The organism is Streptomyces sp. NPDC040622 (assembly GCF_055593965.1).
Genome location: NZ_JBVIXD010000011.1, coordinates 120,384 through 231,269 on the forward strand (window position 1 = coordinate 120,384; position 110,886 = coordinate 231,269).

At 72.1% G+C, this 110,886-nt stretch carries 107 protein-coding genes and 1 pseudogene; 38 read left to right on the forward strand and 70 right to left on the reverse strand.

What is annotated here, in order from left to right; translation table 11 throughout:
• Positions 1-143: 143 nt before the first annotated feature.
• Positions 144-371: a CarD family transcriptional regulator gene (locus ACZ592_RS30735; RefSeq protein WP_055564387.1), complete on the reverse strand. Its 228-nt coding sequence runs from the start codon at positions 369-371 to the stop codon at positions 144-146.
• Between the two features lie 207 nt (positions 372-578).
• Positions 579-2,162: a TROVE domain-containing protein gene (locus ACZ592_RS30740; protein WP_471584941.1), complete on the reverse strand. Its 1,584-nt coding sequence runs from the start codon at positions 2,160-2,162 to the stop codon at positions 579-581.
• 661 nt (positions 2,163-2,823) lie between these two features.
• Here ACZ592_RS30740 and ACZ592_RS30745 point away from each other — a divergent pair.
• Positions 2,824-5,253, forward strand: coding sequence for a protein kinase domain-containing protein (locus ACZ592_RS30745; protein ID WP_471584942.1), 2,430 nt, complete (start codon positions 2,824-2,826; stop codon positions 5,251-5,253).
• A 97-nt stretch (positions 5,254-5,350) separates the two neighbouring features.
• Complete coding sequence (locus ACZ592_RS30750) at positions 5,351-7,855, forward strand: protein kinase domain-containing protein (protein WP_471584943.1); 2,505 nt, start codon at positions 5,351-5,353, stop codon at positions 7,853-7,855.
• A 31-nt stretch (positions 7,856-7,886) separates the two neighbouring features.
• On the opposite strand, the gene ACZ592_RS30755 is transcribed toward ACZ592_RS30750, so the two are convergent.
• A complete protein-coding gene (locus ACZ592_RS30755; protein ID WP_471584944.1) occupies positions 7,887-9,347 on the reverse strand; it encodes an alkaline phosphatase PhoX in 1,461 nt (486 codons plus the stop codon).
• Positions 9,348-9,475: 128 nt separating this feature from the next.
• Between ACZ592_RS30755 and ACZ592_RS30760 the strand changes: the two genes are divergently transcribed.
• From ACZ592_RS30760 to ACZ592_RS30775, 4 genes are all read left to right on the forward strand, one after another.
• Complete coding sequence (locus ACZ592_RS30760; protein ID WP_471585103.1) at positions 9,476-10,246, forward strand: SDR family NAD(P)-dependent oxidoreductase; 771 nt, start codon at positions 9,476-9,478, stop codon at positions 10,244-10,246.
• Positions 10,247-10,471: 225 nt separating this feature from the next.
• Positions 10,472-10,669 carry a hypothetical protein gene (locus ACZ592_RS30765; protein ID WP_471584945.1) on the forward strand — a complete coding sequence of 66 codons (198 nt, stop codon included), beginning with the start codon at positions 10,472-10,474 and terminating at the stop codon, positions 10,667-10,669.
• Between the two features lie 66 nt (positions 10,670-10,735).
• Complete coding sequence (locus ACZ592_RS30770) at positions 10,736-11,899, forward strand: chymotrypsin family serine protease (RefSeq protein ID WP_471584946.1); 1,164 nt, start codon at positions 10,736-10,738, stop codon at positions 11,897-11,899.
• Between the two features lie 26 nt (positions 11,900-11,925).
• Positions 11,926-12,381 (forward strand): hypothetical protein, encoded by a 456-nt coding sequence (locus ACZ592_RS30775; protein WP_471584947.1) that lies wholly within the window; start codon positions 11,926-11,928, stop codon positions 12,379-12,381.
• A 104-nt stretch (positions 12,382-12,485) separates the two neighbouring features.
• On the opposite strand, the gene ACZ592_RS30780 is transcribed toward ACZ592_RS30775, so the two are convergent.
• Positions 12,486-13,934, reverse strand: coding sequence for a hypothetical protein (locus ACZ592_RS30780; RefSeq protein WP_471584948.1), 1,449 nt, complete (start codon positions 13,932-13,934; stop codon positions 12,486-12,488).
• Positions 13,935-14,171: 237 nt separating this feature from the next.
• On the opposite strand from ACZ592_RS30780, the gene ACZ592_RS30785 reads away from it, so the two are divergent.
• Positions 14,172-16,031, forward strand: a complete 1,860-nt coding sequence (locus ACZ592_RS30785; protein WP_471584949.1) for an endonuclease/exonuclease/phosphatase family protein — start codon at positions 14,172-14,174, stop codon at positions 16,029-16,031.
• Positions 16,032-16,061: 30 nt separating this feature from the next.
• On the opposite strand, the gene ACZ592_RS30790 is transcribed toward ACZ592_RS30785, so the two are convergent.
• The 10 genes from ACZ592_RS30790 to ACZ592_RS30835 all read right to left on the reverse strand — a co-directional run bounded on the left by ACZ592_RS30790 (position 16,062) and on the right by ACZ592_RS30835 (position 22,285).
• A complete protein-coding gene (locus tag ACZ592_RS30790) occupies positions 16,062-16,913 on the reverse strand; it encodes an SRPBCC family protein (protein WP_471584950.1) in 852 nt (283 codons plus the stop codon).
• Positions 16,910-17,386: an ArsR family transcriptional regulator gene (locus ACZ592_RS30795; RefSeq protein WP_471584951.1), complete on the reverse strand. Its 477-nt coding sequence runs from the start codon at positions 17,384-17,386 to the stop codon at positions 16,910-16,912. The genes ACZ592_RS30790 and ACZ592_RS30795 overlap by 4 nt, the downstream gene beginning before the upstream one ends.
• A gap of 71 nt (positions 17,387-17,457) precedes the next feature.
• Positions 17,458-18,195: an antibiotic biosynthesis monooxygenase gene (locus tag ACZ592_RS30800; RefSeq protein ID WP_471584952.1), complete on the reverse strand. Its 738-nt coding sequence runs from the start codon at positions 18,193-18,195 to the stop codon at positions 17,458-17,460.
• A gap of 88 nt (positions 18,196-18,283) precedes the next feature.
• Positions 18,284-19,084, reverse strand: coding sequence for an SGNH/GDSL hydrolase family protein (locus ACZ592_RS30805; protein WP_471584953.1), 801 nt, complete (start codon positions 19,082-19,084; stop codon positions 18,284-18,286).
• A gap of 75 nt (positions 19,085-19,159) precedes the next feature.
• Entirely contained in the window at positions 19,160-19,987 is an 828-nt protein-coding gene (locus ACZ592_RS30810; protein ID WP_471584954.1) for an SDR family NAD(P)-dependent oxidoreductase, read from the reverse strand.
• Positions 19,988-20,056: 69 nt separating this feature from the next.
• Positions 20,057-20,323: a DUF4235 domain-containing protein gene (locus ACZ592_RS30815; RefSeq protein WP_471584955.1), complete on the reverse strand. Its 267-nt coding sequence runs from the start codon at positions 20,321-20,323 to the stop codon at positions 20,057-20,059.
• Positions 20,323-20,970: a DUF3618 domain-containing protein gene (locus tag ACZ592_RS30820; RefSeq protein WP_471584956.1), complete on the reverse strand. Its 648-nt coding sequence runs from the start codon at positions 20,968-20,970 to the stop codon at positions 20,323-20,325. Before ACZ592_RS30820 ends, ACZ592_RS30815 begins: the two co-directional genes overlap by 1 nt.
• The gene (locus ACZ592_RS30825; RefSeq protein WP_471584957.1) at positions 20,967-21,389 is read right to left on the reverse strand and encodes a phage holin family protein; all 423 of its coding nucleotides are present in this window, start codon (positions 21,387-21,389) and stop codon (positions 20,967-20,969) included. Before ACZ592_RS30825 ends, ACZ592_RS30820 begins: the two co-directional genes overlap by 4 nt.
• 51 nt (positions 21,390-21,440) lie before the next feature.
• Complete coding sequence (locus tag ACZ592_RS30830; RefSeq protein ID WP_471584958.1) at positions 21,441-22,106, reverse strand: hypothetical protein; 666 nt, start codon at positions 22,104-22,106, stop codon at positions 21,441-21,443.
• Entirely contained in the window at positions 22,103-22,285 is a 183-nt protein-coding gene (locus ACZ592_RS30835; RefSeq protein WP_471584959.1) for a hypothetical protein, read from the reverse strand. The genes ACZ592_RS30830 and ACZ592_RS30835 overlap by 4 nt, the downstream gene beginning before the upstream one ends.
• A 217-nt stretch (positions 22,286-22,502) precedes the next feature.
• Between ACZ592_RS30835 and dapA the strand changes: the two genes are divergently transcribed.
• Positions 22,503-23,405 (forward strand): 4-hydroxy-tetrahydrodipicolinate synthase, encoded by a 903-nt coding sequence (gene dapA / locus ACZ592_RS30840; protein WP_471584960.1) that lies wholly within the window; start codon positions 22,503-22,505, stop codon positions 23,403-23,405.
• Here dapA and ACZ592_RS30845 read toward each other — a convergent pair whose 3' ends face one another.
• The 5 genes from ACZ592_RS30845 to ACZ592_RS30865 form a co-directional block, all read right to left on the reverse strand.
• Entirely contained in the window at positions 23,406-24,638 is a 1,233-nt protein-coding gene (locus ACZ592_RS30845; RefSeq protein WP_471584961.1) for a WD40 repeat domain-containing protein, read from the reverse strand.
• The gene (locus ACZ592_RS30850) at positions 24,635-25,195 is read right to left on the reverse strand and encodes a SigE family RNA polymerase sigma factor (protein WP_471585104.1); all 561 of its coding nucleotides are present in this window, start codon (positions 25,193-25,195) and stop codon (positions 24,635-24,637) included. The genes ACZ592_RS30845 and ACZ592_RS30850 overlap by 4 nt, the downstream gene beginning before the upstream one ends.
• A gap of 210 nt (positions 25,196-25,405) precedes the next feature.
• Positions 25,406-26,047, reverse strand: coding sequence for a hypothetical protein (locus ACZ592_RS30855; protein WP_471584962.1), 642 nt, complete (start codon positions 26,045-26,047; stop codon positions 25,406-25,408).
• A gap of 200 nt (positions 26,048-26,247) precedes the next feature.
• Complete coding sequence (dapD, locus tag ACZ592_RS30860) at positions 26,248-27,237, reverse strand: 2,3,4,5-tetrahydropyridine-2,6-dicarboxylate N-succinyltransferase (protein WP_471584963.1); 990 nt, start codon at positions 27,235-27,237, stop codon at positions 26,248-26,250.
• 9 nt (positions 27,238-27,246) lie between these two features.
• The gene (locus ACZ592_RS30865; protein ID WP_471585105.1) at positions 27,247-28,569 is read right to left on the reverse strand and encodes an MFS transporter; all 1,323 of its coding nucleotides are present in this window, start codon (positions 28,567-28,569) and stop codon (positions 27,247-27,249) included.
• Between the two features lie 213 nt (positions 28,570-28,782).
• On the opposite strand from ACZ592_RS30865, the gene ACZ592_RS30870 reads away from it, so the two are divergent.
• On the forward strand, positions 28,783-29,700 hold the full coding sequence (locus tag ACZ592_RS30870; protein ID WP_471584964.1) for a winged helix-turn-helix transcriptional regulator: 918 nt from the start codon (positions 28,783-28,785) through the stop codon (positions 29,698-29,700).
• Between the two features lie 54 nt (positions 29,701-29,754).
• Here ACZ592_RS30870 and ACZ592_RS30875 read toward each other — a convergent pair whose 3' ends face one another.
• Together ACZ592_RS30875 and ACZ592_RS30880 are read right to left on the reverse strand one after the other, a co-directional pair.
• On the reverse strand, positions 29,755-30,300 hold the full coding sequence (locus ACZ592_RS30875) for a TetR/AcrR family transcriptional regulator (protein ID WP_471584965.1): 546 nt from the start codon (positions 30,298-30,300) through the stop codon (positions 29,755-29,757).
• The gene (locus tag ACZ592_RS30880) at positions 30,300-30,620 is read right to left on the reverse strand and encodes a DMT family transporter (protein ID WP_471584966.1); all 321 of its coding nucleotides are present in this window, start codon (positions 30,618-30,620) and stop codon (positions 30,300-30,302) included. The genes ACZ592_RS30875 and ACZ592_RS30880 overlap by 1 nt, the downstream gene beginning before the upstream one ends.
• A gap of 134 nt (positions 30,621-30,754) precedes the next feature.
• Between ACZ592_RS30880 and ACZ592_RS30885 the strand changes: the two genes are divergently transcribed.
• A complete protein-coding gene (locus ACZ592_RS30885; RefSeq protein WP_471584967.1) occupies positions 30,755-32,023 on the forward strand; it encodes a DUF7847 domain-containing protein in 1,269 nt (422 codons plus the stop codon).
• Between the two features lie 131 nt (positions 32,024-32,154).
• Here ACZ592_RS30885 and ACZ592_RS30890 read toward each other — a convergent pair whose 3' ends face one another.
• The 8 genes from ACZ592_RS30890 to ACZ592_RS30925 all read right to left on the reverse strand — a co-directional run bounded on the left by ACZ592_RS30890 (position 32,155) and on the right by ACZ592_RS30925 (position 38,754).
• Positions 32,155-32,493 (reverse strand): metal-sulfur cluster assembly factor, encoded by a 339-nt coding sequence (locus tag ACZ592_RS30890; RefSeq protein ID WP_471584968.1) that lies wholly within the window; start codon positions 32,491-32,493, stop codon positions 32,155-32,157.
• Positions 32,490-32,966 carry a Fe-S cluster assembly sulfur transfer protein SufU gene (gene sufU, locus ACZ592_RS30895; protein WP_471584969.1) on the reverse strand — a complete coding sequence of 159 codons (477 nt, stop codon included), beginning with the start codon at positions 32,964-32,966 and terminating at the stop codon, positions 32,490-32,492. The genes ACZ592_RS30890 and sufU overlap by 4 nt, the downstream gene beginning before the upstream one ends.
• Before the next feature lie 16 nt (positions 32,967-32,982).
• Entirely contained in the window at positions 32,983-34,251 is a 1,269-nt protein-coding gene (locus tag ACZ592_RS30900; protein WP_471584970.1) for a cysteine desulfurase, read from the reverse strand.
• On the reverse strand, positions 34,248-35,012 hold the full coding sequence (sufC, locus tag ACZ592_RS30905) for a Fe-S cluster assembly ATPase SufC (protein WP_030784213.1): 765 nt from the start codon (positions 35,010-35,012) through the stop codon (positions 34,248-34,250). The genes ACZ592_RS30900 and sufC overlap by 4 nt, the downstream gene beginning before the upstream one ends.
• A 7-nt stretch (positions 35,013-35,019) precedes the next feature.
• Positions 35,020-35,349, reverse strand: coding sequence for a bifunctional 3-phenylpropionate/cinnamic acid dioxygenase ferredoxin subunit (locus ACZ592_RS30910; RefSeq protein ID WP_471584971.1), 330 nt, complete (start codon positions 35,347-35,349; stop codon positions 35,020-35,022).
• Entirely contained in the window at positions 35,346-36,527 is a 1,182-nt protein-coding gene (gene sufD / locus ACZ592_RS30915; protein WP_471584972.1) for a Fe-S cluster assembly protein SufD, read from the reverse strand. Before sufD ends, ACZ592_RS30910 begins: the two co-directional genes overlap by 4 nt.
• Before the next feature lie 86 nt (positions 36,528-36,613).
• Positions 36,614-38,035, reverse strand: coding sequence for a Fe-S cluster assembly protein SufB (sufB, locus tag ACZ592_RS30920; protein WP_363277363.1), 1,422 nt, complete (start codon positions 38,033-38,035; stop codon positions 36,614-36,616).
• Entirely contained in the window at positions 38,032-38,754 is a 723-nt protein-coding gene (locus tag ACZ592_RS30925) for a helix-turn-helix transcriptional regulator (protein WP_471584973.1), read from the reverse strand. Before ACZ592_RS30925 ends, sufB begins: the two co-directional genes overlap by 4 nt.
• A gap of 161 nt (positions 38,755-38,915) precedes the next feature.
• Between ACZ592_RS30925 and ACZ592_RS30930 the strand changes: the two genes are divergently transcribed.
• Positions 38,916-39,731, forward strand: a complete 816-nt coding sequence (locus ACZ592_RS30930; protein ID WP_471584974.1) for an AAC(3) family N-acetyltransferase — start codon at positions 38,916-38,918, stop codon at positions 39,729-39,731.
• 29 nt (positions 39,732-39,760) lie between these two features.
• Here ACZ592_RS30930 and ACZ592_RS30935 read toward each other — a convergent pair whose 3' ends face one another.
• On the reverse strand, positions 39,761-40,540 hold the full coding sequence (locus ACZ592_RS30935; RefSeq protein ID WP_471584975.1) for a formate/nitrite transporter family protein: 780 nt from the start codon (positions 40,538-40,540) through the stop codon (positions 39,761-39,763).
• Positions 40,541-40,651: 111 nt separating this feature from the next.
• Here ACZ592_RS30935 and ACZ592_RS30940 point away from each other — a divergent pair, with 111 nt between their 5' ends.
• The 3 genes from ACZ592_RS30940 (at position 40,652) to ACZ592_RS30950 (ending at position 43,446) form a co-directional block, all read left to right on the forward strand.
• Positions 40,652-41,575 carry an ABC transporter ATP-binding protein gene (locus ACZ592_RS30940; RefSeq protein WP_471584976.1) on the forward strand — a complete coding sequence of 308 codons (924 nt, stop codon included), beginning with the start codon at positions 40,652-40,654 and terminating at the stop codon, positions 41,573-41,575.
• On the forward strand, positions 41,572-42,342 hold the full coding sequence (locus tag ACZ592_RS30945; RefSeq protein ID WP_471584977.1) for an ABC transporter permease: 771 nt from the start codon (positions 41,572-41,574) through the stop codon (positions 42,340-42,342). Before ACZ592_RS30940 ends, ACZ592_RS30945 begins: the two co-directional genes overlap by 4 nt.
• A 75-nt stretch (positions 42,343-42,417) precedes the next feature.
• Positions 42,418-43,446, forward strand: coding sequence for a COX15/CtaA family protein (locus ACZ592_RS30950; RefSeq protein WP_471584978.1), 1,029 nt, complete (start codon positions 42,418-42,420; stop codon positions 43,444-43,446).
• A 28-nt stretch (positions 43,447-43,474) separates the two neighbouring features.
• Here the strand turns inward: ACZ592_RS30950 and ACZ592_RS30955 are convergent, their stop codons facing one another.
• From ACZ592_RS30955 to ACZ592_RS30965, 3 genes are all read right to left on the reverse strand, one after another.
• Positions 43,475-44,572 carry an amidohydrolase family protein gene (locus ACZ592_RS30955; protein ID WP_471584979.1) on the reverse strand — a complete coding sequence of 366 codons (1,098 nt, stop codon included), beginning with the start codon at positions 44,570-44,572 and terminating at the stop codon, positions 43,475-43,477.
• Between the two features lie 100 nt (positions 44,573-44,672).
• Entirely contained in the window at positions 44,673-45,020 is a 348-nt protein-coding gene (locus ACZ592_RS30960) for a hypothetical protein (RefSeq protein ID WP_471584980.1), read from the reverse strand.
• 102 nt (positions 45,021-45,122) lie between these two features.
• Positions 45,123-46,076 carry a heme o synthase gene (locus ACZ592_RS30965; protein WP_471585106.1) on the reverse strand — a complete coding sequence of 318 codons (954 nt, stop codon included), beginning with the start codon at positions 46,074-46,076 and terminating at the stop codon, positions 45,123-45,125.
• 418 nt (positions 46,077-46,494) lie between these two features.
• Between ACZ592_RS30965 and tkt the strand changes: the two genes are divergently transcribed.
• From tkt to pgl, 5 genes are read left to right on the forward strand one after another with little or no spacing between them, the layout of a single operon-like run.
• Positions 46,495-48,582: a transketolase gene (gene tkt, locus ACZ592_RS30970; RefSeq protein WP_471584981.1), complete on the forward strand. Its 2,088-nt coding sequence runs from the start codon at positions 46,495-46,497 to the stop codon at positions 48,580-48,582.
• 34 nt (positions 48,583-48,616) lie between these two features.
• Positions 48,617-49,735, forward strand: coding sequence for a transaldolase (gene tal, locus ACZ592_RS30975; RefSeq protein ID WP_471584982.1), 1,119 nt, complete (start codon positions 48,617-48,619; stop codon positions 49,733-49,735).
• A gap of 5 nt (positions 49,736-49,740) precedes the next feature.
• Positions 49,741-51,264 (forward strand): glucose-6-phosphate dehydrogenase, encoded by a 1,524-nt coding sequence (gene zwf, locus ACZ592_RS30980; RefSeq protein ID WP_471584983.1) that lies wholly within the window; start codon positions 49,741-49,743, stop codon positions 51,262-51,264.
• A complete protein-coding gene (gene opcA / locus ACZ592_RS30985) occupies positions 51,261-52,286 on the forward strand; it encodes a glucose-6-phosphate dehydrogenase assembly protein OpcA (RefSeq protein ID WP_471584984.1) in 1,026 nt (341 codons plus the stop codon). The genes zwf and opcA overlap by 4 nt, the downstream gene beginning before the upstream one ends.
• Positions 52,283-53,062 (forward strand): 6-phosphogluconolactonase, encoded by a 780-nt coding sequence (pgl, locus tag ACZ592_RS30990; protein WP_471584985.1) that lies wholly within the window; start codon positions 52,283-52,285, stop codon positions 53,060-53,062. The genes opcA and pgl overlap by 4 nt, the downstream gene beginning before the upstream one ends.
• A gap of 59 nt (positions 53,063-53,121) precedes the next feature.
• On the opposite strand, the gene ACZ592_RS30995 is transcribed toward pgl, so the two are convergent.
• The 14 genes from ACZ592_RS30995 to ACZ592_RS31060 form a co-directional block, all read right to left on the reverse strand.
• Positions 53,122-53,607 (reverse strand): DUF2087 domain-containing protein, encoded by a 486-nt coding sequence (locus tag ACZ592_RS30995; RefSeq protein ID WP_471584986.1) that lies wholly within the window; start codon positions 53,605-53,607, stop codon positions 53,122-53,124.
• A gap of 100 nt (positions 53,608-53,707) precedes the next feature.
• Positions 53,708-55,360, reverse strand: a complete 1,653-nt coding sequence (pgi, locus tag ACZ592_RS31000; protein ID WP_471584987.1) for a glucose-6-phosphate isomerase — start codon at positions 55,358-55,360, stop codon at positions 53,708-53,710.
• 168 nt (positions 55,361-55,528) lie between these two features.
• Positions 55,529-55,864, reverse strand: a complete 336-nt coding sequence (locus ACZ592_RS31005) for an RNA polymerase-binding protein RbpA (RefSeq protein ID WP_003957010.1) — start codon at positions 55,862-55,864, stop codon at positions 55,529-55,531.
• A gap of 159 nt (positions 55,865-56,023) precedes the next feature.
• Complete coding sequence (gene secG, locus ACZ592_RS31010) at positions 56,024-56,254, reverse strand: preprotein translocase subunit SecG (protein ID WP_030784160.1); 231 nt, start codon at positions 56,252-56,254, stop codon at positions 56,024-56,026.
• 134 nt (positions 56,255-56,388) lie between these two features.
• On the reverse strand, positions 56,389-57,165 hold the full coding sequence (gene tpiA, locus ACZ592_RS31015; protein ID WP_471584988.1) for a triose-phosphate isomerase: 777 nt from the start codon (positions 57,163-57,165) through the stop codon (positions 56,389-56,391).
• Positions 57,166-57,171: 6 nt separating this feature from the next.
• Positions 57,172-58,383, reverse strand: coding sequence for a phosphoglycerate kinase (locus ACZ592_RS31020; protein WP_471584989.1), 1,212 nt, complete (start codon positions 58,381-58,383; stop codon positions 57,172-57,174).
• A 101-nt stretch (positions 58,384-58,484) separates the two neighbouring features.
• Positions 58,485-59,495, reverse strand: coding sequence for a type I glyceraldehyde-3-phosphate dehydrogenase (gene gap / locus ACZ592_RS31025; protein ID WP_384550680.1), 1,011 nt, complete (start codon positions 59,493-59,495; stop codon positions 58,485-58,487).
• Between the two features lie 188 nt (positions 59,496-59,683).
• A complete protein-coding gene (locus tag ACZ592_RS31030) occupies positions 59,684-62,644 on the reverse strand; it encodes a M14 family metallopeptidase (RefSeq protein ID WP_471584990.1) in 2,961 nt (986 codons plus the stop codon).
• A gap of 162 nt (positions 62,645-62,806) precedes the next feature.
• Positions 62,807-63,796: a DNA-binding protein WhiA gene (whiA, locus tag ACZ592_RS31035; RefSeq protein WP_471584991.1), complete on the reverse strand. Its 990-nt coding sequence runs from the start codon at positions 63,794-63,796 to the stop codon at positions 62,807-62,809.
• The gene (locus ACZ592_RS31040) at positions 63,787-64,809 is read right to left on the reverse strand and encodes a gluconeogenesis factor YvcK family protein (RefSeq protein WP_471584992.1); all 1,023 of its coding nucleotides are present in this window, start codon (positions 64,807-64,809) and stop codon (positions 63,787-63,789) included. The genes whiA and ACZ592_RS31040 overlap by 10 nt, the downstream gene beginning before the upstream one ends.
• Positions 64,806-65,741, reverse strand: coding sequence for an RNase adapter RapZ (rapZ, locus tag ACZ592_RS31045; protein ID WP_471584993.1), 936 nt, complete (start codon positions 65,739-65,741; stop codon positions 64,806-64,808). Before rapZ ends, ACZ592_RS31040 begins: the two co-directional genes overlap by 4 nt.
• The gene (gene uvrC / locus ACZ592_RS31050) at positions 65,738-67,789 is read right to left on the reverse strand and encodes an excinuclease ABC subunit UvrC (protein WP_471584994.1); all 2,052 of its coding nucleotides are present in this window, start codon (positions 67,787-67,789) and stop codon (positions 65,738-65,740) included. The genes rapZ and uvrC overlap by 4 nt, the downstream gene beginning before the upstream one ends.
• Before the next feature lie 36 nt (positions 67,790-67,825).
• The gene (locus tag ACZ592_RS31055; RefSeq protein WP_471584995.1) at positions 67,826-68,452 is read right to left on the reverse strand and encodes a L,D-transpeptidase; all 627 of its coding nucleotides are present in this window, start codon (positions 68,450-68,452) and stop codon (positions 67,826-67,828) included.
• Positions 68,442-68,963, reverse strand: coding sequence for a SigE family RNA polymerase sigma factor (locus ACZ592_RS31060; RefSeq protein WP_471584996.1), 522 nt, complete (start codon positions 68,961-68,963; stop codon positions 68,442-68,444). The genes ACZ592_RS31055 and ACZ592_RS31060 overlap by 11 nt, the downstream gene beginning before the upstream one ends.
• 146 nt (positions 68,964-69,109) lie before the next feature.
• Here ACZ592_RS31060 and ACZ592_RS31065 point away from each other — a divergent pair, with 146 nt between their 5' ends.
• Positions 69,110-70,060, forward strand: coding sequence for a L,D-transpeptidase (locus ACZ592_RS31065; protein WP_471584997.1), 951 nt, complete (start codon positions 69,110-69,112; stop codon positions 70,058-70,060).
• Positions 70,061-70,180: 120 nt separating this feature from the next.
• On the opposite strand, the gene ACZ592_RS31070 is transcribed toward ACZ592_RS31065, so the two are convergent.
• Entirely contained in the window at positions 70,181-71,023 is an 843-nt protein-coding gene (locus ACZ592_RS31070; protein WP_471584998.1) for a hypothetical protein, read from the reverse strand.
• Positions 71,024-71,028: 5 nt separating this feature from the next.
• A complete protein-coding gene (locus ACZ592_RS31075; protein ID WP_471584999.1) occupies positions 71,029-71,709 on the reverse strand; it encodes a papain-like cysteine protease family protein in 681 nt (226 codons plus the stop codon).
• 321 nt (positions 71,710-72,030) lie between these two features.
• Between ACZ592_RS31075 and ACZ592_RS31080 the strand changes: the two genes are divergently transcribed.
• Positions 72,031-72,936, forward strand: a complete 906-nt coding sequence (locus ACZ592_RS31080; RefSeq protein ID WP_471585107.1) for a hypothetical protein — start codon at positions 72,031-72,033, stop codon at positions 72,934-72,936.
• Positions 72,937-72,996: 60 nt separating this feature from the next.
• On the opposite strand, the gene ACZ592_RS31085 is transcribed toward ACZ592_RS31080, so the two are convergent.
• A complete protein-coding gene (locus tag ACZ592_RS31085) occupies positions 72,997-73,422 on the reverse strand; it encodes a Rieske (2Fe-2S) protein (protein ID WP_471585000.1) in 426 nt (141 codons plus the stop codon).
• Between the two features lie 200 nt (positions 73,423-73,622).
• On the opposite strand from ACZ592_RS31085, the gene ACZ592_RS31090 reads away from it, so the two are divergent.
• Complete coding sequence (locus tag ACZ592_RS31090; RefSeq protein ID WP_471585001.1) at positions 73,623-74,636, forward strand: carbohydrate kinase family protein; 1,014 nt, start codon at positions 73,623-73,625, stop codon at positions 74,634-74,636.
• A 50-nt stretch (positions 74,637-74,686) separates the two neighbouring features.
• Here ACZ592_RS31090 and ACZ592_RS31095 read toward each other — a convergent pair whose 3' ends face one another.
• A complete protein-coding gene (locus tag ACZ592_RS31095) occupies positions 74,687-75,544 on the reverse strand; it encodes a helix-turn-helix domain-containing protein (RefSeq protein WP_471585002.1) in 858 nt (285 codons plus the stop codon).
• Between the two features lie 100 nt (positions 75,545-75,644).
• Between ACZ592_RS31095 and ACZ592_RS31100 the strand changes: the two genes are divergently transcribed.
• Positions 75,645-76,241 carry a YceI family protein gene (locus tag ACZ592_RS31100; RefSeq protein ID WP_471585003.1) on the forward strand — a complete coding sequence of 199 codons (597 nt, stop codon included), beginning with the start codon at positions 75,645-75,647 and terminating at the stop codon, positions 76,239-76,241.
• Positions 76,242-76,348: 107 nt separating this feature from the next.
• Here ACZ592_RS31100 and ACZ592_RS31105 read toward each other — a convergent pair whose 3' ends face one another.
• Entirely contained in the window at positions 76,349-77,122 is a 774-nt protein-coding gene (locus ACZ592_RS31105; protein ID WP_471585004.1) for a crotonase/enoyl-CoA hydratase family protein, read from the reverse strand.
• A gap of 201 nt (positions 77,123-77,323) precedes the next feature.
• Complete coding sequence (gene uvrA, locus ACZ592_RS31110) at positions 77,324-80,446, reverse strand: excinuclease ABC subunit UvrA (protein WP_471585005.1); 3,123 nt, start codon at positions 80,444-80,446, stop codon at positions 77,324-77,326.
• A gap of 221 nt (positions 80,447-80,667) precedes the next feature.
• On the opposite strand from uvrA, the gene ACZ592_RS31115 reads away from it, so the two are divergent.
• The gene (locus tag ACZ592_RS31115; RefSeq protein ID WP_471585006.1) at positions 80,668-81,351 is read left to right on the forward strand and encodes a maleylpyruvate isomerase family mycothiol-dependent enzyme; all 684 of its coding nucleotides are present in this window, start codon (positions 80,668-80,670) and stop codon (positions 81,349-81,351) included.
• A gap of 10 nt (positions 81,352-81,361) precedes the next feature.
• Complete coding sequence (locus ACZ592_RS31120; RefSeq protein WP_471585007.1) at positions 81,362-82,018, forward strand: MBL fold metallo-hydrolase; 657 nt, start codon at positions 81,362-81,364, stop codon at positions 82,016-82,018.
• A gap of 30 nt (positions 82,019-82,048) precedes the next feature.
• On the opposite strand, the gene aroQ is transcribed toward ACZ592_RS31120, so the two are convergent.
• Positions 82,049-82,513: a type II 3-dehydroquinate dehydratase gene (gene aroQ / locus ACZ592_RS31125; RefSeq protein ID WP_471585008.1), complete on the reverse strand. Its 465-nt coding sequence runs from the start codon at positions 82,511-82,513 to the stop codon at positions 82,049-82,051.
• 107 nt (positions 82,514-82,620) lie between these two features.
• Here aroQ and ACZ592_RS31130 point away from each other — a divergent pair.
• Together ACZ592_RS31130 and ACZ592_RS31135 are read left to right on the forward strand one after the other, a co-directional pair.
• A pseudogene (locus ACZ592_RS31130) lies at positions 82,621-82,848 on the forward strand (LD-carboxypeptidase); the annotation flags it as partial.
• Positions 82,849-82,884: 36 nt separating this feature from the next.
• Entirely contained in the window at positions 82,885-84,183 is a 1,299-nt protein-coding gene (locus tag ACZ592_RS31135) for an MFS transporter (protein ID WP_471585009.1), read from the forward strand.
• On the opposite strand, the gene ACZ592_RS31140 is transcribed toward ACZ592_RS31135, so the two are convergent.
• From ACZ592_RS31140 to ACZ592_RS31165, 6 genes are all read right to left on the reverse strand, one after another.
• Positions 84,173-85,273: a calcium:cation antiporter gene (locus tag ACZ592_RS31140; protein WP_471585010.1), complete on the reverse strand. Its 1,101-nt coding sequence runs from the start codon at positions 85,271-85,273 to the stop codon at positions 84,173-84,175. The two genes, ACZ592_RS31135 and ACZ592_RS31140, sit on opposite strands and share 11 nt — an antisense overlap.
• Positions 85,274-85,351: 78 nt before the next feature.
• A complete protein-coding gene (locus ACZ592_RS31145; protein ID WP_471585011.1) occupies positions 85,352-86,347 on the reverse strand; it encodes a TerC family protein in 996 nt (331 codons plus the stop codon).
• A gap of 308 nt (positions 86,348-86,655) precedes the next feature.
• Positions 86,656-88,644, reverse strand: coding sequence for a TerD family protein (locus tag ACZ592_RS31150; protein WP_471585012.1), 1,989 nt, complete (start codon positions 88,642-88,644; stop codon positions 86,656-86,658).
• 86 nt (positions 88,645-88,730) lie between these two features.
• The gene (locus ACZ592_RS31155) at positions 88,731-89,309 is read right to left on the reverse strand and encodes a TerD family protein (protein ID WP_471585013.1); all 579 of its coding nucleotides are present in this window, start codon (positions 89,307-89,309) and stop codon (positions 88,731-88,733) included.
• Positions 89,310-89,476: 167 nt separating this feature from the next.
• Positions 89,477-91,630, reverse strand: coding sequence for an excinuclease ABC subunit UvrB (gene uvrB, locus ACZ592_RS31160; protein ID WP_471585014.1), 2,154 nt, complete (start codon positions 91,628-91,630; stop codon positions 89,477-89,479).
• An 80-nt stretch (positions 91,631-91,710) separates the two neighbouring features.
• Complete coding sequence (locus ACZ592_RS31165) at positions 91,711-92,595, reverse strand: MHYT domain-containing protein (RefSeq protein ID WP_471585015.1); 885 nt, start codon at positions 92,593-92,595, stop codon at positions 91,711-91,713.
• A 275-nt stretch (positions 92,596-92,870) separates the two neighbouring features.
• Here ACZ592_RS31165 and ACZ592_RS31170 point away from each other — a divergent pair, with 275 nt between their 5' ends.
• The 3 genes from ACZ592_RS31170 to ACZ592_RS31180 all read left to right on the forward strand — a co-directional run bounded on the left by ACZ592_RS31170 (position 92,871) and on the right by ACZ592_RS31180 (position 95,807).
• On the forward strand, positions 92,871-93,764 hold the full coding sequence (locus ACZ592_RS31170; RefSeq protein ID WP_471585016.1) for a glycerophosphodiester phosphodiesterase family protein: 894 nt from the start codon (positions 92,871-92,873) through the stop codon (positions 93,762-93,764).
• 120 nt (positions 93,765-93,884) lie between these two features.
• A complete protein-coding gene (locus tag ACZ592_RS31175) occupies positions 93,885-94,439 on the forward strand; it encodes a methylated-DNA--[protein]-cysteine S-methyltransferase (protein ID WP_471585017.1) in 555 nt (184 codons plus the stop codon).
• A 105-nt stretch (positions 94,440-94,544) separates the two neighbouring features.
• Positions 94,545-95,807, forward strand: coding sequence for an MFS transporter (locus tag ACZ592_RS31180; protein ID WP_471585018.1), 1,263 nt, complete (start codon positions 94,545-94,547; stop codon positions 95,805-95,807).
• Positions 95,808-95,835: 28 nt separating this feature from the next.
• On the opposite strand, the gene ACZ592_RS31185 is transcribed toward ACZ592_RS31180, so the two are convergent.
• Positions 95,836-96,201, reverse strand: a complete 366-nt coding sequence (locus ACZ592_RS31185; protein ID WP_471585019.1) for a cupin domain-containing protein — start codon at positions 96,199-96,201, stop codon at positions 95,836-95,838.
• 157 nt (positions 96,202-96,358) lie between these two features.
• Here ACZ592_RS31185 and ACZ592_RS31190 point away from each other — a divergent pair, with 157 nt between their 5' ends.
• Together ACZ592_RS31190 and ACZ592_RS31195 are read left to right on the forward strand one after the other, a co-directional pair.
• Complete coding sequence (locus tag ACZ592_RS31190; RefSeq protein WP_471585020.1) at positions 96,359-97,264, forward strand: pseudouridine-5'-phosphate glycosidase; 906 nt, start codon at positions 96,359-96,361, stop codon at positions 97,262-97,264.
• Positions 97,261-98,181 (forward strand): carbohydrate kinase family protein, encoded by a 921-nt coding sequence (locus ACZ592_RS31195; RefSeq protein ID WP_471585021.1) that lies wholly within the window; start codon positions 97,261-97,263, stop codon positions 98,179-98,181. Before ACZ592_RS31190 ends, ACZ592_RS31195 begins: the two co-directional genes overlap by 4 nt.
• Positions 98,182-98,375: 194 nt before the next feature.
• Here the strand turns inward: ACZ592_RS31195 and ACZ592_RS31200 are convergent, their stop codons facing one another.
• On the reverse strand, positions 98,376-99,224 hold the full coding sequence (locus tag ACZ592_RS31200; protein WP_471585022.1) for a methyltransferase domain-containing protein: 849 nt from the start codon (positions 99,222-99,224) through the stop codon (positions 98,376-98,378).
• Between the two features lie 164 nt (positions 99,225-99,388).
• Here ACZ592_RS31200 and ACZ592_RS31205 point away from each other — a divergent pair, with 164 nt between their 5' ends.
• A complete protein-coding gene (locus ACZ592_RS31205) occupies positions 99,389-100,516 on the forward strand; it encodes a magnesium and cobalt transport protein CorA (RefSeq protein ID WP_471585108.1) in 1,128 nt (375 codons plus the stop codon).
• 45 nt (positions 100,517-100,561) lie between these two features.
• On the opposite strand, the gene ACZ592_RS31210 is transcribed toward ACZ592_RS31205, so the two are convergent.
• Entirely contained in the window at positions 100,562-100,981 is a 420-nt protein-coding gene (locus ACZ592_RS31210; protein ID WP_471585023.1) for a CBS domain-containing protein, read from the reverse strand.
• Positions 100,982-101,217: 236 nt separating this feature from the next.
• Positions 101,218-101,859 carry a nucleoside/nucleotide kinase family protein gene (locus ACZ592_RS31215; RefSeq protein WP_471585024.1) on the reverse strand — a complete coding sequence of 214 codons (642 nt, stop codon included), beginning with the start codon at positions 101,857-101,859 and terminating at the stop codon, positions 101,218-101,220.
• 48 nt (positions 101,860-101,907) lie between these two features.
• On the opposite strand from ACZ592_RS31215, the gene ACZ592_RS31220 reads away from it, so the two are divergent.
• The 3 genes from ACZ592_RS31220 to ACZ592_RS31230 all read left to right on the forward strand — a co-directional run bounded on the left by ACZ592_RS31220 (position 101,908) and on the right by ACZ592_RS31230 (position 104,948).
• On the forward strand, positions 101,908-102,642 hold the full coding sequence (locus ACZ592_RS31220; protein ID WP_471585025.1) for a DUF2293 domain-containing protein: 735 nt from the start codon (positions 101,908-101,910) through the stop codon (positions 102,640-102,642).
• A gap of 213 nt (positions 102,643-102,855) precedes the next feature.
• Positions 102,856-103,335, forward strand: a complete 480-nt coding sequence (locus ACZ592_RS31225) for an anthrone oxygenase family protein (protein ID WP_471585026.1) — start codon at positions 102,856-102,858, stop codon at positions 103,333-103,335.
• Between the two features lie 122 nt (positions 103,336-103,457).
• Positions 103,458-104,948 carry a glutamate synthase subunit beta gene (locus ACZ592_RS31230; RefSeq protein WP_471585027.1) on the forward strand — a complete coding sequence of 497 codons (1,491 nt, stop codon included), beginning with the start codon at positions 103,458-103,460 and terminating at the stop codon, positions 104,946-104,948.
• A gap of 17 nt (positions 104,949-104,965) precedes the next feature.
• Here the strand turns inward: ACZ592_RS31230 and ACZ592_RS31235 are convergent, their stop codons facing one another.
• From ACZ592_RS31235 to ACZ592_RS31245, 3 genes are all read right to left on the reverse strand, one after another.
• A complete protein-coding gene (locus tag ACZ592_RS31235; RefSeq protein WP_471585028.1) occupies positions 104,966-105,763 on the reverse strand; it encodes an SAM-dependent methyltransferase in 798 nt (265 codons plus the stop codon).
• A 40-nt stretch (positions 105,764-105,803) separates the two neighbouring features.
• The gene (locus tag ACZ592_RS31240) at positions 105,804-106,019 is read right to left on the reverse strand and encodes a DUF397 domain-containing protein (RefSeq protein WP_471585109.1); all 216 of its coding nucleotides are present in this window, start codon (positions 106,017-106,019) and stop codon (positions 105,804-105,806) included.
• Positions 106,020-106,113: 94 nt separating this feature from the next.
• On the reverse strand, positions 106,114-106,974 hold the full coding sequence (locus tag ACZ592_RS31245) for a helix-turn-helix domain-containing protein (RefSeq protein WP_471585029.1): 861 nt from the start codon (positions 106,972-106,974) through the stop codon (positions 106,114-106,116).
• A gap of 158 nt (positions 106,975-107,132) precedes the next feature.
• On the opposite strand from ACZ592_RS31245, the gene ACZ592_RS31250 reads away from it, so the two are divergent.
• On the forward strand, positions 107,133-107,642 hold the full coding sequence (locus tag ACZ592_RS31250; RefSeq protein WP_471585030.1) for an ATP-binding protein: 510 nt from the start codon (positions 107,133-107,135) through the stop codon (positions 107,640-107,642).
• A gap of 42 nt (positions 107,643-107,684) precedes the next feature.
• Positions 107,685-108,128, forward strand: a complete 444-nt coding sequence (locus tag ACZ592_RS31255) for a hypothetical protein (RefSeq protein ID WP_471585031.1) — start codon at positions 107,685-107,687, stop codon at positions 108,126-108,128.
• Between the two features lie 111 nt (positions 108,129-108,239).
• On the opposite strand, the gene ACZ592_RS31260 is transcribed toward ACZ592_RS31255, so the two are convergent.
• The 3 genes from ACZ592_RS31260 to ACZ592_RS31270 form a co-directional block, all read right to left on the reverse strand.
• Positions 108,240-108,431, reverse strand: coding sequence for a hypothetical protein (locus ACZ592_RS31260; RefSeq protein WP_471585032.1), 192 nt, complete (start codon positions 108,429-108,431; stop codon positions 108,240-108,242).
• A 191-nt stretch (positions 108,432-108,622) separates the two neighbouring features.
• A complete protein-coding gene (locus tag ACZ592_RS31265) occupies positions 108,623-109,306 on the reverse strand; it encodes a DUF899 domain-containing protein (protein ID WP_471585033.1) in 684 nt (227 codons plus the stop codon).
• A gap of 129 nt (positions 109,307-109,435) precedes the next feature.
• On the reverse strand, positions 109,436-110,848 hold the full coding sequence (locus ACZ592_RS31270) for an amidohydrolase (RefSeq protein WP_471585034.1): 1,413 nt from the start codon (positions 110,846-110,848) through the stop codon (positions 109,436-109,438).
• Positions 110,849-110,886: the final 38 nt, after the last annotated feature.

Consider the following 110,886-nt stretch of genomic DNA (forward strand, 5'->3'; position numbering starts at 1 on the left):
GGGGGAAGGTGGGGAAAGCCTGCGAGGTTCAGGGGGGGGTAAAACTTCTGGGGCGAGGCCCCGGGAGACTGGGGAAACAGGGCGGAGACCGCCCCCCCCCCCCCCCCCCCCCCCCCCCCCTCAGCCGTGCCGGATGGTGGGGATCAGAGCTTGGCCAGCTTCGGGTAAGGGCTCAAGAACCGTCCCTGGCGGCCCGCGAAGTCGATGACCACAGCGTCCTCTCCCTCGACGCCCACGATCCTCCCGAGGCCGTACTGGTCATGGGAGACCCGGTCACCGACCTCGAAGTGCTCCACGGGTGGGGCGGGCGGTGCGGGCACGTTGAAGGGACTGTTCGGCAGGTGGCGGCGCGAGCCGGGGGGCCTCGTCATGCTCCCAAGTATGGGGCTTCGAGCGGCCGGGGCACCATGCTCCGTACTCACACTGCCCTCACATCGGTATGGAACAGACACACAAGCCACGGTGTTCGGGTACGCATCCGCGGCCGGGAAGCGACCCGAACGGGGGACGACGGTGACGCCCCGCATCCCCTCGGACACGCACTGCGGTCGAGGGGATGCGGGGTGCGCGCCGCGGGCTCAGGCCGCGGCCCACGGCCAGTCGGCGTTCCGCCCCCGCTCCAGGAGGTCCACCATGCGGAACGCCGCGTCCGAGAGGCCGCCGAAGACGTGCCGGTTGCCCTGGCCGGAGGCGCCGTGGCCCGCGCGGTACCCCGCCAGGTTCCAGGTGTAGACGGGCACGTCCGCCGGGACCTGCCCGGTCGGGTCGCCGTGGTAGTCGTACGCCGCCTGCTCGTCGGTGACGATCAGCACCCGGTCGTGCTTCTTGTAGAAGCGGCGCACCGCCTCGGTGGTGTTGGTGCCGCCGAGGTCGCCGAAGCGCTCGAGGACCTTCAGGACGGACTCCCCGGCGCGGTACTTCACCCGGGCGCTGCTGGAGCCGAACTGGACCAGGTCCGCGTCGGCGGCCCGCAGCGCGAGCGCCGTGCCGAAGATCGCGGCCGCATCGGCCCGGTTGAGCTGCGAGCGGTCCGAGAGCGGCGACCACATCGAACCGGAGCGGTCCACCAGGATCAGCGTCCGGCCCGGCAGCGACGGCACGTTCGCGAGCGAGTGGCCGAGCGCCTGCTCCAGCGGGTACGACCAGCGCAGCGACGGCGCGTGCTGGTACGCGGCGAGGTAGCGGAAGGGGAACTGCCGCGACGCCGCGACGACTTGCGGGTCGGCGAGCCTGGCCGCGACACCCGCCGCGACCTCGTCGCCCACGCCCGCCTCGTCGAAGTTCCGCAGGTTGCGGACCAGCGCCATGGCACCCATCGACGGGATCACGGCCTCCCAGGCCGCCCTGTCCATGGGCCCCTGCAGCCAGCCGGCGAGCGCCTCCCAGGTGAGGCCCGCGGCGGCGAGCCGCTCGGCGCCGCCCTCGCCGGTGACCACCGCGCGCCGCTCGGCGACGGGCAGCGCCATCAGCTCGCGGTGCGCGGTGAGCACGCGCGCGCCCTCGGGCGGCACGGCGGTCTCCGGGTGGTGGCGCCGGTCCAGCGCGTACTGGAAGAGGCCGCCCTGCCACGGCTTGTCCGGGTCGGGCGCCGCGTGCACGAGGTTGAGGATGTCGCCGAAGCGGTAGCCCTTGGCCGCCGTGTCGTACTTGAGCAGGGACTTCTCGCTGTAGAGGCGGCGCACCGCGTCCGCGATGCCGCGCTTGACGGGCTTGGGGATCGCCCGGCCGTACGTCGCCGTCCAGTAGGCCAGGAGCTCGCCGGGCTCGTCGGGACGGCACAGCACGGAGGCGACGACCCGGCGGCCCGTGGGGCCTTCGGTGGCGCGCGCGTCCAGGCGTGCCCTGACGTACTCGGCGGCGCCGACGATCGAGGCCGTGCGCAGGTTGCCGTCACCGCGCAGCCAGCCGAGCAGGCCGGCGGTCCACTCCGGGTCCTCGACGGCGAGGCGGCGCACGAGGCCCGCGAAGCGGTCGTCGCGGGCCTCGCCCGTCTCGTAGAAGGTCTGCTGGGAGACGAAGTTCGCGACCGCGAGCAGAAAGAGTTCGGAGCGGGCGTCGCGCAGGTGTCCGCGGCCGCCCTCGTACGTGTGGGTGGTGCGGCCGGTCGACTTCACCGGAGACGTGACGAATGCCTTGGCGGACTTGGTGTTGAAACGCGCCATGAGAATTCCCCCGAATTCATGTCGTGCGTGGCTGTATGTCATTTCGGGGGAGGCGGTCGGCTGGAGTGTGCCCGAGTTCATGAACGGCGACGGACTTGTGTCGGATGCTCTACCCATTGAGCTACACCGACCCGAAGTCGATGACGGGACTCGAACCCGCAACCCTCTGATCCAATGAAGTAACCGTTGCCTGCGCACCGGGCACACACCAGCTGCCGCCTCCCGAGATCAAGGGGGCCGCGGCGTGATTTCTCGAAAGGAAGTAGCCGCTGCCGGCGCACCGGGAGGTGCACGAAAACGCATGAAGTTGTGGTGTCCGGAGTTCCCTTCGGCGGAACCGACGGTGGTGCTCTGCCACTGAGCTGCACCGGCTTGTCGGTATCGGAGGCGGGAATCGAACCCGCGACCTCCCCATGAAGAGTGGAAGCAGGTCCTGCCTTCGCACCCGGACATGCATCACTTTAGGAGAGCGAACTGGCGGGACGCCAAAGGTTTTTACGCGCCCCGATCTCCCCGGGGGCTTCGTGGCCTTCCCGAGACGGTGATTCCCCGGCGGCCGCAACCGTACGATGCCTCAGAGGCGTCGCACAGACCGTCAGGTCGTCCTGCTCGTCCTGTCGTCGTCCCGAGGGCCCTTCGCGGGCCGCTGGAAGGAGCATCCGTGGAGGTCGGCGGGTACCGGATCGTCTCGCTGCTGGGCGAGGGCGGCATGGGCCGTGTCCACCTGGCGCGGTCCGCGTCCGGGCGGCCGGTCGCCGTCAAGACGGTCCACGGGCATCTCGCCGCCGACCCGGAGTTCCGTGAGCGCTTCCGCCGCGAGACGGCCGCCGTGCGGGCCGTCACCGGTCCGTACACCGCCGCCGTGCTCGACGCCGACCCGGACGCCGAACAGCCCTGGCTCGCCATCGAGTTCTGCGCGGGACCCGGTCTGCCGAAGGCGGTGGCCGCGCACGGCCCGCTCGGGCCCGCCGAGCTCGCCTCGCTGGGCGCCGCGCTCGCCGAGGCCCTGGCGGCGGTGCACGCGGCGGGGCTCGTACACCGCGACGTGAAGCCGTCCAACGTCGTCATCACCCGCGACGGGCCCAAGGTCATCGACTTCGGCATCGCCAAGAGCGCGGCCGACGAGAGCCTCACCGCCACCGGCGAGGCCATCGGCTCGCCCGGCTTCATCGCCCCCGAGCAACTGGCCGTGGACGGCCGTCCCGAGCCCGCGTCCGACGTGTTCGCGCTCGGCGCGGTGCTCGCGGTGGCGGCGACCGGGCGCGGCCCCTTCGGGTCGGGCGGCGCTCCCGAGGTCCTCTACCGCACGCTGCACGACGAACCGGACCTGCTGGGCGTGCCGGGCCCCGACTGGGAGGGCTTCCTCGGCCGCTGCCTGGCCCGCGACCCCGCCGAGCGGCCCACGGTCGCCGACGTGCTCGCCTGGTGCGCCGAGCGGGCCTCGGACGAGCCCTGGTGGGAGCAGGAGCCGGTCGCCGGGCAGATCCGCCGCCAGGAGGACGGCATCGCGAAGCAACTGGCGGAAGCGGCCCGGGATGCGGGGCCGGACTCCGAGGGCGGCGGCGAGGATCCGTCCGACGGCGAAGAACCGGACGCGGCCGCCCCCGGCGACGAGTGGCCTCCGGCAGCCTTCCGCCACACCCGCACCGCCACTCCGCCGGACGATGCCCCCACCGCCCCGCAGAACGACACCGGCCCCGCCACGGTGGCCGGTCCCCCCGCGCCCTCCGACGCCCGCCCGGACACGCCCGCGGACCCGCACGACACCCCGCCGCCCCCGGCCCCCGCCCCTCGGACCTCCCGGCGCCGCCTCCTCGCCTGGGGCGGGGCGGCGCTCGCGGCCGTGGGGACCACGACGGCGGCCGTCCTCCTCGGCGACGGGGACGGCGGCGAGAGCGGCGGCACGCCAGGGGCCAAGGGCCGCAAGGAGTCGCGCCCGCCGCTCGGCGAGGTGGTCTGGAGCCGCGACATCGGCGAAGTCGAGTACGGCGGCGCCCTGCTGCGCAGCGGCAAGGACCTCTACGTCGTCGACGACAAGGGCCTCACCCGGCTCGACGCGGAGACCAACACGGTCCGCTGGACCTACCCGGAGGAGGACCTGCGGGGCGTCGAGGCCCGCGGCGACCTGGTCTACGTGCTCCGGGACAGCCTCTTCGAGCCCGAGCTGATCGCCCTGCGCGTCGCCGGTGGCCGCGAGGCGTGGAACTCGGGCGTCCTGATGCGCAACAAGCACCGGCCGCCCCGCCCCATGGACGCAGGGACACCCGAACTGGAGGGGAACCAAGGCCTGTTCACCGTCTCGGACGACGTGACCTGCCTGTTCACCTACACCCCGTACGGCACACAGCAGGAGCGGCGCACCAACGGCGGCCGACCGTGGCGTGCGTACGGCTTCGACTCCCGTACGGGGGACGAGCTCTGGTTCCACGAGGGGCGCGCGGCGGGGGTGACCGGCGTGGACGACGCGGGCGGCCGGATAGCCGTGGCCACCGCGTCCGGCGCCGGGTCCGTCGGCCCGGACGGCTCCTCGGACACCGCGCGGGACGAACCGCTGGTCGTCCTCAAGGCGTCCGACGGCACCGTGGAGCGGGAGATCGAGGACGGTGCCCGGCGCGCCCGGGCCCACCCCGGTGCCGAGGGCGTCGGGTACTTCGCGTCGGACGACCGGATCGAGGCGGTCGACCTGGCGACGGGCCGCGCCGTCTGGGACCGGGCCTCGGCGGCGACCACCGCCGTCACACCGCGGGCCACGGACGGCCTGGTGCTCGCCGGCACGTCCGACGGCATCGAGGCACTGGACGCCCGGACGGGCAAGAAGCGCTGGTCGCGGCCGGGGTTCCGGAACATCGGGGAGGGCGAGCCGCTCGTCTCGGACGGCCTGGTCCTGGTCTCCGGCCCGGAGACGGGCGGCTCGGGCCAGGGGATGTGGGGCGTGTACGCACTGGACGTACGGACGGGCGACGCGGTCTGGGCGGTACCGGTCGACCCCGCGTCCGACCTGAGCCTGGTGGCCGCGCACGACGGCCTGGTCCACATCTGCGCGGGCCGCACGCTGCACACGGTGCGGGGTCCCGAGGGCTCCCGGACATGACGGAGCGGTCGCGGACGGCGTGCGCGTTCCGGGGTGCCGTGGCCGACGGCATCCGCCGCGGGCCGGACCTCACCGCCGCCCCTCGGGGCACCGCCGCATGACCGGAACGCCTCTCCTGCCGGGCGTCCCGCTCCTGGCCGGTGATCCCCGGCGCCTGGGCGGTCACCGCATCCTGCGGCGGCTCGGGGCCGGTGGCATGGGACAGGTCTATCTGGGGCGCAGCCCCGGCGGGCGGCTCGTGGCCGTCAAGACCGTGCACGCGCACCTCGCCGCCGACCCGCACTACCGGGAGCGCTTCCGGCGCGAGGCCACCGCGGCGCGCGCCGTCACGGGGGCGCACACCGCCGCCGTCCTCGACGCGGACCCCGACTCCCCGGTGCCCTGGCTCGCCACGGCGTTCCTGCCGGGCGTCACCCTGCGCCACGCGGTCGCCGCGGGCGAGCCGCTGGGCGCCGCGGCCGTGCGCTCGCTCGGCGCGTGTCTCGCCGAGGCCCTGGCCGGCATCCACGCGGCGGACATCGTGCACCGCGACCTCAAGCCGTCCAACGTGCTGCTGACCGGCGAAGGGCCCCGGGTCATCGACTTCGGCATCGCCCGTGCCGCAGGCGAGCTCGGTCTCACCGAGGCCGGATCGATGCTCGGCACGCCCGGGTTCATGGCCCCCGAGCAGGTCACGGGGGAGGAGGTCGGGCCCGCCGCCGACGTGTTCGCGCTGGGCGCGGTCCTCGCCTTCGCCGCGACGGGCGAGCAGCCCTTCGGCTCGGGCCCCGTCGCCGTACTGCTCTACCGCGCCACGCACGAGGAGCCGCACCTGGCCCGGGTGCCGGAGACGGCGGGCCTGCGCGCGCTGGTCGCCGACTGCCTGCACAAGGAGCCCGGGCGGCGGCCCTCCGTGGCGCGGGTCCTGGCCCTGACCTCGGCGCCGGGCGCGCCCCTGTGGTGGCGCGAGGAACCCCTGCGGTCGCTGATCGCGGGCGAGGAGCGGACCGGCGCCGCAGCCGCGGCGTCAGCCGGTGGCGACCACGACGACGGCGGGCCGCAGCCGCTCCGGCAGCCGGCTCCCCCGTCCGCCCCCACCGTCCCGGAACCGAGACCGGCGCCAGCACCAGCACCAGCACCAGCACCAGCACCAGCACCGGATCGGAGGCCCGCCCCGAAGCCCGCCCCTGCCTCCTCCCCCGGCCCCGAACTCCCCCGCACCGAACACCTTCGCCCCGGCCTCCCGCGTCCCGGCCGCCGCCGCACCCTCCCCCGCCGCACCCTCCTCACCACCGGCGGCGCCGGTCTGGCGGGCCTCGCCGTCTGGGCCGTCGCCCGGACCCCGAAGGCGCCGGACGGGGACCCGGACACGAGCGGGCCCGTCCTGAGGAAGGGATCCGGGCGGCCCGGCCGGCAGCGCTGGGAGCTGACCGGGCGGGCCGAGGATGGCTCGGGGGGCGTCGAGTCCGCGCTGCTCGCCGGAAACACCGTGCTGGTGCACGGGCCGAGGCCGGGACTCGGCACCACGGAGGGCATGGTGCGCGCCGTCGACGCCGGCGACGGAACGCGCCGCTGGCAGTACGACAAGGCGCCCGCGAGCGCCGCCCGCGAACAGCTCTGGGGCGTGGCGAGCGGCCTGCTCATCGCCCCCGGCCTGATGGACAGGGTCTACGCCCTGCGGACCGGCGACCCGTGGCGGGTGCAGGGGCCGTGGCGCGGGAGCGTGAAGTGGTTCGCGGTGGCGGGCGGGCGGCTCGTCACGCTGGACGACGGGGGCGGTTCCGCGGACGACCGGGTACTGCACTCGCGCGCGCTGCCCTCCGGCGGCTCGCCCCGCACGCGCGCGAAGGACGAGACGCGCGACTGGCGGGCTCCCGCGGTCTCGGGCGGCCGGCTGCTCCTCGTGCCGGACACCGGGGCGCTCGACCCGGCCGTGCGCTGCCTGGACGCGGTCACGGGCCGGATGCCGTGGACCTACACCGGTCTCGGCGAGGACGAGCAGGCGCAGACCTCGCCGGTGACGCTGCCCGCGCCGGGCGGCCGGGGCGGCGACCGCTTCGCCCTGCTGAGCGACGCCGACGAGCTGCACCTCATCGACGTACGCACCGGTGAACGGCTGCGCAAGGAGCCCTTGAAGCTGACCGCGGGGAGCGGCGCCACGGCCCTCGGGCACGCCGCGGGGGTCGGCCTGCTGCTCGCCGCCGGTGAGGACCTGATCGGCTTCAGCCCCGAGACCGGCAAGCGGCTGTGGAGCCACCCCACCGCGGGGCTCGACACCGGCTGGCCGACGCTGCCGGGCGGCGGCAGGCGCGGGCCCGTCGCCGCGGACGGCGTCCTGTTGAACTGGCTGGACGCGAAGACCTTGCAGGCCCTCGATCTGGCCGACGGCGGCAAGCAGCTGTGGCGGACGTCGTTCGACGCCGTCGCGGGCTGCCCGCCCGCCGTCGGGGGCGGCACGGCGTACGTCACGGCGGGGCGGGTGTGCCGGGCGCTCGGTCTGCGGACGGGCCGGACGCTGCAGGAGTGGCCGGTGGACGAGGCCGTCACGTGGCTCGCCGCGGACGGCGACGGCTGGTACGCGCGGATCGGCACGTCGTCCCTGCGGGCGGTCAACGCTCCCTGACGCCCGGGGCCCGCGGCCCGGGGCCGGCCGGTCAGCGCTGCCGCTGCCGCTTCCAGGGGCCGGTGATGGCGAGCATGATGCCGGGCGTCTGGATGTTGGCGTAGAGCGTCCTGCCGTCGGGCGAGAAGGTGACGCCCGTGAACTCGCTGTACTCGGGCTTCTCTTCGGTGCCCGCGTTGAGTTCGTTGCGCGCGATCGGGTACGTGCGGCCGCTGTCCGTCGCGCCGAACAGGTGCTGGACGCCCTCCCCGTCCTCCGCGACGACCAGGCCGCCGTACGGCGAGACGGTGATGTTGTCGGGGCCGTCGAAGGCACCGTCCCTGCCGGGGTCGGGGTTCACGCCGAGGAGCACCTTCAGGGTGAGGGTGCGGCGGCCCGGGTGGTAGAACCACACCTGTCCGTCGTGCCGGACGGGGCTCTCGGCGCGGGCGAACGAGGAGACGATGTAGACGCCGCCGTCACCCCACCACATGCCTTCGAGCTTGCGGGCACGGGTGATGTCGCCGTCGTCGAACTGCTCGCGCACGGGCACGGTCCGCGCGTCGCGGTCGGGGACCTCGGCCCAGTCCACGCCGTAGACCGTGCCGATCCGGGTGGCGCGGGAGAGGTCGTCGACGAAGCGGCCGCCGGAGTCGTAGCACTTGGGGGCCTTCAGGACGCCCGCGTCGTCGGCGAGGGTCCGCAGCCTGCCTCGGCCGTGCTCGAAGCCGTGCGGCGGGGTCCAGCGGTAGAGGAGGCCGTTGGGGCCCGAGGCGTCCTCGGTGAGGTAGAGGTGGCCGCGCCGGGGGTCGACGACGACGGCCTCGTGGGCGTAACGGCCCAGCGCCTTGACGGGCTTGGGGGCGCGGTTGGCTCGCCGGTCGAGGGGGTCGACCTCGAAGACGTAGCCGTGGTCCTTGGTCATCCCGTTCTGGCCGGCCCGGTCCTCGGTCTCCTCGCAGGTGAGCCAGGTGCCCCACGGGGTGGAGCCGCCCGCGCAGTTGGTGGCGGTGCCCGCGATGCCGACCCATTCGGCGACCCGTCCGTCGGGGCGGACCTCGACGACGGTGCAGCCCCCGGCCGCGGCGGGGTCGTAGACGAGGCCCTCGGTGAGCGGCACGGGGTGCGGCCACTTGGCGCGGGGGCCGCCCAGCTCGTGGTTGTTGACGAGGAGCGTGGTGCCGCGCGGGCCTCGGAAGGCGGCGGTGCCGTCATGGTTCGACGGCGTGTACTCGCCGCTCTCCAGGCGGGTCTTCCCGCTGTGGGTCAGGACGCGGTAGGAGAATCCCGCGGGCAGCGCGAGCAGGCCCTTCGGGTCGGGGACCAGGGGGCCGTAGCCGGGGGCGTGGCCATGACCGTGGCCCGGGGCGTCCGCCGTCTCCGGATCGTCCTGGAGGTCCGTCGCGGCCAGGGCGCCGGGCGCGGTGGCGAGCGCGCCGACGCTGCCGGCCAGGGCGACCCCGGCACCGGAGAGCGCGGAGCGTCTGGCGAAATCCCTGCGGGTGAGCGACATGGTGTCTCCTGAGGGCGCGAAGGCGGGTACGTACGACCGGGCTGCTTCCGGCGCCACCGTCCCGCTCGCGTATAAACGGCGGTTGAACACCGTTCGACGTCGAGGGGCCACCTTCCATGAACCTGCCCATGAACCTTTCGGGATCCGGCCGCCGGGTCCTGATCAGCGGAGCCTCGCGAGGGCTCGGCCGCGCGCTCGCCCGCGCCTTCGCCGACAACGGCGACCGGGTCGCGGTGCACTACGGCTCGCGCGAGGACGACGCGCGGGCGACGCTCGCCTCGCTGGCGGGCGACGGGCACGTCCTGGTGGGCGGCGACCTGTCGGACCCGGCGGGCGCCGCGGACGTCGCGGGGCGGGCCGCCGACGGGCTCGGCGGCGGCCTCGACGTCCTGGTGAACAACGCCGCCGTGAACCTTCCGCACCCCCTCGCCGACACGTCGTACGAGGAGTGGGCGGAGCTGTGGCAGCGGCACGTCTCCGTGAACCTCCTCGCCACCGCGAACCTCAGCCACCTCGCGGCCCGCCGCATGATCGACCAGGGCACGGGCGGCCGGATCGTGAACATCGGCTCGCGCGGCGCCTTCCGCGGCGAGCCCGACCACCCGGCCTACGGCGCGACGAAGGCGGCCGTCCACGCGCTCGGCCAGTCGCTCGCCGTCTCCCTCGCGCCCCACGGGATCGCCGTGGCGTCGGTGGCGCCCGGGTTCTTCGAGACGGAGCGGGTCGCGCACCGGCTCGCCGGGGCGCAGGGCGAGGCGATCCGCGCGCAGAGCCCGTTCGGGCGGGCCGGGACGGCGCAGGAGATCGCGGCGGCGGTGCTGTGGCTCGCGTCGCCGGTGGCCGAATGGGCATCGGGCACGGTGCTCGACCTCAACGGGGCTTCACATCTGCGCACCTGAGACCCGGCCGCGGGACGGCGGGCAGGACAGGGAACAGGGCGGACGAGACTTGGTACACAAGGTCAACAGGAGCAGATCACCCGTAAAGGCAAGAATCACCGCAGAACACCTTGACCCGCGCTGCCCACGGCAATAGACAGCACCTACGTGCACACGCACCATCCGCGCGGGGAGGCGGGCCGAGTGGACGCACAGCAGGCACGCAGCCTCCATGAGGGCCGGCTGATGAGGCTGGCCAATGTCACCGGAGTCGGCACCGGCAGGGACGAGCTCTCGGGTCAGGACGTGATCGTCGTCTTTGTCACCCACCGAGTGCCCCGTGACCGCCTCCGCGACGACGACGTGGTTCCGGACGTGCTCGACGGCGTCCCCGTACGCGTGCTCGCCATCGGCGAGACCGACGCGCAGGACGGCGGTACGTAGCGGGCGCGACGCCCCGGCACGGCCCGGAGCCCCCACCCTTCACAGGGGAAGAGGTGGTCTGGCGTGGTGAGCCAGCCCGAACTGATGCGAGGACCCACCGGCGGTCAGCTGAGCGACAGCTCCCGCCAGCAGGCCATGGCCGACTTCCTGCGGCCCCAGCAGCCGCTGGCCAACGTCGTCGGCTTCGGCCACGGCGTGAAGTGGAGCGACGGGGAGCCCACCGGCGAACCCGCCGTCATCGTGTTCGTCACCCAGAAGGTCCCGGAGTCGATGCTCCCGGAGCGGGACGTCGTCCCGCGCCAGATGGACGACGGCACCCCGACCGACATCGTCGCGGTGGGCCACATCGCGGCACAGCGCCAGCAGAGCAGGCCCGGCGGCCGCCGCGCCGAGGACCGCTCGTCGGTGGCGTACGGCCCGGACGGCAGCGTCGGCGAACAGCTCGCGGGCCTCGGACAGCCGCAGCTCGAAGAGCTGGCGGGGCGCGGCGCGTTCGAGCCGCAGCTCCTCAAGCGCCGGATGCGCCCGTGCCCCTCCGGCTTCTCGGTCGGCAACGTCCGGGTGACCGCGGGCACGCTCGGCAGCGTGGTCTACGACTTCCTGCCCGGCGCCTCCGTCGACCCGCCGGGCTCCGGCCTCGGCGTACCGGCGAAGTTCTCCATCCTCTCCAACAACCACGTGCTGGCCGACTCCAACCGGGCGCAGCTGGGCAGCGCGATCGTGCAGCCCGGCGTCTTCGACGGCGGTCAGGACCCGGCGGACCGCATCGCGACGCTGGAGCGGTTCATCACCATCCAGTTCGCCCCGCAGATCCCGCTGGAGCGGCACAACAACGTCGTGGACGCGGCGCTCGGCGCGGTCGACTTCCAGGACGCGACGCGCGAGCAGTACTTCAGCGGCGCCCCGCGGGCCTGGCGGCGCAAGGCCAACGTGGCCGTCGGCGACCTGGTGAAGAAGTCCGGCCGCACGACGAACATCAGCTTCGGCCGGATCATCGCGGTCGACGCGACCGTCGACGTGAACTACGGCACGGCGGGCACGGCCCGGTTCAAGGACCAGATCGTCACGACGAACATCTCGGCGGGCGGCGACTCCGGTTCACTGGTCACCTCGCAGGACGACGTCGCGGTGGGGCTGCTCTTCGCCGGTTCCTCGGTCGCCACCATCGTCAACCACATCGAGAACGTCCGCGCGCTGCTGCGCGTGGAGATCGCCGAGCTGCTGGCCTGACGGTCAGGACGGAAGGAGGGTTTCCCATGACCACTCAGGCACGCAAGCAGAAGGGCCGGACGCGGGCGGAGCACCGCTTCCACAATCCGCAGGGCGCCGAGGTCAAGACCCGCGACGAGGCGTTCGCCGCGCCGGCCGCCGACGTGTCGGCCGAGGCCGTGTCGACGGAGTGCAAGCTGACGCTGCACAGCGGCCCCGTCACGTTCGCCATCGAGGTGAAGTACAACCCCAACACCTATCCGCACGTGGTGACCGGCGGGCAGATCACGTCCGGCATCTGCGGGGCGCCGTGGGACATCACGGGCGGCACGCTCGGCGACACGATGCGGCTCGACGCGAAGCGCTCGGGGCAGGGTTCGTGCGCGACCACGATCACGATCGTGGGCGAGTACCAGAACCCTCCGGCGTACCGGGGCACGTACGGCTTCGACGGGGCGTCGTCCTCGTTCAAGCACACGACGCGGTATGCCGTCGACGGGTGAGCGGATTCCCGGGTGGGCCGTGCCGCTGGGCCCACCCGGGGTGCCGTCCGTCGCCCTTCGGGCTCGTCCTCGATCGCCGGACGGGCCAAAAGGTGCCGGACGGCTTAGATGTTCCTCGCCTTGAAGGCCGCCTTGCGGGCCTCCTTCGCCACCTTCTTGTCGGGGTGCAGGCGGCCCATCGCCTCCAGGACGTCCGCGGTGGCGGGGTGCTCGACGCGCCACGCGGTGGAGAAGAAGCCGCTGTGCTGCTGTGCGAGGCCCTCGACCAGGCCCTGCAGCTCCTCCGAGTTGCCCTCGGCGGCCAGCTGCGCGGCGAGGGTGTCGATGGTCAGCCAGAAGATCAGCGCCTCCGACGGCGCGGGCACGTCCGCGGCGCCGTGCTCGGCGAGCCAGACCCGGGCGAGACCGCCGAGCTCGGGGTCGTCCAGGACGTCCCGCAGCGCGGGCTCCGCCTCGTCGCCCACCAGGGAGAGCGCCTGCTGGCAGCGGAGCCTGCGCAGCGGCGCGCCCTCGTCGCCGCCGCGTGCGGCGGACAGCAACTCCCGTGCGGCCGCCAGCGGTTCGTGCCGGGTCAGCCACTGCTCGATCTCCGCCTGCGCGGCGGCCTGCGGGAAGCCGGAGGTGCCTTCGAGGAGCGCGTCGGCGCCCTTGTCCGCGAGGTCGCCGACGGCGGGCGCGTCGACGCCGGCCTCCAGCATGCGGGCGCGGATGCCGTACAGGCCGAGCGGGGTGAGGCGGACCATGCCGTAGCGGCTGACGTCCTCGTCGTCGACCTGCGGGGGCTGCTCGGCGCTCTCGTCGTCGATGTCGGCCATGAGGGCCTCGTCGACCGGCTGGTACTCGACCAGGCCGAGCGGCTCGAAGAGCCGGAACTGGTCGTCGAGCTTCATCATCGCGTCCGACACCTGCTCCAGGACGTCGTCCGTGGGCTCGCCCATGTCGTCGGGGACGATCATCGAGGCGGCGAGCGCGGGCAGCGGCACCGGGCCCTCGCCGGCCGCGGCGTCGCCCACGGTGAGCAGGTAGAGGTTGCCGAGGACGCCGTCCAGGAAGTCGGCCTCGGCCTGCGGGTCCCAGCCGAGCTCGTCGAAGTTGACCTCGCCGTTCTCCTCCAGGACGTCCAGGAGGTCCTCCATGTCGGGCACGGTGGCGTCCGCGTACACGGTGTCGAGGGCGCCGAGCCAGATGCCGAGGATGTCCTGCGGGCCGCCCTCGGTGAGCGCCGCGAGGTCCTCGCCCTGGGTGACGGTGCCTTCGGCGCCCTCCTCCTCGGCGTCCGTGACCTCGACGAGGCCGGTGTCCACCGCCACGCGCCAGGCCTCACTGGCGTACGCGGGCGAGTCCGGGTCGTCGGCGGGCAGGCCCAGCTCGGCGGCGGCCGCGGGGAGCTGGGCCTCGACGAGCTCGCCGCCCGCCCCGACCCGGGTCTCGGGACCGGCCCAGCGGGCGAGCCGCACGGCGCGGGACAGCAGCGGTGAGGCGAGCGCGGCCCGCGCGAGCTCCGCTTCGGAGTGCAGCAGCACCGGCGGCAGGGTGGCGGGACTTACGGACATCGGCTGCTTCTCCTCCGAAGGTGCGGGACGCCGAACGGTCGGATCGGCAAGGCGCAAGCCTAGACGGATATGGCACCATGCCGCCCGGTTCATGTCCCTGTCAGGAAACGTACCGCTCGGGAACACCCGGGGAACCTTGACAACTCCCCTGCTCAGGCAAGAGATTGACGCGCGTAGAGCGCCTGTCCGGGCCTGCGCCGCCGCTTCGACCTCCCACCCTCATCCGGAGATACCTCGATGCCTCAGATACCGACGCCCCGCGTACCGCGATCCGCCGCCGTCAGCACCCTCGTCGCCACCGCCCTCGCGGCGGGCCTGCTCGTGGCCTCGTCCTCGGCCGCCTCGGCCGACGCGGTCGCCATCCACGACGTCCAGGGCACCACGCGCGTCTCCCCACTGGCGGGACAGCAGGTCACGGACGTCGCCGGGATCGTGACGGGGGTGCGCGGGTACGGCTCCAAGGGCTTCTGGATCCAGTCGGCCGCCGGTGCCGCCGACAAGGATCCGGCCACCAGCGAGGCGGTCTTCGTCTTCACGGGCTCGGCGGCCCTCACGGTGAAGGCGGGCGACGCGGTCCGGGTCTCCGGGACGGTCGGGGAGTACGTTCCCGGGGGCGCCGCTTCCGGGAACCAGTCCCTCACCCAGATCACCAAGCCGACGGTGACCGTGGAGTCGTCCGGCAACGCGCTGCCCGCCCCCGTCACGCTCGACACGAAGTCCGTGCCCGCCGCGTACGCGCCCAAGGGTGAAGCCGCGCACGGCGGCAGCATCGACGCGCTGCCGCTGAGGCCCCGCTCCTACGCCCTCGACCTGTACGAGTCCCTGGAGGGCATGAACGTGCGGGTCGCCAGCTCGCGCGTGGTCGGCGCGACCGACGCGTACAACGAGCTGTGGGTGACGGTGAAGAAGCACGAGAACCCGAACCGGCGCGGCGGCACCGTCTACGGCTCCTACGACGCGCAGAACGGCGGACGGCTGCAGATCCAGCAGCTCGCCCCGGTCTCCGAGCACCCCTTCCCCAAGGCGAACGTCGGGGACGTGCTGCGCGGCGGCGCCGAAGGCCCCCTGGACTTCAACCAGTTCGGCGGCTACACCCTGGTGGCCCGCGACCTCGGCGCCGTCTCCGACAAGGGCCTCACCCGCGAGAAGACCCGGCGCCAGGCCAAGGGCGAGCTCGCCGTGGCCACGTACAACGTCGAGAACCTCGACCCGGGCGACCCGCAGGAGAAGTTCGACGCGCTCGCCGGCGCCGTCGTCACGAACCTCGCCTCGCCCGACATCGTCACCCTGGAGGAGATCCAGGACGACAACGGCGCGAAGAACGACGGCACGGTCTCCGCGGCGGCGACCCTGAAGAAGTTCACGGACGCGATCGCCGCCGCGGGCGGGCCGCGCTACTCCTGGCGCTCCGTCGACCCCGAGAACAACAAGGACGGCGGGGAGCCCGGCGGCAACATCCGGCAGGCCTTCCTCTTCAACCCCGAGCGGGTCTCCTTCACCGAGCGCGCGCCCGGCGACGCGACGACGCCCACCGAGGTCCTGCGGCACGGCAAGCGGGCCGCGCTGAGCCACTCCCCGGGGCGCGTGGACCCGGGGAACGCGGCGTGGACGGACAGCCGCAAGCCGCTGGCCGGCGAGTTCGTCTTCCGGGGCCGCACGGTCTTCGTGATCGCCAACCACTTCGGGTCCAAGGGCGGCGACGAGGGGCTGACCTCGCACCACCAGCCGCCGGCGCGCTCCTCCGAGGCCAAGCGGCTGCTGCAGGCTCAGGCGGTGAACGGCTTCGTGAAGGACCTCCGCAAGGTCCAGCGCGATGCCGACGTCGTGGTGCTCGGCGACATCAACGACTTCGAGTTCTCGGCGGCCACCAAGGCCCTGGAGGACGGCGGCGCGCTGCGCTCGGCCGTCCGTTCGCTGCCCAGGAGCGAGCGCTACTCGTACGTCTACCAGGGCAACTCGCAGGTACTCGACCAGATCCTGACCAGTCCGGGCGTCGGCGACGCGGACGACTTCAGTTACGACAGCGTGCACATCAACGCGGAGTTCGCGGAGCAGAACAGCGACCACGACCCGCAGGTGCTGCGCTTCCGCCCGTGAGGCCCACGAAGCCGTGAGACGGCCGCCGGGTCATCCGTAGAGGTGGTCCAGCCAGTCCTGCCAGGCCAGTTCGGTGCCCTTGGCGTCCGCGTGCGCGCCGAAGTCGTGGATGCTGAGGGCGATCGGGGCACCGAAGTGGTTGCGGCCGTAGAAGCGGTGCAGCGTCTGGTCCGCGCGCAGGCCGATGAAGTACCGGCTGCGGAAGTCGATGACCGCGTCCAGTTCCCCGCCGGGGGCCTGGACGCGGACCCGGGCGCCGTCCGAGGCGTCGTCGGGCAGGCCGAGCGCGCGGGCCAGGCGCGCGAAGGCGTCCGGGGCGGCGGAGGCGGGCGGGCCGTGCAGGCTGGAGAAGGCGACGGGACGGCCCTCGAAGTACGCCATGTACTGGCCCAGGGTGTGCAGGTGGAAGTCGGCGTGCTTGGCGACGACGTCGTACCGCGCGTCCGGGTCGCCCGTGAAGATGCCGCTGTGCGCGTAGCGCAGCCAGGAGCGGCGGCCGCCGTCGCGGGGCTCGATGGTGTGGTCGAGCTGGTTGAGGGTCTGGCCCGGCACGCCGTCCGGGTCCTCGACCCGGGCCGTCAGGCGGCGGGGCGGGTCCCAGCGGGTGACGGTGCCGCCGGAGGGGGCGGCACCGCCCTCGCGGGGCTCGTACTCCATGGGCCACAGCCAGCCCCCGGTACCGGTGGTCAGGGCCGCCCAGAGCTGGGCGGGCGATCCCTCGACCTCCAGCTCCCTGACGATCTCGAACGCCTTGCCGGCGCCCTCGGCGTCCTCCGCGGGAGCGGCCCCGGACCTGTCGGCGTCGGCCTTCGCCCTGCCGGTCCTGCCCCTGCCGGGCCTGCCCCTGCCCTGCCCCCCGCCGCCGGTCCTTTCGCCACTCATGCCGGCCTCCCGGGAGGGGTGAGGGCCGGGTGGACGGTCACCACCGGGCGGTGGCCGCGGCCGTTCGCGCCCGCGGCGGCCCCGTACTCCCGGACCAGGGCCGCCACCGCGGCGGCCGGTTCCTCGGCGAACGCGGCCCGGCCGGCGGTGGACGTGCACCGCGCCCCGCCGTCCGGCGCGAACGCCACGAGCCGCCGCCGTGCCCGCGCCGCCCCGGCGAGCAGCGCGCCCACATCCCGCACCGGGCGCGCGGTCGCCTTGTCCCTGCGCCGCGCCCCGGACCGCTCGACCGGGCCGTGCCGCTCCAGCGCCCTGAGGTGGTGGTTCACCTTCTGCCGGGGCAGCCCCACCCGTCCTGCCGGCATCGCCGCGGACGCGGGGCCCGCCGCGAGATCGGCGAGCAGCCGGGCCCCGGTGGGGTCGAGCGAGACCGCGGCGGCGGCCGGGCCCTCGATCACGGTGACGTCGAGCATCCTCTTACCGTCCCGCCGACAACTATTGCTGTCCAGGCGCGGGGAACGGACGGCGGGACGGCGCCGGAAAACTACGCCTTGCTCGGTACGAAGCCGTACGCGAACCGGTACCGGGCGACCGCGTCGTCGCGCACGACGCCGGGGAACTCGTGGACCCGCCGCCACTGGGGTGTGGGCGAGCCGACCCCGGTGCCCGCCGAGGCGAGCGCGTCGGCGTGGGCCTGTTCGCTCGTCCACTCCGCGTAGTTGACGACCCGCGTGCCGTCGGTGCTGACGTGGAAGTGCGCGGCGAGCAGCCCGCGGTCCCCGGCCGGGGCGCCGTCGAGCGCCTCGATCACCCCGTCCGCCCACGCGCGCTGCCGCTGCGGGTCGGGTCCTTCGAAGTCGACCTGCACGATCACGATCGCGCCGGGTTCGCGCCCCTCGCGCCCGCGCCCGTCGGTCCAACTGCGGTACAGGCGCGTCTTGTTCAGGCCGAGCCGTTCGATGCCGGGGACGGCCGCGTCGATGTCGGTGTTCCTGGCGTCCCTGCCGTTCCCCGCGCTCGCGAAGAAGTCCTGGTAGGCGTCCTCGTCCCGCCAGTGCGAGTGGTGCAGGACCGTCGATCCGTCGGAGCCCGCGTACACGGTGTACGAGAGCAGTCCCTCGTGGGGCCAGGGCCGGGTCTCCCAGGCCCCGGCGATGGCCTTCAGGGTGGCGCGCTGCCGCTCGGGCGAGCCGGTGCGCCAGGTGCTGATGAAGGTGAGGCCGCCGTCGGCGCGGGCCGGGTCGGGCAGGGTGCCGGTGCTGAGGGTGGTGGTCGCGGGCATGGCGGGTCCGTCCGTCTCGGTCGAGGTCGGGTGCGGGAGCGGCGCGCTCCCCGTACGCACCACGCTCCGACCTCAACCGAGGTTGACGTCAAGCGCGTCCGGAATCCGGTGCCGTCACCGCCGTGAGCACGGGCCGCTTCGCCTCGCGTCCGTCGCCCGACGAGCGCCCCCGCACCCGCCGCCACAGCCAGGGCCCGAGGAACCCCGCGAGCCAGCGCGCCTCCGCCAGCGCGGCGCCCGGCACGGACACCGGGGCCAGGGGCGGCAGCGGGCTCATCCAGCGCGCGTGACCTTCCAGACCCAGCGCGTCCGCCACGCCCGCCGCGATCCGGGCGTGCCCCAGCGGGCTCGCGTGCAGGCGGTCCCCGCTCCAGAGCCGCGGATCGGTGGTGACGCGGTGCGGGAACGTGTCGAGGACGAGCACGCCGTGGCGGTCGGCTGCCGCGCGGATCCGGGCGTTCAGGTCCAGGACGCGGGGCAGTGCGCGCCGCGCGAGCGGGGAGATCCGCCCGATGTCGGGAAAGGTCACGGTGGCCACCCGCGCGCCGGCCGCGGTGAGTTCGGTGAACATCTCCTCCACGTCGGCGGCGACGCGCGCGGCGTCGAAGCCCGGCCGGACCAGGTCGTTCATGCCCGCCATGACGGTCACGAGGTCCGGCTTCAGCGCGAGGGCGGGGCCCAGCTGCTCGGCCTTGATCCGTGCCGTCACCCGGCCGCGCACGGCGAGGTTGGCGTACAGGAGGTCCGGATGGTGGGCGGCGAGGTGCTCGGCGAGCCGGTCGGCCCAGCCGCGGTAGCCGTGCTCCTCGTCGCCGTCCCCCATCCCTTCCGTCTGGCTGTCGCCGATCGCGACGTAACGGGTGTACGGAGGGTGCTGCGTGGCGGCCATGCCCAGAGCTTCCCCCGGGCATCGGCCCTCGTCAACGGGTGTCCCCGGCGGCCGGGATGCGCCCGCCGGCGCGGGTCACAGCAGGTGACCGCCGCCGTCGACGAGCAGCACCTCTCCCGTGATGTACGAGGCCTCGGTCAGGTCGACGACGGCCTCCGCGATGTCCTCGGGCCGGCCGACACGGCCGAGCGGAAGGCGTCCCGCGACCTCCTCCATGGCGGCCCCGATGCCCTCGACCCCTTCGAACCAGGGAGTGTCGATCATGCCGGGCGCGACGGCGTTGACCCGCACGTCCGGGCCGAGCGCCTTGGCGAGCAGCTTGGTCATGTGGTTCACGGCGGCCTTGCTGACCGCGTACGGGATGGAGCTGCCGTTCGGCCGCACGCCCGCCTGCGAGGAGATGTTGACGATGCTGCCCGCGCCGCTCGCGCGCAGGTGCGGGACGGCCGCGGTGATGGTCTGCCAGACGCCGATGACGTTGACGTCGTACAGCTCCCGCCACACCCCGGGGGTCGCCGCCGCCAGGTCGTCGTGGTCGATGAACCGGGTAGTGCCCGCGCAGTTGACCAGGATGTCCAGGCGGCCGTACGTGTCGACGGCCGTCCGCACGAGCCGGGCGGCGTCGGCCTCGTCGGCGACGCTCCCCCGCACGTAGACGGCGTCGGGGAGTTCGGCCGCCAGCTGCTCGCCCGCGTCCACGGAGCGGGCGGAGTTGACGACCACGCGGACGCCGCGGGCGGCGAGGCGGCGGGCGACGGCGGCGCCGATGCCGGACGACGAGCCCGTCACCAGGGCGACGCGCCGCTCGTCGGGCGCCGCCCCGCCACTGCCGTCGGGGTGCGCCGTGTCCGTCCTGCCGCTGCCGCTGTTGTCAGTGTGAGCATTGCTGTTGCTGTTGTTCATGTGCCGTGAGCCTCTGTGTCCGTCCGGCCTGTCGGCGCCCGCGCCGATCATGCCAGACGGCCGCGGGGATCAGCCCGGCCAGCGGCCCGTCAGGCGCCGCACGCCGACCGCGCCGCCGCGGTCCACCGCGGCCCTGACCACGGCGAAGATCGCGCCCTGCAGCGCGGCGGCGGCGAGGATCTCGCCCCAGGCGCGGTCCTCGTCGTGCGCGTCCGGCGCGTCGTCCTCGCCCGCCACCGCCTTCCAGGTGCGGTTGAACAACGCACCCGCGGCCATGCCGCCCAGCATGCCGAAGGCCATGCCGAGCGGCTTGTACAGCAGCTTGACCCCGCTCATCAGCGCTTGCCCCGCTTCCGGCGGCGCAGCACCGCGACGGCGAGCACGACGCCCGCGCCGGCCGCGAGGAACGTCCTCGGGTGGCGCCCGCCGGTCCGTACGACACCGCTCGCGGCGGCCCGTACCGGCTCGGGCGTGCCTTCCTGCACGCGGCGCGCGGCCTCGGCCACCTTCGCCTCGGCCTGGACCACGGCCTGGTGCTCCTCGGCCCGCGCCTTGCCGCTGAGCACGGCGCCCTTGGCGCGCCCGGCACCCTCGGCCGCCATGCCCTTCGCCTTGGCCGCGCCCTCGATCGCCGCGCCCTTGGCACGGCCCGCGCTCTCGGCGGCCTTGCCCCTGGCGCGTACGGCGCCGTCGGCCGTCGCGGTCTTCGCGTGGCCCGCCTCGTCGGCCGCCTTGACCTTCGCGCGTGCCGCCTGTTCCGTCACCTTGTCCTTCACCTGTGCCGCCGTTCCTCGTACCTGGCCCTTGACCACTTCCGCCCGGTGCTTGGCGCGGGACTTCACGTCCGCCTTCGCCGCCAGTTCCTCGACGGTCTCGCCCAGTCGGCCCCGGGTCTCCTCGATCTGCCGGCGCAGTTCGTCCGGCTCCTTCACGCCCTGGTTCTCCTGGCTCTGCTTCTGCTGCTTCTTGGGGGTGTCCGTCATCGGTGCGCCCTTCCCTTGATCTCCTCGACATCCGCCTTGACGCTGTCCATCGCCTCCTGCGGCACGGGCGGTACCGCGCGGGCCAGCTGCCCTCGCCCCAACGCGGCGAGCACGCCCGCCACGACGAAGAGCACGCCGGTGACGATGAGGGCGGCCGCCCATACGGGCATCGCCAGCGAGAGCGCCGCGGCCGCCGTGGCGGCCAGTGCCATGAGTCCGACGTAGGAGATCGCGCCGGCCGCTCCGATGAGCCCGCCGCCGCGGCCCGCGCGTTTGCTCTTCGCGGCCATCTCCCGGGCCGCGAGCCGCATTTCCTGGCGTACGAGATCGGAAAGCTGTGCGGTGGCCCGTTCGACGAGCTCGCCCACCGAGTGCTGTGCGTGCTCGCGCGTCGGCTGCTCGCCCAAGGTCCCGGTCACGGTGTCGCCTCCCTTCTGGCTGGGAGGTCCGAGTACCCGCAGTGGCCCGTGCTATCCCCGCTGATCGCCGGTGAAGCGCGCCAGCTCCGTCTGGAACCAGTCAAGGCGGGCCTGGAGGAGCGCCGCCTCGGCCATCAGTTCGGGCATGCCGAGTCCCGGCAGACCGCTGCCGGAGGCGGGCGGGGCGGCCGCGACGACCCGCAGCCCCTCCCCCGCGAGCCGTGCGAACTCCGCGAAGGACACGGCCTGCCGCCCGCCCAGACACCGCCCGCACGCCGGCTCGACCACCCGCCACCCCGGCCTGCCCCAGCCCGCGTCGGCGAGCAGCGGGGCCGCGGTGCCGCACGGGCACGGCGGCACCGTCGCGGCCCGCACCCGCTGCCTGGCATAGCGGAAGCCGCGCTCGAAGCGGATGTAGGCACCGAGCACCGTCACTTCGAGCAGCGCGGCCCTGCGGTGCTCGGCGGTGCACAGCAGCGCCTCGGCCGTGGCGCGCTCGTGCACGCAGTGGAAGCCGCAGTCGCAGCGGCGGTGCGGGGCGCGGTGCCTCCTGCCGTAGACGCAGCTCGCCTGGTCGAGCACCCCGTAGGGCAGTCCCGCGCCGAGCGAGACGCCGGTGAAGCCGGCCCGGGTGCCGTCGTGGGACAGCACCGGGCGGGCGATCTTGTATCCGGTGGGCGGCTCCGTCGGGCGTTCCTCGGGGAGCCGCAGCCTCATCGGGCGGCGGCCTCGACGGGCCGCTCCCGCACCACCGGCTCGCGCTGCTCCGTATCGGGTCCGGGCACGGAGGTCCCGTGCCTCGCGGACCGCTCCTCGGGCCGCTCCTGCGACCCCTCCTCGGACAGCGGGGGCCGCTCTTCGGCGATTCCGGTGGAGAGTGCCTTGCCGAGCCTCATGACGCCTCCTGGGGACCGACTGCTGGGGACCGACTCTCCCGCCATAGTGGCCCACACAGGGGTGAGTTGGCACCAGTGCCTGCCGCACCTCACGGCGCCTCCCGCAGCGCTCGCCCCGGCACTTCTCGTAGCGTTCGTGTCCATTGCCTCGTAGAAGAATTAAGTGGAGCTACAGCGCTCGCGTACCGAGACTGCCGACATGACCTCGACTGCCGACATGACTTCCCGGACCCCCGCGCCCTTCGGCCGTGCCCTCTGCGCCATGATCACGCCCTTCACGGCCGCGGGCACCCTCGACCTCGACGGCGCGCAGCGCCTGGCCGACCACCTCGTCTCCGCGGGCTGCGACGGACTCGTCCTGTCCGGAACCACCGGTGAGTCCCCGACCACCTCCGACGACGAGAAGGCGGCGCTGGTGCGGGCCGTGGCGGAGGCGGTCGCCGGCCGTGCGTCCGTCGTCGCGGGCGTCGGCAGCAACGACACGCGGCACACGGCCGAGCTGGCGCTGCAGGCCGAAAAGGCGGGCGCGGACGGCCTGTTGGTCGTCACGCCCTACTACAGCCTGCCGCCGCGCGAGGCCGTCGAGGCGCACTTCAGGACGGTCGCCGACGCCTGCGGGCTGCCCGCCCTGCTCTACGACATCCCCGGCCGCACCGGCACCCGGATCGGGACACAGACGCTCCTGCGCCTGGCCGGCCATCCGCGGATCGTCGGCGTGAAGGACTGCGCCTACGACCTCCTCGGCAGCCAACGGGTCATCTCCGCGACGGAGTTGGCGTACTACGCGGGCTGCGACGAGTTCAATCTGGCGCTGTACGCGGTGGGCGGCGCCGGGTGCGTCAGCACGGTGGCCAACGCGCTGCCGGGACAGGCTCGCGAGGTCTTCGAGGCGTTCGACGCGGGCGACACGCAGGGCGCGCGCCGGCGCCACCTGGCCGCCACCTCACTGATCGAGGCGATGATGGCGTCGGGCCAGCCCGGCACGGTCACGGCGAAGGCACTGCTCGGCGCGCTCGGCCTGCCCGCGGGACCGGTGCGGGCACCGCTGCTGCCCGCCGGCCGCGAGGTGACCGACGGGCTGCTCGCCGCGTACGAAGCGGCGCGGGCGGCGGTGGGGTGATCAGCGCCGGGCGAAAACCGGCGTCCAGCGCTCGCCGGACTTCTCCTTGTCCGAGCGGAAGCCGCTGAGCGGGACGGTCTTCTTGCTCCCGATGGTGACGAGGACGAGCCGCTGCCGGTACTCGCTGGTGCCGGGCTCGATGTCCCAGGCGATGAGCCGTTTGTCGTCGGCCCAGGCGAGCAGCTGCTGTCCGGGGACCGTGGCGACGCGCTTGCCGGTGCGGGAATCGAGGACCGCGGAGGTGGTGGGGGTGGTCCTGCCGCCGCCCGCGAAGCCGCCCGCGGCGAGGTCGCCGCCCGGGGAGAGCCCGCCCTCGTCGAACCAGCGCAGATGCCTCTCCTTCGCGGGAGTGCTCCGCTCGTGGCCCGCGAAGTCGTAGTACTGCTGGTGCGGGGCGCGGGTGAGGCCCGAGTGGACCAGCGAGCCGTCGACGCTGAAGTCGAAGTCCTGGCGGGTGTTGATGTCCGCGATGCCGAACCCGTCGGACTTGGTCTTCACCGCCGTCCAGTCGCCGTGGCCCGAGGCCGCGTCCAGGACGTAGAAGCCGGTCCTGCTCGGATCGGCGGGGCCGGGCCGCTCGTGCTGGCCGTCGCTGACCGGCCTGTCCTTGTCCAGCCGGTCCGGGTCCTTCCCGTACGTCGTCGCGACGAGCTTCCCGCCGTCGGGCGAGAAGGCGACGCCCGCGACCGCGTGGTCCACCGGGATCCAGCGCTCGACCTTGCCGGTGAGCAGGTTCAGCAGGCCGATCCGGCGGGCGGGGAGACCGCGCTCAAGGACGGCGGCGGTCCGCATGCCGGGCGCGACGTCGAGCCACGACCAGCGGGGGGCCTCGCGGTAGGTGCCGGTCTTCTGGTCGAGCAGCCGGTAGGTGCGGGTGACGACCTCGTCGCCGTCGGGCTGCTTGACGCGCTCGCTCGTGCTGAAGGCGGCGAGCGCCGTGCCGCCCGCGGCGATCAGTTCCCTCGGCGGCGTCTGGCCGGGGTGCGCGACGACGTCACCGCTCCTCAGCTCGCTCGCCGGGCGGGTGTCCCGGTCCTCGGATGCGGCGCCGAGGACCGGCACCGCCACCGCGACCACGGCGGCCGTCGTCACGGCGAGCGCGGCACCCCCGATCGCCCGCTTCCTGCGGCGCCGGCGCGCGGCCAGCACGCGGTCGGCGAAGTCGCCCGGCACCGGCGCCCCTTGGCCGGCCTGCTCCCGCAGCGTCTCGCGCACCAGATCTGCCACGTTCACGGTCCTACCTCCATGGGCGAGAAGTCGGCGAGGACGGGGCGGTCGCCCGCGCCGGTCCGCTCGAGCTGCGCCAGTTCGGGCGCCAGGGCCCGCAGCCGGGCCAGGGAGCGGTGCGTCGTGCTGCGGACGGTGCCCACCGAGCAGCCGAGGACGGCGGCCACCTCCGCTTCGGGCAGGTCCTCGAAGTAGCGCAGTACGAGAACGGTCCGCTGGCGCGCGGTGAGTCTGGCGAGCGCCCCGCGCATCACGATCCGCAGCTCCGCCGCGGACGTGCCGTCCCCCGTGGCGGCACGCTCCGGCGGCTCGGCGACGGCCAGTTCGCGCCGGGGCCACTTCAGCCGCCACCGGCCGACCTGCTGGCGGTACAGGATCCGCCGGACGTACGGCTCCGGGTCGTCGATCCGCTGCCAGCGCCCCGCCGCCTTGACGAGCGCGGTCTGCAGCAGATCCTCCGCCGCGTGCCGGTCACCCCCGCTGAGCAGCACGGCCGTCTTCAACAGCGCCGACGATCTCGTCTCCACGAACTCACGGAAACTGTCCTGCTCCTGCGCATCCATCGTCACCTTCGCTCCCTGGTGGGCCTGTTGCCCTCCCCCATGGATGAGGACGGGTCCGGGAGCCCGCTGCTATGCCGGTGTCCGAAAGAAATATGTGGGCCCGCACGGCACCGCGCACGGCGCTCCGCACCGCACCGCGCACGGCGAAGGAGCGGCCGCCCCGAAGGGCGACCGCTCCTTGACGAGGGCGGCGGTGTGCGACCGGCCGGCTCAGCCGGTGGCGGAGTGCCGCGCGGCCGGGAAGCCCGACCCCTTCGTCCAGCGCAGCGTGTCGCTGCCCCTGCTGAAGGTGACCTTCTTGCCGCCGGGCGCGACGACGATCTTCTCCCAGCCGTCGAAGTTCTTCGTGAGGTGCTTGTCCCACTTCGTCAGCGGCCCCACGGCCACCGCGGCGACCGACTCGGTCGGCGGCTCGCCGTCCGCGCAGTACAGGCCGAAGTCGCCGAAGGCCGCGACGGTGCCGTCCTTGGCCTTGAGCGTGATCCCCTGGCAGGCCTCGGTCTTGGTCTTGTACACCACGGCCGACTTGGACCAGCCCTTGGCCCGGGGGCTGTAGTCCTGCACGAACAGCCCCTTGCCCTTCATGTAGTGCATGGCCACGCGGCGCCCGTCGGCGAGCTTGACCTGCGCGTTGAAGGGGCTCGGGCTGCCGGTCCAGGGGATGTCGCTCTTGCGCAGCGGATAGCTGTGGTCACCGGTCGCGGCGCGGCTCACCTGCTGCGCGACCGCCGGGGCGTCGCCCCGGGCGGGCGACTGCCCCTGGGGCTGCCCCACGCTCTGCCCGCACCCGGCCACCATGCCGAACACCGCCACCGCGCCCAGGGCCAGAGCCCGCGCACCCGTTCTGTTCATGTCGTTCCCCCTGTAGAGACCCGTGACAGCGACGCGCTGCGGCAGCGGCTTCGACAGCCACCTGTGGCAGCTCCTGTGACACGGGAGGCCTGCGGTACGGAGTGACCGTACCGCTTGTCGCGTCCCGGGCGGAGCATGCCGTGCTCAGGTGTGGCGGACCGGTGATGGCCGGTCAGCCGCGGCCGGTCGGCCGGGGCTGCTCAGTTGTGGCTGTGCAGGACCTCGTTCAGGCCGCCCCACACCGCGTTGTTCGGGCGGGCCTCGACGGCGCCGGAGACCGAGTTGCGGCGGAAGAGGATGTTCGAGGCGCCGGAGAGCTCGCGGGCCTTGACGATCTGCCCGTCGGGCATGGTCACGCGCGTGCCCGCGGTGACGTACAGACCGGCCTCGACCACGCACTCGTCGCCCAGCGCGATGCCGACGCCCGCCTCGGCGCCGATCAGGCAGCGCTCGCCGATGACGATGCGGACGTTGCCGCCGCCGGACAGCGTGCCCATCGTGGAGGCGCCGCCGCCGATGTCCGAGCCGTCGCCGACGACGACACCGGCGGAGATGCGGCCCTCGACCATGGAGGTGCCGAGCGTGCCCGCGTTGAAGTTCACGAAGCCCTCGTGCATGACTGTGGTGCCCTCGGCCAGGTGCGCGCCGAGGCGGACGCGGTCGGCGTCAGCGATGCGGACGCCCTTCGGCGCGACGTAGTCGGTCATGCGCGGGAACTTGTCCACGGACGTCACGGCGAGGTGCAGGCCCTCGGCGCGGGCGTTGAGCCGCACCTTCTCGACGTCGTCGACGGCGACCGGGCCGAGCGAGGTCCAGGCGACGTTGGCGAGGAAGGCGAACTGGCCGTCGAGGTTCACGCCGTGCGGCTTGACCAGGCGGTGGCTGAGCAGGTGCAGGCGCAGGTAGACGTCGTGGGCGTCCAGCGGCTTGTCGTCCAGGGACCCGATGACCGTACGGACCGCGATGGTCTCCACGCCGCGGCGGGCGTCCGGGCCGATGGCCTTGGCGGCGCCCGCACCGAGCAGTTCCACGGCGCGTTCGGCACTCAGCCGCTCGCTGCCGGCGGGGCCGGGCTCGGCGACGAGCTCGGGGGCGGGGAACCAGGTGTCGAGAACGGTGCCGTCGGCGGTGACGGTGGCGAGGCCTGCGGCGACGGCGCCGGTGGTGCGGGAAGCATTCGTGTCGGTCATGGGTGAAACCTAACCGGAGGTGCGGCGCGCGGGCGAACCGGTCTCAGGGTCCGGGCCACCCGCCTCGACAGGCCCCGGACCGCCCGCACCCACCGGGTCCGGACCGCCCCCGGCAACCGGGTCCGCACCACCCGCGCCCACCGGATCCCGGCCTCCCTCGCCCGCCGGGTCCGCGCCACCCCCGCCGACCGCGTCGGGAGCGCCCTCGGCGACCCGCCCCGCCCGCACCCGGCGCCGCCCCCGCCCCGCCGCGAACACCGCGCACCCCGCCGCCCCCGCGAGCACCGCGCAGACCGGCCACAGCACCCCGGGCGCCGCGGTGTACAGCGCCCCGCCGAGCGGCGCCGACAGCACGACGCCGCTGACCGAGACCCCCGAGTACAGGCTCTGGAACCGCCCCTGCAGCCCCGCGGGCGCGTGGTCGGCGACGTACGCGGTGGCCGGTGTCTTGTAGAGGATCTCGCCTGCGGTGAGCAGCAGCATCATGGCCACGGCGGTGGCGAGCCCGGTACCGACGGCGAGGACGGCGTAGCCCGCGCCGACCAGCAGCAGCCCGGCCCCGATGATCCGCAGCGGCGCGCGGCCGCGCAGGGCGAGGGTGGCGGGGAGTTCGAGGAGCAGGATGACGCCGCCGTTGATCGCGAGGAGGCAGCCGTAGACGCCGGTGCCCAGGCCGTGTTGGCCGAGGTCGACGGGGAGCGTCGAGTACTGCTGGCGGTAGACGAGGTCGGCGACGAGGATCGCGCCGAGGAGGACGAGGACGGTGGGACGCTCGCGCAGCGCGGCGAGGACCCCCGGCCCCGGACCGGCGGCCCCCGCTCCCGTGCGCCCCGCGCCGCGCGCGGGCAGCACCCGCCAGGCGTACGCGGCGAAGGCGAGCGTGCCGAGCCCGTCGACGACGAAGAGCAGGCCGTAGGAGACCTGGGCGATGAGCAGCGCGCCCAGCGGGGGCCCGACGGTGAAGCCCGCGTTCGCCGCGAACCGCGTCACGGCGAAGGCCTGGCGGCGCCCGCCCGCGGGCACGGAGACGGCGACGAGGGCGCCGTTGGCGGCGCGCGTGCAGCCCCCGGCGTACTGTCCGACGGCCGGCAGCACGTAGAGCAGCGCGGCCGGCAGGACGGGCAGCATGAGCACGCTCGCACCGCTGATCAGCGATCCGGCGAGCAGAACGCGCCGGTGGCCGTACTTGTCCCCGAACCAGCCGCCGGTGAAGTTGCCCGCGACCATCCCGGCGCCGCCGATGCCACTGATGAGGCCGGCCTGGGCGACGGAGAGGCCGCGCTCGTCCGTCAGATAGACGAAGAAGTAGACGAAGGTGAAGGAGACGACCATGTGGAAGAACTGGCCGGTGGCGAGCAGCCACACGATCCGCGGTACGTCCCGCAGACGCTGCCCCTGCCGCCCTCCCTGCCCCGGCGTGCCCGCCCCCGCCGACACCTGCTTCCGCCACTGACCCCGGTCCTGCCCCTGCCTCTCGCGCTTCCCGCGCCGCATGCCGCCCCCAGTGAGTTCCTTTCGGGAACGGACTATGTCAGCATGGGGCCCATGCCGCAACGGACCCGCCTGGACGACGACCACTGCGCCATCGCGCAGGCCCTGGACGTCGTCGGCGACTGGTGGACCCTGCTCATCGTGCGCGACACGGCGCGCGGAGTGCACCGCTTCGACGCACTGCAGGCCGAACTGGGCCTGTCCCGCAAGGTGTTGGCCGAGCGGCTGCGTCTCCTGGTGGCCGCCGACGTACTGGCCCGCGTCCCCTACCAGGACCGGCCGGTGCGCCACGAGTACCGCCTGACGCCGCGCGGCCGCGCACTGCTGCCCGTCCTGGTCGCCCTCCAGGACTGGGGCGACACCTGGGTGATGGGAGAGGGAGCGACGATGGCGACCACTGCGGAGACGTCCCTGGAGGCCCAGCGGGTCCACGAGTTGCTCGGCACGCGCGTGCCGGACCTGCGGCTCGTCGGCCACGACGGGGAGAGCCGCGACCCGGTGGCCGAGGGCACGCCGTTCACGGTCCTGTACTGCTTCCCCGGCGCGTTCGCCCGCAAGGACTCCTACCCGCCCGGCTGGGCGGGGATCCCCGGCGCGCGCGGCTGCACCCTGGAGTCCTGCTCCTACCGCGACCAGCTCGCGGAGTTCACCGAGGCGGGCGCGACGGTGCACGGAGTCTCCTCCCAGCGCCCCGACGAACAGCGGGCGTTCGCGGAGAAGGAGCACCTGCGCTTCCCGCTGCTCTCGGACGCCGACCTGGCCCTGACGGCGGCCCTGCGCCTGCCGACGTTCCGCGCGGCGGGCGTGAGCCGGATGAAGCGGCTGACGCTGGTGGTGGACCGCGACCGGGTGGTGCGGGACGTGCAGTACCCGATCACCGACGTCGCGGCGAGCGTGACGGCCGCACTGGGGACGGTACGACGGCTGGCGTCGACCCCCGCGCCCGCGCACGGGGCACCGCAGTCGAGGTGAGCGCCCCGGGCGCCCCCGGCCGCCCGACGGCTCCGGCCGGCCACCCGCACCCCCTCAACCCCCCTCCCCCACCAGCCGGTTGATCACCTCCCGCGCGTACCGCGCGTCGTAGTCGCCGCCCGTGAGCAACACCTGCAGGGAGATTCCGTCCATCAGGGCGACGAGCGCCCGCGCGGTGACCGGATCCGTGCGTCGCTCAAGCACCTCGGCGAGCCCCTCGCACCATTCGGCCGCCACGGGCCGCAGCGCGGGCCTGCGCAGGGCGGCGAGATACAGCTCGTACTCCAGCTCGACCCCCGCCCGCTCCCCGGCGAACCACTCGCCGAGGAGCCGGGCGAGCTCGTCGGCGAGGTCCGCGGCCGGGTCCTCGAACGCACGGCTGGTGGCCATCACCTTCGCGAAGCCCTCGTTGCTCTGCCGCAGCGCGGCGACCATCAGCTCGTCGAGCGTCTTGAAGTGGTACGTCGTGGAGCCGAGCGGCACGTCGGCCTCCGCGGCGACCGAGCGGTGGCTGAGCCCGCCGATGCCCTTCTTCCCGACCACGCGGATCGCGGCGTCGATGATCCGCTGGCGGCGCTCGGGGTCGTAGCGGCGGGGCATCAGTGCGCGCCGCCGAGATTCAGCACGACGACGCCCGCGATCACGAGCGCGATCCCCGCCACCTTGACGAGGTTGGTCGACTCTCCCAGGAACAGCATCCCGATCACGGCGACGGCGGCGGTGCCGACGCCGGCCCAGATGGCATAGGCGGTGCCCACGGAGAGGGTCTTGAGCGTCTGCGCGAGCAGCGTGAAGGCGAGCAGGTAGCCCGCGACGGTGATCAGCGAGGGCCACAGCCTGCTGAACCCCTCGCTGTACTTCATGGCGGTGGTCCCGGCCACCTCCGCCGCGATGGCCGCGGCCAGCAGTGCGTATCCCATGCGTACGAGTGTACATATCCATATGTACGGGCGTACGCAAACACGCGATTCCGTGCGGGGCGGACCGGTTAAGGTGACGCGATCGCTGTGGGGGGCCACAGGACGCACGACGCACACCATGGAGCGCAAGAACAATGTCGGACACATCGGGGTGGAGACCTCCTGGGCCGCAGGGAGCGCAGGGGCCCGAGGGAACGCAGGGGCCCGAGGGAACGCAGAGGTCCGAGGGAGCGCAGTCGGAGCCGCCACCGTGGCCGGGACCCCCCTGGCAGGGACCGCCGCCGTGGCAGACGGCACCGGGATGGCAGGCGACGGGACCGCACCCGTACGACTGGCGGCACCACCCCTGGGGCCCGCCGCCCCCGCCCCCGCCGAAGCCGGGCGTCATCCCCCTGGCACCGCTCGGCGTCGACCGGATACTCGGCGGCGCCTTCGCCACGATGCGGCGCTACGCCAAGCCGCTCTTCGGCACCGCGCTCGCCGCGTACGCCCTGTACGCCGCCCTGCTCGTGGCCGCGATCGGGGTCGCCTACGCCGTCAGCCTGGACCACCTGCACGCCCTGAACGAGCCGGGGGCGGACTTCTCCTGGGCGCACGGCAGGCCGCTCCTGATCGCCTTCGGCGCCGTCTGGGCGACGGCCGCGCTCGGCGCGCTCGCGGTCAACTCGTTCGTGCAGGCCTCGTGCGCGGCGACGCTGCACGAGGCGGTGCTCGGCCGCCCCGCCACCTTCCGCACCGTGGGCCGCAGGGCCTGGTCCCGCACTCCGGCGGTGACGGGCGTGACACTGCTCCTCGCGCTCATCCTCTGCCTGCCGCTCGGCGTGTTCGGCCTGCTCTTCGTCTCCCTGTTCCTGATGATCCTGACGCAGTGGGTGATCCCGTTCGGCCTGGTCTTCCTGGCGCTGTTCCTGGTGACCCCGCTGGCCGCCTGGCTCTACGTCCTCTTCTCCTTCGCCCCCGCGGCCGCCGTCCTGGAGTCGGCGGGCCCGCTCACCGCGCTGCGCCGTTCCGCGCGCCTGGTGCGGGGCGCCTGGTGGCGCACGTTCGGCATCTCCCTGCTCGCCGGCGCGATCGTGATGGTCGTGTACCTCGCCTACCAACTGCCCATGCAGTTCGCCGCGCCGGAACCCCCCGCGGTCACCCCCGACACCCCGGCCTCCGAGGTCTGGCGGGACCAACTGCGCTCCCCCTCCGGCCTGTACGCGGTGACCGCCCTGCTCGGCACGCTCCTCACCCAACTGGCGGCCGCGGTCTTCCTGCCCCTGGTGACGGCGTTCCTCTACATCGACCGCCGCATCCGCACGGAGGGCCTGGCCCACACCCTGACTCAGGCCGCCGCGGCGGACGCGGCCGAGACGGACCGCCGCGACGGACCCGGCGCGTCGGTGACCACCCGGCCTTGACCACGGACGCGCCGCGTCCGCCGTGGCCCGCCCCCGCATGCGAAAGGCCCCCCGCACCATCGGTGCGGGGGGCCTTCCCCTGGCTCGCGCCTCGGATACCGGGCTCGCGCCTCAGCTACCCGACGGGTGCCTCAGACGTTGAACCCCAGCGCACGAAGCTGCTCGCGCCCATCGTCCGTGATCTTGTCCGGGCCCCACGGGGGCATCCAGACCCAGTTGATCCGCAGCTCGTTGACGATGCCGTCCGTCGCGGACTTCGCCTGGTCCTCGATGACGTCGGTCAGCGGGCAGGCCGCGGACGTCAGCGTCATGTCGATCGTGGCGATGTTGGCGTCGTCGACGTGGATGCCGTAGATCAGGCCGAGGTTGACGACGTCGATGCCCAGCTCGGGGTCGACGACGTCGTACAGCGCCTCGCGCACCTCTTCCTCGGAAGCCGGCTTCGTGGTCAGGGTCTCGTTGTCGCTCATGCGGTCTTCCTCTCAGCGACGTCGGCGGCATCGGTGCCGAGCGCCTGGGCCGTCGCGTCCTTCCACGCCATCCAGCTCAGCAGAGCACACTTCACCCGCGCCGGGTACTTGGAGACACCGGCGAACGCGACCGCGTCCTCCAGGACCTCCTCCATCGCGTCGTCCGGCTCCAGCTTGCCCTTGGACTGCATCAGTTCCAGGAACACTTCCTGGATCTTCTGCGCCTCGGCGAGCTCCTTGCCGACCAGCAGGTCGTTCAGGACGGACGCGCTGGCCTGGCTGATGGAGCAGCCCTGGCCCTCGTACGACACGTCGGCGATCGTCGACCCGTCGTACTTGACGCGCAGCGTGATCTCGTCGCCGCACGTCGGGTTGACGTGGTGCACCTCGGCGTCGCCATCGCGCAGACCACGCCCGTGCGGGTGCTTGTAGTGGTCCAGGATGACTTCCTGGTACATCGAATCCAGCTTCACGTTCCCAGCCAGCCCCTCAGCCGAAGAAGTTCCGTACGTGCTCCAGGCCGTCGACGAGGGCGTCGATCTCGCCGGGCGTGGAGTACAGATAGAACGACGCTCGCGTGGTCGCAGGAATTCCGTAGCGCAGGCAGACGGGTCGCGCGCAGTGGTGGCCGACCCGGACCGCGATGCCCTGCTCGTCGAGGACCTGGCCCACGTCGTGCGGGTGGATGTCGCCGAGCGTGAAGGAGATCGCGGCGCCGCGGTCCTCCGCCGTCGACGGACCGATGATCTTCAGGTCCGGGACCTCGAGGAGGCGCTTGACGGCGTACTCGGTGATCGCCCGCTCGTGCGCGGCGATCTTGTCCATGCCGATCGCCGACAGGTAGTCCACGGCCGCGCCCAGGCCCACGGCCTGGGAGACCGGGGGCGTGCCCGCCTCGAACTTGTGCGGCGCGGGAGCGTACGTCGACGAGTGCATCGACACGGTCTCGATCATCTCGCCGCCGCCGAGGAAGGGCGGCAGGTCCTCCAGGAGCTCCTGGCGGCCCCAGAGCACGCCGATGCCCGTCGGGCCGAGCATCTTGTGGCCGGTGAAGGCCACGAAGTCGGCCTGCAGCGCCTGCACGTCCAGCGGCATGTGCGGGGCGGCCTGCGAGGCGTCGATCAGGACGAGCGCGCCGACCTCCTGGGCGCGGCGGACGATCGCCTCGACCGGGTTGTGGGTGCCCAGGATGTTCGACACGAGTACGAAGGAGACGATCTTCGTCTTCTCCGTGATGACCTCGTCGATGTTCGACAGGTCCAGGCGGCCGTCGTCGGTGAGGCCGAACCACTTCAGCTTCGCGCCGGTGCGCTGCGAGAGCAGCTGCCACGGGACGATGTTGGAGTGGTGCTCCATCTCCGTGATGACGATCTCGGTCTCGTGGTCCACGCGGTAGGGCTCGTCGGCCCAGCCCAGCATGTTGGCCACGAGGTTGAGCGACTCGGAGGCGTTCTTGGTGAAGATCACCTCGTCGCGGCTCGGCGCGTTGATGAACTCCGCGACCTTGTCACGGGCGCCCTCGTACAGCGCCGTGGCCTCCTCGGCTAGGACGTGCACGCCGCGGTGAACGTTGGCGTTGTGCTGCTCGTAGTACTCGTTCAGCACGTCGAGGACCTGGCGCGGCGTCTGGGAGGTCGCCGCGTTGTCCAGGTACACGAGCTTCTTGCCGTCGTGGATCGTGCGATCCAGGATCGGGAAGTCCTTGCGGATCGCCTCGGTGTCGAGGAGGCCGGAAAGCCCCTGGTGGGCCACTGTCACGCGGATGCGCCACCCTTCGTGTAGGCCTCGTAGCCCTCGGCCTCGAGCTTGTCGGCGAGCTCGGCGCCGCCGGACTCGGCGATGCGGCCGTTCGCGAAGACGTGCACGAAGTCGGGCTTGATGTAGCGCAGGATGCGCGTGTAGTGCGTGATCAGCAGGGTGCCGACCTCGCCGGTCTCGCGGACGCGGTTGACGCCGTCCGAGACCTGGCGCAGCGCGTCGACGTCCAGGCCGGAGTCCGTCTCGTCGAGGATCGCGATCTTCGGCTTGAGGAGCTCCATCTGCAGGATCTCGTGGCGCTTCTTCTCACCGCCGGAGAAGCCCTCGTTGACGTTGCGCTCGGCGAAGGCCGGGTCCATCTGGAGCTGCTCCATCGCGGACTTGACCTCCTTCACCCAGGTGCGCAGCTTGGGGGCCTCGCCGCGGATCGCCGTCGCCGACGTGCGCAGGAAGTTGGAGACCGAGACGCCGGGAACCTCGACCGGGTACTGCATGGCGAGGAACATGCCGGCGCGGGCGCGCTCGTCGACGGACATCTCCAGGACGTCCTCGCCGTCGAGGGTGACGGTGCCCTGCGTGATCGTGTACTTGGGGTGACCCGCGATGGAGTAGGCGAGCGTCGACTTGCCGGAGCCGTTCGGGCCCATGATGGCGTGGGTCTCGCCCTGCTTCACGGTCAGGTCGACGCCCTTGAGGATCTCCTTGGTGGAGTTGTCGGCCTCGACGGTGACGTGCAGGTCCTTGATTTCAAGCGTTGCCATGGGTGCCTCAGGACTCCTGGGAAGGGGAGGCGTGTACGTCAACGAGTACATCGCCCCCTTCGATCTTTACGGGGTATACGGGGACGGGGCGCGTCGCGGGGAGGCCGGACGGCTTGCCGGTGCGCAGGTCGAAGGCGGAGCCGTGCAGCCAGCACTCGATCTGGCAGTCCTCCACCTCGCCCTCGGAGAGCGAGACATTGGCGTGCGAGCAGATGTCATTGATCGCGAACACCTCGCCCTCGGTGCTGACGACGGAGACCGGCGTGCCGTCGAGTTCCACCCGCTTGGGGGTGTCCTTCTCCAGCTCGTCCAGTCCGCAGACGCGTACGAACGTCATGCGACCGTCGCCTCCAGCTCCTCTTCGATCTTCGCGATGAGGCGCTCTTCGACGTCGGGCAGGCCGATCTGCTGGACGAGCTCGGCGAAGAAGCCGCGGACGACCAGGCGCCGGGCCTCCTCCTCGGAGATGCCGCGCGACTGCAGGTAGAAGAGCTGCTCGTCGTCGAAGCGGCCGGTCGCCGAGGCGTGGCCCGCGCCGACGATCTCGCCGGTCTCGATCTCGAGGTTGGGCACCGAGTCGACCCGGGCGCCGTCGGTCAGCACGAGGTTGCGGTTCATCTCGTACGTGTCCGTGCCCTCGGCGGCGGCCTCGATCAGGACGTCGCCGATCCACACCGCGTGGGCGTCGTCGCCCTGGAGCGCGCCCTTGTAGACGACGTTCGACTTGCAGTGCGGGGTGTTGTGGTCGACCAGGAGGCGGTGCTCCTGGTGCTGGCCCGCGTCGGTGATGTACAGGCCGAAGAGCTCGGCCTCGCCGCCGGTGCCCGCGTAGTTGACGCGCGGGTGGAGGCGGACCAGGTCGCCGCCGAAGGTGACGACCACGGACTTGAAGGAGGCGTCGCGGCCGATCAGCGCGTTGTGCTGGGCGACGTGCACCGCCTTGTCGTCCCAGTCCTGGACGGAGACGACGGTGAGCTTGGCGCCGTCGCCGACGATGAAGTCGACGTTGGCGGCGAGCACGGCGTCACCGGTGTGGTCGATGACGACCAGGGCCTCGGCGAACGCGCCCAGCTCGATGACCTGGTGCGCGAAGGCGGTGCCTCCCTCGCCGTGCACGGCGATCCGGATCGGCTCGGTGAGGACCGTCTCCTTGGGGACGGACACGACCGAGGCCTTCTCGAAGGACGAGTACGCCTGGGCGGCGATGCGGTCGACGGGCTTGCCCGCCTTTCCGATGCGCGCGTCCTCGCGGCCGACGGTCTCCTGGACGACGCCCTCGGGGGCGGTGACCTCGACACGGATGCCGTCGCCTGCCACCGCGGTGCCGTCGTGCAGCCCGCGCAGGCGCTCCAGCGGCGTGAACCGCCACTCCTCCTCGCGGCCGTGCGGCACGGGGAAGCTGTCCACGTCGTAGGACGGGGGCGCGCTCATGCGGGTGGCGACGGTGGACTCGGCGGCCACCGCGATGGATCCGGCGGTCGTCGACCCGCCCGGGATGTTCTGAGCCTCAGCCATGGCTGTCGTCGTGCTCTCTCTCTGCGTAAAAAGTCAGTAGCTGCGAGGGTGCCCGGCCGGACTCGGCCGGCCGGGACCGGCCGGTGTCAGCCGACCGAACCCTCCATCTGCAGCTCGATCAGCCGGTTCAGCTCCAGGGCGTACTCCATGGGCAGCTCCTTGGCGATCGGCTCGACGAAGCCGCGCACGATCATGGCCATGGCCTCGAACTCGGTCATGCCGCGGCTCATCAGGTAGAAGAGCTGGTCGTCGGAGACCTTGGAGACGGTGGCCTCGTGGCCCATGGAGACGTCGTCCTCGCGGACGTCGACGTAGGGGTAGGTGTCCGAGCGCGAGATCGTGTCGACGAGCAGCGCGTCGCAGAGCACGTTCGACTTCGATCCGGCGGCGCCCTCACCGATCTCGACGAGACCGCGGTACGACGTACGACCGCCGCCGCGCGCCACCGACTTGGAGACGATGTTGGAGGACGTGTTCGGCGCCATGTGGACCATCTTGGAGCCGGCGTCCTGGTGCTGGCCCTCGCCCGCGAAGGCGATGGACAGCGTCTCGCCCTTGGCGTGCTCGCCCATGAGGTAGACGGCCGGGTACTTCATGGTGACCTTGGAACCGATGTTGCCGTCGATCCACTCCATGGTCGCGCCCTCGTACGCCACGGCGCGCTTGGTGACCAGGTTGTAGACGTTGTTCGACCAGTTCTGGATCGTCGTGTAGCGGCAGCGGCCGCCCTTCTTCACGATGATCTCGACGACGGCGGAGTGCAGCGAGTCCGACTTGTAGATCGGCGCCGTGCAGCCCTCGACGTAGTGGACGTAGGCGTCCTCGTCGACGATGATCAGCGTCCGCTCGAACTGGCCCATGTTCTCCGTGTTGATGCGGAAGTAGGCCTGGAGCGGGATCTCGACATGCACGCCCTTGGGGACGTAGATGAACGAGCCGCCGGACCACACGGCGCTGTTCAGCGAGGCGAACTTGTTGTCACCGACGGGGATGACGGTCCCGAAGTACTCCTTGAAGAGCTCCGGGTGCTCCTTCAGCGCCGTGTCGGTGTCCAGGAAGATGACGCCCTGCTCCTCCAGGTCCTCGCGGATCTGGTGGTAGACGACCTCGGACTCGTACTGGGCCGCGACACCGGCGACGAGGCGCTGCTTCTCCGCCTCGGGGATGCCGAGCTTGTCGTACGTGTTCTTGATGTCCTCGGGCAGGTCCTCCCAGGACTCCGCCTGCTTCTCCGTGGAACGCACGAAGTACTTGATGTTGTCGAAGTCGATGCCGGAGAGGTCCGAGCCCCAGTTCGGCATGGGCTTCTTGTCGAAGAGGCGCAGGCCCTTGAGGCGCAGCTTGGTCATCCACTCGGGCTCGGACTTCTTGGCCGAGATGTCGCGGACGACGTCCTCGTTGATGCCGCGCTTGGCAGAGGCACCCGCCGCGTCGGAGTCGGCCCAGCCGTATTCGTACGTACCCAGACCCTCGAGTTCGGGGTGGGCAGTCTCCGTGGGGAGAGTCATGCGGGGTTCCTCCCGGCCGTGCTTGCAGATGCGTTATCGGTGGTCTGTGAGGTGTTGCTGGGGATGAAGGTCGTGCAGACGCCGTCGCCGTGGGCGATGGTGGCGAGCCGCTGGACGTGTGTTCCCAGCAGGGCGGAGAAGATCTCCGTCTCCGCCTCACAAAGTTGTGGGAACTGCTCGGCGACGTGTGCGACCGGGCAGTGGTGCTGGCACAGCTGCTCACCGACGGGGGCGCTGCGCGCCGTAGCAGCGTACCCGTCCACGGTCAACGCCTTCGCCAGAGCCTCGGTGCGCCGTTCGGGGGGCGCGGCGTCCATCGTCTTCTTGTACGTCTCGGCCTGGGCGGCGATGCGTGCCCGGGCGAACGCGACGACCGCGTCCTCGCCGTGGTGCTCGGTGATCCACCGGAGCGCGTCCGCGGCCAGCTTGTCGTAGGACTGGTCGAAGGCGTCGCGCCCGCAGTCGGTCAGGGCGAACACCTTGGCGGGGCGGCCCCGGGTCCTGGCCCCGTAGACGCGCTGTTCACGGGGTTCCACGACGTTCTCGTGGGCGAGGGCGTCGAGGTGCCTGCGGACGGCCGCCTGGGTGAGGCCGAGGCGCTTCGCGAGGTCGGCGACGGTGGAGGGGCCGTGGTCCAGGATGGACCGCGCGACCCGGTTGCGCGTTGATCGCTCCCCGGTCGCGAGTTCCTCCTGCGGAGCCTCGCCAACGTTTTTCACAACGCCATTGTTGCGTAATTCCTCTGACCCTGACAACCCGCGCAGAAATCACCCCCTGGTGCGCTGCATCACTTAGGCATACCTAAGCTGACCTGCGGAAACGATCACCGATCGATCAAATCGGTGGCGCCCGCGCGGCCCGTCCGGGAGACTCCTGAACCATGCCGACACCCCCTCCCACCGGCCCTTTGTGCACGCGCGAGTCACTCGCGTCCGAGCTTTTGAAGCTCGGGGTGCACCCCGGCGAGACCCTTCTGGTGCACTCCTCCCTCAGCGCCCTCGGCTGGGTCTGCGGCGGCCAGGTCGCCCTCGTCCAGGCGCTCCTCGACGCGCTCGGCCCGGACGGCACGCTGGTGGTCCCCGCGCACACCGGCGACAACTCCGAGCCCTCGGTGTGGCAGAACCCGCCCGTGCCGGAGAGCTGGTGGGAGCCGCTGCGCGCCTCGATCCCCGCGTACGACCCGCTGACCTCGCCCACCTTCGGCGTCGGCATCGTCCCGGAGGCGGTGCGCAGCTGGCCCGGCGCCCTGCGCAGCGCCCACCCGCAGACCTCGTTCGCCGCCGTCGGCCCCGCCGCCGCGACGATCACCGCGGGGCACGCCCGCGACTGCCGGCTCGGCGAGCGCAGCCCCCTGGCGCGTCTGGAGGAGGCGGGCGCGCGTGTCCTGCTCCTCGGCGCGGGCTACGACGCCTGCACCGCATTCCACCTGGCCGAATACCGCATCCCCGCCACCCGCGAGGTCGAGAACTCCTTCGCGGCGATGACGTCCCGGGGCCGCCGCTGGGTGACCGTGCGCGAGCCGTCGATCAGCGAGCACGACTTCGAGGAGCTGGGCGCGGCCTTCGAGCGGGACAAGGACACCGAGGTCGTACGGGGTCTCGTGGGCGCGGCCGCGTCGCGTCTCTTCTCCGTGGCGGACGCCGTCGCGTACGCCGAGGGGTGGCTGGCGGAGCACCGGCCGCGCCCCACGGCGTAGACCGGGAGCCGTCAGAACCGCGAGATCCGTCAGAGGTCTTCCTCGCGCTCCGGCCGCCCCATGAACCAGTAGGAACCGGCCACGAGCAGCCCGCCCCCGACGATGTTCCCCGGCACGGTGAACAGCAGGTTCCGGCCCAGGTCGGCGAAGCCCGCGCTGCCGTCGAGGATCGCGAGGGCGAACAGCGCCATGTTCGCCACGCAGTGCTCGAAGCCGACCGCGACGAAGACCAGGACCGGGATCCACAGCACGAAGATCTTCGCCCCGTCCCCCTTGGCCCGGTAGAACATCCAGATCGCCAGGCAGACCAGGAAGTTGCAGAGCACCCCCCGCCAGAAGAGCTGGCCGCCGGCCAGTGCCTCCTTGCCCTGCACCATGTCGGCGAGCATCGCCCGCGCGGACGGCGTCGACGTCACGCCCGAGGCGTGCACCATCGCGCCGAAGAGGAAGGCGCCGACGAGGTTCCCGGCCAGCGAGAGCCCCCAGCTGCCCAGCAGGTCCCGCGCGCCCGTCCGCCCCGTCAGCGCCCCGATCAGCATCACCATCACATTGCTGGTGAACAGCTGTGCCCCGGCGAACATCACGATGGTCAGCGCGATCGGGAAGACCGCTCCCTCCAGGAGCTTCACCGCCGGCGAGCCGGCCGCCACGAACGGCGACACCGCCACCAGGAGCAGCACCTCGCCCACCCCGATGTAGGTGCCCGCGAGCACCGCCGAGACGAAGTAGCGCGGGGTGCGCCGCAGGTCGTGCGCCTTGTGGGCCGCCTGCTCGGATGTCTCCTCGACGTTCTCCGCGATGCTGGTCACACAGCGACGCTAGGCCCCGCTTTCACCCCGTACGGCCGGAAAAGGTCCCCAGGAAGAGGACCGCCGCCCCGCCCGCCCGGGACCTCGGACCCGTCCCTAGACTGGCTCACCATGCGAAACGAGCCCGTCGTCCAGATCCAGAATCTGGTCAAGCGGTACGGAACCAAGACCGCGGTCGACGGTCTCGACCTGACGGCCGGGGCGGGCATCACCGCCGTCCTCGGCCCCAACGGCGCCGGCAAGACCACCACGATCGAGACCTGCGAGGGCTACCGGCGGCCGGACTCCGGCACCGTCCGCGTCCTCGGCCTCGACCCGGTCCGCGAGTCCGACGCGCTGCGGCCGCGCATCGGTGTGATGCTCCAGTCCGGCGGCGTCTACTCCGGCGCCCGCGCCGACGAGATGCTCCGTCACGTCGCCAAGCTGCACGCGCGCCCGCTGGACGTGAACGCCCTCATCGAGCGCCTCGGGCTCGGCAGCTGCGGCCGCACCACCTACCGGCGCCTGTCCGGCGGCCAGCAGCAGCGCCTCGCGCTCGCCATGGCCGTGGTCGGCAGGCCCGACCTCGTCTTCCTCGACGAGCCGACCGCGGGCCTGGACCCGCAGGCGCGCCGGGCCACCTGGGACCTCGTACGCGATCTGCGCCGCGACGGCGTCGGCGTCATCCTCACCACGCACCACATGGACGAGGCCGAGGAGCTCGCCGACGACGTCGCGATCATCGACGCGGGCCGGGTCATCGCCCAGGGCAGCCCCGACGCCCTGTGCCGCGGCGGCGCCGAGAACACCCTGCGCTTCACCGGCCGCCCCGGCCTCGACATCGGCTCGCTCCTCAAGGCGCTGCCGCCGGACTCGGCGGCCGCCGAACTGACCCCGGGCTCCTACCGCGTGAGCGGCACGGTCGACCCGCAGCTGCTCGCCACCGTCACGTCCTGGTGCGCCCAGCACGGGGTGATGCCGGAGAAGATCTCGGTCGAACGCCACACACTGGAAGACGTCTTCCTGGAGCTCACAGGCAAGGAGCTGCGCGGATGAGCGCCGCCGGTACGTACACGCCGGAGCCGGGCGCCGCCCCGCTCCCCCGCATGATCGCCGCGCAGGCGGCCCTCGAGACGAAGATGCTGCTGCGCAACGGCGAGCAACTGCTGCTCACCGTCATCATCCCGGCCCTGCTGCTCGTGCTGTTCAGCGCCGTCGACATCGTCGACACGGGCGAGGGCGAGGCCGTCGACTTCCTCGCGCCGGGCATCCTCGCGCTCGCCGTGCTGTCGACGGCCTTCACCGGCCAGGCCATCGCGACGGGCTTCGAGCGCCGCTACGGCGTGCTCAAACGGCTCGGCGCCTCGCCGCTGCCCCGCTGGGGCCTGATGACGGCGAAGACGCTCTCGGTCCTGGTCACCGAGGTGCTGCAGGTCGTGCTGCTCACGGCGATCGCGTTCGCCCTCGGCTGGTCGCCGCACGGCAACCCCCTCTCGGTGCTGCTGCTCCTGGTGCTCGGCACGGCGGCCTTCTCCGGGCTCGGGCTGCTGATGGCGGGCACGCTCAGGGCCGAGGCGACGCTCGCCGCGGCCAACCTGGTCTTCCTGCTGCTCCTGATGGGCGGCGGCGTGATCGTCCCCCTGGACAAGTTCCCCGACGCGGCGCAGACGGTCCTCGGCCTGCTGCCCGTCTCGGCCCTCTCGGACGGCCTGCGCGACGTCCTGCAGCACGGCGCGGGCATCCCGTGGGGCGACCTCGGGATCCTCGCGGTGTGGGCGGTGCTCGGGCTCGGCGCGGCGGCGAAGTTCTTCCGGTGGGAGTGAGCCGGACTCGCGGGAGGGAGCGGGACGACCGCTCCCACCGGCCGCTCTGGGGTAACTCGTCCCCCTCGTGAAGACATGCACAAGCGGCCCCCTACGATGGGGCGCGTGCCAAACGTGACCCGATCCGACATCGCTCAAGCCGTGCGGAACCCGCTCGCCTTCATCGCCGAGCGGTGGACCCCCACCCAGCGGACCGTCCAGCGGGCGGCCATGATCTCCCTCGTCATGACGGTCCTGATCGTGGTGACGGGCGGCGCCGTCCGCCTGACGGGGTCGGGCCTCGGCTGCCCGACCTGGCCCAAGTGCACGGACCAGTCCCTGACCGCGACCAGCGAGATGGGCGTCCACGGAGCCATCGAGTTCGGCAACCGCATGCTGGCGTACGTGCTGTCGGCGGCCGTCGGCTGGGCGATCATCGCGGCCCGCTCGCAGAAGCCGATGCGGCGCAGCCTCACCCGGCTCGGCTGGATGCAGTTCTGGCTGGTCATGGGCAATGCGGTGCTCGGCGGCATCGTCGTCCTCGTCGGCCTGAACCCGTACACGGTCGCGGCACACTTCCTGCTCTCCTCGGCCCTGATCGCGGTCGCCGTCACGATGTGGCAGCGCACCCGTGAGGGCGACGCCGAGCCGCGCCCGCTGGTCGGCAAGGCCGTGGCGCAGCTCGTGTGGGTCCTCGTCGGGGCCTCGGCGCTGCTGATCGCCGTGGGCACCGTCGTGACGGGTGCGGGACCGCACGCGGGCGACTCCAGCGACGTGCCGCGCATGGGCGTCGACTGGGAGACGGTCAGCAAGGTGCACGCGGTCCTCGCCTGGATCGTGGTCACGCTGACGTTCGCGCTGTGGTTCGTCCTCAAGGCGGTCGACGCGCCGCCCGGCCCGCTGGCCCGCACCCGCCAGCTGTTCCTGATCCTCCTCTCGCAGGGCGCGATCGGTTACGTCCAGTACTTCACGGACCTGCCGGAGCTCCTGGTCGGCCTGCACATGTTCGGCTCGTGCCTGGTGTGGATCGGTGTGATGCGGGTGCTGCTCTCGATGCGGGAGCGGCCTGCCCTGACGGCCGGCGTGCCGGCCCAGGCGGACGACTCCCGGCTCTCGGCGGTCTGACGCCCGCGGCGCCCCGCCCCCGGTCGCCTCACCGCTCCGCGCCCTCCGGCAGCCCGTAGACCCGGTGGGCGTTGCCCGCGGCGATCAGCCCGGCCACGCGCTGCGCGTCGGTGAGCGACCAGGCGCCCTCGGCGACCCAGGTGCCGAGCACCCGCCCGAGGGCCTCCCTGAACAGGTGCGCCCCGATGACGTGCAGCTCGGGCAGCCCGTGGGCACCGCTGGAGAACAGCAGCTTGCCGAAGGGCGCCAGTTCGAGGATCTCCGCGAGCACGGCCGCCGCGCGCGCCCCGGTGCTCACGAGCGCGGGCCCGAGATCGGCGTACACGTGCGGGAAGACGGCCGCCAGATGCGCGGCGCTGCGGTGGTACGGGTAGCCGTGCAGCAGCACCAGATCGGTGCCGAGCCCCGCGGTGGCCCGCGCGAAGTCCCCGAAGTACGTCTGCGGATCCCCCGCCCCCGCGTGCAGCTGCAGCGGCCTGCCGGAGGCGACCGCGATCCACAGCAGGTGCCGCAGCAGCACGGGATCGGCGAGCGCCCCGCCCACCTGCCGTCCGGCCAGCCAGCGTCCCACCGCGCCCCGCACCTCGCCGGGGCCCGGCGGCTCGGGGGCCAGCGCGGTGGGGTGCCGCACTCCCGCGACCGAGGTGAAGGCGACGGCGCCCGCGGCGGCCGCGTGCACGGACTCGGAAAGATTGGCGAGGAAGGAGTCGGCGGTGCCCGAGGTGTCCGCCACCTGTTCGGCGAGCAGTTCGAGGCGGACGATCTCGCGGGCGTGGGCGGCGCCGGTGGAGGCCATCTCGGCGGGGCCCGTCAGGTCCCCCGGCAGCCCGGTGTCGACGAGGTACGTGGTGATGCCGCTGCCCCGCAGCAGGCGCCGGCCCGAGGCCAGGACACCCAGTTCACGGCGGCGGGCCAGATAGCGGGCCGGCGGGCAGTGCGGCTCGAGACCGAGCAGTGGCGGGCACCAGCGGCGCACCGCGAAGCCGGTCTGGGTGTCGAAGAAGGTGGTGCCGGGGGCGGGCGGTCCCTCGCCCCGGCCGAGGTGGGCCTCGAACGTGCCGAGGCCCAGCTCCGTGCGGAGGACGCCATGGCAGTACTGGTCCACCAGGGACGGCGTTTCGATCATCCGGACTCCCGATGAGTGGACCGTGCTTCTACGGTCCTAACGGGTGAACGGGCGTCTGGTGTTGCTTCGGGCCGCTCTCGTTCGAACGTACGGCGGGGCGTCAGCCGTTGCCGGGGCCGCCGAGCTGGATGCCGGCCATGCGCGTCCACTCGTACGGGCCGGTCTTGACCTTGGCCGCGAAGTCCCCGTCGAAGTCCTCGTGGACGGTGATCCCGGCCTTCTCGACGGCGCTCTGCGCGATGGCGTAGGTGGGCGCCACCAGGTCGCCCCAGCCGCCGTCCTCGCCGACGAGGACGATCCGGGTGCCCTCGTGCCCGATGTACGCGATCTGCCCCTCGGCGCCGCCGTGCGCCCGCGCGAAGGCGCCGATCTCCTTGGCGAGCCTGGCCGCCCGGCGCTCGGCCTTCGCGGCCTGCTTGCTGTCGTCCACCTGCTGCGTGTCTGCCATGGGCAGGATGCTACCGACGGGTAGATCAACTGGCGACGGGCGGGGTGCGTGGCGTTGGACACCACGCACCCCGCCCGTCGGAGGATCGGAGCAAGACGGCTGCTAGCGCAGGAAGGGGTCCACCGCGACCGCCACGAAGAGCAGCGAGACGTAGGTGATCGACCAGTGGAAGAGCCGCATCTCCTTGAGCTTGCCGCCCGTGACCTCGGCCTTGGCGCGGTTCTGCAGCCCGTGGGCCTCCCACAGCCACCAGCCGCCGGTCACCAGCGCCACCACCGTGTAGAACCAGCCGGTGTAGCCGAGGGGCTGGAGCAGCAGGGAGACGGCGACCATGACCCAGCTGTAGAGCACGATCTGGCGGGCGACCACCTTGTTCGACGCGATGACCGGCAGCATCGGCACGCCCACTCGCGCGTAGTCGTCCTTGACCTTCATGGACAGCGGCCAGTAGTGCGGCGGCGTCCAGAAGAACATGACGAGGAAGAGGACGATCGGCGCCCACGACATCGAGTTGGTGACCGAGGACCAGCCGATGAGGACCGGCAGGCAGCCCGCGATGCCGCCCCAGACGATGTTCTGGGAGGTGCGGCGCTTCAGGATCATCGTGTAGACGACCACGTAGAAGAGCAGCGCGCCGAGCGAGAGCCACGCGGAGAGCCAGTTGACGGCGAGCCCGAACAGCAGCGTGGAGACCACCGCAAGAGTGATGCCGAACACAAGGCATTCACGCGGACTGACCATCCCCGTCACCAGGGGCCGCTGCGACGTGCGGTCCATGAGCGCGTCGATGTCGCGGTCGATGTACATGTTGAGCGCGTTGGCGCCCCCCGCGGAGAGGTAGCCGCCCAAGCAGGTCAGGAAGACCAGCTTCAGGTCGGGCACCCCTTGTTCGGCAAGGAACATCACCGGAACGGTGGTGATGAGCAGCAGCTCGATGATCCGCGGCTTGGTCAGCGCCACGAACGCCTTGACACGAGCCCCGAACGGCCGATGGCTCGGGCTAAGGTCCGTCCCGGAAACCCCCGCTGGACGGGATTCAACGGCCGTCACGCACACCCCTGACAGAGACATCCCAGCGGGCCGACCAGCACCTTCTGACATGAAGATCCGGTAAAGCCCGCGCGTACCACGCCACTGTAGACGTTGCCCATACCTCGCCCTTCGCGGGGGTCGGTTCGTGTTGGGCGGCCGGTCGAACGGCGTCCGTGGCGAGTTGAGCCGCCGGGTGAGCGGAGCGGGGCGTTCATTGAGCGGACATATGGGCGATACCGGTGGCCTTTTGAGCGGACATATGAGCGACCTCGTATTCACTTGCGGAATGCCCGCGCTTTCCTTTCAGGAGGCGGATCCTCGCGTGTCACTGCAGTCTGGAATGACTCGAAAAAATGAGCGTTCTAGCAGCGGTAGGCTCGACATCGGCCGGTGGGATCTACACCGCCGGCATACGACATGTGGAGAGGAGCCCTGACTCAGGGTGAGCACCAAGCCGACCACCACAGACCTCGAGTGGACCGAACTGGACCAGCGGGCCGTTGACACCGCCCGCGTCCTGGCCATGGACTCCGTACAGAAGGTCGGCAACGGCCATCCCGGTACGGCCATGAGCCTCGCGCCCGCCGCGTACACCCTCTTCCAGAAGGTGATGCGCCACGACCCGGCGGACGCCGACTGGACCGGCCGCGACCGGTTCGTCCTCTCTGCGGGCCACTCGTCCCTGACCCTCTACATCCAGCTCTACCTGGCCGGCTTCGGCCTGGAGCTGGATGACCTGAAGGCCTTCCGCACCTGGGGTTCGAAGACCCCGGGCCACCCGGAGTACGGCCACACGGTCGGCGTGGAGACGACGACGGGCCCGCTGGGCCAGGGTGTCGCCAACGCCGTGGGCATGGCGATGGCCGCCCGCTACGAGCGCGGCCTGTTCGACCCGGAGGCGGCCGACGGCGCGTCCCCGTTCGACCACTTCGTGTACGCCATCGCCGGTGACGGCTGCCTCCAGGAGGGCATCTCCGGCGAGGCCTCGTCGCTGGCCGGGCACCAGAAGCTCGGCAACCTCGTGCTGCTGTGGGACGACAACCACATCTCGATCGAGGGCGACACCGAGACCGCGGTCTCCGAGGACACCCTGAAGCGGTACGAGGCGTACGGCTGGCACGTCCAGCGCGTGGCTCCCAAGGAGGACGGCGACCTCGACCCGGCCGCCCTCTACGCCGCGATCCAGGCCGCCAAGGCCGAGACCGAGCGCCCCTCCTTCATCGCGATGCGCTCGATCATCGCCTGGCCCGCCCCCAACGCGCAGAACACCGAGGCCGCGCACGGCTCGGCGCTCGGCGACGAAGAGGTGGCCGCCACCAAGCGCGTCCTCGGCTTCGACCCGGAGCAGACCTTCGAGGTCTCCGACGAGGTCCTCGCGCACAGCCGCAAGGCGCTCGACCGCGGCCGCGAGGCCAAGGCCGAGTGGGAGAAGGGCTTCGCCGCCTGGCGCACGGCCAACTCCGCGCGCGCCGCCGAGTTCGACCGCATCGCCTCGGGCGAGCTGCCCGAGGGCTGGGAGGAGAAGCTCCCGGAGTTCGAGACCGGCAAGGGCGTCGCCACGCGTGCCGCCTCCGGCAAGGTCCTGCAGTCGCTCGGCGCGGTCATCCCCGAGCTGTGGGGCGGCTCCGCCGACCTCGCGGGCTCGAACAACACGACGATCGACAAGTCGAGCTCCTTCCTGCCGACGGGCAACCCGCTGCACGAGGCGGACCCGTACGGCCGCACGGTCCACTACGGCATCCGCGAGCACTCCATGGCCGCGGAGATGAACGGCATCGCGCTGCACGGCAACACCCGCATCTTCGGCGGCACCTTCCTGGTGTTCTCCGACTACATGCGCAACGCCGTGCGCCTCTCCGCCCTGATGCACCTCCCGGTGACGTACGTGTGGACGCACGACTCCATCGGTCTGGGCGAGGACGGCCCGACCCACCAGCCGGTCGAGCACCTGGCCTCGCTGCGCGCCATCCCGGGCCTGAACGTCGTGCGCCCGGCCGACGCGAACGAGACCGTCATCGCGTGGCGCGAGATCCTCAAGCGCTACACCAAGGAGTTCGGCAAGGGCGCCCCGCACGGCCTCGCGCTGACCCGCCAGGGCGTGCCGACGTACGAGCGCAACGAGGACGCCGCCAAGGGTGGCTACGTCCTGTTCGAGGCCGAGGGCGGCTCGCCCGAGGTCGTGCTCATCGGCACCGGCTCGGAGGTCCAGCTCGCCGTCGAGGCGCGCGAGCAGCTGCAGGCCGCGGGCGTCCCGACGCGCGTCGTCTCGATGCCGTCGGTCGAATGGTTCGAGGAGCAGGACCAGGGGTACCGCGACAGCGTCCTTCCGCCGTCCGTCAGGGCGCGGGTGGCGGTCGAGGCCGGCATCGGTCTGACCTGGCACCGCTTCGTGGGCGACGCCGGACGCATCGTCTCGCTGGAGCACTTCGGTGCTTCCGCGGACGGCAAGGTGCTCTTCCGCGAGTTCGGGTTCACCGCCGACGCGGTGGCCCAGGCGGCGCGGGAATCGATCGCCGCCGCTCAGCGCTGACGCCCGTATACGACCAAGTAGGAGATGTAATTCCATGACAGACGCACTCAAGCGCCTTTCCGAAGAAGGCGTCGCGATCTGGCTGGACGACCTGTCGCGCAAGCGGATCACGTCCGGCAACCTCGCCGAGCTGATCGACCAGCAGCACGTCGTGGGCGTCACGACCAACCCCTCGATCTTCCAGAAGGCGATCTCGTCGGGCGACGGGTACGAGCAGCAGCTCGCCGACCTCGCCGTCCGCAAGGTCACCGTCGAAGAGGCCGTCCGCATGATCACGACGGCGGACGTCCGTGACGCCGCCGACATCCTGCGCCCGGTCTTCGACGCGACGGGCGGCCAGGACGGCCGCGTGTCGATCGAGGTCGACCCGCGCCTCGCGCACAACACCGAGGCCACGGTCGCCGAGGCCAAGCAGCTCGCGTGGCTGGTGGACCGCCCGAACACGCTCATCAAGATCCCGGCGACGAAGGCGGGCCTGCCCGCGATCACCGAGGTCATCGGCCTGGGCATCAGCGTCAACGTCACGCTGATCTTCTCGCTGGAGCGCTACCGCGCGGTCATGGACGCCTTCCTCGCGGGCCTGGAGAAGGCCAAGGAGCGCGGCCTGGACCTCGCCAAGATCCACTCGGTGGCGTCCTTCTTCGTGTCCCGCGTGGACACCGAGATCGACAAGCGGCTCGACAGCATCGGCTCGGACGAGGCCAAGGCCGCCAAGGGCAAGGCCGCCCTGGCCAACGCCCGGCTCGCCTACGAGGCGTACGAGGAGGTCTTCTCCTCGGACCGCTGGGCCGCCCTGGACAAGGCGCAGGCCAACAAGCAGCGCCCGCTGTGGGCCTCGACCGGCGTGAAGGACCCGGCGTACAAGGACACCCTGTACGTCGACGACCTCGTCGCGCCGAACACAGTGAACACGATGCCGGAGGCGACCCTGGAGGCCTCGGCCGACCACGGGCAGATCACCGGCAACACCATCGCGGGCACGTACGACCAGTCGCGCGCCGAGATCGCCGCCGTGGAGAAGCTCGGCATCTCGTACGACGACGTCGTGCAGCTCCTCGAGGACGAGGGCGTCGAGAAGTTCGCGGCGTCCTGGAACGACCTGCTCAAGTCCACCGAGGCCGAGCTCGCCCGCCTCGCCCCTTCGAAGGGCTGACCACCTTGTCAAGCAGCAATCCGCTGCGTGACGCCGCAGACCGACGGCTCCCGCGTATCGCGGGGCCGTCGGGCCTGGTCATTTTTGGCGTCACGGGCGATTTGTCCCGTAAAAAGTTGATGCCTGCCGTCTACGACCTCGCCAACCGAGGCCTGTTGCCGCCGGGCTTCTCGCTCATCGGCTTCGCCCGTCGCGAGTGGCAGGACGAGGACTTCGCGCAGGAGGTGCACGACGCCGTCAAGCAGCACGCGCGCACGCCCTTCCGCGAGGAGGTCTGGCAGCAGCTCATCCAGGGCATGCGCTTCGTCCAGGGCAACTTCGACGACGACGACGCCTTCGAGCAGCTCAAGGCCACCATCCAGGACCTCGACAAGGCACAGGGCACAGGCGGGAACTTCGCCTTCTACCTCTCCGTGCCGCCGAAGTTCTTCCCGCAGGTCGTCCAACAGCTCAAGAAGCACGAGCTCGCGGACGCGCCCGAGGGTTCCTGGCGCCGCGCCGTCATCGAGAAGCCGTTCGGGCACGACCTGGCGTCCGCCCAGGACCTGAACGCGATCGTGCACGAGGTGTTCGCCCCGGACCAGGTGTTCCGGATCGACCACTACCTCGGCAAGGAGACCGTCCAGAACATCCTGGCGCTCCGCTTCGCCAACCAGATGTTCGAGCCGATCTGGAACCGGTCCTACGTCGACCACATCCAGATCACCATGGCCGAGGACATCGGCATCGGCGGCCGCGCCGGCTACTACGACGGCATCGGCGCCGCACGTGACGTCATCCAGAACCACCTGCTCCAGCTGATGGCGCTGACCGCGATGGAGGAGCCCGCCTCCTTCGACGCGGACGCGCTCGTGGCGGAGAAGGCCAAGGTCCTCGGCGCGGTGAAGCTGCCCAAGGACCTCGGCAAGGACACCGTCCGCGGCCAGTACGCGGCGGGGTGGCAGGGCGGCGAGAAGGCCGTCGGCTACCTCCAGGAAGACGGCATCGACCCCAAGTCGAAGACCGACACCTACGCGGCCATCAAGCTGCAGGTGGACAACCGCCGTTGGGCGGGCGTGCCCTTCTACCTGCGCACGGGCAAGCGGCTCGGCCGCCGGGTCACGGAGATCGCGGTGGTCTTCCAGCGCGCGCCCCACTCCCCCTTCGACCACACCGCCACCGAGGAGCTCGGGCAGAACGCGATCGTCATCCGCGTCCAGCCCGACGAGGGCATCACGGTCCGGTTCGGCTCGAAGGTGCCCGGCACCTCCATGGAGATCCGGGACGTGTCGATGGACTTCGCGTACGGCGAGTCCTTCACCGAGTCCAGCCCGGAGGCGTACGAGCGCCTGATCCTGGACGTCCTGCTCGGCGACGCCAACCTCTTCCCGCGCACGGAGGAGGTCGAGCTGTCCTGGAACATCCTCGACCCCATCGAGCAGTACTGGGACAAGCACGGCAAGCCCGCGCAGTACCCGTCCGGGACCTGGGGCCCGTCCGAGGCGGACGAAATGCTCGCACGAGACGGACGGAGCTGGCGTCGGCCATGAAGATCGACCTTACGGACACCACGTCCAGCAAGATCAACAAGGCGCTGGTGCAGGGCCGCCGCGCGATCGGCACCCCGGCCGTCGGCATGGTGCTCACCCTCGTCATCGTCACCGACGAGGAGAACGCCTACGACTCCCTGAAGGCCGCGAGCGAGGCGTCCCGCGAGCACCCCTCGCGCACCCTCGTGGTCATCAAGCGCGCCGCCCGCTCGCCGCGCGACCGCACCACCTCGCGCCTGGACGCCGAGGTCCGGGTGGGCGCCGACGCGGGCACCGGCGAGACGGTGATCCTGCGGCTGTACGGCGAGGTGCTCAACCACGCCCAGTCGGTGGTCCTGCCGCTGCTGCTGCCGGACGCCCCCGTGGTCGCCTGGTGGCCGGTGAACGCCCCGCTGGACCCCGCCAAGGACCCGCTCGGCGCCCTGGCCCAGCGCCGCGTCACGGACACGTACGCGGCCGAGCAGCCGATCCACGAGCTGACCGCGCGCTCCGAGGCCTACCACCCCGGCGACACGGACCTCTCCTGGACCCGCATCACGCCGTGGCGCTCCATGCTGGCCGCCGCGCTCGACCAGGTCACCTGCAAGGTCACCTCGGTGCAGGTGGACGGCGAGGAGTTCAACCCGAGCTGTGAGCTGCTCGCCATGTGGCTGGCGGACCGCCTGGACGTACCGGTCAAGCGCTCGCTGTCGGCGGGCCCCGGCCTGACCGGCGTGCGCATGGAGACCACCTGCGGTCCCATCGTGCTCGACCGCGCCGACGGCTCGCTCGCCACGCTCTCCATCCAGGGCCAGCCCGACCGCGCGGTGGCGCTCAAGCGCCGCGAGACGGCCGAGCTGATCGCCGAGGAGCTGCGCCGCCTGGACCCGGACGACACCTACGCGTCCGCGCTGAAGTACGGCGTGGACCGCCTGGGCGAGCCGGTGGACCAGACGACGGTGCCGGCCGAGGAGCAGGCGGCCGAGGAGCCCAAGAAGGCGCCGGCCAAGAAGGCCGCGGCGAAGAAGGCGGCCGCGAAGTGAGCGGGGCCCCGCAGCTGGTCGTGCACCGCGACAAGGAGCTGATGGCGCAGGCCGCGGCGGCCCGTCTCATCACGAAGATCGTCGACGCGCAGGCCGCCCGCGGCTCCGCGTCGGTGGTCCTCACCGGCGGCCGCAACGGCAACGGGCTGCTGGCGGCGCTGAGTTCGTCCCCCGCGAAGGACGCGATCGACTGGTCGCGTCTGGACCTGTGGTGGGGCGACGAGCGCTTCCTGCCGGACGGCGACCCCGAGCGCAACTACACGCAGGCCCGCGAGGCGCTGCTCGACTCGGTGCCGCTCAACCCGGCCCGGGTGCACCCGATGCCCGCGTCGGACGGTGCGTACGAGGTGGACGCGGCGGCGGAGATCTACGCCGCCGAGCTCACCGCGGCCGCGAGCCCGGAGGACCACGGCCCCGTGCCGGCCTTCGACGTCCTGATGCTCGGCGTCGGCCCGGACACGCACGTCGCGTCGCTCTTTCCCGAGCTGCCCGCGGTGCGCGAGACCGAGCGCACGGTGGTGGGCGTGCACGGCGCGCCGAAGCCCCCGCCGACCCGCATCACGCTCACGCTCCCGGCGATCCGGGCGGCCCGTGAGGTGTGGCTGCTCGCGGCGGGCGAGGACAAGGCGCGGGCCGCGGCCATCGCCCTGTCGGGCGCGGGCGAGGTGCAGGCCCCGGCGGCCGGTGCCCGGGGCCGCGCGCGCACGCTGTGGCTGCTGGACTCGGCGGCGGCCTCCGAGCTCCCTGCAGAGCTCTATCCGCCGGCCGTGGCCTAGGGGCCTGACCGCTCATCCCGTACACGCCTGAGGGCCCCGCACCGGACGGTGCGGGGCCCTCAGGCGTTCACGAGGACGCGCCGGTACCTGCTGCCGTCCTGCTCGCGCACCAGGAGCCCGTCGGAGACGCAGTACCGCCGCAGCGCCGCCGTGTCGTCGTGGACGGTGCGGAACGCGTCGTTGACCTCGCCCTCGCTGTAGGCGCGATCGGCGTCGAAGAGGGTGTCCGTGAGGTGGACCAGGAGTTCGTGGCGCACGACGGGGCGTACGGGAATGGCCGTGAGGCGGCCGTGCGCGAAGAAGCCGGTGAGGCGGCGCGGCACGGTGGGATGGGGCTCCGGGGCGGGCACCCTCCTGAAGACGGCGGCCTCGGCCCGCAGGGACCCGTCGGGCAGCCGCTCCACGAGCCCGGCGGCGAGCAGGCGCCCCAGGTGTTTGCGGGCGGTGGCGGAGTCGGCCTCGCGCGGCGGCAGGTCGTCGAGGACGATGCGCGCGTACAGCCTGAGTCTGTCGGGGTCCGCTAGCGCGGCGTGCAGCTGGTCCATGACGGGGTCCCTCCCGGCGGGTGACAGAGCCGAAGCAGTGTCACCCGCCGGGCGGGGCGCCCGCATCCGATTAACGTCCGCCGGGTGCGGGACCGTCGGATCAACGGCCGCGCAGGTCCCGGTACTTGGCGACCAGCGCGGTGGTCGAACCGTCCAGGTCGGGCACCTCGGCGCCGTCGGTCAGCGCGGGCTCGACGCGCTTGGCGAGGACCTTGCCGAGCTCGACGCCCCACTGGTCGAAGGAGTCGATGTTCCACACGGCGCCCTGCACGAACACCTTGTGCTCGTAGAGCGCGATGAGCTGGCCGAGGACCGAGGGGGTCAGCTCCTTGGCCAGGATCGTCGTCGTCGGGTGGTTGCCCTTGAACGTCTTGTGCGGGACGAGCTCCTCCGCCACGCCCTCCGCGCGCACCTCGTCGGGCGTCTTGCCGAACGCCAGCGCCTGGGTCTGCGCGAAGAAGTTGGCCATCAGCAGATCGTGCTGGGCGACGAGGCCGGGCAGCAGGTCGGCGACGGGCTCGGCGAAGCCGATGAAGTCGGCCGGGATCAACTTCGTGCCCTGGTGGATGAGTTGGTAGTAGGCGTGCTGGCCGTTGGTGCCCGGGGTGCCCCAGACGACCGGCCCGGTCTGCCAGGCGACCTCTTCGCCGTCGCGGTCGACGTACTTGCCGTTGGACTCCATGTCCAGCTGCTGCAGGTACGCGGTGAACTTGGAGAGGTAGTGCGAGTACGGCAGGACGGCGTGCGACTGCGCGTCGTGGAAGTTGCCGTACCAGATGCCCAACAGGCCCATCAGCAACGGCACGTTGGACTCGGGGGGCGCGGTGCGGAAGTGCTCGTCGACGAGGTGGAAGCCGTCGAGCATCTCGCGGAAGCGCTCAGGACCGACGGCGATCATCAGGGAGAGGCCGATCGCCGAGTCGAAGGAGTATCGGCCCCCCACCCAGTCCCAGAACTCGAACATGTTGTCCGTGTCGATGCCGAAGTCGGAGACCTTCTCGGCGTTCGTCGACAGGGCCACGAAGTGCTTGGCGACCGCGTCCTGAGAAGCCTTCAGCTCGGTGAGCAGCCAGTCGCGCGCGGAGGTGGCGTTCGTGATCGTCTCGATGGTGGTGAACGTCTTCGAGGCGATGATGAACAGCGTCTCGGCGGCGTCCAGGTCCCGCACGGCCTCGTGCAGGTCCGCGCCGTCCACGTTCGACACGAAACGGACCGTGAGATCGCGGTCGGTGAAGGAGCGCAGCACCTCGTACGCCATCGCGGGACCGAGGTCGGAGCCGCCGATGCCGATGTTGACGACGTTCTTGATCCGCTTGCCGGTGTGACCGGTCCACTCGCCGGAGCGCACCTTCTGGGAGAAGGCGTTCATCTTGTCGAGGACGGCGTGCACCGCCGGCACCACGTTCTCGCCGTCGACCTCCACGACGCTGCCCCGCGGGGCGCGCAGCGCGGTGTGCAGGACCGCGCGGTCCTCGGTGGTGTTGATCTTCTCGCCGCGGAACATGGCGTCCCGCAGCCCGAAGACGTCGCTCGCGACGGCCAGCTCGCGCAGCAGCGTCAGCGTCTCGGCCGTGACGAGGTGCTTGGAGTAGTCGATGTGCAGGTCACCGACCTGAAGGGTGTAAGCGGTGCCGCGCGCCGGATCCGCGGCGAACAACTCACGCAGCTGCACCTCCCCCAGCTGTTCGCGGTGTTGCGTGAGCGCCGCCCATTCGGGCGTCTGATTGAGCCTGGCGCGGCTTTCTGCGTTCATCTCGGACTTCAGCCTTCTCTCGTACCCGCGTACGTCCATTGCCCCGCTGCAGTCTCCAACCTAATCGATCAGAGAGCGGTATGAGATGTCTGAAACTGTCTGTCCGCACACGTACCGAAACAAGAAACCGGCCGGACACCTATTCGGTGCCCGGCCGGCTCTCAAGTACTAGATCTCGCCCCGCAGTTTGGCGAGCGCTTCCGCGAGGATGGCCTCGCCGTCCGCGTCGCTGCGCCGCTCTCGTACATACGCCAGGTGCGTCTTGTACGGCTCGGTGCGCGGCGGGTCCGGCGGGTTGTCCCGGTCCTGACCTGCCGGAAAGCCGCAGCGGGGACAGTCCCACGTATCGGGGACCTGCGCGTCGCTGGCGAAGCTCGGCTGCGTCTCGTGCCCGTTGGAGCACCAGAAGGAGATGCGCAGTCGCGGCGCGGACTCACCGCGCTCGGCCTCGCCCATCGGCCCCGCCCCGACCCGACTTCCACGGATCGCGTTGCCACTTGCCACGGTCGTAACTCCCTGCGTGATGGTGCTGCTGCGGGCGCCTCAGTTTACGTAAGGCCCAACGCGCGTCCAGTGTTGGGAGTTACACCCCACCCCCGGACGCAAGCCCCATGATAAGCCGCGCACGCGGGCGCGCACCGGACAAGCGACCAGTGCCTGGCGCTAGTTGTTCGCCTTCATCAGCAGACCCAGCGCGACAATGCACGCGAACCACAGCAGACCGACCACGACCGTGATGCGGTCGAGGTTGCGCTCGGCGACGGAGGAGCCACCGACGGAGGACTGCATGCCGCCACCGAACATGTCGGAGAGACCGCCGCCCTTGCCCTTGTGCATCAGCACCAGCAGCATCATCAGAGCGCTGAAGACGATGAGGGCGATCGAGAACCCCATAACCACGGCTGGACCAACTTCCTCGGAACTGAATCGACGACGGGGGCCGGGGACTTTTCACGGGCGGGCATTCCAGCCAGCCTTTCAAGCCTCCGACCCCCGCAAGGGTACGACGTATCGCCGCTACCGCATACTCACTGGTCGCTGAACCGGACGATCTTGACGAACTCGTCCGAGTCCAAAGCGGCGCCGCCCACCAGGGCGCCGTCGACGTCGGGCTGCGCCATGATCTCGGCGACGTTCTTCGCCTTGACGGAGCCGCCGTACTGGATGCGCACCTTGTCGGCGAGCTCCTGCGAGTACAGCTCGGCGAGGCGGCGGCGGATCGCGCCGCAGACCTCCTGCGCGTCCTCGGGGGTCGCGACCTCGCCGGTGCCGATCGCCCAGACCGGCTCGTAGGCGATCACGATGGTCTCGGCCTGCTCGGCCGGGATGTCCTTCAGGCCGCCGTCGACCTGGTTCAGCGTGTACTGGACCTGCTGGCCGGCCTTGCGGATGTCCAGGCCCTCGCCGACGCAGAGGATCGGGGTCAGGCCGTGCTTGTAGGCGGCCTTCACCTTGGCGTTGCAGATCTGGTCGGTCTCGTTGTGGTACTGACGGCGCTCGGAGTGGCCGACGGCCACGTAGGTGCACTTCAGCTTCGCCAGCATCGGGCCCGAGATCTCGCCGGTGTAGGCACCGGAGTCCTGCGCCGAGATGTCCTGGGCGCCGTACTTGATCTTGAGCTTGTCGCCGTCGACCAGGGTCTGCACGGAGCGCAGGTCCGTGAAGGGCGGCAGGACGGCGACCTCGCAGGCCTCGTAGTCCTTGTCGGCCAGGGCGAAGGCGAGCTTCTGGACGTGGGCGATGGCCTCGAGGTGGTTGAGGTTCATCTTCCAGTTGCCCGCCATCAGCGGGGTGCGCGTAGTCATCAGGTCTCAGTTCTCCAGTGCCGCGAGGCCGGGGAGCGTCTTGCCCTCGAGGTATTCGAGGGAGGCGCCGCCACCGGTGGAAATGTGGCCGAATGCGTTCTCGTCGAAGCCCAGCTGGCGGACGGCCGCGGCGGAGTCGCCACCGCCGACGACCGTGAAGGCCGGGGAGTCGAGGAGCGCCTGGGCGACCGCCTTGGTGCCCTCGGCGTAGTCGGGGTGCTCGAAGACGCCCATCGGCCCGTTCCAGAAGACGGTGGCCGCGTCGGCGAGCTTCGAGGCGTAGAGCTTACGGGTCTCGGGGCCGATGTCGAGACCCTCCTGGTCGGCCGGGATGGCGTCCGCGGCGACCGTGCTGGGGTTGGCCGGAGCCTTGGTCTTCAGGTCCGGGAAGTCCGTGGAGACCAGGACGTCGACGGGCAGGACGAACTCGACGCCCTTCTCCTCGGCGCGCTTGAGGTAGCCGCGCACCGCCGGGATCTGGTCCTCCTGGAGGAGGGAGATGCCGACCTCGTGGCCCTGCGCCTTGAGGAAGGTGTAGGCCATGCCGCCGCCGATGAGGATGCGGTCGGCCCGCTCCAGGAGGTGGTCGATCACGCCGAGCTTGTCCGAGACCTTGGCGCCGCCGAGGACCACGGCGTAGGGCCGCTTGACGTCGTCGGTGAGCTTCTGCAGGACGCCGACCTCGGTGGCGATGAGGTAGCCGGCGTAGTGCGGCAGGCGGGCCGGCAGGTCGAAGACCGAGGCGTGCTTGCGGTGCACGGCGCCGAAGCCGTCGCCCACGTACACGTCCGCGAGCGCCGCGAGCTGATCGGCGAACTCGCCGCGCTCGGCGTCGTCCTTGGACGTCTCGCCGGCGTTGAAGCGGAGGTTCTCGATGACGGCGACCTGGCCGGGCTGCAGGCCGTCCACGGCGTCGCGCGCGGCCGGGCCGACGGTGTCCTGCGCGAACGCGACGGGCGCGCCCAGGAGTACACCGAGCCGCTCGGCGGCGGGCAGCAGCGAGAAGGCGGGGTCCGGGGCGCCCTTGGGACGGCCCAGGTGCGAGGCCACGACCACCTTGGCACCCGCGCCGGCGAGGGCCTTGACGGTCGGCAGGACGGCGCGGATGCGGCCGTCGTCGGTGATGGCGCCCTCGGCGAGCGGCACGTTGAGGTCGGCGCGGACGAAGACCCGCTTGCCGTCGACTCCTTCGGCGAGAAGTTCGTCGATCGTCTTCATGAACTGGACTCCTTGGGTGGGCTGACGCGCAACAGGGCCCGGAGCGCGCGGCGTTGCGCGGTCCGGACCCTGTGCTCACATCTTGGTGCCTGCTCTGATGACTAGAGCTGACCGCCGACGAAGACCGTGAGGTCGACGAGACGGTTGGAGTAACCCCACTCGTTGTCGTACCAGCCGAGGATCTTCACCGTCTTGCCCTCCTGGACCATGGTCAGGGAGGAGTCGAAGGTGCAGGAGGCCGGGTCGCTGACGATGTCGGACGACACGATCGGGTCCTCGGTGTAGAAGAGGATGCCCTTGAGGGCGCCGTCGTCGGCGGCCTTCTTGAACGCGGCGTTGACCTCGTCCTTGGTGACCTCGCGCTGCAGGTCCACGACCAGGTCGGTGGCCGAGCCGGTCGGGACCGGGACGCGCATCGCGATGCCGTCGAGCTTGCCCTTGAGCTGGGGCAGGACCAGGGCGGTGGCCTTGGCGGCGCCCGTCGTGGTCGGAATGATGTTCTCGGCGGCGGCGCGGGCGCGGCGCAGGTCCGAGTGCGGGAAGTCCAGGATGCGCTGGTCGTTGGTGTACGCGTGGACCGTGGTCATCAGGCCCTTGACGATGCCGAAGTTCTCGTCGAGAACCTTCGCCATCGGCGCCACACAGTTGGTGGTGCAGGACGCGTTCGAGATGACGTGGTGGTTGGCGGCGTCGTACTTGTCCTGGTTGACGCCCATCACGATGGTGATGTCCTCGTCCTTGGCCGGAGCCGAGATGAGGACCTTCTTCGCGCCACCGGCGATGTGCTTCTCGGCGTCGGCCTTCTTGGTGAAGATGCCCGTCGACTCGATCACGATGTCGACGCCCAGCTGACCCCACGGGATGTCGGCCGGGTTGCGCTCGGAGAGCACCTTGATGGTGTGGCCGTCGACCGTGATGGTGTCCTCGGTGTGCGACACCTCGGCCTTGAGGCGGCCCAGGATGGTGTCGTACTTGAGCAGGTGCGCCGTGGTCGCGGTGTCACCCAGGTCGTTGACAGCCACGATCTCGATGTCCGCACCCTGCTCCAGCAGCGCGCGGAAGTAGTTACGACCGATGCGGCCAAAGCCGTTGATGCCTACGCGGATCGTCACGAACCGATCTCCTCGTTGGTACGCCGGTTTTAGACGCCGGCGAGTTGTATGGGATGTCCCCGACCGCCTCCGACCCTACCTCTCTGAAGCCTCTGGGGTGACATCGAGAGGGCCCGTAAGCGGCACGGTGGCCCGTACCCCCCAGTAGGAGTACGGGCCACCGGGACCTTGGTCCCGATTACGCAGTGTCAGCTGCGCAGATGTGCCAGGGAGGCGCCCATAAGAGCGGCCCTGTCGGCCTTTCCGGGGACGTGCTCGAACCCGAAGCCGAGCAGCACGCTGTCACGCGCTGTGACCGCCGCGAAGGACCGGTAGAGCTCACCCGTCCGGGCCCAGTCACCCGTGATGGAGGGGCTGCCGGCCGGGGGCGGCGCGACGCTCCAGGAACCGAGCGACGTCTCGAATCCCTCGGTCTCGGTGACGTTGCCGCCGACGACCAGCTGCGCGTTGTCGGCGAAGAGGCCGCGGCCGCCGCTGGAGGGGTCGGTGACGGCGCTGAGGGAGACCTCGACCTTCTTGCCCGCGTAGGCGCTGAGGTCGAAGGCGACGGGCTTCCAGCCGCCGGAGGAGCCGGTGAAGCTGTTCCAGGAGCCGCTGGTGCCCGAGGCCGTGCAGCCGTCCGTGCCGAGCGTCAGGTAGTGGCGCAGGAAGGGGTGGCCGTTGATGAAGAAGCCGGCCGCGCACTCGGCGGGGACGGCGGCGGACGAGTTGCCGTTCTTGTCCGGGAGCGTGGTCCAGTCGTCGGCGCCCAGGGTGTGCGCCTCCAGGAGTCCGTGGTCGTAACCGGTCTCCAGGTTCCAGTTGAGGGCGACGCGCAGCTCCGGCGCGTCGGCGGCCGGGACGCCGGTCAGGTCGATGGTGCGGGTGAGCCGCTTCCAGTCCTGGTCGGCGTGGGTGGCCGAGGCCATGCCCTGGCCCTCGAAGGGTGCGAACGGGTTGGTGAGGCCGGGGTAGGAGCCCGCCGCCGCGCTCTTGAACTGCGGGAACTCCGTGGCGGGCAGGGTCTCGGAGGTGACGGCGAACCGGCCCGCCTTGTCGAGCGGGTTGGTGTCGGCGGCGGCGAGCGGGGTGCTCGTCCCCTCCAGTGCGCCGCTCCCCTTGAAGCTGGTGACGCCCGGCGCGGACAGGCGCTGGTAGGCACCCAGGTAGTACTGCGCGAAGTCGTCGGTCAGGGCTTCGCCGAGGTCGACGTTGCCGCCGGCCCGCTCGCCGGACTCGATGAGCTTGCCGCCCTCGTTGAGGTAGTCGCGCAGGGCGAGCTGGGTGGGCGCGCCGGGGACGGGGTCGCCGGTGTAGTGGACGACCGCGGAGAAGTGCGACAGGACGCCCAGCGGGTGCGGTACGCCCTGCTTGGCGACGTCCCAGACGGCGACCGAGCGGCCGTTGGCCTTGACTGCGTCCACGTACTTCTGGGTCTGGGTGGCGCTCGCGCCCTCTTCGGCGACGACGAGGGTGCCGGCCTTGGGGCGTTCGGCGACGGTGTACGTGAAGTGCTCGCTCTGGGTGCGGCCCTTCTTCGTACGGCCGGTGAACCAGACCTCTACCTTGTCGCCCACGCGCGCGTCCTCGATCTCGGCGCGGTACTGGTCGAAGTAGAGGTTGTCCTCGCCGCCGTAGGTCTCGCCGCCCTTCCAGGCCTTGAGCTCCTCGTCGTGCGTGCGCCCGCCGTTGACGCGGTAGGCGAGCTCCTTGTCACGCACCGACTTGCGTACGGTGACGGCGACCTCCTGGTCGCCGCCGCGCGCGAAGGACGTGGCGAAGGAGTCAGGGGTGAAGTCCGGGGCGTCGATGCCGCTGACGGAGACGGGCTGGTCGGGGTGGAGGGCGGTCTCGGCGACGGCGAGCGCGAACGGCACGTTCTTCGCGAACTCCTGCTGGATCAGCTTCTCGTCGTCGGGGAAGGTGAAGATGGACGCGCAGTCCTCGGGCTTCCAGGCGTCGTCGGGGTCGACGTTCGACGCGGTCTGGCAGGTCGACATCTCCGGGGTGAACATCGACATGCCGTTGACGTTGCCCGCGTGGCCGTCGGCCTCGCCGTTGGTGGTGTAGAGCTCGGAGGAGACCTGCGGGTGGTAGCCGGGCACCGCGGGCTTCTCGGGCGTGCCGGCCAGCGCCTTGTAGAGGACGTCGTCCGGGGTCGGCGTGGCGACCTGCCAGCCCACTCCGTAGAGGATCAGTTCGGCCGCGGAGTGGTAGTTGATCCCGTACGTGAAGCCGATGCGCTTCTGGAAGCGGTCGATCGCCCTGGTCTCGGGCTCGGACATCGGGCCGGTGCCGCGGTAGGTCTCGTTCGAGGAGTCCGACGAGGAACCCTCGTTGTCGTAGCCCCACTTGTAGGCGAAGTTGCGGTTGAGGTCGACGCCGTCGCCCGGGACGATCTTGCCGTCGCCGTCGACGTCACGGAGGTTCTTGCGCCACTGGCGCTCGCCGTCGGCGGCGTGCGTGAAGTCGTAGCCGTCGGGGTTGGCGGACAGCACGAACCACAGCTCGGTGGAGTTCACGAGCTTGGTGATGCGCTGGTCCTTGCCGTAGTTGTCCAGGTAGTGGTGCATCAGGCGGCGGGTCATCTCGGGAGTGATCCACTCGCGCGCGTGCTGGTTGGACATGTAGAGCGTGGCGGGCTTGGCGCCGTCCTTGGACTTCTTGGCGCCCTTGGAGAGCTTCAGGGCGAGGATGTCCTTGCCCTGAAGGGTCTTGCCGATGGAGACGACCTTGGTGAGGCCGGGGTGGGCCTGGCCGGTCTTGACGATCTCCTCCTGGAGACCGCCCTTTCCGCTGTACGGCCGGAAGACGCCGTCCCCCGCGGCCTTGAGCCGCTTCTCGGCGGCCGCCGAGACCGTGTGCTCGCTGAGGTCGATGCCCTGGCGTTCGACCGCCTTGGCCTGACCCTCGGTCAGATACAGCTCGACGCGTCCGGTGCCGCGTTCGGGCGTCTGGCCCGCGAGCTCGTGGGCGTCCTGACCCGCCGCCACCAGGAGCGGGATCTGCTTCTTGGTGACCTGTGCCTCGTAGACCTGCACGGCCGACGGGTCGTCGGCCCGCGGCGCCTTTCCGGCTCCGCTCGCCTGGGCCTGCGGTGCGGCGGCGAGACCGCCGACGAGCAGTGCCCCGGCCGCGAGAACCGATCTCGCGCTCGCTCTTCGTCTCATGAGCCCCCCTTGCGGTTGCCCGACACGGAATGTGCGGGATGCCAGGCTCGTGACGGTGCATGATCATGTCAATACAGTGGGTGAAGGCGTGCGGGACGGGCATGCGAAAGCCGCCGGTGCCCGAGGGGACACCAGCGGCTCACGAGGCGTACGGGACCGGCGTCAGACCGCCATGTTGTCCGCGAGCTCCTCGGCCAGAGTGGACTCCGTCCCCGGAATGCCCAGGTCCTGGGCCCGCTTGTCGGCCATCGCGAGCAGCCGGCGGATCCGGCCCGCGACCGCGTCCTTGGTCAGCACCGGGTCGGCCAGCGCGCCCAGCTCCTCCAGGGAAGCCTGCTTGTGTTCCATGCGCAGGCGTCCGGCGGCCGCGAGGTGCTCGGGCACCTCCTCGCCGAGGATCTCCAGGGCGCGCTGCACACGGGCGCCCGCGGCGACGGCCGCGCGCGCCGAGCGGCGCAGGTTGGCGTCGTCGAAGTTGGCCAGGCGGTTGGCGGTGGCGCGCACCTCGCGGCGCATCCGCCGCTCCTCCCAGGCGAGCACCGACTCGTGCGCGCCCAATCGGGTGAGCAGGGCGCCGATGGCGTCCCCGTCGCGCACGACGACCCGGTCCACTCCGCGCACCTCGCGCGCCTTGCCCGCGATCTGCAGCCGGCGTGCCGCGCCGACCAGCGCGAGCGCGGCCTCCGGGCCCGGGCAGGTCACCTCGAGGGAGGAGGAGCGGCCCGGCTCGGTGAGCGAGCCGTGCGCGAGGAAGGCCCCGCGCCAGGCCGCCTCCGCGTCGCAGGTGGCCCCCGAGACCACCTGCGGCGGCAGGCCGCGGATGGGGCGGCCCCGGCCGTCCACGAGACCCGTCTGGCGGGCCAGCTGGTCGCCGCCCGCGACCACGCGCACCACGTAGCGCGAGCCGCGCCGCAGGCCGCCGGGGGCCATCACGATCAGCTCCGAGCTGTGCCCGAAGATCTCCAGGATGTCCCGCTTCAGGCGGCGCGCCGCCATCGCGGTGTCCAGCTCCGCCTCGATCACGATGCGGCCGCTCACCAGGTGAAGGCCGCCCGCGAACCGCAGGATCGCCGAGACCTCTGCTTTTCTGCAGCAGGTCCGGGTGACGGGGAGCCGGGAGATCTCGTCCTTCACCGCTGCCGTCATCGCCATGGGCCGATCCTTCCATGCATCCGAAAAATACGGTCGTACGCGGCTGCCAGGAGCTCCGGGTCGTGCCTCGGAGTCCCGTCGGGCCGGGCCACCGGCGCCAGCTCGACCGTGGCACCGAGCCGCTTCGCGGCATCGGTCAGTGACTCACGGTCGGGCACGGCGGCCTCGTCGGCCAGCACCACGTCCAGGGCGAGTTTAGGGGCGTGTCGGGCCAAAACCTCCAAATGACGCTGCGGAGAGAAGCCATCGGTTTCTCCCGGTTGCGGAGCGAGGTTCAACGGAAGGACCTTGCGGGCCTTCGTCTCGGTGAGCGCGTCGAGCAGTTCCGGCACGAGCAGGTGCGGGATCACCGAGGAGAACCAGGAGCCGGGGCCGAGCACCACCCAGTCCGCGTCCAGGACGGCGGCGACCGCCTCGGGGACGGCCGGCGGGTCGTGCGGGACCACGTGCACGGACTGGACCTCGCCGGGGGTCAGGGCCACCGTGGCCTGCCCGCGGACGGTGTCCACGTCGTCGGGGCGCTCCGGGTCGTGCCCCCTGACCAGGGCCTGGAGCTCCAGCGGGACGGCCGACATGGGCAGCACCCGGCCCTGTGCGCCGAGCAGCCTGCCGACCAGGTCCAGGGCCTGGACGTGGTCGCCGAGCTGCTCCCACAGGGCGACGATCAGCAGATTGCCGACCGCGTGCTCGTGCAGGTCGCCCTTGGACTGGAAGCGGTGCTGGATGACGCGGGACCAGGTCTGGCCCCAGTCGTCGTCGCCGCACAGCGCGGCGAGGGCCTTGCGCAGGTCGCCGGGCGGCAGCACGCCCAGCTCGTCGCGCAGGCGGCCGCTGGAGCCGCCGTCGTCGGCGACCGTGACGACGGCGGTGAGGTCTCCGGCTCCGGTGATGCGGCGCAGCGCGGCGAGCGAGGCGGACAGGCCCATGCCCCCGCCGAGCGCGACCACCTTCGGCTGGGCGCCCCGCTTGCGGCCCAGTCGGCTCAGGCGGACGGTCCGGCGGTTGGGGGTCACTCGCGCCCCATGTCCCGGTGGACGATGACGGTCTCGACGCCCTCGGCCGCCAGGCGCGCCGCGAGCTTCTCCGACATGGCCACGGAGCGGTGCTTGCCGCCCGTGCAGCCGACGGCGATCGTCACGTACCGCTTGCCCTCGCGGCGGTAGCCCGCGGCGATGAGCTGGAGCAGTTCGGTGTAGCGGTCGAGGAACTCCTTGGCGCCGGGCTGGCCGAAGACGTACGCCGCGACCTCCTCGTTCTGGCCGGTGTACTGGCGCAGCTCGGGGACCCAGTGGGGGTTCGGCAGGAAGCGCATGTCCACGACCAGGTCGGCGTCGACCGGCAGGCCGTACTTGAAGCCGAAGGACATGACGGTGGCCCGCAGCTCGGGCTCCTCCTCGCCCGCGAAGGAGGCGTCCATCTTGGCGCGCAGCTCGTGCACGTTCAGGCTGGAGGTGTCGATGACCAGGTCGGCGTCGCCGCGCAGCTCGCGCAGCAGGTCGCGCTCGGCCGCGATGCCGTCGACGATGCGGCCGTCGCCCTGCAGGGGGTGCGGGCGGCGGACCGACTCGAAGCGGCGGACCAGGGCCTCGTCCGAGGACTCCAGGAAGACGATGCGCCGGGTGACGTTCTTCGACTCCAGTTCGGCGAGGGACTCGCGGAGGTTGTCGAAGAAGCGCCGTCCCCGCACGTCGACGACGACCGCGATGCGGGCGACGTTGCCCTGCGAGCGGGCGCCGAGCTCCACCATGGTGGGGATCAGCGCGGGCGGCAGGTTGTCGACGACGAACCAGCCGAGGTCTTCCAGGCACTTGGCCGCCGTACTGCGCCCGGCGCCCGACATGCCGGAGATGATCACCAGTTCGGGGATCGCGGCGTCGGGGACTCCGGGTGTCTCGATGGGCGTGCCCGCACTCACTTGCTCTCCACCTTCGTCGTGCTCGCTCATGTCTCCTGCCCCCGTCGTTCTTCCGAGGTGCCCGCGGTCACGGGTTCCTCCTCTTCCATGATCTCTCCGGTCGCCGTGTTCACGGCGGGCGCGGCGGGTTCGGCCTTGGCGAAGGCCACCGCGATGGCCTCGGCCGTCTTGCGGCCCACGCCCGGAACCTCGCAGATCTGGTCGATTGTCGCGGATCGGAGCTTCTTCACCGAACCGAAGTGCTTGATCAGCGTCTGCTTTCGCGCGTCGCCCAGGCCCGGCACGTCGTCCAGCGGGCCCGCCCGGAAGCGCTTGGCCCGCTTGGCGCGCTGGTAGGTGATGGCGAAGCGGTGGGCTTCGTCACGCACGCGCTGCAGGAGGTAGAGGCCCTCGCTGGTGCGCGGCAGGATCACCGGGTCGTCCTCGCCGGGGACCCAGACCTCCTCCAGGCGCTTGGCCAGCCCGCAGACCGCGACGTCGTCGATGCCGAGCTCGTCCAGGGCCCGCTTGGCGGCCGCGACCTGCGGCTGGCCGCCGTCGACCACGACGAGCTGCGGCGGGTACGCGAAGCGCTTGGGCCGGCCGTCCTCCTCGGTGGGGCCGTTGTCCGCCACCTCACCCGTCTCTTCGTCGACCCACTCCCCGGTCTTCTCCTTTTCGGCGAGGTAGCGCTTGAAGCGGCGCGCGATCACCTCGTGCATGGAGCGGACGTCGTCCTGCCCCTGGCCGTGCCAGATTTGCGTGTCTCCGACACGACCCTTGATCTGGAAGCGGCGGTACTCGCTCTTCCTGGCGAGGCCGTCCTCGAAGACCACCATCGACGCCACGACGTCGTCGCCCTGCAGGTGCGAGATGTCGTAGCACTCGATGCGCAGCGGGGCGCTGTCCAGCTCCAGGGCGGCGGCGATCTCCTCCAGGGCGCGGGAGCGCGTGGTGAGGTCGGAGGCGCGCCTGGTCTTGTGCAGGACCAGGGACTGCTGCGCGTTGCGCGCGACGGTCTCCATGAGGGCCTTCTTGTCGCCGCGCTGCGGGATGCGCAGCGAGACGTTGGCGCCGCGGCGCTCGGTCAGCCACTCCTGGACCGGCTCTATCGGATCCGGCAGGGCGGGGACCAGTACTTCCTTGGGAACGGCGTCCCCGCTCTCCTCCCCGTACAGCTGCTGGAGGGCGTGCTCGACGAGGCCGCCGCTGGTGACCGCCTCGACCTTGTCGGTGACCCAGCCGCGCTGTCCGCGCACGCGTCCGCCGCGGACGTGGAAGATCTGCACGGCGGCCTCCAGCTCGTCCTCGGCGAGGGCGATGAGGTCCGCGTCCGTGGCGTCGGCGAGGACGACGGCGCTCTTCTCCATGGCCTTCTTGAGGGCGTCGATGTCGTCGCGCAGGCGCGCGGCCCGCTCGTACTCCATCTCCTCGGCCGCGTCCGCCATCTGTCGCTCCAGGCGGCGGATGTACGTGCCCGTGCGGCCCGCCATGAAGTCGCAGAAGTCCTCGGCGAGTTCGCGGTGGTCCTCGGGGGTGATGCGCTCCACGCAGGGCGCCGCGCACTTGCCGATGTAGCCGAGGAGGCAGGGGCGGCCGGTGCGGGTGGCGTTCTTGAACACCCCCGCGGAGCACGTGCGTACGGGGAAGGCGCGCAGGAGGAGGTCGACGGTGTCGCGGATCGCCCAGGCGTGCCCGTACGGACCGAAGTAGCGCACGCCCTTCTTCTTGGCGCCGCGCATCACCTGTACGCGCGGGAACTGTTCGTTCATCGTCACGGCGAGGTACGGATAGCTCTTGTCGTCGCGGTACTTGACGTTGAACCGGGGGTCGAACTCCTTGATCCAGGAGTACTCCAGCTGCAGCGCCTCGACCTCGGTGGTGACCACCGTCCACTCGACGGAGGCCGCCGTCGTCACCATGGAGCGGGTGCGCGGGTGGAGCCCGGCCAGGTCCTGGAAGTAGTTCGCCAGGCGCTGACGCAGGCTCTTGGCCTTCCCGACGTAGATCACCCGGCGGTGCTCGTCGCGGAATTTGTAGACCCCCGGGGCGTCGGGGATCTGTCCCGGCTTGGGGCGGTAGCTGGAAGGGTCGGCCATGTCGGACAGCCTACTGGCGGGGGCTGACAGCGCGGGTCAGCGTCCGGCTCCGCCGGTGCGGACGGTGATCACGTCCCCCGGTTCCAGCCGGTCGTGGAGCAGGCGGGCGTCGGCCGTGCGCAGGCCGATCCAGCCCCGGGTGATGTCCCTGTCGCCCGGCGCCTTCTCGTCGTACGTGATCGCGACGACGTAGTTGGTGCGGCCGTCGGGGGTGCGCAGCTCGACGACCCACGGCAGGGTCAGGTCGTACTCCCCGCCGAGGCCCAGGTCCCCGGCGGGCAGGCGCTTCTCGCGGTGCAGGGCGACGACCGTCATCCGGCCGGTCGGGGTGGGGTGTTGGGCGCTTCCCGCGGAGACGGGCAGCGTCCGGCTCCCGACGGTCATCCGGTGCCGTGCCAGGTCGACGGTGGCGGCGGGCTCGCGGGTGCCGGCGGTGGCGGCCGGCGCCGGTGTGCGGTGCGGGCGGTCGCCGGGTCCCGGGAGCAGACCCACGGTGACGGTGACGGCCACCGCCGCCGTGACGAGGGCCGCTCCCGCGGCCGCGGTACGGCGTCTGCGGCGGCGCAGGGCGGCGCGGCGGCGGATCTCGGCGCCGGGCACGGGAGGCGGCGTGCGGTGGTCGGCCGCCAGGTCCCGCAGCGCGGAGGTCAGGTCATCGGACACGGCCGTCCTCCTTCGCGCTCCGCTCGTCGTCGCCGTCCCGCTCGGCGGACAGCCGCGCGGCGAGCGCCGCCCGGCCCCGCGAGAGGCGGGCCTTGACCGTCCCGACGGGCGAGCCGGTCTCGGAGGCTACCTGCTCCACGCTCAGGTCGCACAGGTGGTGCAGGACGACGGCCGTGCGCTGCGCCTCCGGCAGGGTGCGCAGCGCCTGGACGAGGGCGGTGTGCTCGGGTCCCGGGCCGGGGACGCGGTCGGCCGGCGGGTTCCTGCGCACCAGGTCGAGCCAGCGCCTGGCCCGGCGCCAGCGGCTCACCGCGAGGCGCAGGGCGACCGTGCGGATCCAGGCCTCGGGGGCCTCGTCGGCGAGGAAACTGTCGCGGCGGTCCCAGGCGCGGACGAACGCCTCCTGGACGACGTCCTGCGCTTCGCCGTGGTCCCCGGTCAGGGCGTACAACTGACCGACCAGACGCGGAAAAGCGGTGGTGTAGAACGCGTCGAACTCGTCCTCCGTCATGCCCCCGCGCCCCTGTCAGGACCCGCCGGATCCCCCGGTCCCGGCCGGTCCGCGACCGGTCCGGAAATTCCCGCACCTCGTGTGCAACCCGCCGCCTCCCCCGTGCGTACAGGTCGCGTATATCGAAACACAGCCCAGGGGGACCGATGACCACAGGAATCACGACGGGACGCGGCACGCGCGCGTGGGGAGCGGCGGTGCTCTGCTCGCTCGTGCTCGCGGGCTGCTCCGCGCAGCACGGGGCGGGCGACGGTCGGCCCGGCGGTGAGAAGCCCGCGCCGCCGGCGGCGGACCGTGCGTCGTCCGCGCGGGAGAAGCCCGCGCGAAAGCCCGCCCCGCAGCCCGCCGCCCTGGAAGGCGTGCGGATCAATGTCTCCAACGGCCAGACCGTCGGCGTCGGCATGCCGATATCACTCACCTTCGACCGTCCGGTGCCGGTCGCGCGGAGGGCCGCGGTGGAGCGGCACCTGGACGTGCGGACGGACCCCGGGGTGACGGGGTCGTGGAGCTGGGTCGAGGACCGCGCCCTGCACGACGGGCAGCGCCTCGACTACCGGCCCCGCGAGCCGTGGAAGCCCGGCACTCAGGTGACCGTGCGGGCCGGGTCGGGGCTCACCCGGACGTTCGGCGTGGGCCGTTCGCTCGTCGCCACCGTGGACGTGCGCAGCCACACCATGACGGTGGTGAAGGACGGCAGGACGCGCCGGGTGAAGGTCACGGCGGGCGCGCCGGGCATGGACACCTGGAACGGCACGATGGTCGTCCTCGACAAGCAGTCCCGGGTCCTCATGGACTCCCGGACCGTGGGGTACGGAAAGGCGTACAAGGACTACTACAACTACGCGGTCCACCTGACGGCTTCGGGGACCTACCTGCACGAGAACCCGAACGCGAACGCCGCCGCGGGCGAGGACAACGTCACGCACGGCTGCATAGGCCTGGCCACCGACGGAACCGCCCGGCGCTTCTACGAAGACGTGATCCCCGGCGACATCGTGCGGGTCGTCGGCTCGAAGGAGACCGTGGCGGCGGGCAACGGGTACGGCGGCTGGAACGTCGGCTGGAAGCAGTGGCGGGAGGGCAGCGCCCTGCGCTGACGCGCGCGAAATACCGCACGGGAGCGGCAGCCGGCGTTCCGGCTGCCGCTCCGTGGTGCCCCTGAGTTCCCTGTGGCCTCTGTGGCCTCTGGTTTCTAGGCCCTCAGGGGCCTTGGCGGGTCAGCCCCGCCGTGCCGTGCGGCGGCGCACGAGGGCCGTCCCGGAGATGCCGAGGGCGAGCAGGGCGCCCGCGCCGGCTATCGAGGAGGCCACGGTGACCGGGCCGCGCACGCCGTCTTCCGCGGCCTGCGCGTCCTGCGCGGGCGCGGGCCGGGCGGTGTCGTAGCCGCCCGCCTTGCCCGACTTCTCGTACGCGGAACCGGGCAGCTTGTCGCCGTAGGCCTTCTGGACCCGTTTGCGGTAGGCGGCGACGGAGGCCCCGTCGGCGCCCACCGCGCGGACCGCGTCCTTGTCGAGGGGCAGCACGCGCGCGTGGTCCTCGTCCTGGACGTACCAGGCGTTGATCTGCGGCTCGTGGAAGACGGTGCCTCCGGGGAGCTTCTCGGCGCCCACGCGCGCGTAGTGGGTCTCGTCGTCGCCGGTGGCGATGTTCACGACCTGCCAGGAGTCGCCCCGCTCGACGGTCCAGAGGGAGGCCTCCTGGCCGTCCGAGGAGACCGCCTTGCTGGCGAGGAACTCCAGACGGGCGACGGGGGCGTCCTTCTTGCCTGCGACGAAGTCCGGCGACAGGTAGTAGACGGGCACGGTGCCGCCCTCGACCCGCGGGTCGGCCGCGGTCCTGCTGACCGCTCCTTCCCGCGCGAAGAAGCGGGAGAGGGTGTCGAGGGTCCGCGGCGCCCCGGCCGCCCGGTGTGCGGCGTCACGGGAGGCGGCGGACGGAGCCGGGGGCGCCGCGGGACCGGAGTCGGCGGCGGCCGCCGGGCCGGCGAGGCCGAGGAACACGGTGGCCGCCGTACCGGTGAGGGCAGCCTTGACCAGGTGGCGGGGAAGCTGACGGGTCATCGCTCTCACGCCCCGATCCGGTACAGCGAGTGGGTCCAGGAGAAGGTGTTGTTGTTGATGTACCAGTCGTGCGAGGCCCAGTTGTAGCGGTCGTTGGAGGGCCACGGGTCGCCCCAGTACACCCAGCTGCTGGCATCGTCGTAGCCGTACAGGACGTGCATGTGACCGCCGCCGTTGGACCACTGGATGCGGGTCTCGACCGGGCGGCCCGCGTCGATCTCGGCCTTCACGGTCGGATAGCGCAGCCAGCCGGTGACGTACGAGCCGGGGCTGATGCCCGCCCAGCGCAGGCCGCTCTGCACATTGCCGAGCGTGGCCTGATTGTTGGGGCACTCGGTGTTCTGGTTGCGCCCGAAGGCGGCGTTGCAGAACTGGTTCTGGCTGTAGGAGCGACCCAGGAAGGTCGCGATGGTGTTGCCTCCCGCGGCCCAGCACCAGTTGGTCTTCTGCTGGGCCTGCATGGTGATGTTCAGCCGCTTGGCGGCGAGCACCGAAGGGCCTTCGGCGGAGGTGACGCCGCTCGCCCTGGCGGCCTCGGGCGCGGCCGACGTGACGGGGGCGGGGTGGAGCGGCGCCGCCGTGGCCGAGGCCACCGGTGCGGCGAAGAGGGCGGCGGCGACGACGGCGAGTGCGGAGAGGCGTCTCCGTCTGCCGGTGCCGCTGCTGGTGGGGTGGGGTGGGCGCATCGCGGTCCTCCCGAGCGGGGTGGGGTGTGGAGGAGCGCGTCCGGACGCTGCGATTGAGCATCGAGTGTTGTCGGGTGCAGGTCAACACGCTTCAATGCGGGATTACTTGGGCCGTGAACGGCGGCGTACGGATGTGAACACGGGCCGTGCGTCCACCTGGCAGCCCGCCCTCACCGGCGCGAACGCCGGAACGAGAAGAGTGAACGTTCACAGAAGGAGTCCGCTTTGCGGCACGGCACACGACTCGCGGACGGCCAGGGCGAGCGGAGGGACCAGCGCGAACGGGACGCGGAAGCCGACGCTCCGCAGGCACCTGCGGACCTGGAGGCCGCCCTGCGCACCGGCCCGTTCCACCTCGCGCTGCGCACCGCGATCGCCGTGCGGCGCCTGCCCCTGCAACGCATACGCCATCACCTGACGCGGCACGGCGTCAACGTCGGGGTGACGAGCCTGAGTTACTGGCAGCAGGGCGCGCGCCGTCCCCAGCGCGCCGAGTCCCTGCGCGCCGTGCGCGCCCTGGAGGAGATACTCCAGCTCCCCGAGGAGTCACTGATCCGGCTGCTCGTCCGGCCGGACGAGCGCGCCGACCGGACCCGGCCCGCCGCCCGCTCGTACCGCTCCCTGGTGGAGGCCTCCGACGTGCTCCGCTCGCTCCTGGACGAGCTCGGCTCGCCGGTCGACGGCGGGCTGCACACCATCGGGCACCACGAGCGGGTGCGGATCGGCGCGCGCCGCGAGTTGCTCGGCCGCGAGTCGCAGCACGTCGTGCGCGCCCACCGGGACGGCGTGGACCGCTATCTGGCCATCTACCACGGCGACCCCGGCAGTTCCCCCGACCGCGTCCAGGTGCGTGCCCTGGAGAACTGCCGTACGGGGCGCGTGCGCTGGCACCAGCGGACGGGGGTGCTGGTCGCCGAGCTGCTCTTCGACGCGCGGCTGCGCGCGGGCGACACGCATCTCTTCGGCTACGGATTCGAGGACGGCACGGCCGGGACCGCCACCGAGTACCAGCGCGGCTTCACCTACGCGGGCGGCCAGTACGCGCTGCAGATCCGCTACGACGAAGCGGCCCTGCCCGTACGCTGCCACCGCTTCACCCAGCACTCGGCGGCGGCCCCGCGCGGCGGCCGGCAGGAACTGACGCTGAGCGGCAGCCACCGCTCGGTCCACCTGGTCGAGCCGCAGGTGCGGGCGGGGATCCTGGGGATCTCCTGGGACTGGGAGTGATGGGAGTGAGCTGCTCGGGACGGGGCGGGGCGGGGTCGCTCCGCCGGGCGGAGGCCGGGGCTAGGCCTTCTTCTCCGGACCCGCGACGATCTTGCCGTTCGCCACCTTCACCGGGAGTTCGACGAGCGGCTCGACGGCCGGTTCGTGCAGCACCTTGCCGTTGGTCGCGTCGAACTGACTGCCGTGGCACTGGCAGATCAGCTTGTGCCCCTCCAGCGTGTTGATCGGGCAGCGCGCGTGCGTGCAGATCGTGCTGTACGCCGTGTACTCCTCGTCGGAGATCCGGCTGACCACCACGTTCTGGTCCGTGTACAGCTTCGAGGCGCCGACCTCCACCGCGTCGGCCGCGCCCAGGTCCACCGGCGCGGTCGGCGCCGAACGGTTCGACCCCTCGCCGGACGAGCAGGCCGTGAGCCCGAGCCCGACGGCCGGGGCGAGAGCGGCGGCCCGCAGCACGGTGCGGCGGGCGTGGGGCGTGCCGGACATGGTGTCTCCACAGGTCAGGGGCATCGGTGACGGATCAGACCATACCGGTGCACGGCCCCGCGACCGGGTCGGGCACGAGCGCGCCCGAGTACTGCCCGCTTCCGCCCGCGGCCCCGCGCACGGCCTAGCCTGAGCGGGACGCCGCGCCCCGCGTGCCGCGGCGCCCGAGCCGAGCCGGCAGCGCCCGAGAGGATCCACCCGTGATTGTCGTCGCAGGAGAGGCCCTGATCGACCTCGTGCCGCAGGGACCACCGGGATCAGGCGGGCCAGAGGGATCAAGGGGGCCAGAGGAGTCAGGGGGGTCACGGGGGTCAGGGGGGTCGTCGACGGGTGGCGGCGATGCGGGGCTGCCCGTGCTCGCGCCCCGCCTCGGTGGCGGCCCGTACAACACCGCCGTGGCGCTCGGCAGGCTCGGCTCGCCCGTCGCCTTCTGCTCGCGCGTCTCGCGGGACGCGTTCGGCGAGGCGCTGCTGGGCGGGCTGCGGGCGGCCGGTGTCGACGTCTCGTCCGTGCAGCGCGGCCCGGAGCCGACGACGCTCGCCGTCGCCTCGATCGGCGCGGACGGCTCGGCCGGGTACTCCTTCTACGTCCAGGGCACCGCCGACCGGCTCTTCGAAGCCCCCGGCGAACTCCCCGACGGCGTACGGGCGATGTCGTTCGGCACGTGCTCGCTCGTCCTGGAGCCGGGCGCGAGCGCGTACGAGGAGCTGATGCGGCGCGCGGCAGGGCGCGGCATCTTCACGGCGCTCGACCCGAACGTGCGTGCCGGCCTGATCCCCGACGCGGACGCCTACCGCGCGCGGTTCAAGAGCTGGCTGCCGTCGGTGTCACTGCTCAAGCTGTCGCAGGAGGACGCGGCCTGGCTCGGCGGCACCCCGCACGAGTGGCTCGCGGCGGGCCCGGCGGCCGTGGTCGTCACCCGCGGCGGGGACGGCCTGTCGCTGTACACCCAAGACGGCACCGACGGCACGGAGCTTCGCGTACCCGGCGAAGCGGTCGACGTGGTGGACACGATCGGCGCGGGCGACACCGTCAACGCGGCGCTGCTGCACGGTCTCGCCGCCCGGGACGCGCTGTCGGCGCGGGGCCTGGCCGCTCTCGGCGCCGAGGGCTGGACCGACGTCCTGCGGTTCGCGGCGCGCGCGGCGGCCCTCACCTGCTCACGGGCGGGCGCGGAGCCGCCGTACGCGGCCGAACTGGCCGGGCCCGCCTGACGGAACCGGGAGTGCGTGAGCGTTCGGCGGCCGGCGAGGCGCTGGGACGGTCAGCCGTTGACGGCGTGCAGGCCGCCGGGCCTGCGGCCGTTGAGGCGGTCCAGAGCGGCCGACGTGGCGGCGTCGGCAGGGACGTAGACGATCAGTCGCTGCGGGTCCCTGTCGGGCAGCGCGAGCGTCTCGTACTCGAGGCGGAGCGCGCCCTCCTCGGGGTGGGTCAGCCGCTCAAGACCACTGCGCCGGGGCAGCACGGGCGCGCCGGACAGCCGGTCGGCGAAAGGGGCGCCCGCGTCGACCGTCAACTCGTCGGTGAAGGCACGCACATGGGGGTCGTCGAGCATCGAATCGGTCTTGAGGTGGCCGACCATGTCGTCGGCGAAGCGGTCCCACTCAGGGTAGGCGGTACGGGCCCGCGGGTCGGTGAAGACGAAGCGGGCGAGGTTGGGTCGCTCGCCGTCCAGGATGCCGAGGGGCTCCGCGATCCGCCGGTAGCCCCTCGTACAGGCGAGGACGTCGGCGAGGCGGTTGAGCAGGACGGCGGGTGCGGGCTCCAGGCTGTCCAGGATGGCCCGCACGGTGGGCCTGACGGACTCCGCGGGCGGCACGGCGGCGGGGCAGCAGGGGTCTCCCCCGGCCACCTCCTTCTCCAGTCGGCGCAGGTGCACGCGCTCCTCGACCCGCAGGCGCAGCGCGTCGGCGAGGGCGCCGAGCACCTGGGCGGAGGGGTGGCGATCCCTGCCCTGTTCGAGCCGGGTGAGGTACTCGACGCTGATCCCGGCGAGGGTCGCGACCTCTGAGCGGCGCAGTCCCGGCGTACGACGGCGGGGGCCGCTGGGCAGTCCGACCTCGGTGGGTGTCACGGCCTCCCTGCGCTGCCGCAGGAAGACTCCCAGCTCGTTCTCGCTCACCCCGTGAACGTACCAGCGGCCGCCGGGCGGATCGTGGCCCTGTCACTACCAGCATCGACCCGGCCTTCCTCGCGTCCGGACCGCGCCGCAAGGTGGTCGCATGACTCTTCGAACGACCGACACCGTGTCCCCCGCCGCCTCTTCCTCCGCCGCCCCCGCCGCCCCCGAGCTGCCGCTGACCGCCGGGACCTGGGAGATCGACCCCTTCCACTCCGCCGTCAACTTCGCCGTGCGCCACCTCGGCATCTCCAAGGTGCGCGGCCGTTTCACCGAGGTGACGGCCCAGCTGGTGGTGGGTGAGCGCGCCGAGGACTCCTCGGTGACCGCCACCATCGCGCTGGCCTCGATCGACACGGGCAACAAGGACCGGGACGCCCATGTGGTCTCGTCGGACCTGCTCGACGTCGACAAGCGCCCGGCGATGACGTTCCGCTCGACCCGGATCGAGGGCACGGGCGAGGAGTGGGTCATGGCGGGCGAGCTGACCATCGGTGAGGTCACCAGGCCGGTGACGCTGGACGTGGAGTTCGGCGGCGTCGAGGGCTTCCCCGGCCAGGGGCCGCGGCACGCGGGGTTCGAGGCGTCGGGCGAGATCCGCCGCGGCGACTTCGGGCTCGACTTCGCCCCGGGGCTGCTCGGCGAGGTCGTCAAGATCCAGCTGGACATGCAGTTCCTGGAGCCGTCCGCGGAGCAGTGAGCGGGCCGTAGAGCGGTGAGCAGAGCGCGGAGCGGTGAGCAGAGCGCGGAGCAATGAGCAAGGGCGCTGCGTGCGTCGCGCGCGGAGCCGCTCCGAGCGGCCCGGTCTCAGCGGTCCGTGAACACCCCGTGCCGTCCCGCCCCCGCGGCGAAGCGCGCGGCGCCCTCCGCCGCGTCGGCCAGGGAGCGCAGCCCGTGGCCCCACTCGACCCGCATCGCCTGCTCCTCGGGCAGACCGCCCTGTTCGAGGACGGCGAGCCGGTCGTGGCGCAGACAGGTCTGCGGGAACGCGGCGATCTCCGCGGCGAGGCGCTCGGCCGCGGCGCGCGAGGCCCCCGGCGGCACGGTCCGGTTGACCAGGCCCATGCCGAGCGCCTCCGCGGCGCCCACGGACCGGCCGGTCAGGATCAGGTCCAGCGCGCGGCCCTCGCCGATCAGGCGGGGCAGCCGCACCGTCCCGCCGTCGATGAGCGGCACGCCCCAGCGGCGGCAGAACACCCCGAGGACGGCGTCGTCCTCGGCGACGCGCAGGTCGCACCAGAGGGCGAGTTCGAGACCGCCCGCGACGGCGTGGCCGGAGATCGCCGCGATCACGGGCTTGGACAGGCGCATGCGGGTGGGGCCCATGGGGCCGTCGCCGTCGTCGGTGTCCTCGGTCACGTCGTTGCCGTCCGGGGTGCCGATGGCCTTGAGGTCGGCGCCCGCGCAGAACGTTCCGCCCTCGCCCCACAGGACGGCGACGGAGGCGTCCGGGTCGGCTTCGAAGGCACGGAAGGCGTCGGCGAGCGCGCGGGCGGTGGGTCCGTCGACGGCGTTCCGCGCGGCGGGGCGGGACAGCACGACGGTGGTGACGGGGCCTGCGCGTTCGCTGCGTACGGGCATGAGGCAAGCCGACCACGGGAACCGGGCGCCGGACAAGGGCGTGTTCGGGCCGCCGGTCCGCGCCCGCGTGACCTCCACGCAAAGCGCCCCGCCCCCGGTGCGAGGCGGGGCGGGGCGCTGCGGCCGTGCGGATGGGCCGTGCCCTTGAGTCGTACTCGTGGGTCGTACCCGTGGGTCGTACCCGTGGGTCGTACCCGTCGGTCAGGCCTTGCGGGCCCGTGCCGTCTTCTTGGCGGCGGCCTTCTTCGGAGCGGCCTTCTTGGTGGCGGCCGTCTCCTTCGTAGCCGCGGCCTTCTTGGCGGCCGTCTTCTTGGCGGCGGTACCCGCCTTAGCCGTGGCCGTCTTGGCCGTGCCCGCCTTGGCCGTGGCCGTCTTCTTCGTGGCCGTGGCGCTCGCCGCGACCGCCTTCTTGGCGGCCGACTTCCTCGCCGGGGCCTTCTTGGCCTGCGCGCGGCCCTGCGAGGGCAGTGCGTCGCTGATCCGGTCCGCCGAGATGATGTCCCGCAGGAACTTGCCGGTGTGGCTCGTCGGCACCCCCGCGACCTCCTCGGGCGTGCCCTCGGCGACGACCAGGCCGCCGCCGTTGCCCCCCTCGGGGCCCATGTCGACGACCCAGTCCGCGGTCTTGATCACGTCGAGGTTGTGCTCGATGACGATGACCGTGTTGCCCTTGTCGACCAGGCCGGACAGGACCGTGATCAGCTTGCTGATGTCCTCGAAGTGCAGACCGGTGGTCGGCTCGTCCAGGACGTACACGGTCCGGCCGGTGGACCGCTTCTGGAGCTCGGAGGCCAGCTTCACGCGCTGGGCCTCGCCGCCGGAGAGCGTGGGCGCCGACTGGCCGAGGCGCACGTACCCGAGGCCGACGTCGTTGAGCGTCTTCAGGTGACGGGCGATGCCGGGCACCGCCTCGAAGAAGGACAGCGCCTCCTCGATCGGCATGTCCAGGACCTCGGCGATGGACTTGCCCTTGTAGTGGACGTCCAGCGTCTCGCGGTTGTAGCGCGCGCCGTGGCAGACCTCGCACGGCACGTACACGTCCGGGAGGAAGTTCATCTCGATCTTGATGGTGCCGTCGCCGGAGCAGTTCTCGCAGCGGCCGCCCTTGACGTTGAAGGAGAAGCGCCCGGGGAGGTAGCCGCGGACCTTCGCCTCCATCGTCTCCGCGAAGAGCTTGCGGACGTGGTCGAAGACTCCGGTGTACGTCGCCGGGTTCGACCGCGGGGTGCGGCCGATCGGCGACTGGTCGACGTGCACGACCTTGTCGACGAGGTCGTCGCCCTCCACGCGTGTGTGGCGGCCGGGGACGGACCGGGCGCCGTTCAGCTCGCGGGCCAGGTGCGTGTACAGGATGTCGTTCACGAGCGTCGACTTGCCCGAGCCCGAGACGCCCGTGACGGCCGTGAGGACACCGAGCGGGAAGGAGACGTCGATGTCCTGGAGGTTGTTCTCCCGGGCACCGTGCACCGTCAGCTGACGGGTGGGGTCCGCGGGGCGGCGCAGGTCCGGCACCGGGATGGACTTCTTGCCCGACAGGTACTGCCCGGTGATCGACTTGTCGTTGGCGAGCAGCTCCTTCATGGAGCCGCTGTGCACGACCTTGCCGCCGTGCTCGCCCGCGCCGGGGCCGATGTCCACGACCCAGTCGGCGACCTTGATGGTGTCCTCGTCGTGCTCGACGACGATCAGGGTGTTGCCCATGTCGCGCAGGCGGACGAGGGTCTCGATCAGGCGGTGGTTGTCGCGCTGGTGGAGGCCGATGGACGGCTCGTCCAGGACGTAGAGCACGCCGACCAGGCCGGAACCGATCTGGGTGGCCAGGCGGATGCGCTGGGCCTCGCCTCCGGAGAGGGTGCCCGCGGCGCGGTTCAGCGACAGGTAGTCCAGGCCGACGTCGACCAGGAACCGCAGCCGCTCGTTGACCTCCTTGAGGACGCGCTCGGCGATCTTCTTGTCGCGGGCGCCCAGCCTCAGCTCGGCGAGGAAGTCCGCGCAGTCGCTGATGGACATCGCCGAGACCTCGGCGATGGACTTCCCCATGACCGAGACGGCCAGCACGATCGGCTTGAGGCGCGTGCCCTCACAGGTGGGGCAGGGCACCTCGCGCATGTAGCCCTCGAAGCGCTCGCGGCTCGCGTCGCTCTCGGCCTCGCTGTGGCGGCGCTTGACGAAGGGCACGGCGCCCTCGAAAGCGGTGGTGTAGACCCGCTCTCGACCGTACCGGTTGCGGTAGCGGACCTCGATCTGGGTCTTGTGGCCGTACAGGAGGGCCTTCTTGGCGCGCTGCGGCAGGCCGGCCCAGGGCATGTCGGTGGAGAAGCCGAGGGCGTCGGCGAGCGCACCGACGAGCCGTCCGAAGTAGTCCTTGGTGTGGCCGTGCGACCAGGGGTGGATGGCGCCCTCGTCGAGCGACTTGTCCTCGTCCGGGACGATCAGCTCGGGGTCGACCTCCATGCGGGTGCCGATGCCCGTGCAGTCGGGGCAGGCGCCGAAGGGCGAGTTGAAGGAGAAGGAACGGGGCTCCAGCTCCTCGAAGGACAGGTCGTCGTAGGGGCAGTAGAGGTGCTCCGAGTACATGCGCTCGCGCTCGGGGTCGTCCTCGGGGAGGTCGACGAAGTCGAGCACGACCATGCCCGCGGAGAGGCCGAGGGCGGTCTCCACGGAGTCGGTCAGGCGGCGCTTGGCGGAGTCCTTCACCGTGAGGCGGTCGATGACCACCTCGATGGTGTGCTTCTCCTGCTTCTTGAGCGTGGGCGGCTCGGAGAGCTGGATCGTCTCGCCGTCGACCCGGGCGCGGCTGTAGCCCTTGGTCTGCAGGTCGGCGAAGAGGTCGACGAACTCGCCCTTGCGCTCGCGGACCAGCGGGGACAGGACCTGGAAACGGCTGCCCTCGGGCAGCTCGAGGACCTTGTCCACGATGGCCTGCGGCGACTGCCGGGAGATGGGCCGGCCGCACTCGGGACAGTGCGGCTTGCCGATGCGCGCGAAGAGCAGGCGCAGGTAGTCGTAGACCTCGGTGATCGTGCCGACCGTCGAGCGCGGGTTGCGCGAGGTCGACTTCTGGTCGATGGAGACCGCCGGGGAGAGGCCCTCGATGAAGTCGACGTCGGGCTTGTCCATCTGGCCGAGGAACTGCCGGGCGTACGAGGAGAGGGATTCGACGTAGCGCCGCTGGCCCTCGGCGAAGATCGTGTCGAACGCGAGCGAGGACTTGCCCGACCCGGAGAGACCGGTGAACACGATGAGGGAGTCACGCGGGAGGTCGAGCGAGACGTTCTTGAGATTGTGCTCGCGCGCGCCACGGACGATGAGACGGTCGGCCACGCCGGTCCGCACCTTTCTTGAGAGTGGTGACAGGGGCAGAACCCCGTCGTTCACAGACTAGGGCGAGCCACTGACAACGCCGGGCTGCTTCCCTGCTTCACAACAAACCCGGACCTTCAAGAATGCCCGAAGCCGTCCTCGACCATATAGCACGTGCATTCGATTTGCGGGCCACCTCCGGCACCTTCACCCGAACGTGTGGCGCGGCTATCGTCGGACGCATGATTGATCATGTGCGCGACCTGGCGTCTGTACGTGACGCGACCGACCGACTGCTCACCGCAGCGGCGAAACTGAACAACGATTCGACCGCCGAGCCGTCACGGCTCCCGGGCTGGACCAGGGGCCATGTCCTCGCCCACCTCGCGCGGAACGCCGACGCGCTGGTGAACGTGCTGGCGGGCCGGCCGATGTACGCCAGCGCCGGGTCGCGGGACACGGACATCGAGCGGGATGCCCCTCGGGCGCTCGCCGCGCAGCTGGCCGACGTGCGGGAGAGCGGGGCGCGGTTGGAGGCGCAGGCCGCGGTCCCCGCCGACTGGTCCCGCACGGTCACCCTGCGCAACGGAGTCACCGACTCCGCGTCGCGGGTGCCGTTCCGGCGGTGGGTCGAGGTCGAGCTGCACCACGTGGATCTCGGCATCGGGTACGAGCTGGAGGACCTGCCCGCGGAGTTCGCGCAGCGGGAGATCACGTTCCTGACGGCCCGCTTCTCGGGGAACGCCGACGTGCCGCCCGTCCTGGTCAAGGACGGCACGCACGCGTGGAGCACCGGCCGGGAAGGCACCCCCGAGATCACCGTCTCCGGGTCCGCGGCCGACCTGGTGGGCTGGCTCGCGGGCCGCCGCGACGGCTCCGCGCTCACGGCCGAAGGCGGCCTCCTGCCCGCCCTGCCCCCGCTATAGGCTGGCGCACATGACGTACAGCGGAGCGGTGAAGGTCGGCGGCGGCGCGGACGTGCACGAGCTGCAGGATCTGATGATCTCGAAGGTCGCGGTCGGCCCGATGGACAACAACGCCTACCTGCTGCGCTGCCGGGCCACCGGCGAGCAGCTGCTGATCGACGCGGCGAACGACGCCGAGACGCTGCTGACGCTGATCGGTGACGACGGCATCGCGTCCGTCGTCACCACGCATCAGCACGGCGACCACTGGCAGGCCCTCGACGCCGTCGTGTCGGCCACCGGCGCGCGGACCTACGCGGGCCGCGAGGACGCCTCGGGGATCCCCGTCGCCACGGACGTCCCGGTCGACGACGGCGACACGATCACGGTGGGCCGCGTCACGCTCACCGCACGGCACCTGGTGGGCCACACCCCGGGCTCGATCGCGCTGGTCTACGACGACCCGCACGGCCACCCGCACGTGTTCACCGGCGACTGCCTCTTCCCGGGCGGGGTCGGCAACACGTGGCAGGACCCCGAGGCCTTCGCGAGCCTGATCGACGACGTCGAGTCGAAGATCTTCGGGGCGCTGCCCGACGAGACGTGGGTCTATCCCGGCCACGGCGGCGACACGACGCTCGGCGCCGAGCGTCCGCAGCTCGGCGAGTGGCGCGCGCGGGGCTGGTGACGAAGAGGTCCGGTCAGCCAGGGGTACGCGTCACGCTCCGGCGGCGATCAGCGCCGCCACCCGCTCCACCGCGAACGCGTACCCCTGCACACCGCACCCGGCGATGACGCCGTCGGCGCGCTGCGAGACGTAGCTGTGGTGCCGGAACGCCTCGCGCTGGTGGATGTTGGAGATGTGCACCTCCAACACCGGCATCCCGTCACAGGTGTTGAGCGCGTCCAGGATCGCGACGGACGTGTGGGAGTAGGCCGCGGGGTTGATGACGATGCCCGCGTGGTGCTCGCGCGCCTCGTGGATCCAGTCGACCAACTCGCCCTCGTGGTTGCTCTGTCGCAGGTCCACGGTCCCGCCGTGCGCGGCGGCAGCCCCGGCGCACAGGGCCTCGACGTCGGCGAGGGTGTCGGTGCCGTAGATCTCGGGCTGGCGGCGGCCGAGGAGGTTCAGGTTCGGGCCGTTCAGGATCATGATCGGGGCGGTGGCGAGGCTGCGCGTCATAAGGGAGGTCTATCACGCCTCCCGCGCGCGGGACGCGGCCCGGCGCACGCGCTCACGCCCGCCGAAAGCCGGATGCGCTCCCCGCGGCGCCCGCCTGCTCTCGCATCATGATCGTCGAACCCGTGTACCCGCCGAAGCCCTCGCCCGGCGACCGCATCGCCGCGCTCTCCCCCTCCGCCGGGCTGCCCGCACTCTTCCCGCTCCCCTACGAGCCGGGCCTGCGGCGGCTGCGCGAGGAGTTCGGGCCGGAACCCGTCGAGTACCCGACGACCAGGAAGCTGGGCGCGACGCCCGAGGGGAGGGCCGGCGACCTCCACGCGGCGTTCGCCGATCCGACGTAACCAACCGTCACTGTGGGTAGTTGGCGTGGCATGCGCCGAACCGAACCACCGTCACTGCCCCGGCTCGCGGCCGCCTCGCTCGTCGGGACCGCCATCGAGTTCTACGACTTCTTCCTCTACGGGACGGCCGCGGCGCTGGTCCTCGGACCGCTGTTCTTCCCCACGTTCTCGCCGCTGGCGGGCACGCTCGCCGCCTTCGCGACCTTCGGGGTCGGCTTCGTCGCGCGGCCGCTGGGCTCCGTCCTCTTCGGGCACATCGGCGACCGGCACGGACGCCGGCCCGTGCTCATCGGCTCGCTGCTGCTCACCGGGGTCGCCACGGTCGCGGTCGGCTGCGTCCCGGCGTACGACTCGCTCGGGATCGCCGCTCCCCTGCTCCTGCTCGCGCTGCGCTTCGTGCAGGGGCTCGGGCTCGGCGGCGAGTGGGGCGGTGCCGTGCTGCTGACCGCCGAGCACGCGCCGGCCGAGCGCCGGGGGCTGTGGGCGAGCTTCCCGCAGATCGGCCCCTCGGTCGGCTTCCTCCTGGCCAACGGCATCATGCTGGTCCTGTCGGCGGCACTCACCGACGCGCAGTTCGCCGCCTGGGGGTGGCGGGTGCCGTTCTGGGCGGCGGGACTGCTGGTGGCGGCGGGGCTCGCGCTGCGCACCTCGCTCGCGGAGAGCCCGGACTTCCTGGACCTCGACGAGGGCGAGCGGGCGCGCGTGCCGCTCGCCGAAGTGGTGCGCGGGCACTGGCGCCTGGTTCTGCTGACGGCGGGCGCGCTCGCCTCCGGGTACGCGGTGTTCTACGCGGTGACGACGTGGTCCCTCGCCTACGGCGTGGAGCGGCTGGGGGTGAGCCGCACGGTCATGCTGGCCTGCATCATGGCGGCGGTGGTGGTCAAGGGCTCCCTGACACCGGTGGCGGCGCTGCTCGGCGACCGGTACGGGCGGCGGCCGCTGTGCCTGTTCGGGTGCGCCGCTTCGGTGCTGTGGATGTTCCCGATGATCGCGCTGTTCTCGACCGGTCAGCCGCTGCTGATGTTCGCGGGCTTCCTGGTGGCGCTGATCGCGTTCGTCACGGTGTTCGCCGTGGTCGCCGCGTATCTGCCGGAGCTGTACGAGCCCCGCGTGCGCTGCACCGGGGCCGCCGTCGGCTACAACCTCGGCGGGGTGCTCGGGGGCGCGCTCACCCCGATCGTGGCGACCGCGGTGGCGCACGGGGACGGGACACCGTGGGGCGTGGCCGCGTATCTGACGGCGGTGGCGCTGCTGAGCCTTGGCTGCTTCGCGCTGCTGCCGGAGACACGGCCGGTCAAGGCCGCCGGACCGGTGGCCGCTACGGGGTGACCGCGAGCTCGAGGAACGCCGCGAACAGCACCAGGTGGACGCCGCCCTGCAGGGGCGTGGCCCGGCCCGGCACGACCGTGAGCGTGCCGACGATCACGGTGAGCGCGAGCAGCACCATGTGGGTGGAGCTGAGGCCCAGCACGAGCGGGCCCGACAGCCACACGGAGGCGACGGCGACGGCCGGGATGGTCAGTCCGATGCTGGCCATCGCCGAGCCGAGGGCGAGGTTCAGGCTGGTCTGCACGCGGTCGCGGCGGGTGGCGCGCACGGCCGCGATGGTCTCCGGGAGCAGTACGAGCAGCGCGATGACCACACCGACCACGGCGTGCGGCATGCCGGCGCTCTCCACGCCCGACTCGATCGTCGGGGAGACGCCCTTGGCGAGGCCGACCACGCCGATCAGGGCGAGGGCGAGCAGCCCGAGGCTGAGCAGCGCCTGCCGGGAGGAGGGGCCTTCGGCATGGCTGTCGGCGTCGATGACCTCGCCCTGCTTGGTGATGGGCAGGAAGTAGTCGCGGTGCCGCACGGTCTGGGTGGTCACGAAGATGCCGTAGAGGACGATCGAGGCGATCGCGGCGAAGGTGAGCTGGCCCGTGGAGAACTCGGGGCCCTGCTTGGTGGTGGTGAACGTCGGCAGGACCAGGCAGAGCGTGGCCAGCGTGGCGACGGTCGCGAGGGCGGCGCCGGTGCCCTCGGGGTTGAAGACGGCGGTGCGGTGGCGCAGCGCGCCCACCAGGAGACAGAGTCCGACGATGCCGTTGCAGGTGATCATGACGGCGGCGAAGACGGTGTCCCGCGCGAGGGTGGCGCTTTTGTCGCCGCCGTCGGCCATCAGGGTGACGATCAGCGCCACCTCGATGATCGTCACCGCGACCGCGAGGACGAGTGAGCCGAAGGGTTCACCGACGCGGTGGGCGATCACCTCGGCGTGGTGGACGGCGGCGAGCACCGCTCCGGCGAGGACCAGCGTCACCACGGCGACGAGCACGCCGGGCAGGTCGCGCCCCCAGGTGAGCGCGAGAAGAACGATCGCGAGGATCGGCACCACGGCCGTCCACTGCATGCCGAGCGCCCGGAGCCGAGTGACCATGACTCGATGCTGCCCCGGGCGCCTGGTTGCCGCGACTCGGTGTCTCCCGCCCGGAGCCCCGGGCGGGAGAGGTCACCGTCAGGCCTCGATGCTGTCCTTCTTCGCGTCGTCGGCGCCCTCGGCCGCGGCCTCGGTCTGCTTCTTGGAGGCGATGAGGCTGGTGATGGTGGTGATCACCAGGACACCGCAGATGACGCCGAGCGAGACCGGGATGGAGATCTCGGGGACGTGCACCCCGTTCTCGTGGAGGGCGTGCAGGACGAGCTTCACGCCGATGAAGCCGAGGATCACCGACAGGCCGTAGCTGAGGTGGACCAGCTTCTTGAGCAGTCCGCCGATGAGGAAGTACAGCTGCCGCAGGCCCATCAGGGCGAAGGCGTTGGCGGTGAAGACGATGTACGGGTCCTGGGTCAGGCCGAAGATCGCCGGGATGGAGTCCATCGCGAAGAGGACGTCCGTGGTGCCGATGGCGATCATGACGACCATGAGGGGCGTCATGATCTTCTTGCCGTTCTTACGGATGAAGAGCTTGGTGCCCTCGTACCGGTCGGAGACGCCGAACTTCTTCTCGATGGACTTCAGGAGGCGGTTCTCCTCCCAGTCCTCTTCCTCCTCGTCGGCGCGCGCCTCCTGGATGAGCTTCCAGGCGGTGTAGATCAGGAACGCGCCGAAGATGTAGAAGACCCAGGAGAAGTTGGCGATGACCGCGGCGCCGGCGGCGATGAAGATCGCACGCAGGACGAGGGCGATCAGTACGCCGAACAGCAGCACGCGCTGCTGGAGATGGCTGGGCACCGAGAACTTCGCCATGATCAGGATGAAGACGAAGAGGTTGTCCACGGAGAGGGACTTCTCGGTGATGAAGCCCGCGAAGAACTCGCCGGACGCCTGGCTCTCGCCCGCGACCAGCAGGCCGATGCCGAAGAGCGCCGCGAGGACGATCCAGACGACCGTCCAGATTCCGGCTTCCTTGATCGACACGTCATGGGGCTTGCGCCCGATGAAGAAGTCGACCGCGATCAGGGCACACAGACCAAGAATGGTCGTCACCCAAAGGGTCATTGAAACGTCCACTGCGCCTCCGGCGTCGTACGGCTACTGATCAGCGTCGTCGCTGCCGGAGGTCTCTTCCACCCGAGGCGGTTGCCGCCATGAGTCGGGCCGACGCCCCGGGACCGATGGCGGTCCGTATTGACGGGTACGTCGCAGCCGGGAGTACTCCCCTCCGCAGGTAGAAGCGTACGCGAAATACCAAGCATTGGTAAAGGCCATGGCAAACAAGAGCCAAAAGACCAGGTCAGGGCGGGTCAAAAGTCGCTTTACCGTCAACACCCCGGACGGCTCGGCACGCCGTCCGGGGGCGGGCGCGGCTCCTGGGGCAGTCAGCGTCCGCCGTTGCGACGGGCTGTCGCGACCCGGTCGAGGAGCTGCCGCAGGACCTGGCTACCCGGCGGGAGCTCCGGCGGGTCGTACGTCCACGTGTGGCCGACCCAGGGGTCCGCGAGGTGGTCGTCGGGCACCGGCGTCAGGCGCAGCAGCGCGCGCCACAGCGGGTCGAGCAGCGGGCCGTACTCGGCGGCGTCCTCACGGTCGGCGACCATCATCAGGTGGACGCCGACGGCCGGACCCTCGTCCGCGAGGTAGCGCAACTGGGTCACGGCACGGTCGTCGAAGCCGTGCGGGAAGTCGTTGACGATCAGGAGCTGCTCGGCCGTGTCGAGGTCCGGGGGCAGCGCGTCGGCCGCGCCGCCGCGAACGGCCATCTGGACCAGGTCCACGCGCTGGGTGAGCCGGCCGAGGACCTCCGCGACGCCGGCCGGGCCGGCGGCCGGGGGCCCGGCCAGCACACCGGCCGACACCAGTGGCGCGAGCGCCGCCGTGGCGGCACCCGCCGCGTCGATGACGTGCACCTGGAACTCGCCGGCCGGATAGGCCGCCAGCAGCCGGGCCGCGTGCACGACCGCGGTGTCCACGGCCAGCCTGCGCAGCTCGGTGGAGTCGGTGGCGTGGTTGGTGAGGGCCTTGCCGCTGTCGATCCACAGGCCGCGCTCCAAGGGGAGCCGGACGAGCATCGGGATCCGCAGGTCGACGCGCTCGGGCAGGTGGAGGTCGCCGAGGCGCAGCGCCATGGGGATCTCCATGGGCGCGCGGTAGGCCTGCCAGGCGGGGTTGCTCCACGCCGCGAACGCCGGGGGCAGGGCGGGCTCGACGACGTCGGCCTCGGCGGCGAGCTGGGCGAGGTCGCGGTCGAGGGCGGCCCTGGCCCGGCCGACGAGGTCGGCGTGCTTGGCGCGGGCACTCTCGCGAGCCGCGTCGCCCGCGCCGCCGATGCGGCTGCGCGGGTCGGACAGGACCTTGTCGAGCTCCTGCTCCATGCGGGAGTCGGCGAAGTCGACGGCGCTGCGGTACGCGGCCGTGGTGCGGGCCAGGTCCTCGAACATGCCCCACACCTGGTTGTAGAGCCGCTCCTCCATGGACCAGCCGGTGGCGTCGCCCGCGACGGGCCGGGCGGGCTCACCGGACCTGGCCGGGGGCGCGGTGGGAGCGGGCGGCGGTGGCGCGGTGGTGCGGCGTCCGGGGTGGGTGTAGTCGACGGGGCCCGCGGCGCTCGGCGGGTCCGTGGGGGCGGCGGGGGCGTCGCCGGGCGGTCGGCCCTGGGCCGGACCCGGCCGGCCGGGCGGGGATGTGGGGCGGCCCTGCGGAGGTGCGGGCTGCGGCGCGGTGCTCTCGCCGTGCGCCGGGGCGGCCTCGCCCTGGGGGGCGGTGCGCACCCGGGTGTCGTCGGCGGAGCGGGGCGGGGGCGGGGCGACGGACCGGGCCAGGCCCCGCGCCACCGCCTCGTCGATCGCGCCGGAGAGCTCGCGGGCCTCGGGCAGCCCCTGGTCGGCGAGCAGGTCGGCGAGGCCGCCCGCGTACCCCTGGCCGACGGCGCGGACCTTCCAGGCGCCCTGGCGGCGGTAGAGCTCCAGGGCGACGACGGCGGACTCGGCGTCCAGGTCGGTGACGGTGTAGCTGGCGACCTCGGCACCGTCGAGCGTGGTGACGGCGACGAAGGGGGCGGCGAGGGCGCGGAAACTGGCCGGCCCCCCGACGCCGGCGGGCAGCGCGAGCAGGACGCTGACCCGGTGGACGGCGTCCTGCAGGGCATCGAGGTCCACGGCGAGCCGGTGGTCGGCGGCCGCCTGCCTGGACACTTCGAGACCCGGCAGGGCGGGCGAGCCGGGGTGGGCCACCCACTCCACCGTGCGTACCCTGCCCCGGTCGTCGCCGAGCGTGGCGCCGGCCACGACCGGCGTGCCGGCCGATACGCGGATCTCCAGGCGGTTCCCGGGAAGCGGGTGGTTCTGCCCCCGCACCAGCTCGGCCGTCATCGCCTTGTACCCCCTCGCAGGACTCCCGTCGAGCCCTCGTACTTCGTCTGTACGGACGTGCTGTCAGGTGCGGCGTACGGGCACGCTCACAGGTGCGGCAGGATCGACGGCATCAGGTCCTGGAAGGTGCGGCCGTTGGCGGGGTTGCCGATGGCTGTCATCTGCCAGCCCGGGCCCGCGCGGTGGACCTTCGCCATGATCTGCGCGGTGTACTGGCCGCCGCCGTCCAGGGTGTAGCGCGCGAGCTCCTGGCCGTTGGTCTCGTCCACCAGGCGGCAGAACGCGTTCTGCACCTCCTGGAAGGTCTGGCCGGTGAAGGAGTTCACCGTGAAGACGATCTGGTCGATGTGGACGGGGATCCGCTGGAGGTCCACGAGGATCGCCTCGTCGTCGCCGCCCTGTCCGACGCCGCCCACGAGGTTGTCGCCGGTGTGCCGCACCGAGCCGTCGTCGCTGACCAGGTGACGGAAGAAGACGACGTCCACCGGCTGCTTGTCCGCGAACAGCACCGCCGAGGCGTCCAGGTCGACCTCGCGGGTCCGCGAGCCGAACAGGCCGCGGCGGGGCGCCGCCTGCCACCCGAGTCCCATGCGCACCGCGGTCAGGGCGCCCCCGTCGTCCTTCTGCAGGCTGATGGCCTGACCCTTGGTCATGTTGACCGTCACGCGCTGTCCCCTCTCGAACTGCCTGGGCAACCGCCACTTGCGGTTGCCCAGCACCCTATGCAGTGCGACCTGCGGTGCAGCACTGCGGGCCGCACTTTGTGGCGGTCTTGCAACAGACCGCGCAGTACGCCGCTCCGCCTCCCCGGGGGAGGTTCCAGGGCCCGTACCTACGCCTGGCCCGCCTCCCTCATCTGCCGCAGTTCCTTCTTCATCTCCGACACCTCGTCGCGCAGCCGGGCGGCGATCTCGAACTGCAGGTCGGCGGCGGCCGCGCGCATGCGCTCGGTCATCTCCTCGATCTGCTCGGCCAGTTCGGCGGCGGGGCGGTCGGTCGGGACGGTCTCCGCGCCCTTCTTGCCCTTGGCCTTGGACGCGGTCGCCTTGCCGGCCTTGGCCGTCTCGCCGCCGAGCGAGGGCACCGGCGCCTTGGCGCCCTTGCCCGCCTTCGGCTTGCGGTAGTCGGAGCCGAGGAGCTCCTCGGTGTCGACCTCTTCGCGCGCGATGGCCGACACGATGTCGTTGATCTTCTTGCGCAGGGGCTGCGGGTCGAGGCCCCGCTCCGTGTTGTACGCGATCTGCTTCTCCCGGCGACGGTTGGTCTCGTCGATGGCCTTCTCCATGGCCGGGGTGATCTTGTCGGCGTACATGTGGACCTGGCCCGAGACGTTGCGCGCGGCGCGGCCGATGGTCTGGATCAGGGAGGTCCCGGAGCGCAGGAAGCCCTCCTTGTCGGCGTCGAGGATCGCCACCAGGGAGACCTCGGGCAGGTCGAGGCCCTCTCGGAGGAGGTTGATGCCGACCAGCACGTCGTACTCGCCGGCCCGCAGCTCGCGCAGGAGCTCGACACGGCGCAGGGTGTCGACGTCGCTGTGCAGGTAGCGGACCTGGATGCCCAGTTCCAGGAAGTAGTCGGTGAGGTCCTCGGCCATCTTCTTGGTGAGCGTGGTGACCAGGACGCGCTCGTCCTTCTCGGTGCGCATACGGATCTCGTGCACCAGGTCGTCGATCTGGCCCTCGGTGGGCTTGACGACGACCTCGGGGTCGACGAGGCCGGTGGGGCGGATGATCTGCTCGACGAAGCCGTCGCCGCGCGAGAGCTCGTACTTCCCCGGGGTCGCCGAGAGGTAGACGGTCTGGCCGATGCGGCCGAGGAACTCCTCCCACTTCAGCGGGCGGTTGTCCAGCGCGGAGGGCAGCCGGAAACCGTGGTCGACCAGGGTGCGCTTGCGGGAGGCGTCGCCCTCGTACATCGCGCCGATCTGGGGAACCGTGACGTGCGACTCGTCCAGGACGAGGAGGAAGTCGTCGGGGAAGTAGTCGATGAGGGTGTTCGGCGCGGAGCCGGGCTCGCGGCCGTCGAAGTGCATCGAGTAGTTCTCCACGCCGGAGCAGGAGCCGATCTGGCGGAGCATCTCCAGGTCGTATGTCGTGCGCATGCGCAGACGCTGGGCCTCCAGCATCTTGCCCTGCTTCTCCAGCTCGGCGAGGCGCTCGGCGAGCTCCTTCTCGATGCCGTTGACCGCCTTCTCCATGCGCTCGGGGCCCGCCACGTAGTGCGAGGCGGGGAAGACGTACAGGTGGTCGTCGTCGCTGATGACCTCGCCGGTGAGCGGGTGGAGGGTGGAGAGCGCCTCGATCTCGTCGCCGAACATCTCGATGCGGACGGCCAGCTCCTCGTAGACCGGGAAGATCTCGATGGTGTCGCCGCGCACGCGGAAGGTGCCGCGGGTGAACGCCAGGTCGTTGCGCGCGTACTGGATGTCGACGAAGCGGCGCAGGAGCTGGTCCCGGTCGATCTCGTCGCCGACCTTGAGCGGGACCATGCGGTCCACGTACTCCTGCGGGGTGCCGAGGCCGTAGATGCAGGAGACCGAGGCGACCACGACGACGTCGCGGCGGGTCAGCAGCGAGTTCGTCGCGGAGTGGCGCAGGCGCTCGACCTCCTCGTTGATCGAGGAGTCCTTCTCGATGTAGGTGTCGGACTGCGGGACGTACGCCTCGGGCTGGTAGTAGTCGTAGTACGAGACGAAGTACTCCACCGCGTTGTTCGGCAGGAGCTCGCGGAACTCGTTCGCCAGCTGGGCGGCCAGCGTCTTGTTCGGCGCCATCACCAGGGTGGGGCGCTGGAGCTTCTCGATCATCCACGCGGTGGTGGCCGACTTGCCGGTGCCGGTCGCGCCGAGGAGGACGACGTCCTTCTCACCTGCGCGCACGCGCCGGTCCAGCTCGGCGATGGCCGCCGGCTGGTCACCGCTGGGCTGGTACGGGCTGACGACCTCGAAAGGTGCCACCGTGCGTTCGATCTTGGATACGGGCCGCATGGAAACCACCGTACGACCCCGCACTGACAACCGGGCGGGATCGGCCGCCCGGCGGCGTCCCTGGCCGGGTCAGGACGGGGTCACCAGTTCTGCGGGGTGCGGGAGCCGGGGCGGGTGCGAGGGCGGGGCCTGGTCCGGCGGCGGGCCGCGGGCACGTGCCGGTCGCCCGAGCGCGGGACCGGGTAGGACTGCCGGCTGCGGGAGCCGTTCGCGGAGTTCCTGACATCCGCCTGGCCGCCCATCACCATGAGCGGGTCGAACATCACGATCACGCCCGCCAGGACCAGGAAGGCGAGCGGCCCGATCATCATGGGCGCGAGGATCTCGGCGGGCGAGTCACCGGGCGGCGCGGCGCCCGAGCCGTGCAGATGGACGCTGAGCCCGGCCATCCCCATGTAGTGCATGCCGCTCACGGCCAGGCCCATGACGAGGCTCGCGCCCAGGCTCCACAGGAAGCCCCTGACCTGCCCCGCGGCCCAGAGCGCCGCGGTGGCCGCGACCATGGCGATCACGACGGACGCGGCCACGGTCAGGGTGTTGTACTCCAGCGTCCCGCGAAGGCGCATACCGGCCATTCCCAGGTAGTGCATCGAGGCGACACCGAGTCCGGTGACCGTTCCGCCGGTGAAGAGGGCGGTGCCGGTGGCGCCGCGGTAGCCGACGATGAAGATGCCGACACCGACCATGACGATGGCGACGGCGAGGCTCGCGAAGGTCAGCGCCTTGTCGTAGTGGATCGGGGCCTCCTCGACGCTGAAGCCCATCATCGCGATGAAGTGCATGGTCCAGATCCCGGACCCGATCGCGGCCGAGCCGAGCGCCAGCCAGCCGGGCCGCCAGGAGTGCGCGACGAGCAGCGATCTGGTCGTGCAGCGCAGTCCGAGCGCTCCTCCCAGACAGGCCATGAGATAGGCCACCACCGGTGTGACGACTCCGTAGCTGAACCCGTCGACCGTGCCCTGCATGCGCGGTAGCCCTTCCTCCTGTTGTGCCCAAATGCCACTGAAACGTCCCGTTCACCCCCCGCCGACCGCCATCTGAAAGGCCGTCGGCTGAGGCAGAGAGTAAAGCTCACGCCGGAACGTACGAACGATTTTCCGGCAAAGAATCGCCGTCCCCACGCGCGGGGTCCTCGACTTTGATGACTCCGTTCAACCTGTGGCCATCCTGCACCTGTCTCCCGTTGGCCGCGGACTGTCACTCTCATCCGGTCCGCGATCTCACGACGCGAGGAGTACCCGTGTACGCACGTGCTGCCGCCACCACCGTCGCCCTCTTCGGAGCCGGTGCACTCGTCCTCCCGACCGCCACCGCCACGGCGCGTCCCCACACGGCGCCGAGCACCGCCCGGCACGACAGGCCGGTGGTCGTCGCGCACCGCGGCGCCTCCGCCTACGCCCCCGAGAACACCTTCGCGGCCATAGACAAGGCCCGCGACATGGGGTTCCGCTGGGTCGAGAACGACGTCCAGCGGACCAAGGACGGCGAACTGGTGATCGTGCACGACGACACCCTGACGCGCACGACCGACGTCGAGCAGGTCTTCCCCGACCGTGCCCCCTGGAAGGTCAAGGACTTCACGGCCGCGGAGATCGCGAAGCTCGACGCGGGCAGCTGGTTCGGCCCCCGGTACGCGGGGCAGCGCGTCCCCACCCTGAAGCAGTACATGCGGCGCGTGTCGCACAACCACCAGAATCTGGTCTTCGAGTTCAAGAAGCCCGAGCTGTACCCGGGCATCGAGAAGGAGGGCCTGCGGGTCCTGCGCGACACGGGCTGGCTGAACAAGCACCACGTCAAGAGCAAGCTCGTCATCCAGAGCTTCAGCGCGGACAGCGTGAAGAAGGTGCACGAGCTGCGGCCCGACGTGAAGACCGGCTTCCTCGGCACCCCCGCGGCCGCCGACCTGCCCCGGTACGCGCGGTTCGCCGACCAGATCAACTCGACGCACACGTCCATCTCGGCCGACTACGTCTCCGCGATCCACCGGCTCAAGGGTCCGCACGGCAAGCCGCTGGAAATCTTCACGTGGACCGTCAACGACGGCCCGAGCGCGGTCCGCGCGGCGGGCTTCGGCGTGAACGGGATCATCACCAACACCCCCGACGTCGTCCGCAAGGCGCTGCGCGACGGCTGACGGGCCCCGGAGACTGGCGAGCCCGGAGGGTGTGGCCGGTCCACGGGCGGGCGGCCGGGCGGACCGTCCGGCCGCGGCCGTCCCGCCGCGTTGTCAGTGGCCGCCCGTACGGTGGTCGGCATGAACGCCACTGCGCAGGACCAGCGTGCGGCCGTGTGGGCCGTCGTCGACAGCGACATCGGTCCGCTGCTGCTCGCCGCGACCGGTGAAGGGCTGATCACCGTGGCCTTCCACGCCACTCCCGCGGTGCGCGACAAGACCCTGGAGCGGCTCGGCTCCCGCCTGGGGACCGAGCCGGTCCACGCGCCGGATTCTCCCCTGCTCGCCGAGCCGATACGCCAGCTCGCCGAGTACTTCGCGGGCGGGCGCCACCGCTTCGAGCTGCCGCTCGACTGGTCCCTGGTCTCCGGGTTCAACCGCCAGGTGCTGCGCGAGCTCGACTCCGGCGTGCCCTACGGCTCCGTGGTGGGGTACGGCGACCTGGCCCACCGGGTCGGCCAGCCGGGCGCGGCCCAGGCCGTGGGCCTCGCGATGGGCGCCAATCCCCTGCCGGTGGTGGTGGCGTGCCACCGCGTGGTGGAGCGCGACGGCGGGATCGGCGGTTTCGGCGGCGGCCTGGAGACCAAGCGGCAGCTGCTCGCCCTGGAGGGAGTGCTTCCGCAGCCGCTGTTCTGACGCCCGCACCGGCACGGGTGGGCGAGCGGGCCGTGCGCGGGGAGGGCGGCCCGGTTTCCGCGCGGCCATGTTTCCCGCGTGCGAACGCCCTGACACACTGCGTCAGTGACTTCGACCGTCGACGCCCCTGACATACCCGCGCCGGAGGCGCTGCCCGCGCTGCGCCGCCGCACGAACGCGGTACTGATCGCCAGTCAGATACTGGGCGGGCTCGGCGTGCCGATCGGCATCGCCCTGGCGCCGATGCTCGCGACCGACGTGAGCGGGACGGAGGCGCTGTCCGGCCTCGCGCCGACCGCGTCCGTGGCGGGCACCGCCCTGCTCTCGCTGCCGCTCGCCGCGCTGATGAACTCGCGCGGGCGGCGCGCCGGCCTCGTCCTCGCGTACGTGATCGGCGCGCTGGGCGGCGGACTCGTGGTGCTCGCCTCGGTCGTCGAGAGCTTCGCCCTGCTGCTGCTCGGCATGGCGGCCTTCGGCGCGGGCTCGCTGGCCACGCTGCAGGCGCGGTTCGCCGCGGCGGACCTCGCCGAGCCCGACCGGCGCGGGAGGGCCATCTCGCACGTCGTCTGGGCCACCACCATCGGCTCCGTCCTCGGGCCGAACATCTCCGCGCCCGCGAGCCGGGTCTTCACCGACACCTCCATCCCCGAGGAGGCCGGTCCGTTCCTCTTCGCGGCGGGGATCTTCGCGGTGGCCGCGCTGGTGGTGGCGGTCCTGCTGCGGCCCGATCCGCTGCTCACCGCCCGTGCGATGGCGCCGGAGGAGAGCGGGACCGCGCAGAGTCGTTCGCTGAAGGCGGGGATCGCCGCGGTGGCCGCTTCGCCGATGGCCCGGCTCGCCCTGGTCACGGTGGCCGCCTCGCACACCGTGATGGTCTCGATCATGGTGATGACCCCGGTCGACCTGGGGCACCACGGCGCGAGTCTGCAGCTGGTCGGCCTGGTCATCAGCGGTCACATCGCGGGCATGTACGCGTTCTCGCCGGTGATGGGGTGGCTGGCCGACCGGTTCGGCAGGCTCTCGGTGATCGGCCTCGCGGTGGGGCTGCTCTGCTGCGCCGCGCTGCTCGCCGGTACGGCGGGGCCCAGCCACGGCCAGACCGCCGCCGGGCTCTTCCTGCTGGGCCTCGGCTGGTCCGCGGGGCTGGTCTCCGGCTCGGCGCTGCTCACCGACTCGGTGCCGCAGCCCGCCCGGGCCGCCGTGCAGGGCCTGTCGGACCTGACGATGAACGCGGCGGCGGGCATCGGCGGCGCCGCCGCGGGCCTGATCGTCGCAAGGGCGAGCTACGGCTGGCTCAACCTCGTCGGCGTCTGCGTGCTGCTGCCGATGGCCGCGCTCGCCGTCCACCGGGCGGTCAAGAAGACCTGACGGACGGCCCCGCCGAGACGTCACGCGGTCACGGGAGCGTGATGTGGTACGCCTTGCGCAGCGTCTCGTGGACGGTCCAGGTGGTGCGGTCGCCCTCGCGCAGCACGGCGGCGTCGCCGGGACCGACCTCCAGGGTGTCGCCGCCCTCGACCGCGACGGTGGCGCGGCCGCTGACGACCACGAAGAGCTCGTTGGCCTCCGTGTCGGTGACCACGCCCGGCGTGATCTGCCAGATGCCGCGCAGCTGCTTGCCGTCGGCCGATTCCCAGAGCACCTTGCCGGTCACCACCGGGGCGCCGGAGACGATCTGCGCCGGGTCGAGCGGCTCGATCTCCAGCTCGACGTCCGGAATATGCACGGCAAAAGACGCGACAGACTGATCATTTGTAGTCATGGCCGGTCACCCTAGCCGGGACTTCGAAGGCACCGCGGCAGGGGTCGCCTTCTGCTCCCGGCCGGTTCGAAGCCGCCTCGAACTCGACCCCGCGGGTTTGGCGGGCCGCCCCGGCCGCCAGGGATGAGGGGAGACCCGACAGGCAGGAGGCAGGCCCGTGCTGGTGGTGTCCGACGAGGTGCAGAAAGCTGTCGCGGAGCGACTCCCCGTGGTGGCCCTGGAGTCCACGATCATCGCGCACGGCCTTCCGCGCCCGCGCAATCTCCAGGTCGCCGAGGAGCTCGAAGAGGTCGTACGGGCGCAGGGCGCCGTTCCCGCCACGATCGCCGTGCTGGACGGACACCCTCATGTCGGCCTGGACAAGGAGCAGTTGAAGCGGGTCGCGAACGAGGACGGCATCCGCAAGCTGGGCCACCGCGATCTGCCGCTCGCCGTCGCGACCGGCGCGAGCGGGGCGACGACGGTGTCGGCGACGGCGCTCCTCGCCGCGCGCGCGGGTGTGCGGGTGTTCGCCACGGGCGGGCTCGGCGGGGTGCACCGGCAGTGGACACGGGCGCAGGACGAGTCGGCCGACCTGGGGCTGCTCGCCCGCACCCGGATCACCGTGGTGTGCGCGGGCGTCAAGTCGATCCTGGACGTGCCGGCGACGCTGGAGCGCCTGGAGACGCTGGGCGTCGCGGTGGCGGGATACGGGACCGACCGCTTTCCCGGCTTCTACCTCGCCGACTCCGGACACCCGGTGGACTGGACGCTGCGTGCGCCCGGGGAGGTCGCGGAGGTGATGCGGGCCCAGGACGCCCTCGACGCGCCGGACTCGGCGCTGATCGTGGCCAATCCGGTGCCGAGCGACAGACAGCTCGACCCCGCGCTGCACGCGCGCGTGCTCGCCGAGGCACTGGAGTCGTGCGAGGAGCGGGGCATCACGGGCCAGGCGATCACCCCGTTCCTGCTGGAGGAACTGGTGCGGCGCAGCGGAGGCGCGTCCCTGGAGGCCAACCTCGCCGCGGTCCGCGGCAACACGCGCCTCGCGGGACGGATCGCGTCGGCCTGGGCCGGACGGTGACGGTGAGGGCCGGCGCCCTGCTGGTCGTCGGGGACGTCGTGACGGACATCGTCGCCCGGCACCGTACGGCGCTCGCGTCCGGCACCGACACGGCCGCCGTCATCCGGACGGTTCCGGGCGGCGCGGGCGCCAACGTGGCGTGCTGGGCGGCGTATTGGGGCCGGTCGGACGTACGTCTCCTCGGCCGGGTCGGCGCCGACGCGGCCGCGTGGCACGAGGCCGCGCTCACCCGCGCGGGGGTGCGGTCCCGGCTGGTCGTCGATGCGGGGGCCTCGACGGGCACGGTGATCTGCCTGGTGGACGGGGGCGCGGCGGCCGAGCGGACGTTCCTCACGGACAGCGGTGCCGCGCTGCGGCTCTCCCCCGCCGACGTCTCGCCCGAACTGCTCGACGGTGTGGCCCTGCTGCACCTCTCCGGCTACCTGTTCTTCGCCGAGCCCGGCCGGGCGGCGGCCCGTGCGGCGCTGACGGCCGCCCACGCGCGGGGCGTTCCGGTGAGCGTGGATCCCGCGTCGGCGGGGTTCCTCGCGGAGACGGGCGCGGAGCGGTTCCTGTCGGCGGTGGACGGGGTCGGCACGCTCCTGCCGAGCCGGGACGAGGCGGAACTGCTCACCGGACTGTCCGACCCGGCGGACGCGGCGGCCGAGTTGAGCCACCGCTTCCCCGCGGTGGTCGTCAAACTCGGCGCCGAGGGCGCGCTGGTGGCACGGGAGGGTGAGGTGCTGGGCCGGGCCCCCGCGGAGCACGCGCGCGTGCACGACTCGACGGGCGCGGGCGACGCGTTCACCGGAGCGTTCCTCGCCGCCCGGCTCGACGGGGCGGACCTCCGCGAGGCGGCGGCAGCGGGGTGCCGGGCGGGGGCGCGGGCCGTGGAACTGGTCGGCGGCAGACCGCCGGGGCCGGACGCGGCGGCGTGAGGGGCGGGAGGGCGCGGCGGTGCGGGCGGGCGGGCCGGATGCGGGTGCCTCGGGAAGAGGACGGCGGCAAAGGAGCAGCCAGGCCGCAGTGGCGTGGACCGGGCCGTCCCACGCCGCCAGTTGGGCCGCTCCACGCCCCCCGCGCCGCCTGCCGGCCCTCCACCACGAGGCCACCAGCCCCGCCCCCGTACCCTTTACGCCTTCCGCCCCCACGTGGAGATCAGCGGTGGAGTCGCCAGGTCCAGCGTGCCCGACGCGACGTTCGTCAGGTGGAGGTCGATGTCCTCCGACGTGACCAGGCCCGCGGCGGTGAGGTCGGGGCGGAGGTGCTGGAACGTCGCGGTCTCCAGAGCCGCGCTCGCCGGTGAGGCGAGCGGGAAGTACACGTCGGACTCCACCTGGCGCAGGCCCGCCTCGCGCAGCATCCTCGGCATCCGGCGCCCGTAGGCGAGGTCGACGCCGCGCTCCGCGAGCAGGGACCGCACGCCATGGCTGAGCCTGTTCGCCACTTCCTGGGCGGGCCCGTGCTCGTCGGGGCAGGTCAGCGGCTGGAGCGCGGGGTCGGGCTCCTCGACGAGGAGCCTGCCGCCGGGCCGCAGCGACCGCAGCATCGACGCCAGGGCCCGCTCCCGGTCGGCCACGCCGGCCAGGACGAGCCGCGCGTGCACGAGGTCGAAGCCCTCGACGGGCGGCGGGTCGGCGGCGACGTCGTGGACCCGCACTTCCAGGGGGGAGCGCGCGGCCCGCGTCTGCCACGACGTGTCGATGTCGGTCGCGAGGACCCGGCCCGTGGGCCCGACGCGTCGGGCGAGCCAGGAGATCACGGAGGTGCCGCCCGCCCCGACCTCCCAGCAGCGCCAGCCGGGGCCGATGCCGAGGCGTTCGATGTGCCCGAAGGTCGTGGGGTCGAAGAGCGCGGCGAAGGCGTCGGAGCGCGACCGCGCCTCGGAGTGCCGGGCGTCGGGGAGCTGCCGGTGGTCGGCGAGCTGCCGGGGGCCGGGGTACTGCCGGGGGTCGAGGAGATGACCGTCGATTCGCGTCATGCCGCGATCATCCCAGTTGTCCCGCTTGCTCCCGGTAGGCAGAACCGGGCAATCCGGAACGGAGTTCTCCGTTCCCACAGGCCTTGGCGGGGCATCGGACCGTACTGGCAGACTGGCACGCCACGTCGCCGGTGCAAGGAGCCCCTATGTCGATGGCAGGCAATCTGCGGAAGGTCGGGAACCTGCGCAAGGTCAGCGGCCTGCGCAAGGTGGGCGGCCTGCGCAAGGTCGCGCGTCTGGCCCGCCGCGGTGCCCGCGTCGACCTGAGCCACCCGGCCCGCTCCCCGCTGGGCTCGTCGGTGGTGAACTGCGTGACGTACCGGGAGGGCGTGCGCCAGTCCCCCGGGCGCGATCTGGTCGAGTCCGTGGAGCGGATCCGCAGGTCCGGCGACGGCTTCGTCTGGCTGGGGCTGCACGAGCCGACGGAGGAGGAGTTCGCCGACATCGCCGAGCTCTTCGGCCTGCACCCCCTCGCCGTGGAGGACGCGGTGCACGCCCACCAGCGCCCGAAGGTGGAGCGGTACGACCACACGCTCTTCGCCGTGTTCAAGACCGTCTGCTACGTGGAGCACGGCGAACTGACCTCGACCAGCGAGGTCGTGGACACCGGCGAGATCATGGTCTTCGTCGGCCGGGAGTTCGTCATCACCGTCCGGCACGGCAGGCACGGCTCGCTCGGCCCGCTGCGCGAAGAGCTCGAATCCACGCCCGAGCAGCTCGCCCAGGGCCCGGCCGCGGTGCTGCACGCCATCGCGGACCAGGTCGTGGACGACTACCTCGCGGCGACCGACGCGGTGCAGTCGGACATCGACGAAGTCGAGACGGACGTGTTCGCCCCGGACGGCGCGCGGGCCGACCCGGGCCGCATCTACCAGCTCAAGCGCGAACTGCTCGAACTGAAGCGGGCGGTGGTGCCGCTCGGCCGCCCGCTCCAGGTGCTCGCCAGCCAGCCGATGCGGGTCATCGCCCCGCAGATACAGGCGTACTTCCGGGACGTCGACGACCACTTGAAGCGGGCCACCGAACAGATCGCCGCCTTCGACGAGTTGCTGAACTCGATCCTCCAGGCCCATCTCGCCCAGGTGACGGTCGCGCAGAACGAGGACATGCGGAAGATCACCGCGTGGGCGGCGGTCATCGCGGTGCCGACGATGGTCTGCGGCATGTACGGCATGAACTTCGACCACATGCCCGAACTGCACTGGCAGTACGGCTACCCGATCATCATGTCGCTGGTCGTGAGCGCCTGTTTCGCGCTCTACCGCGGCTTCCGGCGCAGCGGCTGGCTGTGAGCCGCTGACTGCCGAGCGGTACGGCGGGCCGCCGGGGCGGAACCGTCAGCCCTTGGCGTACACGCTCTCGACCCAGCCCGCGAGCTGGTCGTCGGTGAGGTGGGTGGCGAGGTCGGCCTCGCTGATCATGCCGACGAGCCGCTTGTTCTCGATCACCGGCAGGCGGCGGATCTGGTGGCCCTGCATTTCCCTGAGGACCTCGTCGACGTCGGCGCCCGAGTCGATCCAGCGCGGCGTGCCCTTGGCCATGTCGCCCGCGGTGACCTTGGCCGGGTCATGGCCCATGGCCACACAGCCGACGACGATGTCACGGTCGGTGAGGATGCCGCAGAGCCGTTCGTTCTCGTCACTGATGGGCAGCGCGCCCACGTCGAGTTGGCGCATCAGCTGGGCGGCGCGGTCCAGGGTCTCGTGCCTGGGGATCCACTGGGCGCCCCGGTGCATGATGTCTCCGGCGGTGGTCATCACTACCTCCCGTGGCCGGGCGGAGTCCGGAGCGGCACGACGGCGCCGCTGGTCCCGGCGCCCTCATTCTCGCGGCGCCCCCGGCGGCACGCATCCGGAGCGGTCACGCCCGGTCAGCGGTCACGCCCGGTCACAGCCACCACTGCGACGCTCCAGCGTCCAGCACCCCGGCCCCCGGCACCCCGGCACCCCGGCCCTCAGCACCCCAGCACCCCAGCGCCCCAGCACCCGGGAGTTCATCCGCTCCACGCCGGGTGCCGCGGATCGTCCGCCCGCACCACCACATCGGCCGCGGCCGCGGGATCCGTCTCCGTCTCGTACCGCTCGAAGGCCGGCAGCGTCCAGCGCTCGCCCTCGGGCGTTCGCCGCCGCAGGGCGCCCGGCGAGAGCCGCACGTGCACGGTCAGGTCGAACGGGAACCAGTGCCCGAGGAGCAGCGGTCCGTGCAGCAACAGCAGCGCGCCGGGCGGCAGTCGGGCGTACGGGCTGCGCGTCGCACGGTCGGCCACGGGGTCCCAGAGGTCGGGCAGGACCCGGCCCGTGCCGCCGGGGTCGAGCGGCCCGAACACCTCCCGCCACAGCGCCCCGGTGTCGAACCACCCGCCGTAGTACGCCTCCACGTCCTCGTGCCCGTATTCGAACCGCAGCGAAGCGGGCCGCAGGAATCCCTCCGTACCGATCACGAGCGTGCTCCGTCCCCGCAGGCGCAGCGCGTCCGCCACCCGGCGCGCCAGCTCACCGGTGCCGCCCGCCGGGGCCCCGTCGAAGGCCACCCGCGGCCAGGCGCCCCCGTCGGCCGTCTTCAGGTCGAGCAGGCGGTCGGCGAGGGTGTCGGCCATACGTTCCCAGGTGATCGGTTCGAGTCGCACGCGCCCCATGATGCCGCGTGCCGCTTCGCGCGCGGCGCCCGCGGGGAAGAGACAGGCATGGCGAGCTCCCCCGTCTCCCCCGCCGTCCCCGGCGTTCCCTCCGCCCGCGCCGGACCTCTGGTCTTCCAGCCGCTGAAGCGCCGCCACTGCGCCGAGTGCCGCTCGGGGCCGCTGCCGCTGCTCGTCCTGGAGGGCGGCGAGCCGCGCTGCCTGGACTGCGCCGACCTCGGGCACCTCGTGTACCTGCCGCGCGGCGACACGGCGCTCACCCGGCGCGCCCGCGAGGGCAGCGGCCTCTGGGCGGTCGTCGTCCGCTTCCACCGCCGCCGCGCCCGGTACGAACGGCAGGGCGTCCTCGTCGAGGAGCCCGCCCTGACCCGCGCCGAGGAGTGCTGCCTGGCGGACGCGGAGGCACGGGCCAGGCGTCGGGTCCGGGATGCGGCACGGCGGGCCGCGGAGGACGTGCGGTTCACGGCGGAGTTCGCCGCGCAGATCCGCCGGATCTTTCCCGGCTGCCCCGGGGAACGGGCCCGCGCCATCGCCGCCCACGCGTCGGTGCGGGGCAGCGGGCGGGTGGGCAGGAGCGCGGCGGGGCGGGCGCTGTCGCAGGGGGCGGTGACGGCGGCGGTCGGGGCGGCGGTCCGGCACACGGCGACGCCGTACGACCGGTTGCTGATGAGCGGGGTGCCCCGGGGCGAGGCACGGCGCCGGATCGCCCCCGCGGTGGAGGCGACGTTACGGGGCTGGCGCGAGTCCCGTGACGCGGACGGCCCGCGCCGGGCGCAGGCGTGACGCGACACCGACACCCGCACCCGCACCCGCACCCGCACCCGCCACCATCGGTGTCGCCGCCTTCCGCCCCCAAGACGCCCACGTATGCGCCCGCGAGCGTCACGTATGGCTCTCGCGGACCCGGGGGAATTGACTTGTGGTGACGCGGGGGCGCCCTGCAGGATCACCTGCCCGCCCTTCGGCGTAACCGCCCCAGTACCCACGGGAGTTGCCATGATCGATGGACCGTACTTCGTGCTCATCGTGCTCGGGGCGCTCGCCTGCGGCCTCGCCGCCGGGGTGTTCGTCGCGTTCTCCACCTTCGTGATGAAGGGCCTGGCCGCGCTGGAGCCGGCCCAGGGCATCGCCGCGATGAACCGCATCAACGCCGCCGCGGTCGGCCCGGCGTTCATGACCGTGTTCCTGGGGGCCACCGGGCTCTGCGCGGTGCTCGCCGTCGTGACGTTCGTGCTCTGGCCCGAGGAGGGCACCGTCGAGCTGCTGCTCGGCAGCGCGCTGTACCTCGTCGGCTCGTTCGGGGTGACGGTCATGGCGAACATCCCGCGCAACGACGCCCTCGCCGAGACCGACCCGGACAGCGTGGAGGGCGCCGCGTACTGGCGTTCGTACGTCAGCGAGTGGACCGCGTGGAACCACGTCCGGAGCGTCGCCTCACTGGCCGCCACGACGTGCTTCGTCCTCGCCCTCACCTGACCTGACCGGGCCTGACCGGGCCTGACCGGGCCGGGCCTGACCCGGCCTGACGTGACCTGACCGGGTGCTATCACCTCATACACGACGTATGGTGACAAAAAGCCTGCGCCAGGGAGGCGGTGATGGCCGACCCCAAGGGTTTCCTCACCACCGAGCGTCAGGACCGGCCGCGCCGCCCCGTGGAGGAGCGCGTGCGGGACTGGGACGAGGTGTACGTCCCGGGCGGCCTGCTGCCCCTCGTCGAGCGGCAGGCGGACCGCTGCATGGACTGCGGGATCCCGTTCTGCCACGAGGCGTGCCCGCTCGGGAATCTGATCCCCGAGTGGAACGACCTCGTGTCGCGCGCCGACTGGCACGCGGCGGCGGATCGGCTGCACGCCACGAACAACTTCCCCGAGTTCACCGGGCGGCTCTGCCCCGCCCCCTGTGAGGCGGGCTGCGTCCTCGCGATCAACCGGCCCGCGGTGACGATCAAGAACGTCGAAGTCGCCGTCGCCGACCGGATCTGGGCCGACGGTCTCGCCCCGCCCCGTCCCCCGCAGCGGCACTCCGGGAAGACCGTCGCCGTCGTCGGGTCGGGGCCCGCGGGCCTCGCCGCCGCGCAGCAGCTGGCGCGCGCCGGGCACACCGTCGCGGTGTACGAGCGGGACGACCGGCCGGGCGGGCTGCTGCGGTACGGGATCCCGGCCTTCAAGATGGAGAAGCGCCACCTGGAACGCAGGCTCGGGCAGTTGACCGCCGAGGGCGTGCGCTTTTGCACGTCGACGGAGGTCGGCCTGGACGTGGACGCGGGGCAGCTGCGCGGCAGGTACGACGCGGTGGTGCTCGCCGTGGGGGCGACGGCGAGCCGCGATCTGGACGTGCCGGGGCGTGGGCTGACCGGCATCGAGCAGGCCATGACCTATCTGCCGCTCGCCAACCGCGTGTGCGAGGGAGACCTGGACGTCTCGCCGCTGAGCGCGGCCGGCCGGCACGTCGTCATCGTGGGCGGCGGCGACACCGGCGCCGACTGCCTGGGCACGGCGGTGCGTGAGGGGGCGGCGTCCGTCACACAGCTGGACATCTACGCGCGCCCCGGTGAGGCACGGGACGAGGCGACGGAGCCGTGGCCCACGTACCCGAAGATCTACCGGCTCTCCGCGGCGCACGAGGAGGCCGGGGAGCTGCGGACCGCGCCCGCGGCTCAGTACGACGCGCGCCTGTTCTCGGCGTCCACGCTGCGCTTCGAGGGGGACGCGTCGGGGCGGGTGCGGGCGGTGTGCCTGACGGAGGTCGACGCGGACCGACGCCCGCTGCCGGGGACGGAACAGGTGCTTCCGGCCGACCTGGTCCTGCTCGCACTCGGCTTCTCCGGACCCGAGCGCACGGCGGGCGGCCTGCTCGACCAGCTCGGCGTGGAGCTCGAAGGGCGGGGCGTGCTCGCCCGCGACACACGGTTCGCGACGAACGTCCCCGGCGTCTTCGCGACCGGCGACGCGGCGCGCGGCCAGTCGCTCGTCGTCTGGGCCATCGCGGAGGGCCGCGCGAGCGCCGCGGCGGTGGACCGCCACCTGACGGGCAAGACGAGCCTGCCGTGCCCGATCACGCCGCACGACCGCCCGATGACGGCGTGACGTCCGGCGCGGCGCCGTCACACCTTCCGCGCGACCGCCCCGTACCCCGGGGTGGGGCCTTCGTCCGAGGCCGGGGTCCACTCGCCCAGTTCCGGCTTCCACCGGTCCAGGACCGCCACTCCGGGCATGACCAGCTCGGTTCCGGAGAAGAAGCGTTCCACCTCGGCCTGTGAGCGCAGCGCCAGGGTCATGCCGCGCGCCTCGTAGAGCTCCCCGGCCCGCTCGGCCGTCTGCGGCGTGAAGTCGGCGGTGCCGTGCGACAGCATCAGGTGGCTGCCGGAGGGCAGGGCCCGCATCAGCTGGTCCACCAGTTCGTACGCGCCGTCCTCGTCCGCGATGAAGTGCAGCAGCGCGACCAGGCACAGGGCCACGGGCCGTTCGAGGTCCAGGATGCGTGAGGCCTCTTCGAGGATCTTCTCCGGCTCGCGGAAGTCCGCCTGGATGTACTCGGTGACGCCCTGCGGCGTCGAACGCAGCAGCGCCTCGGCGTGCGCGAGGACGATGGGGTCGTTGTCGCAGTAGACGACGCGGGACTCCGGTGCGATCCGCTGGGCGATCTGGTGGAGGTTCGGCTCGGTCGGTATGCCGGTGCCGATGTCCAGGAACTGCCGTACGCCCTGGGAGGCGAGCCAGCGCGTGGCGCGCTGCATGAACGCGCGGTTGGCCCGCGCCGTCGTCAGGACCCGCCCGTCCATCGCGACGAGCTGGCGGCCCATCTCCTCGTCCACGGGGTAGTTGTCCTTGCCCCCGAGGAACCAGTCGTACATCCGTGCGGGATGCGGCTTGCTGGTGTCGATGTACGACGAATCGGTCATGCGGGCTCCAAGCGTCGGCGACGGGCGGGGACGGTGGCGCTCAGGACAGCAGGAAGTCCGCCTCGCCGTCCTTCGCCCCCTGGATGAACGCGGTGATCTCGCCGTGCGTGTAGATCAGCGCGGGGCCGTCGGGGTCGGCGGACTGACGCACGGCCACGCGACCGTCGGCCAGTTTCATGGCCTCCAGGCAGTTGCCGCCGTTGCCGCCGCTCCACGGCTTGTGCCAGCCCTCGGTGCCGAGGTCACGGGCGGGCATTCCGTTGTAGATCCGGGACTCGCTGCGCGAATCGTCGCGGGCCCCTGGTGAACGCGGACCGGCAGGGCGCGTTCCGGCTCGGTGTCGGTCCATGTCACAGCTCCTTGCGGAGGTCCCGGAGGATCTCCTTCGTGCGTTGTGCGGTGGCGGCCTGCGCCGCCATGCGGTCCATGACCTCCAGGTGGGTGGCCACCTCGGTGCGCGCGTCCAGGTAGACGGCGCCGGTCAGGTACTCGCTGTAGACCATGTCGGGCAGCTCCGCCATGGCGAAGCGGAAGAGCACGAACGGTCCGTACGTTCCGGGGTGCGGGCCCGCCGCGAAGGTCGCGACCTGCAGGGTGACGTGGGGCAGCTCGGCGGCTTCGAGCAGCCGGTCGAGCTGCTCGCGCATCACATCGGCGTCGCCCACGGGCCTGCGCAGCGCGGTCTCGTCCATGACCACCCACAGCCGGGGCGCGTCCTCGCGGGTGAGCAGGGACTGGCGCTCCATGCGCAGCGCCACGTACCGCTCGATGTCCGTGGGACGGGTCTGGCCGATGGCGCCGGAGCGCATCACGCCGCGCGCGTACTCCTCGGTCTGCAGGAGTCCCGGCACGAAGTGGGGTTCATAGGACCTGATGAGGCTGGCCGCGCCCTCCAGGCTGACGTACATGCTGAACCAGCCGGGCAGGATGTCGTGGAACCGCTGCCACCAGCCGGGCTTGTTGGCCTCCTCGGCCAGCATGACGAAGGATTCGGCCTCGTCGTCCGCGACGCCGTAGGCCTTCAGGAGCAGCTGGAGATACGGGATCTTCAGCGCGACCTCGGCCGTCTCCATGCGGCGGACGGTGGCGGGGGCGACGCGGAGGATCTTCGCGGCCTCCTCGCGTTTGAGGCCCGCGCTCTCGCGCAGGTCCTGCAGGCGACGACCGAGAACGACCTGGCCGACGGTCGGCGCGGACCGCGGTTCGCTCACGTCTCCTACCTCCACCTGACTGCGCGTTGCTTCAACTCACACCGCACCGCGAGCTGTAGCGAGCAGTGTGCCATGCGCCGCCTCGAAGGAACACGCCACTGTGCACATTTCAGAGTGGCCCTTGCCAAGGTGTTCCGGGCGGGGCGATAGTGGAAAACGTGACTCCGCCCGCGCCGTTACGAACCGAAGCCGCCGAAGGGCGCCTTGGCGATCTCGCCGAGGCGTTTTCCGAGGCCGCCGAGGTCTGCGTCAGTTTCGCCCTCGCACCACGTCCGGGCTCCGTCGCACAGGCCAGACGCCTGATGCGCGAGCAGCTGGACGGGTGGGCGGTGCGGGACGACGACGCATGCGACGCGGCGGCACTCGTCCTCTCCGAACTGGTCACCAATGCCGTGGTGCACACCGCGAGCCGGCGGATCATCTGCGAGCTCTGCGCGGATCCGGAGAAGCTGCGAATAACCGTACGTGACGAAGGGTGCGGTTCAGGGACGCCGCGCCCGGTGCACAGGGGGGCCGACGAGGAGCACGGGAGGGGACTGCTTCTTGTCGATGCGGTGAGCAGCGCGTGGGGCGTGCACGACGCGGGGCCCGGTATCGGGCTCACGGTGTGGGCGGAGTTGCCAAGAACGGCGTCGGCGGCGGCAGCGCCATCGGCGGCATGTGCGTAGAACGGAACGATCGAACGTGGCAGTGATGCGGGCGGGGGGCTTGTGAGCACGGGTACGGTACGGCCGTTGGACCTGAACACCTTGATCCGCCTCTCCAGGCGGCGACAGCGTGCGGGGGCTCCGACACCACCACCCGTGCGCCTGGATCTGCCCGAGGGAATGACCGAGCCGCTCGGCTGCGACGCGGTGGCGGTGCCCGCGTCGTTCGGGCCGTGGCTGATGTCCCGGCTGCCCCGCGTCGGATGTGTGTACGAGGACGAGGCGCGCTGGTGGTGGATCGTGCCGGCCGACTCGGACGTCGCCATGGAGTGGCCGGCGCCGGTCGCGTACTCGGCGGGCGCGGTGGTGCGGGACGCCGGATGCAGGCCCGTCCTGATCAACCGTCCCTCGGACGACGTCCCCTATACGCCGCCGATCCCGCTGTACCTGGCGCTGTGCCGGGCCACGGGGACGACGCCGGGGTGGTCCCGGGCGCTCAGCGCCTAGCGGCTCCGCCGCGGTGGGGCGGTTCTTTCGCCGCGGGTCCGCCCTGGCCGGGCGCGCAGTTCCCCGCGCCCCTCGGGAGCGCTCCCGGGGGCGCCCTGCACGCGGTGCCGCTCAGGCGGCGGCCAGCTCCGGGGTCGCCGCGCTCTCGCGGACGATCACCAGGAAGGCGTCCGACGCGAGGTCCATCACGACCTCCGCGGGCTGTCCCTCCTGACGGCGGGCCCGCGCGAACTCCTCCGCGGGCCACGACCCGCGCGGTCCGCCTGCGGGAAATCGCTCCAGCACCACTCGTCCGTTCAGCATGATCCCTGTCCCCCGTGTCGTTCCGTTGCGTGTGCGGTCCGCGGACCCTGTACCGAGGAGAACGCGCGAGAGGGCCCCGCGGGTGCGCGACGTGACGGAACTGAGACGGAGTCGGGCCATTTCCCAGGGTTCTCCCCGGGTCGCCCCCAGGCTCTGCCCGGACTGCCCCCGGGGTCTGCCCGGGCCCGGGCTCAGTCCTCGTACTCGTCGTGGTACCGCACCCGCGCACTGCCCGCGGGGGCCCCGAAGGCCGACGCCCGCCCCTCGGGCCGCTCCCACTCCTCCTGCCGCCCGAGGGCGGTGAGGTCGAGGAGGCTGCTGGTGGAACCGACGCCGTCCAGGCCGCGGGCGAACGTGGCGTACGTGTGGAAGACGCGGTCGCCGTACCGCAGGAAGCAGTTGATCGCGGGCAGGTCCTGGGGCTCCTCGGCGAAGGACGCCCCGAAGTCGTAGTTGAAGTCCCCGCCGTTCGTCGAGTACCAGGGCACGGTCCAGCCCATGCGCGCCTTGAAGGTCAGCAGCTTGGTGAACGGGGCCCGCGAGACCGCGACGAAGTTCGTGGAGCGGGCCCGCAGGTGCGCGAGGTGACCGATCTGGTCGAGGAAGCCGGAGCAGCTGCGGCAGCCCGCGTCCCACTCGGGGGCGAACATGAAGTGGTAGACGATCAGTTGGTCCCTGCCGTCGAAGAGGTCGAGGAGCGTGGCCTTCCCGTCGTAGCCGTCGAAGTAGTACTCCTTGTCGACCTCGACCATCGGCAGCCCGCGCCGCTCGGCGTTGAGCACGTCGCGGGCACGGGTGGCCGCCTTCTCCTTGGCCAGCAGCTCGTCCCGCGCCGCGAGCCACTCCTCGCGCGTGACGATGTCCGGAAGTCCCATGGCGTGTCTCCTCCACCCTTCGGGCGTACCTCGGCGAAGGGTGGACCTGCGGGCTTCGCGGAACTCATCGCTCGCCGGCGAAGAAGTTTCAGAAAGTCACGCGGGGCGGCACGGCATCCGCGCCCGCACTCATCCCCCGTACTCCTGGATGCGCCTGCCGTGGCTCCGGTCGACGAGGTCCGGCAGCAGCGCGCCCAACTCCGCGACGACGCCCGGCACATCGACGGTCAGCAGTTCGCGGTCGCGCATCAGGACGCGGCCGGCCACGATCGTGGTGCGCACGTCCGCGGCACGCGCGCTGTGCACGAGGGTGGCGGCGAGGTCGTGCACGGGCTGGGTGTGGGGTCCGGTCACGTCGACGAGGACGAGGTCGGCCCGCCGCCCCGCGGCGAGGCTCCCGATCTCCTCCCCGAGCCCGACGGCCCGCGCGCTCTGCAGCGTGGCGTGGTCCAGGGCCTGCCGGGCGGTGAGCCAGGCGGGGTCGCGCTCCACGTACTTCTGGACGAGCGCGGTGAGCGTCATGGACTCCCACACGTCGAGGGTGTTGTTGGACGCGGCGCCGTCCGTGGCGAGGCCGACGTCGACACCCGCTGCGCGCAGGGCCCGTACGGGCGTCGTGTCCCAGCCGAACTTCAGATAGCCGCGGGGCGCGGAGGCGACGGCGACCCGGCCGCCGGCGCGGCGCAGCACGGGCAGGTCGCGGGCCTCGTCCAGGCCGGTGGTGTGGGCGAGCAGGACGTCGACGTCGAGGAGCCCGGCGCGCTCCAGGATCTCGATCGGGGTACGGCCGTGCCGGGCCAGGCTGTTGTCGGTCTGCTCGCGGTTCTCGGCCGCGTGGATGTGCACCGACAGGCCGTTCTCCGCTGCCAGTTCGGCGGTCGCGGCGAGGTCGGCGTCATCGACGGTGTACGGGGCGTGCGGGGCGAGGCAGGTGGTGATGCGTCCGCCCGCGCCACCACGCCGCCGCAGCGCGAAGTCGAGGGATGCGGCCCGTCCTTCGGGCCCCTGCGAGCTGAAGTAGGCCTGGCCGAGAACCGCACGCAGGCCGCTCTCGTCGGTGGCGGCGGCCACCTCGTCCATGGCGAAGTAGTGGTCGGCGAAGGTGGTGACGCCCCCTCGGATCATCTCGGCGCAGGCGAGCCGGGCGCCGAGCCCGACGATCCGTCCGGTCAGGTTGGACTCGACGGGCCAGATCCAGTCGTTGAACCAGGAGTGGGCGGGCAGGTCCTCGGCGAGGCCGCGCAGGGCCACCATCGGTGTGTGCGTGTGGCAGTTGACGAGTCCGGGGAGGGCGACGGTGCCCCGGCCGTCGATGTGCGCGGTGGCCGCGGGGCCCGGGCTTCCGGTAGTACCCGCGCCGCCGCCCGCCGTGACGGAGGCGATGAGTCCGTCCCGTACGACGATGGTGGCGTCGTCGACGAAGACGATCTCCCCGCCGGGGCCGTGGGTGAGGGCCGTGCAGCCGGTGACGACGAGGCCGGCGGGGTCCGCGGGGCCGTGCGTGATGAGTCCGGCAGGTTCTGACGAGGGAGGCGGCGTCATCTCTTCACGGTAGTGCGAGTGCGCATCCGGCGGCCCTG

Excerpts from the sequence above, each read along its gene's own strand:
- ACZ592_RS31260 (WP_471585032.1), bottom strand. The coding sequence starts at position 108,431 with ATGCTGAACGGACGAGTGGTGCTGGAGCGATTTCCCGCAGGCGGACCG.
- ACZ592_RS31200 (WP_471585022.1), bottom strand. The coding sequence starts at position 99,224 with ATGACGCGAATCGACGGTCATCTCCTCGACCCCCGGCAGTACCCCGGC.
- ACZ592_RS31225 (WP_471585026.1), top strand. The coding sequence starts at position 102,856 with ATGATCGATGGACCGTACTTCGTGCTCATCGTGCTCGGGGCGCTCGCC.
- ACZ592_RS30960 (WP_471584980.1), bottom strand. The coding sequence starts at position 45,020 with ATGGCAGACACGCAGCAGGTGGACGACAGCAAGCAGGCCGCGAAGGCC.
- sufC (WP_030784213.1), bottom strand. The coding sequence starts at position 35,012 with ATGGCAACGCTTGAAATCAAGGACCTGCACGTCACCGTCGAGGCCGAC.
- opcA (WP_471584984.1), top strand. The coding sequence starts at position 51,261 with ATGAAGATCGACCTTACGGACACCACGTCCAGCAAGATCAACAAGGCG.
- ACZ592_RS30795 (WP_471584951.1), bottom strand. The coding sequence starts at position 17,386 with ATGCTCGACGTCACCGTGATCGAGGGCCCGGCCGCCGCCGCGGTCTCG.
- ACZ592_RS30760 (WP_471585103.1), top strand. The coding sequence starts at position 9,476 with ATGAACCTTTCGGGATCCGGCCGCCGGGTCCTGATCAGCGGAGCCTCG.
- ACZ592_RS30755 (WP_471584944.1), bottom strand. The coding sequence starts at position 9,347 with ATGTCGCTCACCCGCAGGGATTTCGCCAGACGCTCCGCGCTCTCCGGT.
- ACZ592_RS30870 (WP_471584964.1), top strand. The coding sequence starts at position 28,783 with ATGCCGCAACGGACCCGCCTGGACGACGACCACTGCGCCATCGCGCAG.
- ACZ592_RS31165 (WP_471585015.1), bottom strand. The coding sequence starts at position 92,595 with ATGCAGGGCACGGTCGACGGGTTCAGCTACGGAGTCGTCACACCGGTG.
- ACZ592_RS30735 (WP_055564387.1), bottom strand. The coding sequence starts at position 371 with ATGACGAGGCCCCCCGGCTCGCGCCGCCACCTGCCGAACAGTCCCTTC.
- ACZ592_RS31060 (WP_471584996.1), bottom strand. The coding sequence starts at position 68,963 with ATGACGGAGGACGAGTTCGACGCGTTCTACACCACCGCTTTTCCGCGT.
- ACZ592_RS31070 (WP_471584998.1), bottom strand. The coding sequence starts at position 71,023 with ATGACCCGTCAGCTTCCCCGCCACCTGGTCAAGGCTGCCCTCACCGGT.
- ACZ592_RS30880 (WP_471584966.1), bottom strand. The coding sequence starts at position 30,620 with ATGGGATACGCACTGCTGGCCGCGGCCATCGCGGCGGAGGTGGCCGGG.
- ACZ592_RS30830 (WP_471584958.1), bottom strand. The coding sequence starts at position 22,106 with ATGAGGCTGCGGCTCCCCGAGGAACGCCCGACGGAGCCGCCCACCGGA.
- ACZ592_RS31115 (WP_471585006.1), top strand. The coding sequence starts at position 80,668 with ATGATTGATCATGTGCGCGACCTGGCGTCTGTACGTGACGCGACCGAC.
- ACZ592_RS30930 (WP_471584974.1), top strand. The coding sequence starts at position 38,916 with ATGCCGACACCCCCTCCCACCGGCCCTTTGTGCACGCGCGAGTCACTC.
- ACZ592_RS30740 (WP_471584941.1), bottom strand. The coding sequence starts at position 2,162 with ATGGCGCGTTTCAACACCAAGTCCGCCAAGGCATTCGTCACGTCTCCG.
- ACZ592_RS31140 (WP_471585010.1), bottom strand. The coding sequence starts at position 85,273 with ATGGTCACTCGGCTCCGGGCGCTCGGCATGCAGTGGACGGCCGTGGTG.
- ACZ592_RS30940 (WP_471584976.1), top strand. The coding sequence starts at position 40,652 with ATGCGAAACGAGCCCGTCGTCCAGATCCAGAATCTGGTCAAGCGGTAC.
- ACZ592_RS31150 (WP_471585012.1), bottom strand. The coding sequence starts at position 88,644 with ATGACGGCCGAGCTGGTGCGGGGGCAGAACCACCCGCTTCCCGGGAAC.
- ACZ592_RS30945 (WP_471584977.1), top strand. The coding sequence starts at position 41,572 with ATGAGCGCCGCCGGTACGTACACGCCGGAGCCGGGCGCCGCCCCGCTC.
- ACZ592_RS31105 (WP_471585004.1), bottom strand. The coding sequence starts at position 77,122 with ATGCCCGTACGCAGCGAACGCGCAGGCCCCGTCACCACCGTCGTGCTG.
- ACZ592_RS30955 (WP_471584979.1), bottom strand. The coding sequence starts at position 44,572 with ATGATCGAAACGCCGTCCCTGGTGGACCAGTACTGCCATGGCGTCCTC.
- ACZ592_RS31270 (WP_471585034.1), bottom strand. The coding sequence starts at position 110,848 with ATGACGCCGCCTCCCTCGTCAGAACCTGCCGGACTCATCACGCACGGC.
- ACZ592_RS31030 (WP_471584990.1), bottom strand. The coding sequence starts at position 62,644 with ATGAGACGAAGAGCGAGCGCGAGATCGGTTCTCGCGGCCGGGGCACTG.
- pgi (WP_471584987.1), bottom strand. The coding sequence starts at position 55,360 with ATGAACGCAGAAAGCCGCGCCAGGCTCAATCAGACGCCCGAATGGGCG.
- ACZ592_RS30750 (WP_471584943.1), top strand. The coding sequence starts at position 5,351 with ATGACCGGAACGCCTCTCCTGCCGGGCGTCCCGCTCCTGGCCGGTGAT.
- ACZ592_RS30785 (WP_471584949.1), top strand. The coding sequence starts at position 14,172 with ATGCCTCAGATACCGACGCCCCGCGTACCGCGATCCGCCGCCGTCAGC.
- ACZ592_RS30815 (WP_471584955.1), bottom strand. The coding sequence starts at position 20,323 with ATGAGCGGGGTCAAGCTGCTGTACAAGCCGCTCGGCATGGCCTTCGGC.
- ACZ592_RS31175 (WP_471585017.1), top strand. The coding sequence starts at position 93,885 with ATGAACGCCACTGCGCAGGACCAGCGTGCGGCCGTGTGGGCCGTCGTC.
- ACZ592_RS31085 (WP_471585000.1), bottom strand. The coding sequence starts at position 73,422 with ATGTCCGGCACGCCCCACGCCCGCCGCACCGTGCTGCGGGCCGCCGCT.
- ACZ592_RS30820 (WP_471584956.1), bottom strand. The coding sequence starts at position 20,970 with ATGACGGACACCCCCAAGAAGCAGCAGAAGCAGAGCCAGGAGAACCAG.
- ACZ592_RS30780 (WP_471584948.1), bottom strand. The coding sequence starts at position 13,934 with ATGTCCGTAAGTCCCGCCACCCTGCCGCCGGTGCTGCTGCACTCCGAA.
- tal (WP_471584982.1), top strand. The coding sequence starts at position 48,617 with ATGACAGACGCACTCAAGCGCCTTTCCGAAGAAGGCGTCGCGATCTGG.
- ACZ592_RS31210 (WP_471585023.1), bottom strand. The coding sequence starts at position 100,981 with ATGACCACCGCCGGAGACATCATGCACCGGGGCGCCCAGTGGATCCCC.
- ACZ592_RS30790 (WP_471584950.1), bottom strand. The coding sequence starts at position 16,913 with ATGAGTGGCGAAAGGACCGGCGGCGGGGGGCAGGGCAGGGGCAGGCCC.
- ACZ592_RS30775 (WP_471584947.1), top strand. The coding sequence starts at position 11,926 with ATGACCACTCAGGCACGCAAGCAGAAGGGCCGGACGCGGGCGGAGCAC.
- ACZ592_RS30885 (WP_471584967.1), top strand. The coding sequence starts at position 30,755 with ATGTCGGACACATCGGGGTGGAGACCTCCTGGGCCGCAGGGAGCGCAG.
- ACZ592_RS31020 (WP_471584989.1), bottom strand. The coding sequence starts at position 58,383 with ATGAAGACGATCGACGAACTTCTCGCCGAAGGAGTCGACGGCAAGCGG.
- uvrC (WP_471584994.1), bottom strand. The coding sequence starts at position 67,789 with ATGGCCGACCCTTCCAGCTACCGCCCCAAGCCGGGACAGATCCCCGAC.
- ACZ592_RS31265 (WP_471585033.1), bottom strand. The coding sequence starts at position 109,306 with ATGGGACTTCCGGACATCGTCACGCGCGAGGAGTGGCTCGCGGCGCGG.
- ACZ592_RS30910 (WP_471584971.1), bottom strand. The coding sequence starts at position 35,349 with ATGACGTTCGTACGCGTCTGCGGACTGGACGAGCTGGAGAAGGACACC.
- ACZ592_RS30950 (WP_471584978.1), top strand. The coding sequence starts at position 42,418 with ATGCACAAGCGGCCCCCTACGATGGGGCGCGTGCCAAACGTGACCCGA.
- dapD (WP_471584963.1), bottom strand. The coding sequence starts at position 27,237 with ATGACCGACACGAATGCTTCCCGCACCACCGGCGCCGTCGCCGCAGGC.
- ACZ592_RS31065 (WP_471584997.1), top strand. The coding sequence starts at position 69,110 with ATGACCACAGGAATCACGACGGGACGCGGCACGCGCGCGTGGGGAGCG.
- ACZ592_RS30765 (WP_471584945.1), top strand. The coding sequence starts at position 10,472 with ATGAGGCTGGCCAATGTCACCGGAGTCGGCACCGGCAGGGACGAGCTC.
- ACZ592_RS30890 (WP_471584968.1), bottom strand. The coding sequence starts at position 32,493 with ATGAGCGACAACGAGACCCTGACCACGAAGCCGGCTTCCGAGGAAGAG.
- tpiA (WP_471584988.1), bottom strand. The coding sequence starts at position 57,165 with ATGACTACGCGCACCCCGCTGATGGCGGGCAACTGGAAGATGAACCTC.
- ACZ592_RS31100 (WP_471585003.1), top strand. The coding sequence starts at position 75,645 with ATGACTCTTCGAACGACCGACACCGTGTCCCCCGCCGCCTCTTCCTCC.
- ACZ592_RS31185 (WP_471585019.1), bottom strand. The coding sequence starts at position 96,201 with ATGACTACAAATGATCAGTCTGTCGCGTCTTTTGCCGTGCATATTCCG.
- ACZ592_RS30800 (WP_471584952.1), bottom strand. The coding sequence starts at position 18,195 with ATGCCCGCGACCACCACCCTCAGCACCGGCACCCTGCCCGACCCGGCC.
- ACZ592_RS30850 (WP_471585104.1), bottom strand. The coding sequence starts at position 25,195 with ATGGATGCGCAGGAGCAGGACAGTTTCCGTGAGTTCGTGGAGACGAGA.
- ACZ592_RS31220 (WP_471585025.1), top strand. The coding sequence starts at position 101,908 with ATGGCGAGCTCCCCCGTCTCCCCCGCCGTCCCCGGCGTTCCCTCCGCC.
- uvrB (WP_471585014.1), bottom strand. The coding sequence starts at position 91,630 with ATGCGGCCCGTATCCAAGATCGAACGCACGGTGGCACCTTTCGAGGTC.
- ACZ592_RS30875 (WP_471584965.1), bottom strand. The coding sequence starts at position 30,300 with ATGCCCCGCCGCTACGACCCCGAGCGCCGCCAGCGGATCATCGACGCC.
- whiA (WP_471584991.1), bottom strand. The coding sequence starts at position 63,796 with ATGGCGATGACGGCAGCGGTGAAGGACGAGATCTCCCGGCTCCCCGTC.
- ACZ592_RS30810 (WP_471584954.1), bottom strand. The coding sequence starts at position 19,987 with ATGAACAACAGCAACAGCAATGCTCACACTGACAACAGCGGCAGCGGC.
- ACZ592_RS30995 (WP_471584986.1), bottom strand. The coding sequence starts at position 53,607 with ATGGACCAGCTGCACGCCGCGCTAGCGGACCCCGACAGACTCAGGCTG.
- ACZ592_RS31075 (WP_471584999.1), bottom strand. The coding sequence starts at position 71,709 with ATGCGCCCACCCCACCCCACCAGCAGCGGCACCGGCAGACGGAGACGC.
- sufB (WP_363277363.1), bottom strand. The coding sequence starts at position 38,035 with ATGACTCTCCCCACGGAGACTGCCCACCCCGAACTCGAGGGTCTGGGT.
- ACZ592_RS30835 (WP_471584959.1), bottom strand. The coding sequence starts at position 22,285 with ATGAGGCTCGGCAAGGCACTCTCCACCGGAATCGCCGAAGAGCGGCCC.
- rapZ (WP_471584993.1), bottom strand. The coding sequence starts at position 65,741 with ATGAGCGAGCACGACGAAGGTGGAGAGCAAGTGAGTGCGGGCACGCCC.
- dapA (WP_471584960.1), top strand. The coding sequence starts at position 22,503 with ATGACTTCCCGGACCCCCGCGCCCTTCGGCCGTGCCCTCTGCGCCATG.
- ACZ592_RS31230 (WP_471585027.1), top strand. The coding sequence starts at position 103,458 with ATGGCCGACCCCAAGGGTTTCCTCACCACCGAGCGTCAGGACCGGCCG.
- sufD (WP_471584972.1), bottom strand. The coding sequence starts at position 36,527 with ATGGCTGAGGCTCAGAACATCCCGGGCGGGTCGACGACCGCCGGATCC.
- ACZ592_RS30855 (WP_471584962.1), bottom strand. The coding sequence starts at position 26,047 with ATGAACAGAACGGGTGCGCGGGCTCTGGCCCTGGGCGCGGTGGCGGTG.
- ACZ592_RS31240 (WP_471585109.1), bottom strand. The coding sequence starts at position 106,019 with ATGCCCGCCCGTGACCTCGGCACCGAGGGCTGGCACAAGCCGTGGAGC.
- ACZ592_RS31215 (WP_471585024.1), bottom strand. The coding sequence starts at position 101,859 with ATGGGGCGCGTGCGACTCGAACCGATCACCTGGGAACGTATGGCCGAC.
- ACZ592_RS31235 (WP_471585028.1), bottom strand. The coding sequence starts at position 105,763 with ATGACCGATTCGTCGTACATCGACACCAGCAAGCCGCATCCCGCACGG.
- aroQ (WP_471585008.1), bottom strand. The coding sequence starts at position 82,513 with ATGACGCGCAGCCTCGCCACCGCCCCGATCATGATCCTGAACGGCCCG.
- ACZ592_RS30805 (WP_471584953.1), bottom strand. The coding sequence starts at position 19,084 with ATGGCCGCCACGCAGCACCCTCCGTACACCCGTTACGTCGCGATCGGC.
- ACZ592_RS30865 (WP_471585105.1), bottom strand. The coding sequence starts at position 28,569 with ATGGTCGTCTCCTTCACCTTCGTCTACTTCTTCGTCTATCTGACGGAC.
- ACZ592_RS31135 (WP_471585009.1), top strand. The coding sequence starts at position 82,885 with ATGCGCCGAACCGAACCACCGTCACTGCCCCGGCTCGCGGCCGCCTCG.
- ACZ592_RS31120 (WP_471585007.1), top strand. The coding sequence starts at position 81,362 with ATGACGTACAGCGGAGCGGTGAAGGTCGGCGGCGGCGCGGACGTGCAC.
- secG (WP_030784160.1), bottom strand. The coding sequence starts at position 56,254 with ATGGGGTTCTCGATCGCCCTCATCGTCTTCAGCGCTCTGATGATGCTG.